This window comes from Rhizobium sp. BG4 (assembly GCF_016864575.1).
Lineage (GTDB): Bacteria > Pseudomonadota > Alphaproteobacteria > Rhizobiales > Rhizobiaceae > Rhizobium.
Window position 1 is genome coordinate 1,377,501 of record NZ_CP044126.1, and the last position, 112,789, is coordinate 1,490,289.

At 62.9% G+C, this 112,789-nt stretch carries 102 protein-coding genes, 1 tRNA gene, 2 rRNA genes and 8 pseudogenes (1 of these 113 running past the window's edge); 70 read left to right on the forward strand and 43 right to left on the reverse strand.

Translation table 11 applies throughout. The features are described from left to right. The 12 genes from F2982_RS26500 to F2982_RS26555 form a co-directional block, all read left to right on the forward strand. Window positions 1–1,577, forward strand: a 23S ribosomal RNA gene (locus F2982_RS26500) (it extends 1,224 nt beyond the left edge of the window). 152 nt (window positions 1,578–1,729) lie between these two features. Then, window positions 1,730–1,844 (forward strand): 5S ribosomal RNA (gene rrf / locus F2982_RS26505). Window positions 1,845–2,086: 242 nt separating this feature from the next. Continuing rightward, window positions 2,087–2,163, forward strand: a tRNA-Met gene (locus F2982_RS26510). Between the two features lie 516 nt (window positions 2,164–2,679). After that, window positions 2,680–3,672, forward strand: coding sequence for an MsnO8 family LLM class oxidoreductase (locus F2982_RS26515; RefSeq protein WP_203430473.1), 993 nt, complete (start codon window positions 2,680–2,682; stop codon window positions 3,670–3,672). A 22-nt stretch (window positions 3,673–3,694) separates the two neighbouring features. Next, window positions 3,695–5,044 (forward strand): LLM class flavin-dependent oxidoreductase, encoded by a 1,350-nt coding sequence (locus F2982_RS26520; protein ID WP_203430474.1) that lies wholly within the window; start codon window positions 3,695–3,697, stop codon window positions 5,042–5,044. Between the two features lie 17 nt (window positions 5,045–5,061). Continuing rightward, the gene (locus tag F2982_RS26525; protein ID WP_203430475.1) at window positions 5,062–6,261 is read left to right on the forward strand and encodes a M20 aminoacylase family protein; all 1,200 of its coding nucleotides are present in this window, start codon (window positions 5,062–5,064) and stop codon (window positions 6,259–6,261) included. Window positions 6,262–6,268: 7 nt separating this feature from the next. Further along, the gene (locus F2982_RS26530; protein WP_203430476.1) at window positions 6,269–6,814 is read left to right on the forward strand and encodes a GNAT family N-acetyltransferase; all 546 of its coding nucleotides are present in this window, start codon (window positions 6,269–6,271) and stop codon (window positions 6,812–6,814) included. 19 nt (window positions 6,815–6,833) lie between these two features. After that, window positions 6,834–8,612 carry an amino acid ABC transporter permease/ATP-binding protein gene (locus tag F2982_RS32125; protein ID WP_203430477.1) on the forward strand — a complete coding sequence of 593 codons (1,779 nt, stop codon included), beginning with the start codon at window positions 6,834–6,836 and terminating at the stop codon, window positions 8,610–8,612. A gap of 89 nt (window positions 8,613–8,701) precedes the next feature. Then, window positions 8,702–9,646: an ABC transporter substrate-binding protein gene (locus tag F2982_RS26540; RefSeq protein ID WP_203430478.1), complete on the forward strand. Its 945-nt coding sequence runs from the start codon at window positions 8,702–8,704 to the stop codon at window positions 9,644–9,646. A gap of 112 nt (window positions 9,647–9,758) precedes the next feature. Beyond that, entirely contained in the window at window positions 9,759–10,649 is an 891-nt protein-coding gene (locus F2982_RS26545) for an ABC transporter substrate-binding protein (RefSeq protein WP_246777664.1), read from the forward strand. Between the two features lie 9 nt (window positions 10,650–10,658). Further along, window positions 10,659–11,732: an LLM class flavin-dependent oxidoreductase gene (locus tag F2982_RS26550; protein ID WP_203430480.1), complete on the forward strand. Its 1,074-nt coding sequence runs from the start codon at window positions 10,659–10,661 to the stop codon at window positions 11,730–11,732. A gap of 2 nt (window positions 11,733–11,734) precedes the next feature. After that, window positions 11,735–12,331, forward strand: coding sequence for a DsbA family protein (locus tag F2982_RS26555; RefSeq protein WP_203430481.1), 597 nt, complete (start codon window positions 11,735–11,737; stop codon window positions 12,329–12,331). A 108-nt stretch (window positions 12,332–12,439) separates the two neighbouring features. On the opposite strand, the gene F2982_RS26560 is transcribed toward F2982_RS26555, so the two are convergent. From F2982_RS26560 to F2982_RS26570, 3 genes are read right to left on the reverse strand one after another with little or no spacing between them, the layout of a single operon-like run. Beyond that, window positions 12,440–12,931: an Lrp/AsnC family transcriptional regulator gene (locus F2982_RS26560; RefSeq protein ID WP_203430482.1), complete on the reverse strand. Its 492-nt coding sequence runs from the start codon at window positions 12,929–12,931 to the stop codon at window positions 12,440–12,442. A 3-nt stretch (window positions 12,932–12,934) separates the two neighbouring features. After that, window positions 12,935–14,005: an LLM class flavin-dependent oxidoreductase gene (locus F2982_RS26565; RefSeq protein WP_203430483.1), complete on the reverse strand. Its 1,071-nt coding sequence runs from the start codon at window positions 14,003–14,005 to the stop codon at window positions 12,935–12,937. A gap of 44 nt (window positions 14,006–14,049) precedes the next feature. Next, window positions 14,050–14,895: an NADPH-dependent oxidoreductase gene (locus F2982_RS26570; protein ID WP_203430484.1), complete on the reverse strand. Its 846-nt coding sequence runs from the start codon at window positions 14,893–14,895 to the stop codon at window positions 14,050–14,052. Window positions 14,896–15,067: 172 nt separating this feature from the next. Between F2982_RS26570 and F2982_RS26575 the strand changes: the two genes are divergently transcribed. The 7 genes and pseudogenes from F2982_RS26575 to F2982_RS26600 all read left to right on the forward strand — a co-directional run bounded on the left by F2982_RS26575 (window position 15,068) and on the right by F2982_RS26600 (window position 20,535). After that, window positions 15,068–16,420: an LLM class flavin-dependent oxidoreductase gene (locus tag F2982_RS26575; protein ID WP_203430485.1), complete on the forward strand. Its 1,353-nt coding sequence runs from the start codon at window positions 15,068–15,070 to the stop codon at window positions 16,418–16,420. A gap of 7 nt (window positions 16,421–16,427) precedes the next feature. After that, window positions 16,428–17,263 (forward strand): annotated as a pseudogene (locus F2982_RS26580) (ABC transporter ATP-binding protein). 18 nt (window positions 17,264–17,281) lie between these two features. Then, entirely contained in the window at window positions 17,282–18,358 is a 1,077-nt protein-coding gene (locus F2982_RS26585; RefSeq protein WP_203430486.1) for an ABC transporter substrate-binding protein, read from the forward strand. 36 nt (window positions 18,359–18,394) lie between these two features. Continuing rightward, window positions 18,395–19,219, forward strand: coding sequence for an ABC transporter permease (locus tag F2982_RS26590; protein WP_203430487.1), 825 nt, complete (start codon window positions 18,395–18,397; stop codon window positions 19,217–19,219). A gap of 3 nt (window positions 19,220–19,222) precedes the next feature. Next, the gene (locus F2982_RS26595; protein WP_203430488.1) at window positions 19,223–19,987 is read left to right on the forward strand and encodes an ABC transporter permease; all 765 of its coding nucleotides are present in this window, start codon (window positions 19,223–19,225) and stop codon (window positions 19,985–19,987) included. A gap of 68 nt (window positions 19,988–20,055) precedes the next feature. Next, a pseudogene (locus F2982_RS31705) lies at window positions 20,056–20,313 on the forward strand (DUF4172 domain-containing protein); the annotation flags it as partial. 33 nt (window positions 20,314–20,346) lie between these two features. Continuing rightward, window positions 20,347–20,535, forward strand: coding sequence for a hypothetical protein (locus tag F2982_RS26600; RefSeq protein WP_246777665.1), 189 nt, complete (start codon window positions 20,347–20,349; stop codon window positions 20,533–20,535). Between the two features lie 5 nt (window positions 20,536–20,540). Here F2982_RS26600 and F2982_RS26605 read toward each other — a convergent pair whose 3' ends face one another. Beyond that, window positions 20,541–21,437 (reverse strand): LysR family transcriptional regulator, encoded by an 897-nt coding sequence (locus tag F2982_RS26605; protein ID WP_130284546.1) that lies wholly within the window; start codon window positions 21,435–21,437, stop codon window positions 20,541–20,543. 400 nt (window positions 21,438–21,837) lie between these two features. Here F2982_RS26605 and F2982_RS26610 point away from each other — a divergent pair, with 400 nt between their 5' ends. Further along, window positions 21,838–23,205, forward strand: a complete 1,368-nt coding sequence (locus F2982_RS26610) for an ABC transporter substrate-binding protein (protein ID WP_203430490.1) — start codon at window positions 21,838–21,840, stop codon at window positions 23,203–23,205. Between the two features lie 570 nt (window positions 23,206–23,775). Here the strand turns inward: F2982_RS26610 and F2982_RS26620 are convergent. Beyond that, a pseudogene (locus tag F2982_RS26620) lies at window positions 23,776–24,294 on the reverse strand (sulfatase-like hydrolase/transferase); the annotation flags it as partial. Between the two features lie 413 nt (window positions 24,295–24,707). On the opposite strand from F2982_RS26620, the gene F2982_RS26625 reads away from it, so the two are divergent. Further along, a complete protein-coding gene (locus tag F2982_RS26625; RefSeq protein ID WP_246777609.1) occupies window positions 24,708–25,841 on the forward strand; it encodes a hypothetical protein in 1,134 nt (377 codons plus the stop codon). Between the two features lie 18 nt (window positions 25,842–25,859). Here the strand turns inward: F2982_RS26625 and F2982_RS26630 are convergent, their stop codons facing one another. Beyond that, complete coding sequence (locus F2982_RS26630; protein ID WP_203430491.1) at window positions 25,860–26,987, reverse strand: ROK family transcriptional regulator; 1,128 nt, start codon at window positions 26,985–26,987, stop codon at window positions 25,860–25,862. Window positions 26,988–27,110: 123 nt separating this feature from the next. Here F2982_RS26630 and F2982_RS26635 point away from each other — a divergent pair, with 123 nt between their 5' ends. From F2982_RS26635 to F2982_RS26695, 13 genes and pseudogenes are all read left to right on the forward strand, one after another. Beyond that, window positions 27,111–28,112: an ABC transporter ATP-binding protein gene (locus tag F2982_RS26635; RefSeq protein ID WP_203430492.1), complete on the forward strand. Its 1,002-nt coding sequence runs from the start codon at window positions 27,111–27,113 to the stop codon at window positions 28,110–28,112. After that, on the forward strand, window positions 28,112–28,960 hold the full coding sequence (locus F2982_RS26640; RefSeq protein ID WP_203430493.1) for an ABC transporter permease subunit: 849 nt from the start codon (window positions 28,112–28,114) through the stop codon (window positions 28,958–28,960). The genes F2982_RS26635 and F2982_RS26640 overlap by 1 nt, the downstream gene beginning before the upstream one ends. Window positions 28,961–28,964: 4 nt before the next feature. Next, a complete protein-coding gene (locus tag F2982_RS26645) occupies window positions 28,965–29,789 on the forward strand; it encodes an ABC transporter permease subunit (RefSeq protein WP_203430494.1) in 825 nt (274 codons plus the stop codon). Between the two features lie 25 nt (window positions 29,790–29,814). Further along, window positions 29,815–30,915, forward strand: a complete 1,101-nt coding sequence (locus F2982_RS26650) for an extracellular solute-binding protein (RefSeq protein WP_203430495.1) — start codon at window positions 29,815–29,817, stop codon at window positions 30,913–30,915. 62 nt (window positions 30,916–30,977) lie between these two features. Next, window positions 30,978–31,718, forward strand: a complete 741-nt coding sequence (locus F2982_RS26655) for a glycerophosphodiester phosphodiesterase family protein (RefSeq protein ID WP_203430496.1) — start codon at window positions 30,978–30,980, stop codon at window positions 31,716–31,718. A gap of 8 nt (window positions 31,719–31,726) precedes the next feature. Further along, window positions 31,727–32,461 (forward strand): inositol monophosphatase family protein, encoded by a 735-nt coding sequence (locus F2982_RS26660; RefSeq protein ID WP_203430497.1) that lies wholly within the window; start codon window positions 31,727–31,729, stop codon window positions 32,459–32,461. Between the two features lie 58 nt (window positions 32,462–32,519). Next, window positions 32,520–33,083 (forward strand): NUDIX hydrolase, encoded by a 564-nt coding sequence (locus tag F2982_RS26665; protein ID WP_203430498.1) that lies wholly within the window; start codon window positions 32,520–32,522, stop codon window positions 33,081–33,083. A 419-nt stretch (window positions 33,084–33,502) separates the two neighbouring features. Next, on the forward strand, window positions 33,503–34,630 hold the full coding sequence (locus F2982_RS26670; protein WP_130281755.1) for an extracellular solute-binding protein: 1,128 nt from the start codon (window positions 33,503–33,505) through the stop codon (window positions 34,628–34,630). A 74-nt stretch (window positions 34,631–34,704) separates the two neighbouring features. After that, entirely contained in the window at window positions 34,705–36,351 is a 1,647-nt protein-coding gene (locus F2982_RS26675; protein WP_203430499.1) for an iron ABC transporter permease, read from the forward strand. 99 nt (window positions 36,352–36,450) lie between these two features. Continuing rightward, complete coding sequence (locus F2982_RS26680) at window positions 36,451–37,545, forward strand: ABC transporter ATP-binding protein (protein WP_130281753.1); 1,095 nt, start codon at window positions 36,451–36,453, stop codon at window positions 37,543–37,545. Between the two features lie 91 nt (window positions 37,546–37,636). Then, the gene (locus F2982_RS26685; RefSeq protein WP_203430500.1) at window positions 37,637–38,791 is read left to right on the forward strand and encodes a mandelate racemase/muconate lactonizing enzyme family protein; all 1,155 of its coding nucleotides are present in this window, start codon (window positions 37,637–37,639) and stop codon (window positions 38,789–38,791) included. Window positions 38,792–38,929: 138 nt separating this feature from the next. Continuing rightward, the gene (locus tag F2982_RS26690; protein ID WP_246777610.1) at window positions 38,930–39,808 is read left to right on the forward strand and encodes an alpha/beta fold hydrolase; all 879 of its coding nucleotides are present in this window, start codon (window positions 38,930–38,932) and stop codon (window positions 39,806–39,808) included. Window positions 39,809–39,813: 5 nt separating this feature from the next. After that, window positions 39,814–40,530, forward strand: a pseudogene (locus F2982_RS26695) (IclR family transcriptional regulator); the annotation flags it as partial. A gap of 140 nt (window positions 40,531–40,670) precedes the next feature. On the opposite strand, the gene F2982_RS31715 reads toward F2982_RS26695, so the two are convergent. Beyond that, the gene (locus F2982_RS31715; RefSeq protein ID WP_348652530.1) at window positions 40,671–42,854 is read right to left on the reverse strand and encodes a DUF1217 domain-containing protein; all 2,184 of its coding nucleotides are present in this window, start codon (window positions 42,852–42,854) and stop codon (window positions 40,671–40,673) included. A 197-nt stretch (window positions 42,855–43,051) separates the two neighbouring features. Further along, on the reverse strand, window positions 43,052–43,699 hold the full coding sequence (locus tag F2982_RS26700) for a TetR/AcrR family transcriptional regulator (protein WP_112711343.1): 648 nt from the start codon (window positions 43,697–43,699) through the stop codon (window positions 43,052–43,054). 521 nt (window positions 43,700–44,220) lie between these two features. Here F2982_RS26700 and F2982_RS26705 point away from each other — a divergent pair. The 8 genes from F2982_RS26705 (at window position 44,221) to F2982_RS26740 (ending at window position 51,452) form a co-directional block, all read left to right on the forward strand. Further along, the gene (locus F2982_RS26705) at window positions 44,221–45,513 is read left to right on the forward strand and encodes a flagellar hook protein FlgE (RefSeq protein ID WP_112711286.1); all 1,293 of its coding nucleotides are present in this window, start codon (window positions 44,221–44,223) and stop codon (window positions 45,511–45,513) included. 12 nt (window positions 45,514–45,525) lie between these two features. Next, window positions 45,526–46,986, forward strand: coding sequence for a flagellar hook-associated protein FlgK (gene flgK / locus F2982_RS26710; protein ID WP_203430502.1), 1,461 nt, complete (start codon window positions 45,526–45,528; stop codon window positions 46,984–46,986). Window positions 46,987–46,991: 5 nt separating this feature from the next. After that, the gene (locus tag F2982_RS26715; protein WP_203430503.1) at window positions 46,992–48,038 is read left to right on the forward strand and encodes a flagellar hook-associated family protein; all 1,047 of its coding nucleotides are present in this window, start codon (window positions 46,992–46,994) and stop codon (window positions 48,036–48,038) included. Between the two features lie 9 nt (window positions 48,039–48,047). Further along, complete coding sequence (locus tag F2982_RS26720; protein ID WP_203430504.1) at window positions 48,048–48,431, forward strand: hypothetical protein; 384 nt, start codon at window positions 48,048–48,050, stop codon at window positions 48,429–48,431. Window positions 48,432–48,665: 234 nt separating this feature from the next. Then, entirely contained in the window at window positions 48,666–49,520 is an 855-nt protein-coding gene (locus F2982_RS26725; protein WP_203430505.1) for a DUF6502 family protein, read from the forward strand. Continuing rightward, window positions 49,517–50,692 carry a DUF5666 domain-containing protein gene (locus tag F2982_RS26730; protein ID WP_199628344.1) on the forward strand — a complete coding sequence of 392 codons (1,176 nt, stop codon included), beginning with the start codon at window positions 49,517–49,519 and terminating at the stop codon, window positions 50,690–50,692. Before F2982_RS26725 ends, F2982_RS26730 begins: the two co-directional genes overlap by 4 nt. Before the next feature lie 191 nt (window positions 50,693–50,883). After that, window positions 50,884–51,195, forward strand: a complete 312-nt coding sequence (locus F2982_RS26735) for a metalloregulator ArsR/SmtB family transcription factor (RefSeq protein WP_246777612.1) — start codon at window positions 50,884–50,886, stop codon at window positions 51,193–51,195. 8 nt (window positions 51,196–51,203) lie between these two features. Next, on the forward strand, window positions 51,204–51,452 hold the full coding sequence (locus tag F2982_RS26740) for a hypothetical protein (protein WP_203430506.1): 249 nt from the start codon (window positions 51,204–51,206) through the stop codon (window positions 51,450–51,452). A 50-nt stretch (window positions 51,453–51,502) separates the two neighbouring features. Here F2982_RS26740 and F2982_RS26745 read toward each other — a convergent pair whose 3' ends face one another. Continuing rightward, entirely contained in the window at window positions 51,503–52,432 is a 930-nt protein-coding gene (locus tag F2982_RS26745; protein WP_203430507.1) for an aldo/keto reductase, read from the reverse strand. Between the two features lie 382 nt (window positions 52,433–52,814). Between F2982_RS26745 and F2982_RS26750 the strand changes: the two genes are divergently transcribed. Beyond that, window positions 52,815–53,192, forward strand: coding sequence for an RT0821/Lpp0805 family surface protein (locus F2982_RS26750; protein ID WP_203430508.1), 378 nt, complete (start codon window positions 52,815–52,817; stop codon window positions 53,190–53,192). Window positions 53,193–53,219: 27 nt separating this feature from the next. Here the strand turns inward: F2982_RS26750 and F2982_RS26755 are convergent, their stop codons facing one another. Then, window positions 53,220–54,527: an MFS transporter gene (locus F2982_RS26755; RefSeq protein ID WP_203431193.1), complete on the reverse strand. Its 1,308-nt coding sequence runs from the start codon at window positions 54,525–54,527 to the stop codon at window positions 53,220–53,222. A 192-nt stretch (window positions 54,528–54,719) separates the two neighbouring features. Between F2982_RS26755 and F2982_RS26760 the strand changes: the two genes are divergently transcribed. After that, a complete protein-coding gene (locus F2982_RS26760; protein WP_203430509.1) occupies window positions 54,720–55,619 on the forward strand; it encodes a LysR family transcriptional regulator in 900 nt (299 codons plus the stop codon). An 8-nt stretch (window positions 55,620–55,627) separates the two neighbouring features. Here the strand turns inward: F2982_RS26760 and F2982_RS26765 are convergent, their stop codons facing one another. Continuing rightward, entirely contained in the window at window positions 55,628–56,476 is an 849-nt protein-coding gene (locus F2982_RS26765; RefSeq protein ID WP_246777613.1) for an alpha/beta hydrolase, read from the reverse strand. A gap of 202 nt (window positions 56,477–56,678) precedes the next feature. Between F2982_RS26765 and F2982_RS26770 the strand changes: the two genes are divergently transcribed. Both F2982_RS26770 and F2982_RS26775 read left to right on the forward strand, forming a co-directional pair. Then, entirely contained in the window at window positions 56,679–57,575 is an 897-nt protein-coding gene (locus F2982_RS26770; protein ID WP_130281726.1) for a LysR substrate-binding domain-containing protein, read from the forward strand. A gap of 145 nt (window positions 57,576–57,720) precedes the next feature. Beyond that, complete coding sequence (locus F2982_RS26775) at window positions 57,721–57,918, forward strand: hypothetical protein (protein ID WP_112711273.1); 198 nt, start codon at window positions 57,721–57,723, stop codon at window positions 57,916–57,918. A 182-nt stretch (window positions 57,919–58,100) separates the two neighbouring features. Here the strand turns inward: F2982_RS26775 and F2982_RS26780 are convergent, their stop codons facing one another. Genes F2982_RS26780 through F2982_RS26790 form a run of 3 tightly spaced genes read right to left on the reverse strand, consistent with a single transcriptional unit; the run spans window position 58,101 to window position 60,704 of the window. Next, a complete protein-coding gene (locus tag F2982_RS26780) occupies window positions 58,101–58,877 on the reverse strand; it encodes a MetQ/NlpA family ABC transporter substrate-binding protein (protein ID WP_112711272.1) in 777 nt (258 codons plus the stop codon). 41 nt (window positions 58,878–58,918) lie between these two features. Next, entirely contained in the window at window positions 58,919–59,587 is a 669-nt protein-coding gene (locus F2982_RS26785; RefSeq protein WP_112711271.1) for a methionine ABC transporter permease, read from the reverse strand. Beyond that, window positions 59,577–60,704, reverse strand: coding sequence for a methionine ABC transporter ATP-binding protein (locus F2982_RS26790; RefSeq protein WP_203430511.1), 1,128 nt, complete (start codon window positions 60,702–60,704; stop codon window positions 59,577–59,579). The genes F2982_RS26785 and F2982_RS26790 overlap by 11 nt, the downstream gene beginning before the upstream one ends. Window positions 60,705–61,016: 312 nt before the next feature. Between F2982_RS26790 and F2982_RS26795 the strand changes: the two genes are divergently transcribed. From F2982_RS26795 to ssuD, 5 genes are all read left to right on the forward strand, one after another. Further along, on the forward strand, window positions 61,017–61,364 hold the full coding sequence (locus F2982_RS26795) for a RidA family protein (RefSeq protein ID WP_203430512.1): 348 nt from the start codon (window positions 61,017–61,019) through the stop codon (window positions 61,362–61,364). 198 nt (window positions 61,365–61,562) lie between these two features. Further along, the gene (locus F2982_RS26800; protein ID WP_203430513.1) at window positions 61,563–62,570 is read left to right on the forward strand and encodes a glycine betaine ABC transporter substrate-binding protein; all 1,008 of its coding nucleotides are present in this window, start codon (window positions 61,563–61,565) and stop codon (window positions 62,568–62,570) included. A gap of 59 nt (window positions 62,571–62,629) precedes the next feature. Continuing rightward, a complete protein-coding gene (locus F2982_RS26805) occupies window positions 62,630–63,418 on the forward strand; it encodes an ABC transporter ATP-binding protein (protein WP_203430514.1) in 789 nt (262 codons plus the stop codon). Between the two features lie 27 nt (window positions 63,419–63,445). Beyond that, entirely contained in the window at window positions 63,446–64,285 is an 840-nt protein-coding gene (locus F2982_RS26810) for an ABC transporter permease subunit (protein ID WP_203430515.1), read from the forward strand. A gap of 16 nt (window positions 64,286–64,301) precedes the next feature. Continuing rightward, window positions 64,302–65,453, forward strand: coding sequence for an FMNH2-dependent alkanesulfonate monooxygenase (gene ssuD / locus F2982_RS26815; protein ID WP_203430516.1), 1,152 nt, complete (start codon window positions 64,302–64,304; stop codon window positions 65,451–65,453). Between the two features lie 16 nt (window positions 65,454–65,469). On the opposite strand, the gene F2982_RS26820 is transcribed toward ssuD, so the two are convergent. The 4 genes and pseudogenes from F2982_RS26820 to F2982_RS26835 all read right to left on the reverse strand — a co-directional run bounded on the left by F2982_RS26820 (window position 65,470) and on the right by F2982_RS26835 (window position 70,390). Continuing rightward, on the reverse strand, window positions 65,470–66,708 hold the full coding sequence (locus F2982_RS26820) for an amidohydrolase family protein (RefSeq protein WP_203430517.1): 1,239 nt from the start codon (window positions 66,706–66,708) through the stop codon (window positions 65,470–65,472). Between the two features lie 2 nt (window positions 66,709–66,710). After that, window positions 66,711–68,280 (reverse strand): annotated as a pseudogene (locus F2982_RS26825) (gamma-glutamyltransferase family protein). Next, the gene (locus F2982_RS26830) at window positions 68,277–69,479 is read right to left on the reverse strand and encodes an amidohydrolase family protein (RefSeq protein ID WP_203430518.1); all 1,203 of its coding nucleotides are present in this window, start codon (window positions 69,477–69,479) and stop codon (window positions 68,277–68,279) included. The pseudogene F2982_RS26825 and the gene F2982_RS26830 overlap by 4 nt, the downstream one beginning before the upstream one ends. 218 nt (window positions 69,480–69,697) lie before the next feature. Beyond that, window positions 69,698–70,390: a GntR family transcriptional regulator gene (locus F2982_RS26835; RefSeq protein ID WP_203430519.1), complete on the reverse strand. Its 693-nt coding sequence runs from the start codon at window positions 70,388–70,390 to the stop codon at window positions 69,698–69,700. A 148-nt stretch (window positions 70,391–70,538) separates the two neighbouring features. On the opposite strand from F2982_RS26835, the gene F2982_RS26840 reads away from it, so the two are divergent. Beyond that, window positions 70,539–70,988, forward strand: coding sequence for an SRPBCC family protein (locus tag F2982_RS26840; RefSeq protein WP_112711261.1), 450 nt, complete (start codon window positions 70,539–70,541; stop codon window positions 70,986–70,988). A 42-nt stretch (window positions 70,989–71,030) separates the two neighbouring features. Continuing rightward, window positions 71,031–72,083: an adenylate/guanylate cyclase domain-containing protein gene (locus F2982_RS26845; protein ID WP_203430520.1), complete on the forward strand. Its 1,053-nt coding sequence runs from the start codon at window positions 71,031–71,033 to the stop codon at window positions 72,081–72,083. 58 nt (window positions 72,084–72,141) lie between these two features. On the opposite strand, the gene F2982_RS26850 is transcribed toward F2982_RS26845, so the two are convergent. Next, window positions 72,142–74,703 carry an FAD-dependent oxidoreductase gene (locus F2982_RS26850; protein WP_203430521.1) on the reverse strand — a complete coding sequence of 854 codons (2,562 nt, stop codon included), beginning with the start codon at window positions 74,701–74,703 and terminating at the stop codon, window positions 72,142–72,144. Between the two features lie 246 nt (window positions 74,704–74,949). On the opposite strand from F2982_RS26850, the gene F2982_RS26855 reads away from it, so the two are divergent. From F2982_RS26855 to F2982_RS26870, 4 genes are all read left to right on the forward strand, one after another. Next, window positions 74,950–76,137 carry an acetyl-CoA C-acyltransferase gene (locus tag F2982_RS26855; protein WP_203430522.1) on the forward strand — a complete coding sequence of 396 codons (1,188 nt, stop codon included), beginning with the start codon at window positions 74,950–74,952 and terminating at the stop codon, window positions 76,135–76,137. An 11-nt stretch (window positions 76,138–76,148) separates the two neighbouring features. After that, window positions 76,149–77,276 carry an acyl-CoA dehydrogenase family protein gene (locus F2982_RS26860; protein WP_203430523.1) on the forward strand — a complete coding sequence of 376 codons (1,128 nt, stop codon included), beginning with the start codon at window positions 76,149–76,151 and terminating at the stop codon, window positions 77,274–77,276. A 100-nt stretch (window positions 77,277–77,376) separates the two neighbouring features. Then, window positions 77,377–78,066, forward strand: a complete 690-nt coding sequence (locus tag F2982_RS26865; protein ID WP_203430524.1) for an FCD domain-containing protein — start codon at window positions 77,377–77,379, stop codon at window positions 78,064–78,066. A 96-nt stretch (window positions 78,067–78,162) separates the two neighbouring features. Further along, window positions 78,163–79,233: an isocitrate/isopropylmalate family dehydrogenase gene (locus F2982_RS26870; RefSeq protein WP_203430525.1), complete on the forward strand. Its 1,071-nt coding sequence runs from the start codon at window positions 78,163–78,165 to the stop codon at window positions 79,231–79,233. A 3-nt stretch (window positions 79,234–79,236) separates the two neighbouring features. Here the strand turns inward: F2982_RS26870 and F2982_RS26875 are convergent, their stop codons facing one another. The 10 genes from F2982_RS26875 to F2982_RS26920 form a co-directional block, all read right to left on the reverse strand. Continuing rightward, window positions 79,237–79,788: a chromate transporter gene (locus F2982_RS26875; RefSeq protein ID WP_203430526.1), complete on the reverse strand. Its 552-nt coding sequence runs from the start codon at window positions 79,786–79,788 to the stop codon at window positions 79,237–79,239. After that, on the reverse strand, window positions 79,789–80,349 hold the full coding sequence (locus F2982_RS26880; protein ID WP_203430527.1) for a chromate transporter: 561 nt from the start codon (window positions 80,347–80,349) through the stop codon (window positions 79,789–79,791). An 87-nt stretch (window positions 80,350–80,436) separates the two neighbouring features. Continuing rightward, window positions 80,437–81,192, reverse strand: coding sequence for a 3-oxoacyl-ACP reductase family protein (locus tag F2982_RS26885; RefSeq protein WP_203430528.1), 756 nt, complete (start codon window positions 81,190–81,192; stop codon window positions 80,437–80,439). Window positions 81,193–81,204: 12 nt separating this feature from the next. Further along, the gene (locus F2982_RS26890) at window positions 81,205–82,575 is read right to left on the reverse strand and encodes an MmgE/PrpD family protein (protein WP_203430529.1); all 1,371 of its coding nucleotides are present in this window, start codon (window positions 82,573–82,575) and stop codon (window positions 81,205–81,207) included. Continuing rightward, the gene (locus F2982_RS26895) at window positions 82,572–84,068 is read right to left on the reverse strand and encodes a tripartite tricarboxylate transporter permease (RefSeq protein WP_203430530.1); all 1,497 of its coding nucleotides are present in this window, start codon (window positions 84,066–84,068) and stop codon (window positions 82,572–82,574) included. Before F2982_RS26895 ends, F2982_RS26890 begins: the two co-directional genes overlap by 4 nt. Next, window positions 84,068–84,565 (reverse strand): tripartite tricarboxylate transporter TctB family protein, encoded by a 498-nt coding sequence (locus tag F2982_RS26900; RefSeq protein ID WP_203430531.1) that lies wholly within the window; start codon window positions 84,563–84,565, stop codon window positions 84,068–84,070. The genes F2982_RS26895 and F2982_RS26900 overlap by 1 nt, the downstream gene beginning before the upstream one ends. Window positions 84,566–84,636: 71 nt before the next feature. After that, window positions 84,637–85,605, reverse strand: a complete 969-nt coding sequence (locus F2982_RS26905) for a tripartite tricarboxylate transporter substrate binding protein (protein WP_199628318.1) — start codon at window positions 85,603–85,605, stop codon at window positions 84,637–84,639. A gap of 45 nt (window positions 85,606–85,650) precedes the next feature. Continuing rightward, on the reverse strand, window positions 85,651–87,096 hold the full coding sequence (locus F2982_RS26910; RefSeq protein ID WP_203430532.1) for an MmgE/PrpD family protein: 1,446 nt from the start codon (window positions 87,094–87,096) through the stop codon (window positions 85,651–85,653). Between the two features lie 17 nt (window positions 87,097–87,113). Beyond that, a complete protein-coding gene (locus F2982_RS26915) occupies window positions 87,114–87,785 on the reverse strand; it encodes an FCD domain-containing protein (protein ID WP_203430533.1) in 672 nt (223 codons plus the stop codon). Window positions 87,786–87,935: 150 nt separating this feature from the next. Further along, entirely contained in the window at window positions 87,936–88,574 is a 639-nt protein-coding gene (locus F2982_RS26920; protein WP_246777614.1) for a YigZ family protein, read from the reverse strand. A gap of 93 nt (window positions 88,575–88,667) precedes the next feature. Between F2982_RS26920 and F2982_RS26925 the strand changes: the two are divergent. The 4 genes and pseudogenes from F2982_RS26925 (at window position 88,668) to nadC (ending at window position 92,995) form a co-directional block, all read left to right on the forward strand. Further along, window positions 88,668–89,563 (forward strand): annotated as a pseudogene (locus tag F2982_RS26925) (hypothetical protein). 67 nt (window positions 89,564–89,630) lie between these two features. Next, window positions 89,631–90,602 (forward strand): quinolinate synthase NadA, encoded by a 972-nt coding sequence (gene nadA / locus F2982_RS26930; RefSeq protein WP_203430534.1) that lies wholly within the window; start codon window positions 89,631–89,633, stop codon window positions 90,600–90,602. After that, window positions 90,599–92,137, forward strand: a complete 1,539-nt coding sequence (locus F2982_RS26935) for an L-aspartate oxidase (protein ID WP_203430535.1) — start codon at window positions 90,599–90,601, stop codon at window positions 92,135–92,137. Before nadA ends, F2982_RS26935 begins: the two co-directional genes overlap by 4 nt. A 42-nt stretch (window positions 92,138–92,179) precedes the next feature. Beyond that, window positions 92,180–92,995: a carboxylating nicotinate-nucleotide diphosphorylase gene (nadC, locus tag F2982_RS26940; protein ID WP_246777615.1), complete on the forward strand. Its 816-nt coding sequence runs from the start codon at window positions 92,180–92,182 to the stop codon at window positions 92,993–92,995. 1 nt (window position 92,996) lies between these two features. Here the strand turns inward: nadC and F2982_RS26945 are convergent, their stop codons facing one another. From F2982_RS26945 to F2982_RS26955, 3 genes are read right to left on the reverse strand one after another with little or no spacing between them, the layout of a single operon-like run. After that, window positions 92,997–93,635 (reverse strand): Isoquinoline 1-oxidoreductase subunit, encoded by a 639-nt coding sequence (locus F2982_RS26945; RefSeq protein ID WP_203430536.1) that lies wholly within the window; start codon window positions 93,633–93,635, stop codon window positions 92,997–92,999. Between the two features lies 1 nt (window position 93,636). After that, window positions 93,637–95,793, reverse strand: a complete 2,157-nt coding sequence (locus F2982_RS26950) for a molybdopterin cofactor-binding domain-containing protein (RefSeq protein ID WP_203430537.1) — start codon at window positions 95,791–95,793, stop codon at window positions 93,637–93,639. A 4-nt stretch (window positions 95,794–95,797) separates the two neighbouring features. Then, window positions 95,798–96,253, reverse strand: coding sequence for a (2Fe-2S)-binding protein (locus F2982_RS26955; protein WP_203430538.1), 456 nt, complete (start codon window positions 96,251–96,253; stop codon window positions 95,798–95,800). Between the two features lie 282 nt (window positions 96,254–96,535). On the opposite strand from F2982_RS26955, the gene F2982_RS26960 reads away from it, so the two are divergent. The 6 genes from F2982_RS26960 to F2982_RS26985 all read left to right on the forward strand — a co-directional run bounded on the left by F2982_RS26960 (window position 96,536) and on the right by F2982_RS26985 (window position 99,806). Further along, window positions 96,536–97,378, forward strand: a complete 843-nt coding sequence (locus tag F2982_RS26960; RefSeq protein ID WP_112711240.1) for an alpha/beta hydrolase — start codon at window positions 96,536–96,538, stop codon at window positions 97,376–97,378. A 202-nt stretch (window positions 97,379–97,580) separates the two neighbouring features. Next, entirely contained in the window at window positions 97,581–97,733 is a 153-nt protein-coding gene (locus tag F2982_RS26965) for a hypothetical protein (protein ID WP_165402710.1), read from the forward strand. Window positions 97,734–97,764: 31 nt separating this feature from the next. Further along, window positions 97,765–97,998: a 30S ribosomal protein S21 gene (rpsU, locus tag F2982_RS26970; protein ID WP_112711239.1), complete on the forward strand. Its 234-nt coding sequence runs from the start codon at window positions 97,765–97,767 to the stop codon at window positions 97,996–97,998. Window positions 97,999–98,054: 56 nt separating this feature from the next. Continuing rightward, window positions 98,055–98,249: a hypothetical protein gene (locus tag F2982_RS26975; RefSeq protein ID WP_112711238.1), complete on the forward strand. Its 195-nt coding sequence runs from the start codon at window positions 98,055–98,057 to the stop codon at window positions 98,247–98,249. A gap of 158 nt (window positions 98,250–98,407) precedes the next feature. Beyond that, entirely contained in the window at window positions 98,408–98,554 is a 147-nt protein-coding gene (locus tag F2982_RS26980; RefSeq protein ID WP_112711237.1) for a DUF1127 domain-containing protein, read from the forward strand. Window positions 98,555–98,783: 229 nt separating this feature from the next. Then, complete coding sequence (locus tag F2982_RS26985; RefSeq protein ID WP_203430539.1) at window positions 98,784–99,806, forward strand: LLM class flavin-dependent oxidoreductase; 1,023 nt, start codon at window positions 98,784–98,786, stop codon at window positions 99,804–99,806. Here F2982_RS26985 and F2982_RS26990 read toward each other — a convergent pair whose 3' ends face one another. From F2982_RS26990 to F2982_RS27030, 9 genes and pseudogenes are all read right to left on the reverse strand, one after another. Then, complete coding sequence (locus F2982_RS26990) at window positions 99,807–100,685, reverse strand: Pnap_2097 family protein (RefSeq protein WP_203430540.1); 879 nt, start codon at window positions 100,683–100,685, stop codon at window positions 99,807–99,809. Window positions 100,686–100,687: 2 nt separating this feature from the next. Next, the gene (locus F2982_RS26995) at window positions 100,688–101,959 is read right to left on the reverse strand and encodes an MSMEG_0569 family flavin-dependent oxidoreductase (RefSeq protein WP_203430541.1); all 1,272 of its coding nucleotides are present in this window, start codon (window positions 101,957–101,959) and stop codon (window positions 100,688–100,690) included. Window positions 101,960–101,971: 12 nt separating this feature from the next. Continuing rightward, window positions 101,972–102,258, reverse strand: a pseudogene (locus F2982_RS27000) (MSMEG_0570 family nitrogen starvation response protein). Beyond that, window positions 102,251–103,537 carry an MSMEG_0565 family glycosyltransferase gene (locus F2982_RS27005; RefSeq protein ID WP_203430542.1) on the reverse strand — a complete coding sequence of 429 codons (1,287 nt, stop codon included), beginning with the start codon at window positions 103,535–103,537 and terminating at the stop codon, window positions 102,251–102,253. Before F2982_RS27005 ends, F2982_RS27000 begins: the two are co-directional and overlap by 8 nt. Then, window positions 103,534–104,558 (reverse strand): annotated as a pseudogene (locus F2982_RS27010) (sll0787 family AIR synthase-like protein). Before F2982_RS27010 ends, F2982_RS27005 begins: the two are co-directional and overlap by 4 nt. Beyond that, the gene (locus F2982_RS27015) at window positions 104,558–105,100 is read right to left on the reverse strand and encodes an MSMEG_0567/Sll0786 family nitrogen starvation N-acetyltransferase (protein ID WP_203430544.1); all 543 of its coding nucleotides are present in this window, start codon (window positions 105,098–105,100) and stop codon (window positions 104,558–104,560) included. Before F2982_RS27015 ends, F2982_RS27010 begins: the two are co-directional and overlap by 1 nt. Further along, window positions 105,097–106,221: an MSMEG_0568 family radical SAM protein gene (locus F2982_RS27020; RefSeq protein WP_203430545.1), complete on the reverse strand. Its 1,125-nt coding sequence runs from the start codon at window positions 106,219–106,221 to the stop codon at window positions 105,097–105,099. The genes F2982_RS27015 and F2982_RS27020 overlap by 4 nt, the downstream gene beginning before the upstream one ends. Continuing rightward, window positions 106,142–107,191, reverse strand: a complete 1,050-nt coding sequence (locus tag F2982_RS27025; protein ID WP_203430546.1) for a Nit6803 family nitrilase — start codon at window positions 107,189–107,191, stop codon at window positions 106,142–106,144. The genes F2982_RS27020 and F2982_RS27025 overlap by 80 nt, the downstream gene beginning before the upstream one ends. Window positions 107,192–107,249: 58 nt before the next feature. Next, window positions 107,250–107,732, reverse strand: coding sequence for an MSMEG_0572/Sll0783 family nitrogen starvation response protein (locus F2982_RS27030; protein ID WP_112711228.1), 483 nt, complete (start codon window positions 107,730–107,732; stop codon window positions 107,250–107,252). 390 nt (window positions 107,733–108,122) lie between these two features. Here F2982_RS27030 and F2982_RS27035 point away from each other — a divergent pair, with 390 nt between their 5' ends. Next, on the forward strand, window positions 108,123–109,526 hold the full coding sequence (locus F2982_RS27035; RefSeq protein ID WP_203430547.1) for a PLP-dependent aminotransferase family protein: 1,404 nt from the start codon (window positions 108,123–108,125) through the stop codon (window positions 109,524–109,526). Between the two features lie 239 nt (window positions 109,527–109,765). Further along, on the forward strand, window positions 109,766–110,158 hold the full coding sequence (locus F2982_RS27040; RefSeq protein WP_203430548.1) for a DUF983 domain-containing protein: 393 nt from the start codon (window positions 109,766–109,768) through the stop codon (window positions 110,156–110,158). Between the two features lie 78 nt (window positions 110,159–110,236). Here the strand turns inward: F2982_RS27040 and F2982_RS27045 are convergent, their stop codons facing one another. Both F2982_RS27045 and F2982_RS27050 read right to left on the reverse strand, forming a co-directional pair. Next, window positions 110,237–111,382 carry a Xaa-Pro peptidase family protein gene (locus F2982_RS27045; RefSeq protein WP_246777616.1) on the reverse strand — a complete coding sequence of 382 codons (1,146 nt, stop codon included), beginning with the start codon at window positions 111,380–111,382 and terminating at the stop codon, window positions 110,237–110,239. Window positions 111,383–111,509: 127 nt separating this feature from the next. Then, window positions 111,510–112,037 carry a PAS domain-containing protein gene (locus tag F2982_RS27050; RefSeq protein WP_203430549.1) on the reverse strand — a complete coding sequence of 176 codons (528 nt, stop codon included), beginning with the start codon at window positions 112,035–112,037 and terminating at the stop codon, window positions 111,510–111,512. A 187-nt stretch (window positions 112,038–112,224) separates the two neighbouring features. On the opposite strand from F2982_RS27050, the gene F2982_RS27055 reads away from it, so the two are divergent. Further along, the gene (locus F2982_RS27055; protein ID WP_203430550.1) at window positions 112,225–112,629 is read left to right on the forward strand and encodes a carboxymuconolactone decarboxylase family protein; all 405 of its coding nucleotides are present in this window, start codon (window positions 112,225–112,227) and stop codon (window positions 112,627–112,629) included. Window positions 112,630–112,789 lie beyond the last annotated feature (160 nt).

Sequence of the window (112,789 nt, forward strand, 5' to 3'; positions counted from 1 at the left end):
GTGGTAGCGGAGCGTTCCGTAAGCCTGTGAAGGGACAGTCGTGAGACATCCTGGAGGTATCGGAAGTGCGAATGTTGACATGAGTAACGATAAAGAGGGTGAGAGACCCTCTCGCCGAAAGACCAAGGGTTCCTGCTTAAAGTTAATCTGAGCAGGGTTAGCCGGCCCCTAAGACGAGGCGGACACGCGTAGTCGATGGGAACCACGTTAATATTCGTGGGCCTGGTGGTAGTGACGGATTGCGTAACTTGTTCATTCTTATTGGATTGAGTGGGCAGGGAAGCGGTTCCAGGAAATAGCTCCACCGTATAGACCGTACCCGAAACCGACACAGGTGGTCAGGTAGAGTATACCAAGGCGCTTGAGAGAACTATGTTGAAGGAACTCGGCAAATTGCACGCGTAACTTCGGAAGAAGCGTGACCCCATTTTACGCAAGTGAGATGGGGTGGCACAGACCAGGGGGTAGCGACTGTTTATCAAAAACACAGGGCTCTGCGAAGTCGCAAGACGACGTATAGGGTCTGACGCCTGCCCGGTGCTGGAAGGTTAAGAGGAGAGGTGCAAGCTTTGAATCGAAGCCCCAGTAAACGGCGGCCGTAACTATAACGGTCCTAAGGTAGCGAAATTCCTTGTCGGGTAAGTTCCGACCTGCACGAATGGCGTAACGACTTCCCCGCTGTCTCCAACATAGACTCAGTGAAATTGAATTCCCCGTGAAGATGCGGGGTTCCTGCGGTCAGACGGAAAGACCCCGTGCACCTTTACTATAGCTTTACACTGGCATTCGTGTCGGCATGTGTAGGATAGGTGGTAGGCTTTGAAGCGGGGACGCCAGTTTCCGTGGAGCCATCCTTGAAATACCACCCTTATCGTCATGGATGTCTAACCGCGGTCCGTTATCCGGATCCGGGACAGTGTATGGTGGGTAGTTTGACTGGGGCGGTCGCCTCCGAAAGAGTAACGGAGGCGCGCGATGGTGGGCTCAGACCGGTCGGAAATCGGTCGTCGAGTGCAATGGCATAAGCCCGCCTGACTGCGAGACTGACAAGTCGAGCAGAGACGAAAGTCGGTCATAGTGATCCGGTGGTCCCGCGTGGAAGGGCCATCGCTCAACGGATAAAAGGTACGCCGGGGATAACAGGCTGATGACCCCCAAGAGTCCATATCGACGGGGTTGTTTGGCACCTCGATGTCGGCTCATCGCATCCTGGGGCTGGAGCAGGTCCCAAGGGTTTGGCTGTTCGCCAATTAAAGCGGTACGTGAGCTGGGTTCAGAACGTCGTGAGACAGTTCGGTCCCTATCTGCCGTGGGTGTAGGAATATTGACAGGATCTGTCCCTAGTACGAGAGGACCGGGATGGACATATCTCTGGTGGACCTGTTGTCCTGCCAAGGGCATAGCAGGGTAGCTATATATGGACGGGATAACCGCTGAAGGCATCTAAGCGGGAAACCCACCTGAAAACGAGTGTTCCCTATCAGAGCCGTGGAAGACGACCACGTTGATAGGCCGGGTGTGGAAGTGCGGCAACGCATGAAGCTTACCGGTACTAATAGCTCGATTGGCTTGATCGTTCTCATTGATCAATGCTCATCAGGCGCCAAAGGCGCCTCATGATGCAAGACGTGTTCAAAACCAGCGAATAAAATGGCGAAGCGAAACTATTCGCTACTCACTAATCCCTATTCGCTCAAAATCCAGCTTCTCAATTGTTGCGCTTCGCTGACCTGGTGGTCATGGCGGGGTGGCTGCACCCGTTCCCATTCCGAACACGGCCGTGAAACGCCCCAGCGCCTATGGTACTTCGTCTTAAGACGCGGGAGAGTCGGTCGCTGCCAGGTCTGCTAAACGCAACATAAATCTTCTCATCACATTCTACGGCCCAAAGCCGATCAAAGGGCCGCTCGCAAAGCGGCCTTTTTGCTTTCGAGCCCTATATGTAGACTGAAATAGCGATGCACCGGATCTATAATGGTGCGTCCCTTACAGGAGACAACTCCTTCGGAGTTGCTCCGGCAGTAAGCGTAAATCGCCAAAGGCGTTTTACGCTATCGCGACAAAACCCAAAGGGTTTTGCGCTGGACGCGGGGTGGAGCAGCCCGGTAGCTCGTCAGGCTCATAACCTGAAGGCCGCAGGTTCAAATCCTGCCCCCGCAACCAAACTTCCCGGAATCCTATCGACCTATCGATGGCGCAAAAGCTTCGCTTTCCCCGGCGATCGTAGATCATCGTCCTACGGACCATAACCTCAACGCAGAAGGTTCAAAGCCTCACCCCGAAACCAACGATCCAGACACACATCACAGCCCGCCATCACGCGGGTTTTGCGTTTATGGGCTGGAGATAAACCGCAGCCTCACTCCTCCCGAAACGCGCGGCTGAACTGATCCGTCAGCGGCTTTGTGAAAAACGACATCGCCGTCCGCTCCTGTGTCGAGCAGAGGTTCGCGCATGACCGGATCACACTTCGGTCGATCCCTGCGGCCCACATCGCGATGCTCGGTCGAGACCTGACATTCGCAGGCAGCGGTTCGTCCTGCTGAACGGTATCGTCATCCCACCCCCGCAGCACGGTGGTTTTTTCCCCTCGTTCAACTCCAAAGAGAAAGCGGTTCCTTACCGTGCCATTTGTCTACTGATTTTATAGACAATATAGAACTATGGTGAGGCACCGTGATGACCTATCTTCTCAGCTTGCTCGACAAGGCTCCGATCGAAGCGGGCGTGACGGCGACGGAAGCGCTTGCTGCGGCCGTCAAGCTCGCCATTGCGGCGGAGGAGCTCGGTTACCACCGCTTCTGGGTCGCCGAACATCATAGCATGACTAACCTCGCAAGTTCCGCACCAGAGGTGCTGATCTCCTATCTTCTGGCGCGCACGCGCTCGATCCGTATCGGCTCGGGCGGGGTAATGCTGCAGCACTATAGCGCCTACAAGGTCGCCGAGATTTTCAACGTCCTGTCGTCGCTCGCGCCGGGCAGGGTCGATCTGGGCGTTGGCAAGGCGCCGGGCGGCTTTCCCTATTCGACGCGCGCCTTGCAGGTCGCGGTCGATCCCGCGTTGAAGCCGGGCTTTGCCGAACAGCTCTCCGAGTTGAATGCCTACCTTTCGTTCGATGCGCGCGACGACCAGGCGGTGGCAACGCCTATCCCACCGGTCAAGCCCGAGCGCTTCCTGCTCGGCGCCAGCGTCGACAGCGCGCTGCTTGCCGCGGAGAAGGGGTGGCGGCTGGTCTTTGCCGGACACCTGAACGGCGATCCCGAAAATCTCCGCAAGACCTTCGAGGCCTATGCGCAGGCGACCGGCGGCGATGTTCCGATCCTGGCGCTCGCAGCTTTCGCCGCGGAAAGCGCGGAGCAGGCGAGAACCCGCGTCGGCGATCTGCGCATCGTCAAGGTGTTCCTGCCGAACGGCCAGACGGTGAATGTCGGCAATGAAGAGCAGGCGGCCGAATATGCCCGGCAGGCCGGTGTCGCCGACTACCGCACCGAGGAAAAGATCCCGAGCGTTCTCCATGGCACCGCACGTCAGGTGCGGGATGCGCTCGACGACCTTCACGCGCGCTACGGCGTCCAGGAATTCGTGCTCGACACGCCGGCCCTGACGCCGGGCGAGCGCCTCGCCTCCATCGAGCTGCTGGCAAAAGAACGCCTTTCGCTCGCTGCCTAATTCCCCACTCCGGAGACAGATCATGGCTCAGAAACACGTCACTTTCGGCATCATGCTGCAGGGCCCGGGCGGCCACATGAACGCCTGGAAGCATCCGAGCGGTCCGGCGGACGCCTCGACCAACCTTCAGTTCTTCGTCGATACCGCCCGCAAGGCCGAGGATGTCGGCATTGCTTTCGCGTTCGTTGCCGACGGCCTCTACATCAACGAGCAATCGATTCCCCATTTTCTCAACCGCTTCGAGCCGCTGACGATCCTCTCGGCGCTGGCCGCCTCGACATCGAAGATCGGTCTGGTGGGCACGGTATCGACTTCCTACAGCGACCCCTTCACCATCGCCCGGCAGTTCGCGTCGCTCGATCTGATCAGCGGCGGCCGCGCCGGTTGGAATGCCGTCACCTCGCCCCTTGAGGGATCCGGGCGCAATTACGGGCGCGAGCATCCCGAGCATGAGCTGCGATACGAGATCGCCGAGGAATATATCGACGCGGCCAAGGGCCTCTGGGATTCCTGGGATGACGACGCCTTCATCCGCGATCGCGACAGCGGGCAATATGCCGACTTCGACAAGATGCACCGGCTCGATCACAAGGGGCGGTTCTTCCGGATCGAAGGGCCGCTCAATATCCGCCGCTCGAAACAGGGGCAGCCGGTCGTCTTCCAGGCGGGTGCCTCGGATTCCGGCATCAAGCTCGCCGGCAAGCATGCCGATGCCGTCTTCACCAATGGCGGTCCGATCGAGGATGCGAAGACCTTCTACAAGCAACTCAAGCAGAGCGCGGTCGCCCAGGGGCGCAGCGCCAGAGAGATCGGCGTCTATCCCGGCATCGGCCCGATCGTCGGTGCGACGGTGGAGGAGGCGGAAGCCAAGTATCAGGCGATCCGCGGCCTCGTTACCATCGAAGAGGCCTTGCGCTATCTCGGCCGCTTCTTCGATCACCATGATTTCAGCATCTATCCGCTGGATGAGCAATTTCCCGAGCTCGGCGATATCGGCCGCAACAATTTCCGCGCCACGACCGACCGGATCAAGAAGACGGCGCGCGAGAAGGGGCTGACCTTGCGCGAGGTTGCGCTCGATGCAGCCACGCCGCGCACAGCGTTTATCGGCACGGCCGATCATATCGCTGACGAGATCATCCGCTGGATCGATGGCGAAGCCGCCGACGGCTTCATTCTCGGTTTCCCGGTGATCGCCGAAGGCTTCGACGACTTCGCACATCACGTTCTGCCCATCCTGCAGCGCCGCGGCTATTTCGATCCAAAGCTGAAAGGCGAAACGCTTCGCGATCATCTTGGGCTGCCCTTCCGCACCAGCCGCTATGCCGAACGCGCCGACGATTCCGACCAGCGAAAGGCCGCCAGCGCTTGAGCGCTGGGGGATGCCCGATGAACGCAAGAGTTCAAACAACCCCAGGCCATGACCGCGTCGAGCAGGGGATTGCCTCACTCCTCGACGAATTCATCGCTCTGCGCCACGATCTTCACCAATATCCGGAGCTTGCGTTTCGCGAGCATCGCACCAGCAAGCTCATCGCCTCGCGTCTCTCCTCGTGGGGCTATGAGGTCGAGCATGGTATTGCTGGCACCGGCATCGTCGCGACCTTGACGAAGGGAAACGGCAACAAGAGGGTCGCCATTCGCGCGGATATGGATGCGCTGCCGATCGAGGAGGCGACGGGCCTTGCTTATTCGAGCAGCAACCCCGGCGTCATGCATGCTTGCGGGCATGACGGGCACACGACCATCCTACTTGCAGCGGCGCGCTATCTCGCCGAGAGCGGACATTTCGATGGAACGCTTCGGCTGATCTTTCAGCCGGCCGAGGAGATCGGCGCCGGGGCGCGCAAGATGATTGCGGAGGGGCTGTTTGATCGCTTTCCTGTCGACGCAGTCTTCGGGCTCCACAATTGGCCGGGCGTGCCCTCGGGGCATTTCGGCTTCGTCGCGAATGCGGCCATGGCCTCGGTCGACCAGGCGGTGATCAGGATCGTCGGCAAGGGCGGCCATGGTGCCGAGCCGCATCGTGGTGTCGATCCGGTGCTGGCATCCGCCTCATTCATCACCGCGCTGCAGAGCGTCGTCTCCCGCAATGTCGATCCGCAGGAGATGGCCGTTGTCACCGTGGGCTCGATCCACGGCGGGTCCGCCTCGAATGTCATCCCCGAAAGCGTCGAGCTGAAGCTCACCATGCGTGCCTATGACGAGAGCGTTCGCGAAAGGCTCGAAACCCGCATTCCGGCCCTGGCCCGCGCACAGGCCGAAAGCTTCGGCGCGGTGGCCGAGGTCGACTACCGGCGCGGTTTCCCGGCACTGATCAACCATGCCGACGAAACGGCATTTGCGAAAAATGTAGCGATCAAGGCGTTCGATCGCAGCGTCATCGAGGACGATTTCCGCCCGCGGACGGCTAGTGAAGACTTCGCCTTCATGCTGCAGGAGACGCCGGGAAGCTATCTCTTCGTCGGCAACGGCGACGGCGCGCCCCTCCACAGTGCGCACTATGATTTCAATGACGCCATCATAGCGCCTGCGGCCCGCTACTGGGTGCAGCTCGCCGAAACCTTTCTCTCCGAAAACAACGGGTAACGACGACATGAGCGATACGTTTCTCTACACCTCACCGCTTGATCCGCAGGCAAAGCCGCTGATCGACGAACTCATTCATGAATATGACAGCCGCTACGGCAGCTATTTCGATGAGAAGGGCGCGGCAGCCGAGCTCAACCGCTATCCGCCTGAAGCCTTCGCCCCGCCGGACGGCAACTTCGTGCTGTTGATACGCGATGGCGTGACGATCGGCGGCGGCGCCTTCAAGCGCTATGACGAGCGGACCGCCGAGTTCAAGCGCATCTGGACCCGCTCCGACCTGCGACGTCAAGGACTGGCGCGAAAGGTTCTCGTCGAGCTTGAGGCGCAAGCGGCCCGCCAGGGCTATCAGCGCGTCTATCTGACGACGGGATTCCGGCAGCCGGAGGCCGTCGGCCTCTATCTGAGCAACGGTTACACCGCGCTCTTCGACATCAATGTCGATCCTGAATTCTACAAGACGCTGCCGTTCGAAAAGACGATCGCGGCCGCCGCTATCGCGCCGGCGGCAGATATCGACGCAACGCCGCTTCGAGCGGTCGCCAATCTTTGATTTGGGAAGGAACAGGGGCATGGCGCTGACCAGCGAATTTGCGGCTATCGCAAAACACGAGCACAGAGCGGCGGAGACCTCCGATTTCACGCGCTACAAGATTGTTCCTGCACGCCACCCGGCGCGCTTTGCGGGCACGATCTTTGCCACCGTCGTCATCGCGAGCATCATCTATTCGACGTCCACGAACCCGCGCTGGGGCTGGAATGTGTTTGCCGAGTGGTTCTTTGCTGAACCGGTGCTGGCCGGCCTTGGCCGAACCCTGCTTCTGACAGCACTCGCCACCGTCTCCGGCTCGATCCTCGGAACCGCGCTGGCACTCGCCCGTGTTTCCCGCTCGCCGCTGCTGTCGGGTCTCTCCTGGGGCTATATCTGGCTGCTCCGCTCGATCCCGGTCATCGTGCTGCTGCTCGTTCTCAACAATCTCGGCTATCTCTATGAAACGATCACGATCGGCATCCCCTTCACCGATGCGGTCTTTGCGAGCTATCCGACGACGCAGCTTCTGACGCCGTTTGCGGCAGCTTTTCTTGGTCTGACGCTCAATCAGTCGGCCTTCTTCGCCGAGATCGTTCGCGGCGGTATTCTCTCCGTGGACCAGGGGCAGCTTGAGGCGGCCGCCTCGCTCGGCCTCTCGCATCGCCGCCAGGCATTCCGCATCATCCTGCCGCAGGCCATGCGCTCGATCCTGCCGACAGGGTTCAACGAGGTGATCGGTCTCGCGAAGGCGACCTCGATGGTCTACGTTCTGGCCCTGCCGGAGCTCTTCTACACCGTGCAGGTCATCTATCGCCGCAATCTGGAAGTCATTCCGCTGCTGATGGTGGCGACCGCCTGGTATCTCGTCATCATGACCGTGCTGTCGATCGCGCAGCACTATATCGAGCGGCATTATTCTAAGGGTGCCCTGCGCAATCCGAAGCCCTTGCCGTTCCAGGCCTTCTTCGCACGCTTTGCCCGCCAGCCTGCCGCGGCTGAGTTTGCGACTGAAACCGCAGTCGCCCATAGGGGATTTGCCGATGCCGCGGTTCTGCGCGCCGGTGGCGCCATCAGCATCCAGGGAATTTCGAAAAGCTTTGGCTCGCTGAAGGTGCTCGATGGCATCGATCTCAATCTGCCTGCCGGTAGCGTGACCGCCATCCTCGGCCCCTCGGGTTCCGGCAAGTCGACGCTGCTGCGCTCGATCAATCATTTGGAGCGCGTGGACGCCGGTTTCATCGCCGTCGATGGCGAGCTCGTCGGCTACGAGCAGAAGGGCAATCTGCTCTATGAGCTCAAGGAGAACGAAATCCTGAAGCGGCGCGCCGATATCGGCATGGTGTTCCAGAGCTTCAATCTCTTTCCGCATCTGACCGTGCTCGAAAATCTGATCGAGGCACCTATCCAGGTGCGCGGCGCAAAACGCGAGGAAGCGGTCCAGCTGGCGCAGGAGTTGCTCGCCAGGGTCGGGCTCGGCGACAAGATCAATGCCTATCCCCGCCAGCTTTCGGGCGGCCAGCAGCAGCGCGTGGCAATTGCCCGGGCGCTGGCCCTCCGTCCCAAGGTTCTCCTGTTCGACGAACCGACATCGGCGCTCGATCCCGAGCTCGTCGGCGAGGTGCTCGATGTCATCAAGGAACTCGCGCGGACAGGAACGACGCTTGTCGTCGTCACCCACGAGATCGGCTTCGCCCGCGAGATCGCCGATACCGTTGTCTTCATGGACGGCGGCAAGATCCTGGAGTCCGGCCCGCCATCGAAGATCTTCACCCGGGCCGAACATTCCCGCACCAGAGAGTTTCTCGCCAAGGTGCTCTGAACTTTCCGCAGAAAACGAAATTCCGGCCGCGACGGGCGTCCGGATCGCATGCCAGCAGCCACAATTTAAAGAAGAAATGGAGTAGGGCAATGACATTCAGAAATAGCGCAATCCAGCTGCTCGCCAGCACCGTAGCGGTGGCAACCATAGGGATCGGCTCCGCGCAGGCTGCCGAGAAATTCAACTTGAGCCCGGATACCTCGAACCGGATCCGCGCCGAGAAGGATGAAGCGGCGATCAAGACAATCTCTCCGTCCTTCAAGTTCGTCCAGAAGGGCAAGTTCACCGTCGCCATCAACCCCTGGGACCCGCCGGTCGCGACCTACGCAACGGATGCGAAGACCGTCGTCGGTACCGATCCCGAGATCGCGCAGCTGCTCGCCGACTCTTTCGGCCTCGAGCTCGATCTCGTTCCGGTCGCCTGGGAAGACTGGCCGCTCGGTGTCTCCTCCGGCAAGTACGATGCCGTCATTTCCAACGTCACCGTGACGGAGGAGCGCAAGGAGAAGTTCGATTTCTCCACCTATCGCAATGACGTGCTCGGCTTCTACGTGAAGGCCGACAGCAAGATCACCGCGATCAAGGAGCCGAAGGACGTTGCCGGGCTGAAGGTCATCACAGGCGCCGGTACCAATCAGGAAAAGATCATCCTCGAATGGGACCGCGAAAATGTCGCCGCCGGCCTGAAGCCGATCGAGGTGCAGTATTACGATGACCGGGCCGCGGCCGATCTGGCGATCCAGTCCGGCCGTGCCGATGTCGAATTCAATCCGAATGCCACGCTCGCCTACAGCGCCTCGATCAAGGGCTCGACCAAGCTCGTCGGCACCGTCAGCGGCGGCTGGCCGATTGCGGCCGAGATCGCAGTCACGACCAAGAAGGGCGCCGGACTTGCCGACGCGGTCACTCTCGCTCTCAACGACCTCATCAAGAATGGCAAGTATGGCGAAGTGCTGAAGCGCTGGAACCTGACATCAGAGGCGACGGCAGAATCGAAGACCAACCCGCCGGGACTGCCGAAGAGCGGTTCCTAAGGCTGGCCGTGCGGACCGGTGCGAGGGACGCGAGCCGGTCCGCACCGTTCATTTCAGGAGATTTAGAATGATGTCTTTTGCTTTCTGGCGCCCGGCGCTGCTTTTGAGCGCGATGATGCTGGCTGCGGCGGGAACGGCGCATGCCGTCGATGAGTTCGATCTGAGCCCCGCGCAACCCGCTCGTGTCCATGCGGTGAAGAACGAAGCGGCGATCGCCTCGATCCCGAAGAGCTTTGCCTTCGTCACGCCGGGCAAGTTTACCGTGGCGATCAGCCCGGGCGGACCACCGCTTGCAACCTATGCCACCGACGCGAAGACGGTCGTTGGAGCCGATCCCGAATATGCCAATGCGATTGCAGAAAGCCTCGGGTTGGAGCTTGAAATCGTGCCGGTCGCCTGGATCGACTGGCCGCTTGGTCTTGTGTCGGGCAAGTACGACGCTGTCATTTCTAATGTTGGCGTTACCGAAGAACGCAAGCAGAAGTTCGACTTCTCGACCTATCGCAAAGGCCTGCATGGCTTCTTCGTGAAGGGTGACAGCGCCATCGCCTCCATCAAGGAACCGAAGGATGCGGCGGGTCTGCGCATCATCGTCGGTGCTGGGACTAACCAGGAGCGGATCCTGCTGAAATGGAGTGATGAGGACGTTGCCACCGGCTTGAAGCCGATCGAGCTTCAATATTTCGACGACGAGGCAGCGAGCCTGCTGGCGCTGCAATCCGGTCGCGCCGACGTCATTGTTCAGCCGCATGCGCAGCTCGTCTTCATCGCCGCCCGCGACAAGAACATCAAGCGCGTGGGAACGCTGAGCGCCGGCTGGCCCGATCGCTCCGACGTCGCGATCACGACGCGCAAGGGCAGCGGCATTGCCGACACGCTGACGATCGCCACCAACGGCCTGATCAAGGACGGCACCTACGCCAAAATCCTCGATCATTGGCATCTGTCGGAGGAAGCCTTGCCTGCTTCGGAGACGAATCCACCCGGCCTGCCGAAATTCTGAGTTCCAGAGATGACCAGCAATTCCATTGCGATCAAACATGTCGGGTTCCTGACGCCCGGAAACTATCCCGAAGACGATCCCCATCGCGGGCTCGAAGAGACGCTTCTGCTCCTCGAACATGGCGAGGAGCTTGGCTTCAACAGTGCCTGGGTCAGGCAGCGGCATCTGGAGCCGGGTATTTCCTCGGCAACCGCCTTCCTAGCAGCGGCCACCCAGCGGACCGAGAGGATCGAGCTCGGCACGGCGGTCATTCCGATCGGCTACGAAAGCCCCTATCGGCTGGCCGAGGATCTCTCGACCGTCGACGTGCTCTCCCGGGGGCGGCTCAATGTCGGGCTGAGCGCGGGACGGCCGCTCCATGCCGATCTGATCGGGCCGCTCGCTTTTGATGGCGACTGGGAGAGCCATGACTTCTCGCATGCTCGCGTTATCAGGTTCGCCGACAATCTGAAGGGACACTATCTCGGCGACGAGGAGACGCGGATCAAGACGCCCTTCGGCCCGCAGCGTCCGCGGCTCAATCCCCATGCCAAGGGCCTGATCGACCGCATCTGGTATGGAGGAGGCTCCCTGCGCTCTGCAGCCTGGGCCGGACAGAACGGCTTCAATCTCCTGATCGGCAACGTCACGACGGGCGAGGAGACAGACGAGTTCTTTGTCGCCCAGGGACGCCAGCTCGAGCGCTACAGAAATTCCGGTGGAGCCGGGCGCCGGGTGGCGCTCGGAAGGGTCATCGTTCCCTACGACAGTGCCAGCCTGGCAACGCGCAAGCGCTACGCTGCCTATGCCGCCGGCCGTCACGAACGCACACTTGCGCCGCAGGGCGAGCGCCGCACCCTCTTTGCCCGTGACCTCGTCGGAACCGCTGACGAAATCCTGGAGACGCTATATGCCGATCCGATCCTGCCTCATGTCGAGGAATTCCGTCTGGAGCTTCCCTATGAATTCATCGACGAGGATTACCGCCAGATTCTACACGACTTCGTGACGCTGATCGGCCCCGAACTCGGTTGGCGCCCCGCTGCGCTTCAGCCATTATCGCCGCGCGCCGGTGACGTGAGATCTTTGAAATCAGGATATTAGCAATGACGAAGTCCCTCGAATATTTCTTCTCCATCGGTTCTCCCTGGTCCTATATCGGCCTCGACGCCTTCGTCGATCTCGCCAAGCGGCACAAAGTGGATATAGAGCCTTTCCTGACCACCGTGATCGAGGAAAACGGCGGCATCTTCTCGCGCAACCGGCCGGAAATCCGCCGGGCCTATTGGATGAGGGACCTGAAACGCTGGGCGAAGGTGCGCGGCAAGGAAATCTGGCTCGACAAGCGCCCGGAACTCGGTGATCCGACGCCCGCCTCCTTTCTGGTGATCGCAGCCTATCTCGACGGCAAGGATTGGGTGGGTGTCACTCGCGCGTTGCAGACCGCCTATTGGGTGGACGCACGTGATATCGGCAAACCCGAGGTGCGGGCCGAGGTCGTCACCCGAGCCGGTTTCGACGGCGAGGCACTTCTCAAGCGCCAGGGCGACGACGACGTTCAGAAGAAGTGGAGCCGCGACCGCGATCACGCCCGAAACAGCGGCGTCTTTGGTTTCCCGACATTCATCTATGACGAGGAAACCTATTGGGGTCAGGACAATCTCCCCTTCCTTGAGCGGCACTTCGAGGGTGACCGGCCCTGACGATCGTGTGAAAGGGCAGCAGCGTCTCGCTCCTTCCTTACCCCCAGGCAAGGCCGTCATTGCGCTGGTGGCGGCCGCCGAACGTCACAATGTCGGGTCCAATCGCGGCTAGCCTCCGCGTGCCGCTTTGGGATTGTTGATCTGCAGATAAGATAAGGGAAGCTCGGTCGTGTACTTCAGCTCCTGCATGGCAAAGCGCGAGTTGACGTCGCCGATCTCGATCTTCGCCACCAGCCGCTTGTAGAACGCGTCATAGCCTGCGACGTCGGGCACCACGACCCGCATCAGATAGTCGACGTCGCCGCTCATGCGGTAGAACTCGACCACTTCGGCAAAGCTTGTCACCACCTCGGAAAACCGGCGCAGCCATTCCAGCGAATGCGCCTTGACCCGGATGGACACGAACACGGTGACGGCGGCGTTGATTTTCGCCGCGTCGAGCAGGGCAACCCGCCGGCGGATGACCTTTTCCTCCTCCAGCTTCTGAACCCTTCGCCAGCAGGGCGTGTTCGAAATGCCGACTGACTTGGCAAGCTCCGGCCCGGGGATGTCGGCGTCGCTCTGCAGCTGCGCCAGGATTTTGCGATCGACCCGATCCATCTCTCAACCCCTCAGGAGCGGCAGCAGCTTGTCTCCCTGCCGTTTGATCTCGGCAAGGTAGGGCGTATCCGAGAGCACGAAATGCGTGATGCCGAGCTCCCGGTATTTGCGCAGCGACGACGCGACATCTTCGGCCGAGCCGACCAGCCATGTCGTTCCCGCGCCGCCGCCGCCGAATTTTCCGGGAGCGGTATAGAGGTTGTCGTCGAGCACATCGCCGCGCTCGTGCAGTTCCAGGAGACGGCGTTGGCCGACGGCGACTGAGCCACGGTGGTCCTGCCAGCTGCCACCCTGATTTGCCGCCATGGCGGCAACCTTCTTTTCGGCATCCGCCCAGGCTTCCTCGCGCGTCTCCCGCACGAGCGTGGTGATCCTCAGGCCGAATTCCAGAGGTGCAAGATCGCGGTCGAGATCGCGGCTCAGGCGCTTCAGCCTGTCGATGCGTTCCCTGACGCCATCGAGCGGTTCGCCCCAGAAGAGCTGCACGTCCGCCTCGGTTGCGGCGACCTTTTCGGCCGCCTCCGAGGCGCCGCCGAAATAGAGCTTGGGGTGGCGGCGGTTGCCATTCCCGGCGATGCGCGGCTGGACGGTCGAGCCCTCGAGCCGGAAATGCTCGCCCGCCGAGGTGACGTTTTCTTCCGTCCAGAGGCGGCGCACGAGGCGCATGAATTCCTTGGTGCGTGCATAGCGATGGGCCTGATCACCCTCGCTGTCGCCATAGGCGGCAAGATTGTCCTGCCCGGAGACGATATTGACGCGGACCCGGCCGCCGCTGAGGTGGTCGAGCGTTGCGGCCGCCGAAGCAAAGTTCGCCGGGCGCCAATAGCCGGGCCTGATGGCGATCAGCGGCTCGAAGGTCTTGGTGCGCGCTGCAAGCGCCGTGGCAACCGTGAACGTATCCGGCCTTCCCCAGCCGGTGCCGATCAGCGCGCCTTTCCAGCCATGATCCTCGAGCGCCTGCGCATGTTCCGTCAGCGTCTCCAGGCTGTTGTGATCGACGATGGCGCTGTCGCCGCGGTGACCGGCCTTGATGTCGTTCGGGATGTACCAGAGAAATTCGGAGCTGTTGGTCATGCCTGTGCCTGCTGATCGATTTGCTGAATGAAAGGGAAGGGCGCTTACTTGAGCGCGAAGCCGAGCTTCCGGATGACGTCCTTCAGAACGTGACGGCCTTTCAGGGCTGCGACGGTGCCGATGCGGTTGCTGACCTGCTCGGTCCAGTCGATCCGGGGTATTGCCTGTTCCGCCTGGAAGGTTCCAAGCGCATGGTTATAGGCGTCGAGGGCAGGCCGGTGTGCACCGGGATCGTAGCGATCGCGATGGAGGATTGCTGCCTGGCCAAGCCGCGGCTTCACATCTGCGGGCCTGCCCTGATAGGGATAACCCACCGTCAGGCCGAAGACAGGGAACACGCCTTCGGGCAGCCCGAGCTCGCGCGCCACGGTTTCCGGGTCATTGCGGATGGCGCCGATATAGCAGGTGCCGAGGCCGAGGGATTCGAGCGCCACGACGGCATTCTGCGCAGCAAGAGCGGCATCGATGACACCGAGCAGGAAACTCTCGATATAATCGAGACCTTCGGCCGTGCCGCCCCGCGTCTCAGCGATGTCACGCGGGCGGGCGAGATCGGCGAGCCAGACCAGAAGAAGCGGCGCCCCGGTGATCTGGCGCTGATTGCCGGCAACGGCATTCAGGCGATCCCTGATCTCCTTGTCTTCGACGGCGATCACGCTCCAGGCCTGGAGGTTCGATGAACTCGGCGCCGATTGAGCCGCGGCGACGGCAAGTTCGATCACATGCGCGGGCACGGATTGCGGGAGATAGTCGCGGACGCTGCGGTGAGACAGGATTGCGTCGAGCGCCTCGTTCCATTGTCCGGACAGCGCCTTATCGCTGCGATACCGGCTCTTTACGAGCGCGGTCAGTCTGTCTTCCTGTGGCGCGATGGGCGCTGACAAAGTCATTCATATCTCCTTGGGCGCGATGCGGGCCGCACCGGTGAGCCGAAAACATGCCTGCTCGCGCGCAGCCTTTCCAATTACAAAAGTTCCTTCAGCGGCTTCGAAATAGAATATAATTTCTATAGATATTATTTTTTTAATCCTAGCCTGATTGCTCCTTCGAACGGAGCTCGAAATGGCTGAACGATCGCAACTCAGGCTCGGCGCCTTTCTCTACCCGACCGGACATCACATTGCCGCTTGGCGTCATCCGGATGCGCAGGCCGATGCCGGCTCCAACTTCGCCCATTACGTGGAACTGGCGCAGCTCGCCGAGCGCGGCAAGTTCGACCTGATCTTCATGGCCGATGGCGTCGGGACGCGGGGCACCGATATCGAGGCCTTGAGCCGCACCGCGACGCGCTATGTCGCGCAGTTCGAGCCGATCACGCTGCTCTCGGCGCTGGCGGCGGTCACCCGCAATATCGGCTTCGTCGCCACCGCCTCGACATCCTATAACGAGCCCTATCATATCGCCCGCAAATTCGCCTCGCTCGACCATATCAGCGGCGGACGGGCAGGATGGAACCTCGTAACCTCGTCCAGCGAGCACGAAGCGCACAATTTCGGCCGCGACGAGCATTATGCCCATGGCGAGCGCTACGAGCGCGCCGAGGAATTCGCCGATGTCGTGACCGGGCTGTGGGATACCTGGGAAGAGGGCGCCTTCCCGCGCGACAAGCAGAGCGGCCTCTATTTCGATCCCGACAAGCAGCATGTCCTCAATCACAAGGGCAAGTTCTTCAAGGTTCGCGGGCCGCTGAACGTTGCCCGTTCGCCCCAGGGACATCCGGTGCTCGTTCAGGCTGGCTCTTCCGAGCCCGGCAAGGAACTTGCGGCGCGCACCGCCGAAGTGGTCTTTACCGCCCACCAGACATTCGAGGATGCCCGCGCCTTCTACACCGATCTCAAGGGGCGCCTGCGCAAATACGGCCGTCACGCCGATGATCTGAAGGTCATGCCCGGCATCTTTCCCGTCGTCGGCCTTACGATCGCGGAGGCGGAAGAGAAGTTCGAACAGATCCAGGAGCTGATCCATCCGGTCGTCGGCCTGGCTTTGCTGAGCGGCATGACCGGCGGCGTCGATCTCTCCGCCTATCCCCTCGACGGGCCGGTTCCTGCGCTGCCGGAGACCAATGCCAGCAAGAGCCGCCAGCGCCTGCTGCTCGATCTCGCCCATCGTGAGAACCTGACGATCCGCCAGCTTTATCTGAGGATCGCCGGCGCGCGCGGCCACCGGCAGATCGTCGGCACGCCGGCGCAGATCGCCGACGAGATGCAGCACTGGTTCACGGGCGGAGCCGCCGATGGCTTCAACATCATGCCCCCGCATCTGCCCGTTGGTCTTCACCATTTCGTCGATCTCGTGCTGCCTGAGCTGCGCCGCCGCGGCCTGTTCCGCAACGAATATGAAGGCACGACGCTGCGCCAGAATCTGGGGCTGCGCACACCGCAGCATCCGGCATCCGCCCCTCTTGCCGCCGAGTAGGATCACCATGAGCATCGCCCATCTCCAGGCCGACCACATCACCCGCCGCTTCAAGATCGGCAACGATACGCTGACTGCCCTCGACGATGTCAGCGTCGATGTCGCGAAGGGCGAATTCGTCACCATCGTCGGCGCCAGCGGCTGCGGAAAATCGACTCTGTTGCGGCTGCTTGCCGGTCTCGACGTCACCACCGCGGGGCGCATCCGCCACGGTGGCGCCGAGGTGCACGAGCCGAGCCTCGACCGCGGCATCGTCTTCCAGGAGCCGCGGCTGTTCCCCTGGCTGACGGTCGAGCAGAATGTCGCCCTCGGTCTCCTGAACACCAGGCTACCGAAGGCTCGCAAGGCCGAGCTGGTGCGCGAGCATCTCGAGCTCGTCGGTCTAGGCGGCTTTGCCACCGTCTATCCGCATCAGCTTTCCGGCGGCATGGCGCAGCGCGCCGGTATCGCGCGCGGACTGGTCAACCGTCCGAATGTGCTGCTGCTCGACGAACCCTTCGGCGCGCTCGACGCGATCACCAAGGCGCGCCTTCAGGACGAGCTCCAGGACATCTGGGCCAAGGAAGGCATCACCATGGTGCTCGTCACCCATGATGTCGAAGAGGCGGTCTATCTCGGCGACAGGGTGGTGGTGATGTCGCCGCGTCCGGCCGGGTGCGCGAGATCATTCCGGTTACGATCGACCGCCCGCGCCGGCGCACGTCGGCGGAGATCGCCGCAGTGCGCGACCGCGTTCTCAACAGCCTGCATGCCACCGGCGAAGTTGCCGCTCCTGCAGCCCCGCGCCCGCTGCGCGCGCCCGAACAGGATCGCCCGCGGCCGGCGATCGCCATTGCACGATAAGCATCAACGGAGACCATCATGAAACGCATCACCTTTACCCGCCTGGCCGCCGCCCTCGCCATTCTGCTTGCGGCGACGGCAACATCGGCACGCGCCGAGGATCCACTTGTCATCCATGTCGGCTATGCCGCGATCGGCATCGACAACCGCCCCTATTCGGAAGGCACCTCGGCCGCGACCGCGCGGGCCGGCGAATTCCTGGAGAAGGAATTTGCCAATGATCCCAACATCAAGATCGAGTGGACCTTCTTCAAGGGCGCCGGTCCCGCCGTCAACGAGGGCTTCGCCAACGACCAGCTCGACTTCGCCTATCAGGGCGACCTGCCGGCGCTGATCGGCCGCGCCACCGGGCTGAAGACCAAGTACCTGCTGGCAAGCGGCGCACGCAAGCCGCTCTACCTCGCCGTCGCCAAGGATTCCGGCATCAAGTCGATCGAGGATCTGAAGGGGCGCAAGATCGCGCTGCAGCGCGGCACCAACGGCCACCTGGCGGCGATCAAGATCCTGGAAGCGCATGGCCTGACCGAACGCGATGTACAGGTCGTCAATCTCGATAGTGCTGGCACCGTTGCAGCTTTGACCAGCAAGGATATCGATGCCGCCTTTGGCGATACGCAGCTGATCAATCTCGCCGCCAAGGGTGCCGCGGACGTCATCTACACGACGAAGGGTGACGATCCGCGCTTCGGCCGCAACGCCGGCATCATCGGCCGCGAGGCCTTCATCGATGCCCATCCCGAAATCACCCAGCGCGTCGTCGACGCCTTCGTCAAGGCCGCAAAGTGGTCGTCCGACGAGCCGAACCGCGCCGCACTCTTCGAGCTCTGGCACAAATCCGGCACGGCAATCCCGATCCTCGAGGAGTACTTCAAGGGCGATACGCTGGCCTACCGCAATTCGCCGCTGATCGATGATCTCCTGGTGTCGCAGTACACGGAGCAGGCGGCCAAGAGTAAGGAATTCGGCCTGATCCGCCGCGATGTCGATCTCAAGGGCTGGTTCGAACCGAAATATCTCGACAACGCGATCGAGCGTCTCGGCTTCAAGAACTTCTGGCAGGCCTATGGCGCCGACGGCAAGCCCGTCGCGTCGTGATCTTGCTGACCGAACAGCCTGAGTGAAAGACCTGGCATGGCAATCGATATCGAGTTCGAAGGACAGGCGCGGCGGCGCAATTGGTCGCAGCATCCGGCCGTTCGCTGGATCCGCCGGGGAGAGGCATTCCTCTTCCCGGTCGGTCTGATCGCCCTCTGGTGGATCGCTTCGGCGCGCGGCTGGCTGCCCGAACAGATCCTGCCGGCGCCCGCTTATGTCGTCGCGACCGGGCGGGACATGATCTCGACCGGCGAACTGCTCTACCATGCGGGCGTCAGCCTGCGCCGCGTCGTCTTCGGTTTCGCGATAGGGGCCTCTCTCGGCATGGCGCTTGGAATTGCCATGGGTCTCTCTCGGCGCTTCGAGGACTATGTCAAGCCGGTCTTTCTCGCTTTTGCACAGATCCCGACGCTCGGCTGGATCCCGCTTCTGATGCTGCTCGTCGGTATCGAGGAAACGCTGAAGATCATCATCATCGCCAAGGGCGCTCTGGTGCCGGTAACGCTGAACACCTTCTCGGGCATTCGCAGCGTTCCGGCCAAATATCTGGAGGTCGGGCGGGCATTGCGCTTCAGCCGCTGGCAGACGCTGCGGCTGATCGTCCTCCCAAGCGCCGTGCCTTCGATCTTTACCGGTATCCGCTACGGCCTGACGCATGCCTGGACGTCGCTTGTCGGCGTCGAGCTCCTGGCGTCGTCCGAGGGGCTCGGATACCTGCTTGTCTGGGGCCGCCAGATGTTCTGGCTGGATACCGTCATCATCGCCATGGTCGTCATCGGCATCATCGGTTTCGCCATGGATCGCGGACTGGAAGCATCCGAGGTGCTGATCCGGCGCTGGAAGCGGCAGGCGGAGGACTGAGCGATGGAAGAGACTTCAAACTTCGTCCGCATCCGCCGGGGATTGACCCTGCCGCTTCTGCTTCTTCTCGCATGGGAGGCCTCGAGCCGCTTCGGTCTGGTCGATATCCGCTTCCTGCCGCCGATCGAGGACGTTATCCTGACGGCCAAGCAGGAGATCATCGACAACGGCCTGGTCGGCCAGCTCGGCTCGAGCCTGCTGCGCAATGTCGCTGGCTTCCTGATCGGCGCCGTCCTCGGCATCAGCTTCGGCACGCTGCTCGCCGTCGTCAACATCGCCGACCGGCTGATCATGCCGACCTTCAACGGCATCAAGCAGATCTCGCTGCTTGCCTGGATCCCGCTGATCTCCGTCTGGTTCGGCTTCGGCGAGCAGGCGAAGATCGTCTTCGTAGCACTCGCCGCCTTCATCCCGATTGCGCTCAACACGCATGACGGCATCAAGGATGCGCCGCGCGAACTGGTCGAGGTCGGCCGTGCGCTGCGCTTCAATTCCTGGCAGCGCATCAGCCGGATCTACCTCCCGGTCGCCCTGCCGTCGATCGCGACCGGCATCCACCTCGGCCTGATCTATTCCTGGCTCGCAACCGTCGGCGCCGAATACTTCCTCGCTGTCGGCCCCGGGATCGGCGGCCTCGTCATCGCCGGCCGCGAGCGCTTCGACATGGCCCTTGTCATGGTCGGCGTCATCATCCTCGGTATCGTCGGTTTTGCGTTCAATCGGCTGGCGGGGGCTGCGGAACGCCGCTTGCTACGCTGGCGGGAGTGATGAAAGCAGCCGTTTCGCCGCCGAGATGTGGTGGTGTGCTCTTCAGCGTATGAAGTCGAAATGGTGTTGAAAGTATACATCCGTTCGAAGATGGCATCCGGCGCATCGGGCGCGCACTCACCGAGAAATCGCTGGCTCAAAACATAGGACAGCCAAGCCTGGATCTCGCACCTTCAAGATCGAGAAGAACCGAAAGGCTTTTTATTCCGAGCTCGAGCGCTTAGTCTCTTTTATGCAGAAGGCAAAGTTCTACGGCCCGCTTCGCGTCCGGATGAACGAGCGGCAGGAAAAAGGTGATAGCCCGCCCTTTCAAAGAGGGCCTCGCCGCCGTCGTCGGCTGTGTCGTGCATGGTCTCGGTGTGTCGGTTGCGCCCTGGAATGCGGTCAAGGAGGCGCCGGGCGAGGTCGTCTCGGTGCCTTTCGGAAATCCGCAAATTCATCGCCATGTCGGGCTTCTGCAGCGCCAGACCAGCCCGCGCACCACTGTTATCGACCGGCTGCATCACCATCTGGCGAGCTTCAGCGGCGAATTCGGTATCCCGGGCTGAGCCGGTCAGCTCCAATTGCGGAAGACTTCGGCGAGGATCTCGCGGATCGCCTTGTCGAGTGCCGGATCCAGCCCTTCGCGCGACCTCAGGATGAGGGGATGTTTCAATTCAGGCTCGACAATCTGGCGCGCCAGAAGATCCGAGCCCATCTGGTCGTGAGGAATGCCCAGTCCGCCGAAGACCGTGACGCCGTAGCCGGAAAGGACGACCTCTCGTCTGGGCTCGAAGCCGTCGACATCCATGATCACGTTCAGGGACAGGCCCTCTTTCTGTGCGGCCAGTTCCAGAAACTTGCGCAGAGGGTTCTCCTTGGCCGGCAGGACCAGTGGAAGCGCGGCGACGTCGCGGAAGGCGATCGGCCCGCGCGTGCCGTTGTTGCGCATGATGCAGTAAAGCGGCTCCCAGACGATCGGGGTTTCCTGGAAGGTTTCGGTGAGCGGCAGCTTGATCGCGACATCCGCCTTGCCGCTGTCGATGAGTTCGTCTGCAAAGAGCGTCCGGGCATCGATGACGCGCAGGACCTTGTCGGGCATATGCTCGCGAAACGCGGCGATCAGCCGCGGCAGCATGACGGCTGCGAGCGACGGGATGATCGTCAGGCGCACGACTTCCTGCACCGTCTTGGTCTTAACCTGGCGACGAATGTCGTTTTCCGCGACCGCGACGGCATCGAGAATGATCCGCCCGTGCTCGACAAACAGGAGCCCCGGCACCGTCGGGGTCATGCCCGTTGCAGAACGCTCGAAAAGCGCGACGCCAAGGGCCTTTTCCATCTCGGCCAGATGGTAGCTCAGTGCAGGCTGGGCGACATTGAGGCTGCGCGCAGCGGCCGAGATCGAGCCGCTTTCGGCAATTGTGACGATGTAGCGGACGCGCCTGAGATCGAGGAATGCGGAGTTCATGGATGCCTCATACAAGATTTTGATACCCTAATCAAAACTCTGTAGTGGCGCATCATTTTTTCCTGCCCTAGTTTCCTCGTCATTGGGTCGCTGGAGGAAAGGGACCTGACGCTTGCATCCGAACCCGGACCGCTGAAAATGCGGCAGACGGCAAATTCGGGTCCAGGAGGAAACCCAACAAATCATTACCGAACCATCGGCAGGCGGCGCCGCAGGTGCTGCCCCGGCTGGCCTGTGTTCGGCGACAAGGTGGAGGAACAATGCCAATCAGATTTCATATCCTCGGTGGACTCACATTCGCGATGATGACCGCCACAGCATCCTTTGCCTTCGCGCAGGGGCGGACGTCAAGATCGCGGTTCCGGTCGAGCCGGCCAATATCGATGGCTGCAACACGACCGTGAACGGCATCAATACGATCGTGAAAGAGAATATCGTCGAGACGCTGACGGTGCTCGACCCCAATGATAGCAAGGTTCTGCCGCGCCTTGCGACCAAGTGGGAGGATCAGGGCAACGGCACGTGGCGGATCTCGCTGCGCGAAGGCGTCGGCTTCCACGATGGCAAGCCGTTCAATGCCGATGCCGTCGTCAAGGCCATCACGAGAATGCAGAGCACCGGCGTGACCTGTCTCGACCGCACCAAGATCGCCAACGTGAAACTGACGGCGACTGCCGTTGATGACAAGACGGTCGATATTCACGCAGATCCCGCGCAGGTTCTGATGCCGGTCTTCCTGTCCTTCATGGGTATCACCGGCCCCGACACGTCGCCGACCGAATTGAGCCGCGCCCCGGTAGGCACCGGTCCCTTCCAGTTCGTTTCCTGGGATGGCGATGGCGTCAAGCTGAAGCGCAACGACAACTATTGGGGCAAGAAGCCCGAAGTCGAAAACGCCACCTATGTCTTCCGCGGAGAATCCGCCCTGCGGGCGGCGATGGTCAAGACAGGCGAAGCCGACATCGCCTTTGCGATCGCGCCGCAGGATGCCGACGATCCGAAGATGGACAAGGCGTTTCTGAATGGCGAGACGACACGCATCCGCTTCGTCATGCAGCCGCCGCTCGATGACATCCGCATTCGTCAGGCGCTCAATCTCGGCCTCGACCGTCAGGCGCTCATCGGCACGGTTCTGAGCGACAAGGTGGTGCCGGCGACGCAATTCATCCTGCCGAAGATCAACGGATACAATCCCGACCTTAAGGTCTGGCCGTATGATCCCGACAAGGCCGCCGCTCTGGTGGCTGAGGCGAAGGCGGCCGGCGTGCCGGTCGACAAACCAATCCGCCTCATCGGCCGCACGAACTTCTTCGCCAACGAGCCTGAACTTCTCGAAGCGACCCAGCAGATGTGGCAGGCGATCGGCCTCAACGTGAAGGTCGAAATGATGGAGTCGGCCGAGTGGCTGAAGCTGGTCAACAAGCCTTATCCGGCAGACCGCACGGCGATGATGATCCAGGAAATGCACGATAACAACAACGGCGATGCCGCGTTCACAATGTACTTCCGCTATCACTCGAAGGGCCAGCAGTCGGAGATGAACAATCCGCAGGTCGATGGCCTCATCGACAAGGCGATGGCGGAGACCGGCGAGCAGCGCACCAAGGACTTCCAGGAAGCCAACCGGATCATTGCCGACGAGGTCATTCCTGCCGTCCCACAATATCACATGGTCAGCCAGATGCGCGTCGGTCCTCGCGTCAACTATGAGCCGAACGGTCTCAGCACCGTGCAGTTCGAACTGTCCGACATCACCCTGAACAAGTGACCGTCTTCGCGAAAGGCAGCCGGGCTGGACCCGGCTGCACAGTTCATTCGGAGGAGAAGAACTGATGGGCTTTTATCTTGGCAAACGCGCGATCTGGAGCGGCCTCTCGCTCTTCCTTCTCGTGGTCATGGTCTTCTTCATGGCTAGGTTGACGGGATCGCCCGCCGATCTCTATCTGCCGATCGATGCCCCGACGTCGATGCGGGAGGAATTCTCCCGGCTTCATGGCTTCGACCAGCCCGTCTACGTGCAGTTCTTCGATTTCATCCGCGGTCTCCTGACGCTGGATTTCGGCCAGTCGCTTCGGCAGGGCCGTCCCGCCCTGGCGCTGGTGCTGGAGGCCATGCCGACGACATTGCTGCTGGCGCTCTATTCCATCACCTCCGCCCTGGTGATCGCGATCGTCACCGGTGCCCTGGCTGCATGGCGTCCCAATAGCGTTTTCGACCGTATCGCCACGCTGCTTTCACTGATCGGCGCCAGCCTGCCGAATTTCTGGATCGCGATCGTCGGCGTGCTGGTCTTCGCCGTCGGGCTTCGGCTGGTGCCGACATCGGGAACGGGCAGCAATTCGTCGAAGCCGTGCTTGGTCGGCAGATATTCGTCGCGGTCGCCGAGATGGTTCTTGCCGAACTGCCCGGTCGCATAGCCGAGCGGCTTCAGGGCCTGGGCGATGGTGATGTCGCGGGCCTGCAGCCCGACGGTCGCGCCAGGGATGCCGACCTTGCAGAGGCCGGTGCGCAGGCAGACCTGACCGGTGATGAAGGTCGAACGCCCGGCCGTGCACGAGTTCTCGGCATAATAGTCCGTGAACATCATGCCTTCCTTGGCGATGCGGTCGATATTCGGTGTGCGGTAGCCCACCAGGCCGAAGGAATAGGCGCTGATATTGGTCTGGCCGATATCGTCGCCGAAGATGACGAGAATATTGGGTTTCGACGTGTCCTGAGAGGCGGCCGGTTCAGTGGCCGCGGGTGCGGCCGGGGCGGCCTGCTGGGCTCTCGCCGGCGACAGGAATGTCGTCGATGTCAGCGTCATCGCGACGGCGACCGTCGCCGAGAACAGCTTCTTGGGAAAGGAGTTCGTCATGACGCTCTCCCCACGGATGGATCGTTCAGCATTGCGGTCTCCCTTGTGCCGGCGGGCGGCCCCGCCAGTTCTCGATCGTCGTCAGCCGACGCGGTTGGGAGCCTTGTTCTTTATGCAGGCGGGCGGAAGTACGTAACGGTAAATGCCGCCGTAACCGGAGCGTAAACAGGCGTGTAAGCTACGGTTACCGGGTCAGCGGGCTGGATCGCGGCTCGTCCTCGCAGAGCGGTCGTCGTTCCCAGTTCCACACCGCCTGCAAATGTATTATCCAAGGCGAGTATTTTTCTCGCATTCCCGCAATTCTAGAATTTCATTGGCATGCCGTCATTTCGGCTTCGTCGTCCTCAGCGGGACGTGGCCTCTCAATTTCGTTTCAAGTCCGGGGTTTGAAGATGTTTGCAGGATTTCTTCTTTTGCGCAGTCGAATGCTGCCGGCGGCCGGTGCTGCCGGTTTGCTGGTCTTTGCGTCGGTTCCGGCGCAGGCGCATGTGAAATGGTTCGCGCCCTATATCGTCGGAGCGCCGCCCGAGCCGGTCATGTCGACGCTTGCCGATACGTGGTTCTGGGTCGGGATCGGCCTCGTGCTGGTGTTTTTCGGGCTGGCGCGGGCGGTCGAGCGCAGTGCCTATGGCGACCGGGCGCTCGATATGCTCGACTGGGCCGCAGCGCCGCTCTGGCGCAGGCTCGATGATTATATCCGGGCGATCGTCGGGGCGTTTTTCGTGGCGATCTTCGCGGTCGGTGGCGTCTATCTGACGCCCGATCTGAAGACGCCGGCGGAATGGGTGTCCTGGCTTCAGCTGGTGATCGCCGGCATGATCTTTTCGCGCCGGACGATGCCGGTCGCCGGTATCGGGATCATCGCCCTCTGGATCCTGGCATTGCGCGACTACGACCTCTTCCACCTTTTCGACTATCTGGCGCTCGGCCTCGGCGTCGCCGTCTATCTGATCCTGGAGCCGTCGAAGCGCGAGAACTGGCGCGCGCATCGCCTCGAAGCGCTTCGCTGGGGGCTGGCGATCGCGCTGATGTGGTCAAGCCTGGAGAAATTCGCCTATCCGAGCTGGTTCTATCCACTGGTCGTCGAGAAACCGTTCCTGACATTCGGCCTGCCGCGCGATGTCTTCATCCCGATGGCCGGTGTCACGGAATTCACGCTCGGTCTCGGTCTGGTCTGGACGCCGCTGATCCGCCGGCTTTCGGCGATCGCGCTGTTCGTCATTTTCACATCCGCGGTATGGCCCTTCGGCCGCGTCGATCTGATCGGCCACGGACTGATCATGGCGATCCTGCTGGCCGTTGCCGCCGACCGCAGCCGTGAGACGCATTTCCTGCCGGTCTTCAAGCAGACGTTCCGCAGCATTCCAGCCGGCATCCTCGCCGCCTTCGTGCTCTACGGCTCGGCCTATTGGGGCCTGCATGTCGCCTTCTACGGCCCGGAAGGCTATGTCGGCCCGGCGATCACCGAGAAGGCGACGCATTCTCACAGCCCCGAATATCCGCACGGTCCGCAAAGCGGCGATATCGGCGCGCCGCCGGACAAGTGATGCGGCTGCGTCGTCTCTTCAGTCGAGATAGGACAGATATTTCGCCAGAGGCAGGATCGCCGATGCGGTCGCCCGGCTCGCTTCGCCGAGAACATCGGAGATCACGATATCCGGTTTCGAGAGCGGCATGCGGGTGGGAACGTCATAGACCGAGAGATCGATATGCTGGCGCAGGGCCGATAGGACCGGGTTGGGGAAATTGCCGCCGAGGACGATCGTCTGCGGATTGAGCAGCTGGACCACGGCGCTCAGAGGTTCGGAGAGCGTTGCGCCGCGGCTTTCGATCCAGTCCATCAGCGGCTTGTGGCCCGCGTCGAACAGCTCTTCCAGGCGGCCGGGATCGAGCTCCAGCGGGTCGCATCCCAGCATGTCTGCGAGGTCGGTCACGCTCGGGCGCGGGCCGGTTTCCGGCACCATGCCGCCGATATTTCCGGCCTGGTTGTATCCGCCGCGGATCACCCGGTTGCGATCGAAAATATGGCCGCCGACGCCATCGGAGAAGGACACGAGGAACAGCACCTTGCCGAACATTTCCGGCCTGAGCGCCGATTGCATGATGTCGGCCCGAGACGAGACGACGACGGATGACTGCGGGAATTGCGCCACCAGCTCCTGCCGGATCTCGTGATAGGGGATGCTGGCCTGTTTCGGCGTGACCTCGAGAATGTCCTCCGAAGCCGAAAAGATGGCCGGAACGAACATGCCGATGTCGGTCCCGCCGGCATTGCGCTTGGCCTCCCTGATGAGCTCGACCGCCTGCGCGACAATGCCGTCGCGCGATTGCTCGAGCGGGTAGCAGGGCGAGTTCCAGACTGCCTCTGAGGCCAGATTCGAGACCGCCACGTAAGCGCCGCGGGTCGACAGGTTGAGACCGATGAAGCGCATCGCGTCCGGCCGCATCCTGATGCGGATCATCGGCTGGCCGCTGTGGCGCGGGCCCGGCTTCTCGCGCTCTTCATCGACCAGCCCAGCCTCCTGAAGCTTGGCGAGCGCCTTGCTGACCGCGCCCTTGGACAGCGACAGCACCTTTGAAATCTCCACCCGCGAGAGGCCGGACTGGTTGCGGATCGCCATGAAGATTTCGCGATCCGTCGCGGAAAGGTCGAGGCTCAGGAGCGAACCATTGGCTGTGATTATCTCGGACATTCTCGATTCCGGCTTGCGTTCGTCATTAAACTGTTACAATTAGTTTCTAGAGGAAACTTACTAAATTCGCACCGTAAACTAAAAGGCTGGCTCGTGACATATCTCGTGGCGCAGGACATTGGAATGCACTTCGGCGGCTTTTCCGCACTGAACGGCGTGAGCTTCACCGCAAGCCGTGGCGAGTTCATCACGCTTCTCGGCCCGTCGGGCTGCGGTAAGACAACACTTCTCAACATCGTCGCGGGCTTCCTCAAGCCGACAAAGGGGTCGCTGCATGTCGATGGCAGCGATCTGCTGGCGGTTCCGCCAGAAAATCGCGACTCAGCGATGTGCTTTCAATCATACGCGCTGTTTCCGCATCTGAACGTTGCAGACAATATCGCATTCGGCCCGCGCCAAAAGGGCGTGAAGAAGAATGAAACGGCCGCGCGGGTGGAAAATTTGCTGGCACAGCTCGGCCTTCAGCTTCATGCGCAGAAGCTGCCGAATGCGCTTTCGGGCGGGCAGCAGCAGCGCGTCGCACTTGCCCGCGCGCTTGCCGTCAAACCCGGCCTCGTGCTGTTCGACGAACCGCTGTCCAATCTCGATGCGAAACTGCGCGATCAGGTCCGTAACGAGATCCGGGCGCTGCAGAAGCAGGTGGGCTTTACCGCGCTCTACGTCACGCACGACCAGGCCGAAGCACTGGCGATGTCCGACCGGATCCTGCTTCTGAACAACGGCGTCGTCGAGCAGGAGGGGTCGCCCAAGGATATCTATTTCCGGCCTAAGACGCGCTTTGCCGCCGATTTCATCGGTGCGGCGAACATCCATGCGGGCAGGGCGAAAGGTGGGGTGCTTCACACCGCCTTCGGGGCGCTGCGCACCGCCGATGGCGCTGACGGCGACGTGACGCTGGTCTGGCGGCCGGAAGCGGTGTCGCTGGGTGCCGGCGCGGTCAACAGTCTCGTCGGAAAGGTCGCCGCGGTTGCGTTCCAAGGCGCCTATTCGGATGTCTTTCTGGCTGCGGGCAACGAGACGGTCCGCCTTCAGGTCGCGGGCAGCCTCGATATCGCCGCCGGCGCCGACCTTCAGTTCAGCGTCGCACCGGAGAATGTCATCTCCGTCACCGATGGGGGCCGGTGATGCGTCGCGCGCTGACGATATTGCTGTTGCTGGCGCCGGGCCTCGGCCTGGTCATTGCCCTGATGGGATCGGTCTTCTATCTCGCCGTGATGCAGTCCTTCGGGCTGATGAATTTCGCGGGCGAAAGCGCGCTGTCGCTTTCGTACTGGCAAACGATGCTCGCCGAGCCGCGCTATTGGCGCGCGCTGCAATATTCGACCTATATCGCCACCACGTCGTCGCTGCTGGCCGTCGCGCTCGCCTATCCGCTGGCGCTCTTGCTGCGCAAGCCGTTCAGGGGCTCGTTGCTGTTGAGCGCGCTGATCAAGGCGCCGCTGCTGGTGCCGGGCCTCGTCGCAGCCTTCCTGTTCATCAACGTGATCGCCTATCACGGCGTCATCAACGAGTTGATGGTGCGTACCGGTCTTTGGGAGAAGCCGATCCGGATGCAGAACGACGCCAACGGCTACGGCGTCATCTTCCTGCAGATCTGGAAGCAGATGCCCTTTGCCTTCCTGTTGCTGTCAGGCGCCGTTCAGGGGTTGCCGGAACCTGTGCTTCTGGCGGCGCGCGATCTCGGCGCTGGGACGATGGCGCGCTTTCGTAAGATCGTGCTGCCGCTGACGGCGAATGCGATGCAGGCCTCGCTGATCCTGATCTTCATCGGTGCGGCCGGCGATTTCAGCTTCCAGGCCGCTGCCGGTCCCACCAGCAAACACTCGCTGGCGACCCTGATGAGCAATCTGCAGGGGGAGCAGGGCGACTGGAATTCGGCTGCCGTCGTGGCGGTCACGCTGATGGCGCTTTCCCTTTTCGGTTCCGCGATCCTGGCGCTCGCCGTGCGCGGCATCCAGCGATTGGTGAGGTAATAGAATGTCTTACAGATCAATCGAACGGATACTGATCGCCGCCGTCATCGTCATCATGGTCCTGTGGCTCGCCGTGCCTTTCGCAATGGCGCTTCTCTGGTCGCTCGTCGACCCGTCGCAGGCCTGGAGCTATCCGGATCTGCTGCCGCCGAAAATCTCCTTCGAGCGCTGGCTGGTGATCTGGAACACCACGTCGCTGCCGACGGCGATCCTCAACTCCTATTCGCTGGCGCCGCTCGCTGCGATCCTGACCGTGCTGATGGGCGCACCGACGGCTTTCGCCTTCGGCAGGCTGGACTTCCCGGGCAAGGCCCTGGCGCAGCTCCTGATGCTGCTGCCGCTCGTCATGCCGGGCTTCGTCGTCGCCATCTTCTTCGGGGCGCTGCTGTTTTCGCTCGGCTTCTTCGCCCGCTATCCGGCGATCCTGTTCGGCCAGGTGGTTCTCTTCCTGCCCTACGCCGTGCGGATCCTGACCGTGTCTTTCTCGCAGGTTCGCACCGATGTCGTGAATGCGGCGCGCGATCTCGGCGCCTCGCGGCTGGCGATCTTCCGTGTGGCTTACCTTCCGGTGCTGAAGCCGGGGATCATGGCAGCGCTGCTCATCGTCTTCATCATGTCGATCGAGGAATTCGCGCTCGCCTTCGTCGTCGGCTCGCCTGATTTCACGACGATCCCGACGATCCTCTATTCCTACATTGGCTACAACTTCATCCGCCCGAATGCCGCGGTTGTCGCCCTTATCCTCGTCGTTCCAAACGTAATTCTGATGCTCATTTTGGAACGTCTTCTGCAATCGGCCAATCCGGCTTCCGTATCCGGCAAGGGCTGATCCCCTAAAACCCAAGGAGAACTAAATGCTTCGCAAGCTAGTATTAGCAGCGGTTGTCGCGGCCGCTGGTTTCAGCTCCGCCCATGCCGACGATCTGCTCTCGAAAAAGTGGGACGACATCGTCACCCAGGCCAAGCAGGAAGGCGAACTGAACTGGTACGTCTGGTACAACCTGCCGGAATACCGCGAGTACGTGAAGAGCTTCGAGAAGGAATATGGCATCAAGGTCAATCTTCCTGAAGTCTCCAGCGCTGCCGACGCGCAGAAGAAGCTGCTTGCCGAAGCAGGCCGTGCGACCGGCGATATCGATGTCCTCGCCATGGGCGGCGACGCAACGAACGTCATCGACGTCACCAAGGTCTTTTACGGCCCGATCCTGAAGACGCTGCCCGATTCCGGCGATATCACCGACAAGATCAACGGCGGCGACGGCAAGGGCTATTCCATCGCCTACTGGGGCAACCAGACCGGCATTGCCTACGACAGCAATCGCGTCGACGCCGCTACCCTGCCGCAGACGCTCGACGAGCTGTCCGCCTGGATGGAAAAGAACCCGGGCCAGCTCGGCTTCAACTATCTGAACGGCGGCGCCGGCCAGTCCTTCCTGCACAATGTCGGCCGCAACGTCCTGGGCGTCACGCCGGATACCAAGCTTTCCACGACGCCTGACATGCAGCCGGTCTGGGACTGGTTCAACAAGCGGAAGGATCAGTTCGTGATCACCGCTTCGAATGCCGACAGCATGACCCGCATCAACAGCGGCGAATTCCTGCTCGTTCCGGCCTGGGAAGACAATCTCTTCTCGCTGATCAAGAAGAACGAAGTCGGCAGCCACATCAAGATCTACCTGCCGAAGTGGGGCATGAACGGCGGCGGCAACATCGTCGCGATCCCGGCAAACTCGGGCCACAAGGCGGCGGCCATGGTGTTCATCTCCTGGCTGACCTCCGCCAAGGTCCAGAGCGATTTCTCCAAGCTCTACGGTGCATCGCCGACCAATACCAAGGCTGACTTCAGCCAGGGTCTGATCCCGGCTGACCAGCGTCAGTACACGCGCTCCTGGACCCAGCCTCTGCCGCGCGACGAAGTTCTCGGCGGCTTCGCCAAGAACGTGGTCGAAAACTGATTTGCAATTTGGCCCAGCGCGTCAGCGCTGGGTCTTCCTGTCCTATCCGAAAGAAAAACAAGATGCCCCTTATCCTTCCCGCACGGGCGCCAGGCCCGCTGATCGCCCATCGCGGTGCCTCCGCCAGCGCTCCCGAAAACACCATCGTCGCCTACCAGCTGGCGGCCGATAGCGGCTTTCCGTGGATCGAGGTCGACACGCAGATCACCCGCGACGGCCACCCTGTCATGATGCACGACTTCACCATCGACCGGACGACGACGGGGAAGGGGCATGTCTGCAACCTGACGCTCGCCGAGCTCCAGGCCTTCGATGCCAATACGCGTTTTCCCGAATTCGGACCGCAGAAGGTTCCGACGCTCGAGGAGACGATCGATTGCGTTCTGAAAAACGACCTCGGCCTCGTCCTCGAGATTAAGCCGATCTGGGGTTCCGATATCGAGCATGCCCGGGCAGTTGCGAAAGTGGTCGAAGCCCGCTGGCCGCGTGAGAACGACAAACTGGTCATTTCCAGCTTCTCCTCCTCCTGCCTGATCGAAATGCACCGTCTGCTGCCTTGGGCATGCCTGGCGCTGGCCGCGGAAGTCGTCCCGTCCGATCCCGCCGCCTACATGAAGATGCTCGGCATTTCGGCATTCCACTTCAACTACGGCTTCGCTCTCACGCAGGGCTTCGACGGCCTGCTGGAAACCGGCGCGCATGTCGCCGTCGCGACGGTCAACGATCCGCAGACCGCGAGGACGCTGCTCGACAAGGGCGTCCACGGCGTCATGACCGACCGCGTTGATCTGTTCGGGGGCTGAATAGGTCGATGGTCGCGAATGAACGATTGGAATTGCTTTCCAGGCTTATTTCCGACGCAACGGTCATGGCGACGGGCTGGTATCAGAACCGTCACATGCTCGCCGTCAGCGAAAAAGAGGGAAAGCAGTATGTCAGCGCCGCCGATCTGGCGATCGAGGGCGCGATCCGGGAACTGATCCACGCATCCTTTCCTGACGATGCGATCCTCGGAGAAGAGGGCGGCGGCGAGCTTTCCGGCGTCACCTGGGTCATCGACCCGATCGACGGCACCTCCAACTTCCTGAATGGCCTGCCGCTCTGGGGCGTTTCGATCGGCGTGATGCTCGACCGGGAGCCGGTGCTGGGTGCGATCTCGCTCCCGTTGCTCGGCCTCCAGCTGGTCGGCGGGCCACGCCATCAGGTCTCCGGGCTTAAGGGCGTGGGCAGCGTTCCCCCACCGATCCCGACCATGGCCGTCGGCTGGAATGCCGGATTGTCAGAGGAAGAAGAACGCCGCCAGATCACCGCGATCAGAGCCGCCGGCTTCGAAACCGTCGGTTACCGCTGTGCTTCCGCGTCCCTCTACTTCGCAATCACCGGCTCTCTGTCCGGCTATTACGAAAAGGGACTGAAGCTGTGGGACCTAGCTGCGGCCATCGCGCTTTGCGCCGGCGCCGGGGTGCCGTCCGCGGTCGACTGGCCGGATGGGGATGAGCCGTTCGTCCTGAAGGTCGGCGCTGCCGTCTCCGTTCCGGGCCTGTGACATCAAGCGAGGCGCCGGGGCTCCTGATCTCAAGATTTGAAGGAGAGGCGGGCAAGAGATGTACCGCTTACCAAGCAACGATCATATCCGCCGCCGGAAGCCCGATCCCCATGCGGCGGCTTCCGGCGGCGAAGCCTTGCAATATGGCGCGATATGCCTGCGGGTGGTCGCCGACGGCGGCGCGTTTCTGCCCGAGGTGCTGCTGATCACCAGCCGCGATACCGGCCGCTGGGTGATCCCGAAAGGGTGGGGCAAAGCGAAGAAGATGTCCTTCGAGGTTGCAAAGGAAGAGGCCTGGGAAGAGGCCGGGGTCAGGGGGCGCGTCTGGAAAAAGGCGCTCGGCTCCTACCGCTACGGCAAAGTCCTGGAGGATGGCGCCGTCGTTCAGGCCCGGGTCAAGGTGCATCTGATACTGGTCTCCCGGATCGAAGAACGCTTCCCTGAAAAGGGCCAGCGGACGTGCCGATGGTTCGTTCCAGCGGAAGCGGCGGATGCCGTCAGGGAGCCGGAACTGAAACGTCTCTTCGCTCTGGTGCCGTCCGAGGTTGCGAAGCTCGTTCGCCGCTCCAAGCGTGTCAAAAGCTTCTTCCGTTCGCTGGCACCGGACACTCTTCCAGAGTAGGCGCGCGCCTCTCCGATCCCTCACATCGACGTTCCCTCAGAAGCTCCCCGGCCAGCCCGCCGGGGAGCTTTTTGCGTTCGTTCCGGCGTGAAAGTGCGGTGGTGCGTGCCGCCAATCCGGACTGCGGCGATCGGGCGCAAGGCCTGATGACCCGCTGCACATAAAAATTTCCGTCTTTGCCGCTCACAAAAAAGCCAATGGCATCATTGGCTTCGATTGTTTTAGTATAATTTGTCATCTAGTGACAAATTATTTTGTTTATTGACAAATTAAAACGCCAGGAGCTTTATCCCGTCAGGCTCTGAGGACTGGAGCATGGGCGCTGCCTTCTGGCGTTCCTGCGCAAGTTCATCAGCCTTTCTCAGGGAGATGGATCCACGGCAGTGGGTCCCGAGGTTCATTCATCGGGAGGTGAGACAGTGCTACTCAGAAATATTCTGTTCGGAATTTCAGTTTCGGCGGCTTCGGTCGCGATCGGCCTGACGGCCGCGCAGGCGCAGACCCTGCCGGACTACTATCCGAGCTCCTACAATCAGATCGTCGAGGCTTCGAAGGCCGAAGGTTCGCTGCTCGTGCAGTCGAATGTCGGGCAGCCGAACTGGAAGCCGATCCTGGAAGCCTTCGCCAAGGAATATCCGTGGATCAAGGTGCAGACGCTGGATCTCAGCGGCACCGAAGTGTTCGAGCGCTATTATGCCGAACAGGCTGCCGGCTCCAGCGAAGCCGATATCATTCTCGCGGCATCGGGCGCCGCCTGGGCCGATTTCATCGCCAAGGGCAATGTCGTGCCTTACGAGTCGCCGGAAGCTTCGAAGGTTCCGGACTGGTCGAAGCCGGTTCCCGGCGTCTACACGATCTCGGTCGATCCCTCGGTCATCGTCTATAACAAGCGTGTCCTGAAGGAATCCGAGTATCCGACGTCGATCAGCGATCTGGCCAAGCTGGTCCAGGCCAATCCGGGCAAGTTCACCAAGCGCCTGGCAACGATCGAGCCCTTCGGCTCCTCGGCGAAGGAATCGCAGGAAACCCACTATCTGCACCATGTCGGCCTCGACAAGGCGCTTGCCAACTTCTCGATCCTCGGCCCGGTTGCCGATCTTCAGCGTTCGGGCGGCCCGGTTTTCGAAAAGATCCTGACGGGTGAATATGTCGCCGGCTGGGACCTGTCGGCCGTCCAGCTCGTGCCGTTCCTGCGCGATCCGGCGCGCGCCAGCATCATCGGCTTTGCCCTTCCGAAGGACGGTCTGGTGATGTCGACCCGCTACTACTCGATCGCCAAGACGACGAAGCATCCGAATGCCGCCAAGCTGCTGGTTGACTTCATCATCTCCAAGAAGGGCCAGGAAGCCGTCAGCGCCGGCGGTCTGATCCCCTACCGCTCCGGCATCGACATCCCGGCAGGCGTCTACGACTTCACCTATGACAAGATCGTCAAGGAAGTCGGCGAGCAGAACATCGTCCAGACCTCGCTCGACAAGAACCTCATCACCGCACCGCCGGAATATCTCGAAAAGGTCAACGCCGCTTTCGGGATCAAGAAGAAGTAACTCGGCAAAGCGCCGACTGCATCTCCAATATGGAGGCCGGCTCCTCCCGGCCTCCTGTTTGAAGGAATGAGGAAGTGACCTTAGCCACTGAACACGATGCGGCAGCCGGCCCGGCCCTTGGCGGCGGTTCGCGTCTCCTGCGAAGAATACTGAACGAGCGATCGCTGATCATAAAGGTCATCTGGGCAGCCCTGCTGTTCGTGCTCTTGGTCTCGCCGATGATCCCGATCATCTACCAGGGCTTCCTGGACAAGGCGCTCTATGAAGAGGGCGCGAACTACACCCTCAAGAATTTCACCGATCTGTTCGGCGATCCCGAATTTGCCGATGCCATGCTGAACACGCTCTACATCGCGGTGCTGGGCACGCTGTTCTCGACCTCGATCGGTTTCCTCGCCGCGCTCTTCCTCGACAGGTTCGCCCTGCCGTTCCAGCGCACGCTCCGGCTCCTCTTCCTGTCGCCGATGTTCCTCTCGTCGCTGATCCTCGCATTCGCTTGGTCGATGATGTACAGCCCGACCGGCTTCATCGCGCTGGCACTGCAGGATGCGACCGGCCTTGGATTGCCGAACCTGAATTCGCTCGGTGGCATCACTCTGCTCGCCGGCGTATCGGCTGCGCCGATCAGCTACATCTATTTCTCCTCGGCGATGATGAACATCCCGAACACGCTGGAGCTCGCCGCCCGCGCTGCTGGCGCAACGCCCCTCCAGGCGATCCGGAGCGTCGTCGTGCCGCTGCTGATGCCGTCGCTGCTTTACTGCCTGATGCTCAACTTCGTCCTGAAGCTCGACCTGCTCGCCGTGCCGCTGGTTCTCGGCGTGCCCGCCCGCATCGAGGTGCTCTCCACCTATCTCTACGACAAGGGCCTGACGTCAGCCCGGGTGGACTACGGCCTCGTCAGCGCCGCCGCCATCGTGATGCTGCTGCTGGTGCAGTTCTTCGTCTACGCCCAGAAATTCATTCTCGGCGATACCCGCAAGTACAACACGATCGGCGGCAAGGCCGGGCGCCAGACGCTGATCCCGATGGGCATGTGGGGATGGGTGATTGCCGCGGTGATGTTCGTTTACTGCATGCTGACCGCGATCCTGCCCTGCATGTTCCTGATCCTCAGGTCCTTCACCTCGTTCCTGTCGCCCTACATGCCGATCAGCGAGGTGCTGACGCTCGACAATTTCCGGCTGGTCTTCGGCTATCAGGATTATATCAACAGCATCTACAACACGCTGATCATCGCCAGCGGCGGCGGCGCACTTGCCGTGCTGATCACCTTCATCAGCACCATCGTCGCCTACCGCTCGCCGAACCTGCTGCGCTCGTTCACCGAGCAGACGGCCTTCATTCCGAAGGCGATCCCCGGTCTCGTCGTCGGTATCGGCATCTTCTACGCCACTGTGATCATTCCCGGCAGCGGCTTCCTGCGCGGCAGCCTGCTGATCCTGGTGATCGCCTATGTGATCCGCTATTTCCCGACGGGCTTCGCATCGGTCTCGCCGGCCTTCCAGCAGATCTCCACCGATCTCGAAAAAGCCGTCCGTGTCTCCGGCGGTTCGGAATGGCGCTCCTATGTCGCCGTCACCTTCCCGCTGCTGCGGCCGGCGCTGTTTCCTGCTTCCTGCTCTACTTCGTGCAGTTCTTCAAGGAATACGCCGCGGCATCCTTCCTGTTCGGACCGAACACCGCCGTCATCGGCACGACGATGCTGCAGCTCAACGTGATGGGCAATTACGGGCCGGTCGCCGCGCTTTCGGCAATTACGCTGGCGCTGACGCTGCCGATCGCGATCCTCATCCACTACAAGAAAAGAGAGGCCTGACATGAGCGTGGCTGTAAAACTGCAAGGCATTCGAAAAAGCTACGGCGCGCTCGAAATCCTCAAAGGGCTCGACCTCGACATTGCCGACGGCTCGTTCACCTCTCTGCTCGGCCCGAGCGGCTGCGGCAAGACGACCCTGCTCAACATGATCGGCGGTCTCGACCAGCCGACAAGCGGCGATATCCGCATCTACTCCGATGAGGTGTTCTCCAGGTCGAAGCTGATCAACGTGCCGATCGAGAAGCGCAATATCGGCTTCGTCTTCCAGAACTACGCGCTCTGGCCGCATATGACGGTGCTGCAGAATGTGGGTTTCTCGCTGAAGCTCAGGGGCATCGCCAAGGCCGAGCGCGAGAAGCGCTCGCGTGAAATGCTCGAACGCCTCGAGCTGGCGCATCTGGCCGACCGCTATCCGTACCAGCTGTCGGGTGGGCAGCAGCAGCGCGTGGCGATCGCCCGCGCGCTGGTCTATCAGCCCCGCCTTCTGCTGCTCGACGAGCCGCTGTCGAACCTCGATGCGCAGCTGCGCGAGCGGGCGCGGTCCTGGCTCAAGGATATCCACCAGTCCTTCAAGCTGACGACCATCCTCGTCACCCATGACCAGGTCGAGGCACTGTCGCTCAGCGATCAGGTCGTGCTGCTCAACAATGGCGGCATCGAGCAGAAGGGCAGCGCCACCGAGATCTACAGCCGGCCGGCAACGGTCTATGTCGCCGATTTCGTCGGCGGTTCCAACATCATCGGCGGCAAGCTCTCGGGCCTTTCCGGCCGGGACGAGGCCGCGGTCGCGACCGTTACCACGCCCGACGGGACGGCGATCACCGCGCGTTCCCACGCGGAGCTGACGGTCGGCATGCAGGCGAGCATCGCCGTGCGGCCGCAGAAGGTCATCCTCTCGACGAGCAAGGATGCCGGTGCGCGGGCAGGTTCGGTGATCGGCTTTGCGCCGCGCACGGTTCTCTATCACGGCGGCCAGTACGAGGTGATCGGCGACACGCCTTTCGGGCACCTGCGCGTGCTCTCGGAACATGAGCCTGCAGCGGACACGGCCTACGCCCTGCTTCCGACCGAAGACTGCCTCTGCGTCCCGGCCTGAAGGCCGGACGCCGCTTACAATTTCCCGACCGGCTTCGCAGTTCACCCGGCTGCCCAAGCCAGTCCAGCATGCAATTCAGATGGAGCAAATAATGAGCAATTCTGCCGTTACGGAAACGCAAAAAGCCAATGACCTGATCCAGTCCGCGCGTGGCGAGATCAAGATCACCAACGCGACTGTCGCCTGCTATTCCTGGCCGCGCGTCCAGCCGATCACCAACGGCCTGCATACCTATGTGAACGTCAATATCGCGATCACCAAGATCGAAACCGATATCGGCGTCACCGGCTACGGCATCGGCCGCGACAATGTCGGCGAGAACGCCATGCGCAAGCAGTTCCTCGCCAAGATGATCGGCAAGGACCCGACGATGACCGAGGCGGTCTGGAAGGAATTCTGGATCCCGAAGCTCTACGGTCGCCGCGGCCAGGAAACCAAGGCGCTGTCGTCGATCGACATGGCGCTCTGGGACATCAAGGGCAAGCTTGCCGGCCTGCCGATCTGGCGTCTGCTCGGTGGTTACCGTAACCGTATCCCGACCTATGTGGCCGGCGGCTACTACAGCAAGGGCAAGGGCACGCGCGACCTGCAGGCGGAGATGGAGGGCCACGTCAAGAACAACGCCCGCGCCGTCAAGATGAAGATCGGTGCCGTCGAGATCGCCGAGGATGTCGAGCGCATCAAGGCCGTTCGCGAAGTGCTCGGTCCCGATATCAAGCTGATGATTGATGCCAACTGCGCCTATTCCTATTCGGACGCGATCCGCATCGCCAAGCGCGTCGAGGAATATGACATCTACTGGTTCGAGGAAGCCGTTCAGCCTGATGACTACGAAGGCTTCATCAAGCTTTCGCGCGCCACCTCCATTCCGCTCGCGACCGGCGAAAACGAATATACCAAGCATGGCTTCCGCGACCTGATCGCCACGCAGGCGATCGCCTTCCTGCAGCCGGATGCCCGCTACATGGGCGGCGTTACCGAGTTCATGAAGGTCGCCGGCATGGCGCAGGCCCACGGCCTCAACATCTGCCCGCATGGCGACCAGCAGGCGCATATCCAGCTGCTCGGCGCCATCCCGAACGGCCATATGCTCGAATTCGGTGCCAAGGAACTGAACCCGATGGCGGGCCAGGTCTACAAGTACACGCCGGATCTGAACGAAGACGGCACCGTGACCATTCCTGACGTACCCGGCATGGCGAGCGATCCGAACGAGGCCGCGCTCGAAAAGTACCGGGTCGCCTGACGCAATTGTGGCGGGGCGCCCGAGGCCTATGCGGTCTTCGCCGGGCGTCCCGCTATAATCTCTTGATTCGGAACGGCTTGCCGGATCCGGACAAAAAGACTTTCGATTGGGACAGCCTGCCAGATAAGGGAACTTTGGTTGCAAAACGAAACAACGGAAAAGATCGTTTACGTGAAGACGGAGGACGGCCTCACGCTTGAGGGCCTGATGCTGCAGCCTTTGGGGCAGCCGACGCCCGCCGAAACGGTCATCTGGTTTCACGGCCTGCACCAGAAGTTCTCGGAAGCCGAATATGTCAATATCGGCAGGCAGCTCGCTGCCCGCGGCTTCCGTTTCATCACGGCGAACCTCCGCAGCCACGATTTCGGCACCTGGTTCCGCACCGACAAGGGCGCCTATCTCGGCGGCAGTGCCTGGGAGCTGTTCAGCGAATCCCCGCTCGACATCGCCGCATGGATCGACTTCGCGACGAAGGATCCGGGCCGCGTCGTGCTCGCCGGGCATGGTCTTGGCGGAGCGAAGGTCGTTTACTATCAGGCCGAGCGCCGCGATCCGCGGCTGGCGGGCTTGATCATCGCCTCGTCTGGTTCGCTGTTTCGCGAAAAGATGCGCCAGGACCTGCATCCCGTGGCAGCGAAGATGATCGCGGAAGGGCGGGAAAAGGAACTGCTGCCCTGGGGTACGCGCGGCGACCGCCAGGTCGCGACGATCAGTGCCGAATCTTACATGGATCTGGACCGTATCCACGAGTCGCTCTACGGCTATCAGAGCGTTCCGCCGGCGCTGGCGCGCATCACATGCCCGATCCTTGCCTGGTACGGCTCGAAGGAAAAGCTCGCCAACAAGGACATCGACGACTTCCTGGCCCGCGTGCGCCGCACGGCCACGGCATCGTCCCTGGTGAAGACGAGGAAGATTGCAGGGGTTGAATTTTTCTACACCGGAAGTGAAAAGGTAATAGCCGGCGAAATAGAACGCTGGTGCGAACAGTTACGGACACTCCAGGCGGCCGTTTGATTGATATGAAGGAAGCTTCCAACCGTCCCGGACGCAAGCCCACCCGTGAGGTCCTGCCGGTCACCCGCACGCTGGACCGCGGGCTTTCCGTGCTGCAGATTCTGGCCAAGGCGCCCGGCCTCAGCCTCTCGGAACTGTCGCGCGAGCTTGATCTTTCGCCGAGCACAGTGTCGCGCCTGCTGGCGACGCTTTCGGAGCGCGGCTTCGTCGCGCAGGAAAACGGCACCTTCAAGATCGGCCTTGGCGCCTTCGAGGTCGGGCTCGCCTTCTCCAAGCACATGCGTATCGATCAGGTCGCAGGCCCGATCGTCCAGAGACTGGTCCACGAGATCGGCGATACCGTCAGCCTCTGCATTCTGGAAGGCAAGGAGGTCATCTATGTCGACCAATATGAGGGACGCGGCACCGCGAGAACGGTGATGCGGATCGGTTCCCGCCAGCCGCTCTATTGCACGGCGGCCGGCAAGGTGATGCTCGCATGGCTCTGGGAAGAGCGGGTCCGCGATCTCCTCGGCGATGGCGCGCTTGTCCGCTACACGGAACATACGCTGACAACGACCGACCAGGTACTGCACGAGCTCGAAAACGTACGCAAGCGCGGCTACGCGACCGACCTGCAGGAGCTCGAAAATGGCGTCTGCTGCGTCGCCGCTCCCATTCGCGGCCGCTCGGGAGAGGTCATCGGCGCGATTTCCGCCTCGGCGATCGAACTGCGCATGACGTCCGATCGTATCGCCTTTCTCGGACCGGAGCTTGCGCAGGTCGCGAACGACATTTCCCACCGGCTCGGCTGGCGCTCCCCGATCAGGGCAATCGCGGCCACTCGGAATTCAACGATATCTTCAGCGACTGAAGCCTTCGGCTATCCCGTCTTCAGCTGCGCCATTGCGAGCAGCGTATCGGCGCTGATCGACGCCGAACCGGTCAATATGGACAGTGCGGGTGACGAGGCGTTCGTCCCATTGGCGACGTCGTACATGGCGGTAAAGCGCTTGATCAGGTCCTGGATCTTGTCGGGGTCGGAGAGGTCCTTCAGGTCGATGAAATTCTCGACCATCTCAGCCTGTTTATCGACATCCATGTTGGACACGTAGCTCGAGAGATTGAAGCTCGTCGTGAAGAATTCGAAGAGGGCGCTGTCGCCGAGGATGTCGTAGGCGCTGGAAATATCGGGCGCCTTGCGCTCGAAATAGAGGGCAAGCCGGACGCCGGTATTGCTGTCGCCCTGATCGGATTCCAGCGTCTGCTGCAGATAGAAATCGACGGTCTCAAGGACGTCTCCGCGTTGCTGGACGGTTCCCGTCGGGTCGTCCGACAGATTGCCGTCGCTGTCGAAATTGAAGGCGCCGACGAGTTCGGCGTAGCGGTAATCGTCGAGGCCGTTGACGTAGCTGTTTTCGTCGTCGAGGTCCGACGCAAACATCTTCTTGAGCTCGTCGTCGCTGACCTCGTCGGGGTCAAGCCCCTTGGCCTTCAGCGCGAAGGAGACGAGGCGGTCGTCGGCAAGGAATTCGCTCGATGTCTTGATCGTCGCCATCTGCTCGCGAAAATAGCTGATCTCCGTGTCGGCGGCATCGGAGGCATCCGTCTGTTCGGTGCCGGTGAGATAGCGGATGGCGTCCTGTTTGTAATAGGCGGCGAAGTCGTCGATCACGGAAGACGACATCGCCTGCAGGGGAACCGTGACGTCACCCTCGCTGTCGAAATTGAAGGCATCGCGGAATGCCTCGAAACGATCGTCGTGCAGGCGGTTCACATAGCTCTTGTCGTCGGTCGGATCGCTTTCCAGGATCTTCCGCAACTCGGCCTTGGAGACGGTCGAGGGATCGATGCCGAAGGCGGTCAGCGCGATGGCCGAGAGTTCGGGAAGCCCGTCATTGTCCTCGTCGTCATCGCTGGCATTGGTCTTCAGGAAGTCGTCGATCGACGTGACGCTGGCGATGCGGGTCTTGTAATTCTCGATCGCATCGTCGCTGCTGGCAGCGGCGATCACGGATTGATAGCCGGTCGTGAAGGCCGAGGTCGTCGAAGCGGTCTGGTCGGCGGTCTGGGCGCTGACGCCATCGGCGAGATTGCCGCTCTCATCAAAATTGAAGGCGTCGTGCAGCGCGGAGAGACCGATCGCGGTCGCAACCGAGGCGCTCTTCAGCGACGCGGAGATGAAGTTGTCGTTGTCGGAATCGGCAAGGCCGTAGGCGGTTCGAAGGTAGCTCACCAGCTTGTCGTCGCTCATCAGCTGGCTGACCGAGGTGATGCTGCCGATCACCGAAGCGAAATAGGTGGAATAGGCCTCGCCCGTCTCCGAGGAAGCGAAGGTCGAGCTGCCGACGGCATAGGCGCTGGAGACCAGTGCCGTCTGATCCTCGGATTGCGCCTCGCCATCGACCGAGCCGTCGCTGTTGAAATTGAAGGCCTTCGCCAGGTTGAGATAGACGTCGTCGCCGAGCTGGTTGACGAAGCTGTCGCGGTCATCAGGGTCGCTGGTCAGCACGTTCCTCAGAAAGCTGGTGGAGGTATATTCGGTGCTGAGGCCGAAGGCCTTGAGCGTGAAGTTGGTGAGCCTGGTGTTCGATAGGAGATCGTCGACCGAGGTGATCGAGCCGATCTTCTCCTGGAAGTAGTCGGTCTCCTCGCTGATCTCATCGGTCTCGGCGCCGAACGAGGCCTCGTAGGCGTCGAGCAGCGTATCCCGCTGGGTGCTGGATTGGGCGGTGGCGGTCTCGCCGGAGAATTTGAAGGCGGCGGCGAACTCCGCATAGCGGCTGTCGCTCAGGCTGTTGGCGAAGCTCGAGGAATCGCTGAGGTCACTTTCCAGAACCTTCTTCATGAAGGCCTTGGCATAGGTCATGTCCTCCAGACCGTAAGCCTTCATCGCATAGGAATAGAGCTTGTAGTCGTCCATGAACTCATCGACCGTGGTGACCTTGGTGATGTGCTCCTTGTAGTAGTCGGTATCGCGCGCCACCGCGCCCTGCGAGGCGACGTTTCTCAGGCTGGTGGTCAGGTTGCCGGCGATGGCGAGATAGCTGACATAGGTGGAGACCATGGGCTGCTCCTTGGCGCAGGCGCGCGGATCGGCGTTCGCGGCCAGCGGAGGGCGGCCACGTCGGGGTGCTTTGGATGTGTGGAGATCGGCGCCCGTCATGGCGCGGACAACGCGAGTCATCCCGCGCCGGTTCTTAATTAAAGAACTAGACGGTTCTGTATTTTATGTCAACGCCATGGCGCTGATATGCCTGGATGCTACCTGGCGTCGACGCCGGCGCAGAAGATGGCGATGCAGCGGCGCAGATGCGCCAGACGCTCCTCGCGGCCCTGCCATGCCTGGGCGCGGCCTTCCGGCGGACCCATGCCGCCGAAAATCATGTCCATCAGCATGCGTGCGCCGCTTGCGCTATCCTCGAGACGGATGCGCCCTTCGGCGCGGCGCTCGTCCAGCCATGCCGAGAGCTCGCGGCGGGAGGCGAGAACGCCTTCGCGGTGCAGGATCTCGATCAGCTCAGGGAATTGCGGCGCTTCGCGGAAGACGAGCTGCAGCAGACCGGCGCGGTCGGCATCGGTCTCCTCGTCGATATCGATCATGAAGATCTGCTCGAGCGACTGCGCGATGCTGATCGCTTCTGCCTCGCGCGGCAGGTCGAGCATCATGCGGCGGTGGGCGCCGACGACGGCGGCAAAGAGCTCTTCCTTGCTTTCGAACAGCTTGTAGAGCGTCTGCTTGGAGACGCCGGCTTCGGTGGCTACGACTGCCGTGGTGCTGGCCGCATAGCCGTTCCTGACAAAGATGCGGCGGGCGTTCTCGACGATATTGGCGCGCTTGTCGTCGTCGCTCGAAACCTTGGGCCTGCCGCGCTTGCGCGGTGCCTCGTCCTCATTCCCGCCGGCCGTCATCGATGCACGCAAGTCCCATTGGCGAAGCGCCGGGCGGGGCCGGCAAAACTGAAGATCGGCGACCGGCGCAGAAAATTCAGTTGCCCTCTGACCGAATCAGAATTAGAGAACTGATTAGTTCTGTAATGCGTTGTTCGACTAACTTGCCCCCTGAGGAGCGCATATGACAGCCGTTCGCAGCACCAAACCGATGTGACGCTTTCCTGCGCCGTCTGCCGTTCGAAGCAGAAAGCGCCGTTGTGTCCAATAAACCGTCTCCCGGCGAAAATGCAACCGCCGCGGAGAGCGAGACCCCACATCTCGATTTCGAGACCTTGAATGCGCTGCCGTCCCGCAGGGACGGTCTCCAAACGCGCGGATGATCCGCTGCGACCTTCGCCATCAGGCGGCATTCCAACACGATCAGCCTCTTTGTGGTTGCCGGTGCCCGGCCGCCCGTGAGCCTTCGTGCGCGCTTTTCAGGCGCCGAATGCCGTCTTGTCCGGGGCATGTCCAGAAAATCCAAGAACAGGGATCAGATCATGAGCATCTTCGGCAGCATGAAAACCGCAGTTTCCGGCATGAACGCACAGGCAAACCGCCTGAGCACGGTTTCGGACAATATCGCCAACGCCAATACCGTCGGCTACAAGTCGGTATCGACCTCCTTCTCCTCGCTCGTCCTGCCGTCCTCGTCGGGCAATTACAATTCCGGCGGCGTGCAGACCTCGGTGCGCCAGGCGATCTCGCAGCAGGGCGATATTTCCTACACGACCTCAGCCTATGATCTGGCCATTTCAGGCGACGGCTTCTTCATCGTCGAGAGCCCCGACGGCACGCCGGTTCTGACGCGTGCCGGCGACTTCTCGGTCGACAGCAGCGGCAATCTGGTCAACAGCGCCGGTTTCACGCTGATGGGATACTCCTACGACTCCGGCGCGCCCGCCGTCGTCGTCAACGGTTTCGATGGTCTCGTTCCGGTCAATGTCTCGCAGTCGGGCCTCAGCGCCATCGCCTCGACCAGTGCCTCTTTCAGCGGCAACCTGAATTCCGCTGCCGAAGTGGTCAGCGATACAACGACGCTGCCGAGCGCCAATTCCGCCTCGGTGACCGACGATACCAAGAAGATGTCGCTGGTCGCCTATGACAGCCTCGGCGCCACGGTCCAGTACGACTATTACTTCACCAAGACCGGCGTGACGACCGACGCCAACGGCGCCGTCACCGGCAGCACCTGGGAAGTCGCCGTCTATCGCAACGGCGATGCGGCGACCGGCAGCACGACGTCCTTCCCCTATTCGTCGGACGCCGTCAGCACAGCGACGCTGAGCTTCGATGCCGATGGCAAGCTCACTTCGGCAACCGACACTGACATCGTCGATCCAACCACCGGCAAGACGATCACCATGGACTATTCCGGCTTCACCCAGCTGTCGTCGGATTTCTCGGCGACCGGTTCGGCCGATGGTCAGGCGGCAAGCGCCGTCAGTTCGGTCTCGATCAGCACTGCCGGCGTCGTCTCGGTGTCCTATGCCAACGGCACCAGCAAGGCGCTCTACCAGATCCCGCTCGCGACCGTCGCCAGCCCCGACAACCTGACGCTCCTCAGCGGCAACGTCTATTCGGCGAACGGCATGTCCGGCGTCACCGTCACCGGCTTCCCGCAGTCGAACGGCCTTGGCTCGATCCAGTCGGGCGCGCTGGAGAGCTCGAATGTCGATCTCGCCGGTGAGCTGACCGAGATGATCGAGGCGCAGCGCAGCTACACCGCCAATTCCAAGGTCTTCCAGACGGGCTCCGACATCATGGACGTCCTGGTCAATCTGAAGCGCTAAGGGGAGAGTCTCATGACCCTTTCCTCCGCGCTGAATAGTGTCCAGAGCATCTTCAACACCACGGCGAAGCAGAGCAGCATCGTCTCGACCAACATCGCCAATGTCGGCAATTCCGACTATGTGCGCCGCCAGGCATCGGTCACCACCTCGCTTGCCGGTGCCCAGGTGGTCACCATCAGCCGGGCGCAGGAAGATGCGCTGCTGACGCAATATCTGCAGTCGAACTCGAAGGACAGCGCCCAGCAGACGCTGCTCAGCGGCCTGGAAAGCCTGAAATCGCTCGTTGGCGGCAACGACTACGAGACGTCGCCGAGCACCTATCTCAGTGCGTTCCAGCAGGCGATGCAGACCTTTGCCACGTCGCCCAGCAGCTCGATCACCGCACAGTCGGCCGTGACGGCGGCGCAGGATCTGGCGAACTCGCTGAACACGGCAAGCGACGGCGTGCAGTCCGTCCGCGCCGATGCGGATGCCGAGATCGCCTCGCAGGTCGATACGCTGAACAGCCTGCTGGCGCAGTTCGAGACCGCCAACAATGCGGTGAAGGCCGCGACCACCACCGGTGCCGATACGTCTTCGGCGCTCGATGAGCGCGAGAAGCTGCTGAAGCAGATCTCCTCGATCGTTGGCGTCACCTCGGTGACCCGCAGCAACAACGACATGGCGCTCTATACGTCCGACGGCACGGTGCTGTTCGAGACGATCCCGCGCAGCGTCACCTTCTCGCCGACCTCCACCTATGTGGCGGGATCCGAGGGCAATGCCGTCTACATCGACGGCGTGGCGTTGACGGCGGGCGAGGGCTCGACCACCGACGCCAATGGCAGCCTGCAGGCCCTGCTGCAGCTGCGTGACGAGGTGGCGCCGACCTTCCAGGCGCAGCTCGACGAGATCGCCAAATCGCTAGTGCAGATCTTTTCGGAAAGCGACGGCACATCGAGTGCGCCGGGGCTTTTCACCTGGACGACGTCATCGGGCGCAGCGGGCGGCACGCCGTCGGCAAGCGACGATACGACCGGGATCGCCGCGACGATCTCGATCAACACAGCCGTCATCACCAGCCAGGGCGGCGATGCGATGAAGCTGCGCGACGGCAATATCAGCGGTATTACCGACCTCAATAGCTCAGACGACGCAGGCTTCACCGACAATCTCGACAGCCTCTATCAGGCGCTGTCTGCGAAGCGTGATTTCTCCTCCGACGCCGGGCTCTCCACCAGCCAGAGCCTGATGGACTATGCCAGCGCCTCGATCGGCTGGTTGGAAGAATATCGCAGCGGGGCAACCACCGCTTCGGAGAATACCACGGCGGCGCTATCGCGCTCCGACGAGGCCTATTCGAACGAGACGGGCGTCAATCTCGACGAGGAGCTGACGCTGCTCCTCGACATCGAACAATCCTACAAGGCGGCGACCAAGATCCTGAACGTCATCGACGAGATGCTTCAGTCGCTGCTCGACATTGCGAGCTGATCACCATGAAAGCATCCTTCGTCTCATCATCCGCCATGCAAAGCACGCTCCGGCTGACGATCAGCCAGTCGCAGACCAAACTGCTGCAGGCATCGACGGAAGCAGCAACTGGCGTCTACAGCGATATCGGCGTGTCGCTCGGCTCGGGTGCCGCCAAGTCCGTCAACCTGACCAATGCCATCAGCCTCACCGATGCGCTGACGGCGAGCAACTCGATCGTCGGGCTGCGCATGGACGCGTCGCAGACGGCGCTCTCCAGCCTCAAGGATGCCGGCGATACGCTGGTCTCGAACCTGACGGCGCTGCAGGCCGGGCAGGATTCCACCAGCGTCGCGGTCGCCCTGCAGGCGGCCAACGACACGCTGTCGCAGCTGATCTCGACGGCCAATACCTCCGTCAACGGCGAGTTCGTCTTCGCCGGGACGAATATCGACGAAACGCCGCTGACCGACCAGTCGGCAACGGTGACGGCGGCGATCAGTTCAGCGCTCAACGACTATGCCACGAGCCTCGGCAAGCCGGTCAACGAGCTCTCCGGCGACGAGATCACCAGCTTCATCACCGGCACGATCGAGCCGATGTTCTCGGAAAGCGCCTGGACCGATCCGGCGAACGGCTGGTCGTCGGCGTCAAGCAACAGCATGACGAGCCGCATCAGCGAGAACGAGACGATCTCGTCTTCGACCAGCGCCAATTCGGAGGGAATGCGCTACCTCGCGCTCGCCTCCGTCGTCATTTCCTCGCTGTTCGGCCAGGATCTCGGCGCCGACGCCAAGAGCGCGGTGGCCTCCAAGGCGATCAGTTACGCCTCGCAGGCGACCAGCGGGATCGTCACGCAACAGAGCCAGCTCGGCCTGTCGCAGGAGCGGCTGGAGAAGGCGAACGACGCGCTCGATGCGCGCTCGACGCTCTATCAGGGCAACCTCGTCGATCTGCAGGGCGTCGATGTCTATGAGGCCTCGACCCTCGTCAATCAGCTGCAGACGCAGCTGGAGACCGCCTATACGCTGGTCTCCAAGCTGCAGCAGCTGAGCCTCGTCAACTATCTCTGAGAGGCGCTGATGAGCCTGCCGAAACCCCGAACCTCGATCCTGGACGCGGCACGCTCGATGACGTCGCGCCAGGCCTATATGACCGAACTCTCCTTCCAGCTCGCCTCCAATATCGTCGATACCATCCCCTTCATCGGTACCAAGCGCGACGCAAAGCAGGAGCGGGCCTGGCCGCGTTCCGGCATCTTCACCGACGATGGCGTCGAGATGGCGGAGACGCCGCAGGAGATCTTCGACCTCTGCGAATTGCTGGCCGAGAACATCCAGCTCGGCCAGACCTTCGATGTCTTCCAGGTTTTCCACAAGATCGCGCGGCTCGACCGGCTGATCGACTGGAGCGGCGAGGGGCTGCAGGGCGGCGGCGGCAGCACCGAAAATAGCACCGTTCACTGATGGCGGCGCGCCTGTTATGTCCTTGTTTCAGCAAGAGATGATATCCGGCGCGTCGGCTGAAGGCCGGCCGGAGGGGTGTCTTAGCGGTGCGTCCCTCCGGCCGGTTATGGCCTTATTGGCAGCCTTTCCGGCCAGGGCCGGGGCGTTGCGGCAGCGCATGGTTTCGCTTACGGCATATCGATGGCCGTCAGCCCGTTACAGTGGTCGGCGGCCTTGCTAGACCGGGTATATCCGATGCCGACGCCGCGCGCGAAACGTCCGTTCTCCGAGGAGAACCTGCAGGCCATGTTGATCCGCGTGCTCCGGCCGCTGGTCAAGCTTGCCCTGTCGTCCGGGCTCGGCTTTCCGGCTTTTTCGGCGGTGCTGAGAAGGCTTTACATCGAAGTGGCGGAAAATGACTTTGCGCTTGCCAACAAGCAGCAGACGGATAGCCGCATCTCGCTTCTGACCGGCATCCACCGCAAGGATGTCAGCCGCCTGCGCGGTGAGCCGCTCTCCGAGGCGGCGCTGCCGCCGGCGGTCTCGCAGACCGGCCGTGTCATTGCTCGCTGGCTCGCCGACCCGACCTATTGCGACGAAAACGGCAAGCCGCTGCCGCTGCCGCGTACCGCGCCCGACGATGCCCCGTCCTTCGAGCGGCTCGTCACCGAGGTGACGCGTGACGTGCACCCGCGCGCCGTGCTGGACGAATGGCTCGACCGCGGCACCGCATTAATCGACGCCGAGGGCCGGGTGACGCTCGATGTCGCCTCCGTGGTGCCAAGCGCTGCCGACGATGCCCGCCGCCACTATTTCACCCGCAACCTGCATGACCACGCGCTTGCGGCCGTCACCAACGTCCTGAGCGACAGCCCGCCGCATCTGGAGCGCGCTGTTCACTACGACCGGATTTCGCCGGAGCTTGCCGCGCGTCTCGACGGTATGGCGCGGGAAGAGACGATGGCGATGCTCCTGAAGCTCAACAAGATCGCCCACCAACTGGTGCAGCAGGATCCGGGCGGCGACGGCCGCTGGATCACCGGCGTCTACGTGATGAACGAGACCGTCGCGCCTGATGCCTCCACCGGAGCCGGGGAGGGCAAGCCATGACGCCTCCCATGCTTTCCAGACGCCAGCTCCTGCTCGGCAGCGTCGCGCTGCAGCTTTTCGGCGCCCTGCCTGTCGACGCCCGTGGCAAGAGCGGCGGCAGCAATAGCGGCAACGGCGACCATGGCATCGGCGGCTCCGGCCTTTCCGTTCATGGCGGCGAGAACGAGGACCACGGCATCGGCGGTACGGGCATCGTCGGCACGATCCAGGGCTTCGGCTCGATCATCGTCAACGACGTCCACATCCCCTTTACCCGCAGGACGCCCGTCACGATCGACGGCAAGCGGGTTTCGACACGGGAGATGCAGATCGGCCATGTCGTGCGCGTCCTCCTCGACGGACGCCGGGCACGGCGGATCAGCATCACCAGCGAGGTGCAGGGCCGCATCGACCGGATCGGCTCCCGGAGCCTATCGATCCTGCATCAGCGGGTTGCGACCCACGGGCTCGACACGGGTTCGCTGAAGGTCGGCGATGTCGTTGCGGTCTTCGGCATCCGCAAGCCTGACGGCAAGATCGTCGCGCGGCGGATCGAGCCACGCCCGGCGGGTGCTGGACAGCATGTGCGCGGTGTCGCCGAGCCGAGAGGCGCCGGCGTTGCGATCGGCGGTCTTTCACTCGGGCCGCGCTACTTCGGGATTGTTGGCCGTCCGGCCCTGGTGCGCTTCCAGACTATAGCCGGCTTGACGGCTGTCTCGACGGTCGCCGTCGAGCCTCTTGTTCCGGGGCTGAAACGCGGCATCGTCAATGTCGAGACCTATGGCCGGCAGGGCAGCAGTTCGCTCGTGCTCGGGATCGGCCGTTTCCCGCCGCGCGGGCCGATGCGCTTCGGTCCCGGTGGCCATGCCTTTGCCGATATCGCCGTGCGCGATGGCGGGCGGCTGATGGATCCCCGCAACGGCATGCGGACCGATTTCGGTCCTTCCGGAGGTCCGGGTCCGAATGGTCAACCCGGTGGTCCGCCGCCTGACGGGCGCCCCTTCGACGGTTCGCAGTTCAATGGCCCTGGTTTCGGACCTGGACCCGGTAGCGGCCCACCGCCTGGTGGTCCGCCTCCGGGTGGCCCCCCGCCGGGCAGTGTCGGTCATCCCCCGGGCGGTTTTGGCGGACCCGGTGGCTTCGGCGGGCCGGGCGGTCCGCCGTCAGGCCCCCCTGGACCAGCGCCTGATTGAGGCGCTTGCGGAAGCGTCTGCTAATTGACATATGGGAAAAATTCCCATTTATTAGGGATGCGATTCTGAAATGCTTGCTTTGCCGCGGCAGCAGTCGCCGGCCGTCCACCTGCGCAACCCCAAGCTGGTAGACGGCCGCCCCGTTTTTTCATGCGTTTGTTTCAATCAACCGTTGACGGATGCGATTGCCGATGGCCGATCGAGAAATGATCCAGGCGTATGCCATGCGTTTGCTGGCAATGGGTAACCCCAAGCGACTGGAAATCCTGGCGATCCTCAACGAAGAAGAGATGAGTGTCTGCGATCTGGCGGAACAGCTCGGCATGGGCCAGTCGTCGCTGTCGCAGCATCTGGCCCGGTTGCGGCAGGCCGATCTCGTCACCACACGCCGCGAGGGGCAGCTGATCTTCTACCGCTCGGCCCGTCCCTGCCTTCTGGAATTGCTCAAGAATTTGTCCCGGCAGTTTTCCGCCCCGCGCACAGCGCCGGCCGTTCGACGATAGGATCCATCATGCTGAGATTAGACGAGCAGCTTTACGGACAATATGACGAGATCCCGCCAGCGGTGGTCACCACCTGGGAGAACCGCGAGGCGATCCTGCAAATGATGCAGGACGCGGCGGGTCTCAGTCAGCGGCTGCAGCGGCTCTGGGAACGCAGCGGCTCCGTCGGCCGCCTTTCGCAGGATCATACCGATGAGATGGCGCTGCTGCTCGCCCGGCTCGGCGATCTCGGCAGCGCCCTGCAGCGTCTGGATTGATTGCAGCGATGCCCCGTATAGGGCCATCGCTGACACGGGATCACCCGATCTTACGGCACCTTGTTGCCGGCAGCGCGGAACAGGCGGTACCATTCTTCACGGGTCAGATCGACATCCGAACCTGCGACGCTTTCGCGAACACGCGCGGCCTTGGTGGTGCCGAGGACGACCTGGATATTGGCCGGATGACGGGTGATCCAGGCGACCGCGATACCGGTCGGCGTCACGCCGTATTTGGCGGCCAGTTCGTCGAGCACGTCGTTGAGCTCGGCAAAGTCCTTGCGGTCGCCTATGAAGACGCCGTCGAAGAAGCCCTTCTGGAAGGGCGACCATGCCTGCAGCATCATGCCGTTGAGGCGGGAATAATCGAGAAGGCCGACATCGCGCGAGATCGACTGGTCGAGACCGGCCATGTTGGCGGCGACGCCCTGGGCGATCAGATTGGCATGGGTCATGCTGAGCTGGACCTGGTTGAACAGCAGCGGCTGCGTCACCGCGGTCTTCAGGAGCTCGATCTGGCCCGGCGTATGGTTGGAAACACCGAAATGCTTCACCTTGCCGGCCTTGTGCAGCGTCTCGAAGGCGTCGGCGACTTCTTCAGGCTCGACCAGCGTATCCGGGCGGTGGAGCAGCAGCACGTCGAGATAATCGGTCTTCAGCGCGGCAAGCGAGCCGTCGACTGACTGCAGGATATGTTCGCGCGAAAAGTCGAACCAGCCGCGGCGAATGCCGACCTTGCTCTGGATGCTGATCCGCGAACGATCGGCCGCCGACAGTTTCACGGCCTCGCCGAAGCGCTTCTCGCAGCGGTGGCGCTCGCCGCCGTAGATGTCGGCATGGTCGATGACGGTCACACCAGCCTCGACCGCGGCATCGAACAGCCCGCGGATTTCCGCATCGGTCATCTCGGCGATGCGCATCAGGCCGAGGATGACGCTGGAAACGCTGAGCGACGTGTTCTTGACAGTATAGGTTTTCATGAAATCTGGACCTCGTTGAGCATAGAGGGAACGACCGCAATCTATCGCGGCCAAAAACGAAAACTCTCCTCCGTCAGGACTGCCTCCCACAAGCGCCCTGACAAACGGCCGCTCCTGAAGCGCGCCCGCGACGTAGATAGCACCTCTGGCGGCGCGATCGAATCTTTTTATCGGGATGCCGAAGGGGAGGTTGCCGCGATCGCCAAGGCCGATCGGGGAATTCCACGCCACCACAAGCACTTGAAGAACTGCTCCCGCCATATTGACCTGCGGTAGCAGCAGACATTAAGACCATACTAACCATGGCGGCATGGGATCGACGAAGTGGCCCGCTTCTGAACACATTGCTGTGTCAGAGGCACTTTTGAAACTGGATGACTCCATGACAGAAAAGCCGATTGCGCCGCTCCTTGCCTGCCTGATGTTCCTGCTGCCGCTGGCAGCGTGTTCGCATACCGAGCCGCTGGAAACCGTGGCGGTCACGTCTTCCGTGCCGAAGCCGGCTCCGATGACGGATCAGTCGGTTATCGCCGATACTGTCGGCAATGCGCCAGTCGGTGCGAGTACCCTGGCTTGGGCCAATCCTTCGACGGGCAGTGCCGGTGTTATCGAAAAGATCGACGCTGCAGGCGATGGTCCGGACGGATGCCGGCGGTTCGTGACGAGCAGCCAAAGCCTGGAAGGCACGACGCGATTCGACGGTGTTGCCTGCCCCGCCGATGGTTCCTGGAAGGTAACCGGGGCGCCGGGATTGCACTGATCCCCGACGCCACCGCTCCGGCGCTGTTTACGCTTTCCCCGCCACTTCATACCGTCCACGGCTGAGGCTCACCACACTTGCCACGGCAGCGCAGGCGCTGGCCGTGAGGATTGCCGTTTCGAGCGCAATCGATATCGGCAGCAGCGTGAAGATGATCGACATCGAAATCCCGCCCAAGGTCTGACCGAGTAGCCGTGCCGTGCCCTGCATGGCGCCAGCCGCGCCGCTCCGGGCCTTCGGTGCCGACAACAGCAGGATCCGGTTGTTCGGGGTCTGAAACAATCCGAAGCCGAAGCCCGAAATCACAGTGCCCGTCAGGAACGCGATGGCATGCGGGTCCGATGGCGCAAAGCCGATGATCAGAAGACCGAACGCCAGAAGAGTCCCGCCGGTGGCGCAGAGCCAGGCCGTCTTGACGCGGTTGGCGAGGCGGCCGGAGATCGGCGCGATGATGGCGGTCGCGATCGGCCAGGGCATCATGTAGAGGCCGGCGAGAACCGGGGACATCCGATAGCTGTGCTGCAGGTAGAAGGGCAGGGCGATGTAGCTCAGCATCTGTCCGCTGAAGCAGCAGACCGAGGCGATGACCGCGACCCGGAAAGCCGGTTCCGCCAGAAGATCGGTCGGGATGATCGGCGTGCGGCTTCCGCGTTCGAGACGTAGCAAGGCGGCGAGGCAGGCGAGTGCAGCGGCGATCAGGGCGACACCGGTAACCGGCGCGGTGGCGATCCGTTCGGTGCCGCAGAAGAACAGGATGAACATCAGCGTGTTCACGAGCAGCGCCCTGGTGTTCAGCTGGCGATCGGCGCGCTCCATCTTCCCAAGCAACCGCCCACCGATCAGAACGATAGCGCCGAGCGGCAGGTTGACGGCAAAGAGCCACGGCCATTGCGTCACGGAGAGGATCGCACCGGCAATGCCGGGGCCGGCAGCCGCCGAGATGGCGATAACCATGGCGTTGACGCCGATGATCGGCCCAAGCGATCGTTCGGGCACGACAGCGCGCAGGTTCATCATCGCAAGCGCCATGATCGCGCCGCCGCCGAGCCCCTGCGCGAAACGGGCAACGACCAGAACGGGCAGATTGCCGGCAAGGGCGCAGGCCGCCGAGGCTGCGGTAAACAGCGCGACACCGGCGAGGAAGACCCGCCGGGCGCCGTAGATTTCTCCGAGCGCCCCGCAGGGCAGAATGGCGACAAGCACGGCCAGCTGATAGGCCGAAACGACCCAGACGGTGCTGCCAGCATCGGCCTGCATCGAGAGCGCGATTGACGGCAGGGCGACATTGGCGATCGCGCCGTCGAGGACGACGAGAACGATGGTCGACAGGATCAGCGCGACGGCAATCCGGCTGCGCGCCGACTTCAGGCCGGGCTCATCGGCGACGGGCATTGTTGAAGCGAGGGACATCAGGACACTCCCTTTGGTTTCCATGCCCGATAGCTACGCTCTGCAGACGAGTTGCGCCAGACGCAACGAAGTAAAAGTACCGTTGCATCAAACGCCATTCATCGATATCGTCCAGCCATGACGGAAGTCGATCTCAATCTGCTGGTCGCCCTGGATGCCCTGCTGCAGGAGCAGAGCGTCTCGGCCGCCGCACGCCGGATGAACCTCAGCACCTCCGCAATGAGCAGAACGCTGTCGCGCCTGCGAACCGCGCTGCGCGATCCGATCCTGGTGCCCGCCGGGCGCGGCATGGTTGCCACCCCGCATGCTCTCGCCATCGCCGCAGACGTCCATGCGCTGAGAGAGGCTGTGGTCAGGGTGCTGAGCCCGGCGGCAACGCTTGATATCCGCGAGATCAGCCGCGACTTCACCATCCGCGCCAACGAGGCCTTCGTGCTTCTCTACGCCGCGACCTTGAGCGCTGCCGTCGCCGGTGCTGCGCCGGGCATCCGCCTTCGCTTCGCGCCGCGATCGGACAAGGATGTGCACCCCTTGCGAGAGGCGGCCGTCGATCTCGATATCGGGGTCTTGCCCGCCGATGCCGGCGAGCTGCGCTGCCAGACGCTGTTTGAGGACCGCTATGTCGGTGTTGCCAGACACGGCCACCCCATTCTTGACGCGGGCAAGCTGACTGTCGGTGCCTATGCCGCCTGCGGCCATGTCGTCTTCTCCCCACAGGCCGATTTTGCCGGTCCTGTCGACAGGGCCTTGGCAGAGCTTGGCGCCCACCGCGAGGTCAAGCTGATCGTCCCGAGCTTTCCAGCGGTAATTGCCGTCGCGTCGACATCGGATCTGATCGGTTCGATCCCGAAATCCTACCTGAGACCGGCCGCCGTCGACCAGATCGCGACGTTCGACCTGCCCTTTGTCATGCCGGGTTTCGATATCGTGCAGGCCTGGCATCCGCGGATGGATGCCGATCCCGTCCATCGCTGGCTGCGGGCGTTGATCTTCGAGACGTTCCGCTCGATGGGCTGATCGCCCGGTCAGGGCGTCGATGCGTTCGTCGCGCTCGCGCCGTCTCCATCCACGAAGTCTTCGACCGCTTTGATATACTGGTCCGGGTCCTGGTAGATCGCCAGATGGCTGACATCCTTGAGGATGACGAGTTTGGCGCCCGGGATGGCCGAGGCGATGTAGCGGGAATGCTCCGGCAGGATGAACTCGTCATGATCGCCGACGACGATCTCGGTTGGCACCGTGATCTTGCCGAGGTCGGCGGCCGTGTAATTGGGCTCGGTGGCCCAGAGCTTCTGGATCGCCGCCTTGAAATTCGAGAAGTCGTCCGGCGTGGGCGACAGGCGCTTGTATTCCGTTTCGTCGCGCGCGCCGGCGGCGGTCAGCGCCGTCATGTCGGGGTCGTCGTTCAGGCCGTCGGGCGTGACATTGGCCGCGTGGGCGAAGAGTTTCGCCAGATGATCCGGGTGGTTCATGGCGATGTCGAGGCCGATGATCGCGCCGTCGCTCCATCCCACCAGCGAGACCTTCGGCTCCTTCAGCTTGTCGAGCAAGGCCACATAGTCCTCGGCCATCATATGATAGGTATAGGGCGCATCGGTGCGCGTCGAACGCCCGTGGCCTCTGCTGTCGGCGACGATGACTTCATGATGCTCAGAAAGCCGCGGCACTTCGAAGCCCCAGACATCCCCGGTTCCCATGCCGCCATGCACAAGAAGGATCGGATTGCCCCGGCCTTTGCCATAGATCGCATAATACATGCGAATGCCGTTCACATCCGCCAGGCCGCTCTCGTCGGCGACGGGCATCGGCGGAGGAGGGGTGAAGACCTGCCACTTTTCGGCAGCATGTGTCCCCTGCACCGATGCAAGATGCATCAAAACGGCTGCTAATTTTGACAATGCGTGTCGAAGCATGACAGGTATCCGCAAAAGCGAGGTTTTTATTAACCTACTGCAATCTCCATGCCACGGGCGAGCCCCCGCCGCATCACCTATCGCTGATGACTAAGACATTCCGATGCGCTACCGGAGTGCCGTTCTAGGAAACGTCGCATCGGGCGACGCACAGGAGGCAGCAATGCCGGCAAACGACCTGAACGACATCCGGTATTTCACCGCTGTCGTCGCACATGGCGGCTACGCGGCGGCAAGCCGCAATCTCGGTATTCCGCGCTCGAAGCTCAGCGTCCGGGTTCAGAAGCTCGAGGACGAGCTGAGCACCCGCCTGATCGAGCGATCGACGCGCAATTTTCGTGTCACCGAGATCGGAAGAGACTTCTACGAACGCTGCGTGGCAATCCTTCAGGCCGCCGAGGATGCGCGAAATGCGGTGATCAGCGCGCAGGAGCGCCCGAGGGGTCTGATCCGGCTCGGATGCCCGATGCCTTTCGTCGATCTCGTCGTGACCCGCACCATCCAGAATTTTCTGAGCCGCTATCCCGAGGTCTCTGTCCAGGTCGTCGGTGTCGAGCACAACAGTGACCTGGTCGGCGAAGGCATCGATCTCGAAATCCGCTCAAGCCGTGAACGCGAAACGCAGTCGAGCGTCGTCATGCGGCGGCTGGCCAAGGCGTCGTCGGTCCTGGTCGCAAGCCCGGCCTTTATCGAGGAGGCGGGCGCGATCACCTCGATCGCGCAGCTCGAAGACCTTCCGCTGCTGACGGCGACGAGCCTCTACGACGAAGATACCTGGCAGATGACCGGCCCGAACAAGGAGGTCGCGATCGTCAAGAAGCGGGCGCGTCTCGCCTGCCGCAGCATTCCGGCCGTGCTCGCCGCGCTGCGCTCGGGTCTCGGCATCGCCATGCTGCCGGAGATAACCTGCCGTGACGATCTGGCGGCCGGCCGTCTTGTCCGCATCCTGCCGGACTGGAGCCCGGCGGATGAGGAAGTCTATCTCGCCTTTGCAACGCGCAAGGGCAACTCTCCCGCGGTTCGCGCGCTCATCGACTTCTTCGTCGAGAATGCCGAATAGGGAACACCCGGCTTCAGGCTTAAGCCGAAGGACCAAGGTGATATTGCCGGCATTTGGATAGATAGTGACAGTGCAATGCGTGGCGCTTCCGCCTGGCGCGGAGCGCTCCGGCGCCTTGAGTGCAGCGTTTGGTGGCGAGTACCCGATGACATCAGAGCCCAGTGGTATCAAGGATCACATCCTGAAAACGATCGACACGATGGAGACCCTCGGGTCATCACAGGATTTCGGTGTCCGCAGGAAATTCAACAGGATGATCGGCGATCAATATGAGGCGCTGATCGCGCTCAGCGCCTCCGAACTGCGCGAGATGGCCGGCGATCCCTCGCCGGATGATTTGTGAGGCATGTCATGAGACGGCTCATCGTATCGGAAGCCCTGACGACCCTGATCGTGCTGACGCTGCTCATCGGCTTCGTGCTCTACGACCATTCCGAGCCCGGCGGCTTCCTGTCGATCCGGTGAAAGCAAAAACGGCCCGGCAAAGCCGGACCGTTTCTTTATCTTCAGCAGACGAAGCAGGTCTTACCAGGACGCGATCAGCGCACCCTTGAACTGTTCGTTGATGAACTTGCGGATGCTTTCGTCGTGGTAGGATTCGACGAGCGTCTTGGCCCAGGGTGCGTCCTTGTCGGCTGCGCGCACGACGATCACGTTGGCGTAGGGCGACTTCTCGCCTTCGATGGCGATCGCGTCGGTCTTCGGGTGCAGGCCGGCTTCCATCGCGTAGTTGGTGTTGATGACGGCAGCGTCGACGTCATCGAGCGAGCGCGGCAGCTGGGCGGCGTCGATTTCGGCGAAGTCGATCTTCTTCGGGTTCTCGACGATATCGGCAACAGTGACCTTGATGCCCGGGTTTTCCTTGAACTTGATCAGGCCCTTGCTGGCGAGAACCAGAAGCGCGCGGCCGCCGTTGGTCGGGTCGTTCGGGATGGCGACGGTGGCGCCTTCCTTCAGTTCGTCGAGGCTCTTCACCTTCTTGGAATAGACGCCCATCGGGGTTGTGATCGTCGTGCCGATGCTGACGAGATCGAACTTGCGGTCGGCGATCTGGTTGTCGAGATAGGGCTGGTGCTGGAACGAGTTGGCCTGGATGTCGCCATCGGCAAGCGCTTGGTTCGGGACGACATAGTCGGAGAATTCGACGATCTCGATGTTGAGGCCCTTGGTCTTGGCGACTTCGGCGACCTTTTCCATGATCTGGGCGTGCTCGCCCGGCGTCACGCCGACCTTGATGTCTTCGGCAAGTGCCGAACCGGCGGCAAAGGCCGCGATCGCAGCTGCGATGATGAACTTCTTCATGGATGTCTCCTTGGTACGTTTATAGAGTATGCGAATTTGGATCAGTTCTTGCGGTTGCGCTTGTCGAAGCGCCGGGCGAGGCCGTCGCCGGCGCTCTGCACCACCTGCACCAGCACGATCAGCACGACGACGACGATCACCATCATCTCGGGATTGAAGCGCTGATAGCCGAAGCGGATACCGAGGTCTCCAAGCCCGCCGCCGCCGACGGCGCCGACCATGGCGGAGTAGCCGATCAGGCTGACGATGGTCATCGTCAGCGCCATCAGGATGCTGGGTCGCGCTTCCGCAAGCAGCACCTTGAAGACGATCTGGAACGGTGTCGCGCCCATGGCGCGTGCGGCTTCGATCAGGCCCTTGTCGATCTCGCGGATCGCGGATTCGACCAGACGCGCGAAGAACGGAATGGTGGCGATGGTCAGCGGCACGATCGCCGCCCAGGTGCCGATCGAGGTGCCAGTGAGCAGCCGCGTCAGCGGCACGATGGCGACGACGAGGATGATGAAGGGCGTCGAGCGCGCCGCGTTGACGATAAGGCCAAGCACGCGGTTGGTCGCCGGCGCCGGGAACAGTTCGCCCTTGCCCGATGTGGCCAGGAAAACGCCGATCGGCAGGCCGATGATCGAGCCGACGATGCCTGCGACGAAGACCATCTGCAGGGTCTGCATCAGCGCCTTGGAGAGCAGGCTGAAGATCATATCAGGCGACATAGCCGAGCACCTCCGTCTTGAGGCCCGTTTCAGTATAGAACCTGTTGGCGCGCGCGACGACATCCGGATTAGCCGAATAGGAAACGACCAGCGAGCCGAAGGGCTCGCCGGAGATTTCCTCGATCGCTCCCGCGAGAATATTGACGTCGGAGCCGAGCTCGGCGACCAGCCTGCCGGTCAGCGGCTTGAAGGCGGTGTCGCCGAAGAAGACGAGGCGCACCAGCACCCGGTCGCCCGCCGAAGGCTGCGGCTTGATCGTCGAGCGCAGCCATTGCGGCAGCTTCAGCGCCGAAGCGAGCAGCGTGCGCGTCGTCTCGTGCTGCGGGCTGGTATAGACGTCGAAAGTGCGGCCCGACTCGACGATCCGCCCGGCATCGATGACGGCCACATGGCTGGCGATGGTCTTCACCACTTCCATCTCATGGGTGATCAGCAGAACGGTCAGGCCGAGATCGGCATTGATCCGCTTCAGGAGCTCGAGGATCGACTGCGTCGTTTCCGGATCGAGCGCCGAGGTCGCCTCGTCCGAGAGCAGCAGCTTCGGATCGGTGGCCAGCGCGCGGGCGATGCCGACGCGCTGCTTCTGGCCGCCCGAAAGTTCCGAGGGGTAGCTGCCTGCCTTGTCGCCGAGGCCGACGAGATCGAGCAGCGGGCCGACCTTGGCGCGGATCGCCTGCTTGTCGACGCCTGCGATCTCCAACGGCAGGGCCACATTGTCGAAGGCGGTGCGCGAAGAGAGAAGGTTGAAATGCTGGAAGATCATGCCGATCTGGCGGCGGAGCCCCCGCAGGCCATCTTCGCCGAGTGCCCCGACATCGACGCCATCGACAAGCACCTTGCCGGATGTCGCGGTCTCCAGGCCGTTGACCATGCGGATCAACGTCGACTTGCCGGCGCCCGACCGGCCGATGATGCCGGTGATGGCGCCGCGCGCGACGGTGAGATCGACATGTTCGACAGCGGTGAACCCGCCTTCGCCTGCCGGTCCGTAGCGCTTTCCGGCGCCTTCGAAGGCGACCATCGGCACCGGATGATCTGTGCCTGCAAAATTGCCCTGGGAACGATCGGTTGATGCGGCGCCGGCAGCCAGTTCGTGGCCCGCGTGCTCAGTTGTCATGCTATGCTCTCGGAGGTTGGTCTTCAAAAACTCGCGGTTCTATAACCGCTCATGCGCACATTAGCCAATCAGGCTGCACATTCGAAGACAATCACGGTTCCGGCGCATGACAACAGGCTTTCAGTGTAGGCGGCTGGAGAGGCAAGGCGCCTCTCTTCAATGAGGGGACTTATGCCGCGCCGGGGCGGCGCTGAACAGGGATGAAATTTCACGAGGGCGGCAAAGCAGGAAAAATATTCCCGCCTTGTGATGAGTGGGCGGCCTGTGCCAAACCCAGCGAGAAGTCCGTTTTAAAGAGAGAAGGGTGGTTTGATGATCGAAAGAATTGGCTTGGCAGCGCGCTGGAGCGACGCGGTGGTTGTCGGAAATCTGATTTTCCTCGCGGGCCATACGGCGGAGGAAACCCGTGGCCAGTCGGTAAAGGTGCAGACCGCCGAGGTACTCGCCAGCATGGACGACACGCTGGCGCAGGCGGGCGTCACCAAGAACAATCTCGTCAGCGTCACAATCTATCTCGCCGACATTGCGGGCTTCGACGAGATGAATGAAGCCTGGGATGTCTGGGTTGCGGAAGGCCATGCGCCGGCGCGCGCAACCGTCGAGGCACGGCTTGCCCATCCGGATATGCTCGTCGAAATGACCGCGATCGCTGCCAAGTAATCGGTGCCGGAGCGCCCGTGAAGCGCTCCGGCAGGCCGCCGTGCCGCAATGTCAGCGCTAAGCTTGTCGCTTTTCCGGAATGACTCTTTTCCGAAGGTCACCTGTTTTTAGAAAATATAATCTATAATATAAATAGACATTATGGAAATCTCATTGGGACGTCACCGCAGGGGCTGACGAAAACATTGAGGTGACACCATGGGTATCAAGACATTGCTCGGGACGATCGGTCTCGTTGCGTCATTCATCACTGCCGCACATGCTGATGAAGCAAAGAAGGTCGTTATCGCCTATCAGACCGGCGCCGTGCCCTATCTGGTCGGCATTGCAAACGGCGATCTTGCCAAGCAGACCGGCTGGGATATCGAATTCCGCCGCTTCAATTCCGGCGCCGATATCTTCGCGGCGATCGCCTCCGGCGACGTGCAGCTCGGCGATGTCGGTTCGAGCCCCTATGCGGCTTCGGTCAGCAAGGATCTCGACGTCAAGGGCATCTACATCACGGCCGGTGCAGGCGACAGCGAAGCGCTGGTTGTACGCCCCGATATCAAGTCCGCCGCCGATCTGAAGGGCAAGAAGTTCTCGGCCGCGCCCGTTTCCACCGATCACTACCAGCTTCTTGCCTATCTGAAGCAGGAAGGTCTCACCGAAAAGGACGCGCAGGTCATCGCCATGCCGCAGCCGCAGATCGTTGCCGCCTGGAAGCGCGGTGATATCGACGGTGCCTTTGTCTGGGATCCGGCGCTGAGCGAACTGAAGAAGGACGGCAAGGTTCTGGTGACCTCGGGTGAAGTTTCGAAACGCGGCGCGCCCGTTTTCAGCGCGCTCGTGGTAACCGGGGACTTCGCTAAAAAGAATGCAGAGTTCCTGACGAAATATGTCGGCCTGATCGACAAGTACTATGTCGATTTCGCCAAGAACCCGAACAACTGGACTGCGTCCTCCGACAACATCAAGGCGATTGCCAAGTTGCAGGGCGGCACGCCCGAGGAAAATGCCGGCTGGCTGAACACGACTGTCGTCGTTCCCCTTCAGGAGCAAGTGACGGCCGCCTGGCTCGGCGAAGGCGACAAGGGCAGCGTTGCCAAGACCCTGAAGGACACTGCTGGGTTCCTGAAGGAGCAGAAGAAGATCACTGCGGTCAAGGACAGCTACGCGAGCTTCGTCGATCCGCAGTTTGCTGCCGCAGCCCTCGCTTCGAACTGAACGTCTGACGAAATGGCGGCCCGACCCGGCCGCCATTTCACATTTACGGAAGACACGACATGCTTGAAGTCCGACACGCCACCGTGAAATTCGATGCCGCCGACGGAAGCTCCGTCCATGCGCTCGACAACGTCTCCTTCGACATCCCGCCAGCCTCGATCGTCGTCGCGCTCGGTGCCTCGGGCTGCGGAAAATCGACCTTGCTGAATGCCATCGCCGGCTTCCAGCCGTTGACCGAAGGTGAGATCTTGATCGACGGCGTGGCGGTTTCGCGGCCGGGCGGTGATCGCGGTGTCGTCTTCCAGAAGGATACGCTGCTTCCCTGGTCGAGCGTTCTCGACAATGTCGCGCTCGGCTTGCGTTATCAGGGCGTAGGTAAAAGAGAACGGCACCAGAAGGCGCGCGAGCTCCTGAAGCTTGTCGGGCTTTCCGATTTCGAGAACAAGCCTCCCTATGAACTCTCCGGCGGCATGCGCCAGCGCGTCGGCATCGCCCGCGCCTTGGCGACGGATCCCAAAGTGCTGCTGATGGACGAGCCATTCGGCGCCCTCGACAGCCTGACGCGCGAAACCATGCAGCAGCTGCTCGCCTCGGTCTGGGCCGAGACGAAGAAGCAGGTGTTCTTCATCACTCACTCGATCGAGGAGGCGCTGACGCTCGGCACCCATATCCTCGTCATGTCGCCGCGACCGGGCAGGGTGGTTGCACGATACGAGGCGGATTTCGTGCGGGAATTCGCGCGCACGGGGGAAATCGGGCCGATCCTGGCAAATCCGGATTTCGTCGCTCTCAGAGAAGAGATCCGCTCGATCATTCACAAGCCCGCGCATGACCGCCGGGCCGCCTGACGCGGCACACAAAGCAAGGATTCGACTATGAGCGTATTGGCAGAACCAGCCACGGCAGCCCGCGCGGCCTCGCCCGAGCGCAGGCCACGCGTCCGCAAACCGGCGACGGGCACCTTCGCGATCAGTGCCGCGACCCTAGTGGCGCTCCTCTTAGGATGGGTGATCGCGACGCGGTACCATCTCGCCTCCCCACTCTTCCTTCCCTCACCGGGTGACGTACTCGTCCAGTTTCAGGTGATCGCCGCTGACGGATATGCCAACGGGACGCTCACCGAACATATTCTGGCGAGCCTAGGGCGCATCAGCGTGGCGCTCGCCTTCGGCATCGGTCTCGGCGTGCCGATCGGCCTGATCATGGGGCTGAATCGCTGGGCGAAGGGTGTGCTGAGCGTGCCGATCGACATCTACTGGGGTCTGCCGCCGCTTGCCTATCTGCCGCTGCTGATCATCTGGCTCGGCATCGGTGAATCCTCGAAAATCTTGCTCCTCAGCCTCTCTGCGTTCGCACCGATCTGCTATGCGGCGCAAGCCGGTGTCCGCTCTGTGCCGCAGGAGCGCATCAATGCCGCCCAGTCGCTGGGCGCTAACAGCCTCCAGCTCTTCACGACGATCGTCCTTCCCTCTGCGCTGCCCGAGATCCTGACGGGTCTGCGCATCGCGATCGGTGCAACACTCTCGACCCTGGTGGCAGCCGAGCTCATCGCCGCCCAATCGGGTGTTGGCTACATGATCATGTCCGCTTCTAATTTCCTGGCAACCGATGTCGTCTTCGTCGGCCTGATCGTCATCGCCATCTTCGCCTTCGCCTTCACCGCGGCGATGCGCTTCCTCGAAAAGCAGCTGGTGCCCTGGAAGGGCAAACTCTGACATCCGGATCCGACCCATGACCGCACATGCAAATCCTCCGCTGAACTTCTTCTGGTACCTGCCGACCCATGGCGATGGTCCCTACCTCGGAAGCGACGAACGCCACCGTCCGCCGACCTTCGGCTACATGCGCGATATCGCCCAGGCAACCGACCGGCTCGGCTTCGAAGGCGTGCTACTTCCAACCGGCACCTATTGCGAGGATGCCTGGATCACCGCCGCCTCCCTCGTGCCGCTGACGGAACGGCTTCGTTTCCTCGTGGCGCTCCGCCCGGGCAGCGCAACGCCTGCCATGTTCGCGCGTCATGCCGCCGCCCTCGACCGCATCTCCGGCGGCAGGGCGCTGTTCAATGTCGTCACGGGCGCCGACCCTGCCGATCTCGCAGGAGACGGCAACAAGCTCGGCCATGGCGAACGCTACGAACAGACCGACGAGTTCCTGACGATCTGGCGGCGGATTCTCTCCGGCGAAAATCCGGATTTCGAAGGCAAGTATCTCTCCTCGCACGGGCGCGGATTGTCGTTCCCGCCGGTGCAGGCTCCGCATCCGCCGATCTGGTTCGGCGGCTCGTCGGATGCCGGTATCGCCGTCGCCGCCAAGCATGCCGACGTTTATCTGAGTTGGGGCGAGCCGCCCGCGCTATTGGCGGAGAAGATCACCCGGGTGAAGGAGCGTGCCCTTGCCGAGGGACGCAAGATCCGCTTCGGCCTGCGCATCCATTTCATCGTCCGCGAAACCGAGGACAAGGCCTGGGCTGCCGCCGACGAGCTGATCAGCCGCGTCACCGACGAACAGATCGCCGAGGCGCAGAACGAATTCCTCAACGTCTCTCAGTCGGTTGGCCAGAAACGGATGTCGGCGCTGCATCAGGGGAGCCGCGACAAGCTTGTCATCGCGCCGAACCTCTGGGCCGGTCATGGCCTCGTACGCGGCGGCGCCGGGACGGCACTGGTCGGGAGCCCGGAAAATATCGCGGCGCGCCTGCGCGAATATCAGGAGATCGGCGTCGACACCATCATCGGCTCGGGCTATCCGCATCTCGAAGAGGCATTCCATGTCGCCGAGCTGCTCTTCCCGCTGATCGACAAATCCGGCGAGAAATCTTACGGCATCGGCAAGGATAACCAGACCTTCGAGAGCGGATTGAAATCGAAGCGGACGGCGTGAGACGATCCTGTTCCGGTCAGCTGGGCCGGAACAGCTTCGGCCTCTGCGCCTCGAACGTCTTGCGCCCGCCTTTGCATCCGAAGATGACGCGGGCGTTTTCGCGGATGGCCTGTTCGCGGTCACCGCAGTCGATGAGGATGATGTCGGCGGGTTCGCCGACGGTGATCTTTTGTCTCTTTCCCAGGATCTCTGCCGCGGAGCGCTCGATCATGTCGAAGGCGAGCTGCATATCCTGGCGGCGTGAGAGCTGCGCGACATTGGCATAGAGATTTGCCATGCGGATCAGCGAGGCGTCGCCGTAAGGCGTGAAGGGATTGAGGATGTTGTTGCTGGCGATCGACGTCAGCACGCCCTCCGAAGCCAGGAGATGCGCAGGGGCGACGCCGCGCGGTACCAGCCGGTCGAAGCTGCGGCCGTTGAGGAAGAGATCGGTCGATGGCAGCACGGTAATGGCGATGCCTGCGGCTTTCAGTTTCTGGGCCACGGCGCGCAACTCATCAGGCGCGAGCGTCGACAGGCTGGTCATGTGCCCGAGCGAGACGCGGCCCTGATAACCGCGCCTCAGCGTCTCCTCGATGACTTCAGGCAGGTTGCTCTTTTCCGGCGACAGGTCGAAATCGAGGTGGAAATCCACGGGAACACCGTGCTTTTCGGCCAGATCGAAGATCATGCGGATTTGGCCGCGCGGGTCGGAATCGATATAGGGCGCGCCGCCGATGAGGTCGGCGCCATCCGCCAAAGCCTGATCGAGCATCGCGAAAGTTTCGGGTTCATTGGTCAGGCCGTCCTGGGCGAAGGCGCAGATCTCGATGTCGACCGCGAAGGCATAGTCACTGCGGATGCGCTTGATCGCCTCGAAGGAGCGCATGCCGGCGCGGGGGTCGATCTCGACGAAGGTCCGCATCCGCATCGTGCCGCTGACGATTGCTTTCTCGACGACGCGGGCGGCGCGGGCGTAGACATCGGCCTCCGTAAAGCCTGCCTTGGCGACGGCGGTCTCGCGCACGGCTTCGGCGAGCGTGCCCTCGCAGATGCCGCAGCGGTCGAGGATGCAGGCCTTGTCGAGATGGATATGGCTGTCGGTGAAGCCGCAGCTCGCAAAGGCGCCCTCGGCATCGATGGTTTCGACGGCTTCGCAAACGAGGTTCGATCCGATCGCCGCGATCGTCCCGCCGGATATGCCGATGTCGACAGGGCTATCGGCGTCTTCGAGGCTGGCATTGCGGATGAGGAGATCGAAGAGCGGCGTCGCCATGGTCAGATACCGATCGCCCCGCCGTCGCTGCGCGGATCATGCGCGCCGTCGATCGTCTCGCCGATGCGGATGACGCCTGCCTGTCCGCCCAGCTGGCTGAAGGCATCGATGCTGCTGACCTCGTGGCCCATGGCCTGCAATTCCTCGAAGACACCAGCCCCGGCATTGGCCTCGATCTTCAGCGTGTCCCGGGCATCAGAAAAGGTGCGCCCGAGCAGGAAGCGGGGCTGTGACAGGGCCGCCAGCGGGTCGAGCCCGTGGTCGATCAGCAGCGATAACAGTAGCGACAGCGTCTGCGGCTGCCCGTCGGCGCCTTGTGTGCCGTAGAGGAGGTGCGGGCGCCCGTTCTTCAGCGCCATGCCGGGGTTCAGGGTGTAGAAGGGCCGCTTGCCGGGCGTCAGCCGATTGGGGCTCGCGGGATCGAGGCTGAAGGCGGCGCCGCGGTTCTGCCAGAGGATGCCGGTATCCCCGCCACGACGCCGCTGCCCCAGTCGAAATAGATGCTCTGGAGCATGGAGACGCTGCGCCCCTCGCTGTCGGTCGCGGCCAGAAATGCCGTATCGCCTTGCCTGAACGGCTGTGGCCAGGGCATTGCCTTCTGTGGATCGATCGCGGCGGCCTTGGTAGCCAGGCGGGTGCCATCCAGCAGGGTCTCGCAATCGACTTCGGCGAAATCCGGATCGGCGATCCCGGCGCGATCGAGGAAGGCCTGTTTCACCGCTTCGACGAGCCGGTGGTAGAAGGCGGCGCTGTCCGGCTCGAGCGCTGCCATGTTGAACTGGCTTAGAACCCCATGATGCCGAGCGTGGTGACGCCTTGGGTCGGAGGCGGGGGCGCCAGCAGGGTGAGGCCGCGATAATCGAGCGACAGGGGTTCGGCCGTACGGGTCTTGGTTCTCGCCAGGTCCTCTGCGGTCAAAGGTGAACCGGCCGAAGCCAGCCCGGCGGCAATCCGGGCGGCAAGTTCGCCCTCGTAGAACTCGCGTGGGCCATGGTCGGCAATGGCGCGCAATGTCTTCGCCAGCGCGGGTTGTCGCTGTGTGCCATCGGCGGCGAAAGTCGCCGCAAAGCCCGGCCAGTCCGGGATTTCCATTTCCCTGAACCGGTACCAGAAACTCTGAGAGGGGCTGACGGGAAAGCCGTCTTCCGCCAGAGCGATCGCGTCCTCCAGCAGGGCGGCGAGTTTTTCCTTGCCGTTCCAGCTTTCCGCCGAATGAGCAAGGAGCGTGCCCCAGCTGTCGACGAGGCAAGCCGTGGTGAGCGCCGACATCGGCCCGCGAAACGGGATTGCCGGGATCTCGGGCAGGGTCATGGCCGCCTGACCGATGCCGAGGAAGGACGTGGCGGTGCCGGAGCGATCGGCGACGAGCCAGATCGCATCGCCGCCGAGCCCGCAGAAGTGCGGATAGACCACCGAAAGCGCCGCACCGGCCGCGATCACCGCCTCGATGGCGTTGCCGCCGCGACGGAGGACTTTGGCACCGGCCTCCGCTGCAAGCCAATGCGGCGCCGTCACCATGGCGCTCGTGGACGCGGCGTTGCTGCCTGATGTCTGGCGGCTTGCCATCGTCATCTGCGGATCACCACGCCGTCTTCGGCAACCAGCTTGCCGGACTTGAAGACCTTGCGGCCCTTCGGCACGCTGACGACGGCCTGCGGGATATGCTCGGCCTGCAAGGTTACGAAGTCTGCCTTGTTGCCGAGTTGAAGGCCGTAACCTTCCAGCCGCAGCGCCTTGGCGCCTGCCGCGGTCACGACGTTGAAGGCGGCTGCCAGCTCGTCATCGGTATAGAAGCCGGAGCGGTAGCCGATGATTTCGGCCCGGCGCAGCATGTCGCCATCGCCGTAGGGCCACCAAGAATCGCGGATATTGTCGCTGCCGCTGAAGACGGTCACGCCGGCCTTGCGCAGCAAGGCGACCGGCGGAAAATTGTGATTGCCGGGCGCATTGGTCATGATCGAAACGCCGCTCGCGGCGATCAGGTCGGCTACCTTCCTTGCCGCATCCGGAGGCAGGTCGCCCAGCCCGTAGGCATGGCTGACGGTGACGTGGCCGGACATGCCGAGCGCCGCAGTCCGCGCGCAGATCTCCTCGATGGTGAAGAGACCGAGCGTGCCGGCATCATGCAGATGGATATCGACATCGACGCCGTGCTTTTCGGCGACGCCGAAGACGACATCAAGATGGCCCGTGACATCGCGGTCGAAACTCGCCGGATCGAGGCCGCCGACGAGGTCTGCGCCGAGCGTGATGGCCTGGTCGAGGAGTTCCGGTGTGCCGGGGCTTTTCAGGATGCCGCTCTGCGGGAAGGCGACGAGCTGGATATCGATCAGATCGCGATAGTCCTCGCGGACCTTCAAGATCGTCTCGAGAGACGTCAGGCCGACCGATCCGTCGACCATGACATGACTGCGCATGGCCGTTGCGCCATTGGCGATACAGAGGTCGAGCTGGTTGCGGGCGCGCTCGTCCATAGGCGCGGCCTGAGCCATATTCTGCGCCTGGAACGCGACGCGCTCATGGACATCGAAGCCATTGGTGCAGGGCTTATGCGGGATCCAGGCGTCGCCATAGAAGCTGGTGTCGAGATGGATATGGCCCTCGACGAAACCGGGCACGACCAGCATGCCCCCGAGATCGACGGTACTGCCCGCGCCACCTGCAGCGCCTGCCGGTGAAATCGCGGCGATCCTGCCACCGGAAACGCCGATATCCGCCAGCGATCCATCGGCGAGGCGCGCATTGGTAAAGACGGTCTCGATCTCGGCCATCTCATTCTCCTTGTTGTTCTGCCGCCGGGCGCCTGACGCTCACTCGGGATATGACGTGCAAGAGCAATGCCAGTTGGCGGCCTATGGGATGAAATATCTGCCGGACACGGATCGCAGGGCTTGGAGACCCGCTTGACCGGCACGGTTTCGCGAATGCTCATATATCATGTCTACATAAAAGGCAAAATCATGTATACATGATTGAAAAATAGGCGGCGCTATCGGGCGCTGCTGTAGCGCGAGAGGATGCTGCCGAGATCGGGTGCGGTCTCCGCCTCCTCGGTGATCAGCGCGCGCGTCTCCACAGATACGAGGTGTTCGTCCATCAGCCGTTCGGCCGCAGCGGCATCCTGCGCTTTCAGGGCGGCGATCAGGGCGGAATGCTCGCTGATGGCGCATTCGCTGGAATGCGGGCGGCTATACATCGCAAGGATCAGCGAGCAGCGCGACACCAGCTCGAAGAGGTAGCGCTCCAAGAGCGCATTGCCGGAGAGCGTCGCGAGCTTCAGGTGGAACTCGCCGGCAAGCCGGGTGGAAAGCCGCGCATCGCCCTTGGCATGCGCCGCCTCTTCCTCTTTCACGTGATTTTTCAGAGCCTTCTCGATCTCGGGCGACCAGCGCTTCATCACGCTTCTCATGGCCTCGCGCTCCAGCGAACGGCGCACGGCAAAGACATCACGCGCCTCTTCCAGGCTCGGCCGCGCCACGGTCGCGGTGCGCTTGTGATAGGTATCGACGAGGCCCTGGGTCTGCAGCTTGGCGAGCACGGCGCGCACCAGCGTCCGGCTCATCGAGAAGTGCCGGCCGATCTCGTCTTCGGGCAGCTTGGTGCCAGCCTTCAGTGCCTGTTCGATGATGGCGCGCCGCAGGGCGAGGGTGGCGGCTTCGACGCGGTCGGAATTCGAGGACATTGCGGATCCTAAGAAGTGATTTCCTGTATACGTTATCCCGCGTTCCCGCATACGGCAACCGGCGGCAGCCGCGCGCTGTCAGGGCCACCCCTTGAGCAGTTGTGATGCGGAACCTAGATCATCAGGAGAGAAGGTCAGGGGGAGAGTCATGCCTGATACAATGGTCGTCAAACGGGAAACCCATGTGGCCGCGCCGCCTGCGGCGGTCTTTGCGCTGCTGACCGATCCCGACAAGATCCTGCGCTGGATGGGAACCGAGGCCCATGTCGAGGCCGAGCCCGGTGGTCTCTATCTCGTCAATGTCACCGGCGCCCGCTTCGCCCGGGGCACGTTCCGCGAAGTCATCCCCGTCCATCGCATCGCCTACAGTTTCGGTTGGGATGGCAGCGAGATCGTGCCGCCGGGGTCGAGCCTCGTGGAGATCGACCTCATTGAGAAGCCCGATGGTACATTGCTGCGGCTGACCCATACCGGCCTGCCGACGCCGGAGCAGTGCGCTGGTCATGCCGAGGGCTGGGCGCATTATCTCGATCGTCTCGCCACCGTCGTCGCGGGCAAGGATCCGGGACCGGATTCGAATGCCGGACGCACCGGCTGAAGCTTGGATGACAGGGGCTAGCGGCCATGGCATCATCGCCGCATGAACATGCCTCCCTCCCTTGCCTGGCTGGTCGATGAGGCGAGCCAGACCGCAACCCCGGAACTGTTTCTCGGTGAACTCGGCCGGATGCTGCTGGCCGAAGGCATTCCCGTCGCCCGTATCGCGCTGACGCTTGCCGTGCCGCATCCGATCATCGCGCAGCGAACCTGGCTCTGGCGCGCCGCCGGCAATGAGGTGATCGAAGCGCTCGGATTCGGCGTCTCGGCGCAAGCCGGGCGCGAATGGCTGGCCGAGATCGGCAATACCAGGGAAGGGCTCGCCAGTGAGGCAAGCGGCGTTCGCTTCCTCGGATGGGCGGGAAGCCAGCCCTTCCGTGCGGAGCAGCAGGCGCTGATCGACGATGCGGCGCGCTTTGCCAAGGCGCCGCTGGCGGCGATCTCGGCGCGGCTGGCGGGCGCCGCCTTGCTCGAAGCCTATCTCGGCAGGCGCAGTGCCGCCCGCGTCGGCGCCGGTGCGCTGAAGCGTGGCAGCGGTGAGACGATCCGCGCTGCTCTGCTTTGCGCCGACCTTCGCGATTTCACCGCCATGTCGGAGAACGCCCCGGCGGAAACAGTCATCGCCGCGCTCGACGCCTGGTTCGAGCGGGTGACCGGCGCCGTCAATGTCTTCGGCGGCGAGGTGTTGAAATTCATCGGCGACGGCGTGCTGGCGATCTTCCCGGTGACGGGGACGGCGCATGATGCCTGCGCGGCCGCCATCCGCGCCGCCAATGCGGCGAAAGCAGGCATGAAGCACTTGAATGCCGCGCGGGAAGGCGATGGCCTCCCTTCATTGCCGTTCGGCATGGCGCTGCATTTCGGCGAAATCTTCTGGGGCAATATCGGCGCGGCGGACCGGCTGGATTTCACCGCGATCGGCCCTGCCGTCAATCTCGTCAGCCGTCTCGAAGGTCTCTGCAAGCCGCTAGGACATACGGTTCTTGTCTCCGGCGCGCTGGCGGCCGAGGTGCCGGAAGGGCTCGTGGATCGCGGCAGTCATCCGCTTCGCGGCATTGCGGAGCCGTGCCCGGTCTTTGCGCTCGGCGGCGAATGAAACGAAAAAGCCGCCGCGTGTTCGTCGCGGCGGCTTTCGAAGCTGACCCGGTGCTCTCTTAGCTGCGCGGGTTGATGTTTTCAGGGTCGTAGAGCGGCTTGTAGCCGACGGCTGCGACCTCGACCGGATAGGTCTCGGCGAAATACTCGATGTTGAGCTTGCGGCCGACCTGGCAATAATCCCAGGGCAGGTAGGCGAGCGCGATATTCTTGCCGAGCGTCGGGCCGAAGGCGACCGAGGTCGTGTAGGAGCGGCGGCCGAGCTCGTCGATCAGCACCTTTCCGGTTTCCGGATCCATGACCGGCATGGAACCGACGGGGTAGCGCTTGACGCCCGACTTGTCGGTATTCTCGGTCATGACGAGGGTGCAAAGCATTGCCGGCTGGTGATCGCGCGCCTTGTATTCCAGGTGCTTGGCCTTGCCGCGGAAGTCGGATTCCTTGACCTTCGGACGGGCCAGATCAGCTTCCAGCAGATTGTACTGGGTGAGCAGATCGCCGTTCTGCAGGCGCAGGCTTTTTTCCATGCGGCGCGAGTTCGCGTAGGTCTCGACACCGAACGGCATGACGCCGGTCGAACGCAGCGCATCCCAGACGGCGAGGCCGTCTTCGTATTTCATGTGCAGTTCCCAGCCCTGCTCGCCGACATAGGAGATGCGGAAGGCGGTGACCGGCTTGCCGCCGATCTCGATCGGCTTGATCGCCGCGAAGGCGAAGTTCTCGGCATCGAGGCCTGAGGGATCGGCAACCACCTTCTTCAGCGTCTCGCGGGCGTTTGGCCCCCAGATGCCGATGGTGATGTACTTCTCGGAGACGTCGGTGATGGTGACGTCGAGGCCGCGATCCTCGGCAACGCGCTTCATGTAGTGGAAGTCGCGCGGGCCGGCATCGGCGCCGTTGATCAGGCGGCAGCGGTCGGCCATGCGGATGACCGTGAAGTCGGCGCGCACCATGCCCTCGTCGTCGAGGAAGTGGGTGTAGATGCCCTTGCCGATGTTGGCGTCGCCGCCGATCTTTGCGACGCAGAGCCATTCGAGCAGATCCACATGGTCAGGACCTTCGATATCGACCATGTGGAAATGGCTGAGATTGACGATGCCGCAATCCTCGCTCATCGCCAGATGTTCGGCATTGGAGACGCGCCAGAAATGGCGGTTGTCCCATTCGTTCTCGCGAACCGGCACGCGGTCGGCATATTTTTCCAGCAGGTGCTCGTTGGCAGCGTAGCCATGTGCACGCTCCCAGCCACCGAGTTCCATGAAGTAGCCGCCGAGTTCCTTCTCGCGCTCGTAGAAGGGCGAGCGCTTGGCGTTACGGCCGGATGCATAGGGTTCGCGGGTATGAACGGCCGGGAAGTAGATCTTCTGGGCGGCTTCGTAGCAGCGGCCCTCGATGAATTCTTCGGTCAGCTGGTGCGGGTAGAAGCGGGCGTAATCGATCGAGTTGTGATCGATCTCGGTGCGGCCATCGGTCATCCAGTCGGCGATCAGCTTGCCATAGCCCGGGCCGTCCTTGACCCAGATGGCGACGCAGTACCAGAGGCCGCGAACCTTCTGGCTTTCGCCGCAGGAGGCGCCGCCGCCGGCCGAGACCTGCAGCAGGCCGTTGAAGGAGTGGCCTTCGTTATAGCCGAGTTCGCCAAGGATCGGCGTCAGTTCCATGGCGCGCTCGAGCGGCTCGATGATCTGCTCCATCTCGAGGTCGCGCTGCGACGGTGAAAGGCGTGCTTCGTGCTTTTCGAGAAGATCGCGCGGATGGCACATGCGGGGATTGGTGGTCTCGTAATAACCCCACTCGATCTGGCCGCCTTCGGTCGTCGCCGGATCTCCGGTGTCGCGCATATAGGCGGAGTTGCCCTGGTCGCGCAGCAGCGGGAAGCCGATTTCCTTGCCGGTGCCTTCGAATTCATTGTAGGGGCCGAAGAAAGTGAGCGGGTGATCGACCGGCATGACCGGCAGGTCTTCGCCAACCATTTCGGCGATCAGGCGGCCCCAGAGGCCTGCACAGACGATAACGTGATCGGCCATGATCGTGCCGCGATGGGTGACGACGCCCTTGATGCGGCCGCCTTCAACGATCAGCGACTTCGCGGGCGTATTGCCGAACATCTTCAGCTTGCCGGACTTTTCGGCAGCATCGACGAGCTTGCCTGCAACCGTCTGCGAGCGCGGAATGACGAGACCGGCGTCGGGGTCGAACATGCCGCCCTGAACCTGGTCTTCCTCGATCAGCGGGAACATTTCCTTGATTTCGGAGGGCGAGACGTAGCGGGCGTTGGTGCCGAAGGCCTTGGCGGAGCTCAGCTTGCGCTTGATCTCTTCCATCCAGGTGTCGTCGCCGGTGCGGGCAACTTCCAGACCGCCGATGCGGGCGTAGTGGCCCATCTTCTCGTAGAAATCGATGGAGTACTGAGTTGTCCAGACGCTGAGATAGTCGTGGCTGGTGGTGTAACAGAAGTCGGAGGCATGTGCCGTCGATCCGATATCCGTCGGGATGCCCGATTTGTCGATGCCGACAATGTCGTCCCAGCCACGCTCGATCAGGTGATGAGCGATCGAGGCGCCGACGATGCCGCCGAGACCGATGATTACGACTTTAGCCTTGCTTGGAAATTCCGCCATCACTTGAACCCTTGAACCTTGGTGCGCCGAATCTAATACAGGCCGAAACGGCACTACAGTCGATCCACGACAATAAGATGTAGCGATCCGCCAAGGGGCTTGTCTATTCGAGACGCGAAGCCGCTGGCTCTTTTGCGACATCCGCATGCAGCCATGGCATTTGAGACGAACAGCGGTATGTTTGTAACAGGATCGCGGGAGACATCGCGCATCCATCCATGAGCCAGGCAGGGAGGAGCCAATCTCATGACATCAGACGATCCGGTGGTGATCGCCGGCATGGCGCGCACGCCGATGGGCGGCTTTCAAGGCGACTTCAAAGATGTGGCGGCGACGGAACTCGGTTCGGCGGCAATCCGGGCGGCGATCGAGCGCAGCGGACTTTCTGCAGAGATGATCGGCGAGGTGCTGATGGGATGCGTGCTGTCGGCAGGGCAGGGGCAGGCCCCGGCCCGCCAGGCGGCACTCGGCGCCGGATTGCCCTATGACTGTGGTGCCGCGACCATCAACAAGGTCTGCGGCTCCGGCATGAAGGCGGCGATGATCGGCCATGACGAGATTGTCTCCGGCAGCCAGTCGGTGGTCGTTGCCGGGGGTATGGAGAGCATGACCAATGCCCCCTATCTCCTCAAGCGCGCCAGAAGCGGTTACCGGATGGGCCATGGCGCCATCCACGACCACATGTTTCTCGATGGCCTGGAGGATGCCTATGACAAGGGCCGCTCCATGGGCACGTTCGCGGAAGAATGCGCGGAAGCCTATCAGTTCACCCGTGACGCTCAGGACCATTATGCCATCGCTTCGCTCGACAAGGCCAAACGCGCCGTCGATGGCGGGCTTTTCGATACAGAGACGGTGACGGTTCAGGTGCAATCCGGAAAGACCAGCCGCGACATTAGCCGGGACGAGCAGCCCGGCAAGGCGGATCCGGCCCGCATTCCCTCGCTGAAACCCGCGTTTCGCGATGGCGGCACGGTGACGGCGGCAAGTTCGGCCTCTATTTCCGACGGTGCGGCGGCGCTCGTCATGATCAGGCGTTCGGAGGCGGAGCGGCGCGGTTTGACGCCTATTGCCGCCATCACCGGCCATGCGACGCATTCGCAGGCACCCAATCTGTTCACGACGGCGCCTGTCGGCGCGCTGCGCAAGCTCTCGGAAAAGACCGGCTGGGCACTCGGCGATGTCGATCTCTTCGAGATCAACGAAGCCTTCGCCGTCGTGCCGATGGCGGCGATGCACGATCTCGGTCTGCCGGCCGAGAAGATCAATATCCACGGCGGTGCCTGCGCGCTCGGCCACCCGATCGGTGCTTCCGGCGCCCGCATCATCGTGACGCTGCTGGCTGCCATGCAACGCTACGGTTTGAAGCGCGGCATGGCTTCGCTCTGCCTCGGCGGCGGCGAAGCGACGGCCATGGCTTTCGAGTGGATCTGAGGGAGAGGCATATGCGGCTCGACGAAACCCAGATCCAGATCCGCGACATGGCCCGCGCCTTTGCGCAGGAGCGCTTGACGCCGGGTGCTGCCCGCCGTGACAAGGAGCACAGTTTTCCGCGCGAGGAATTGCGGGAGATGGGCGAGCTTGGCCTGCTCGGCATGCTGGTCCCGGAGGCATATGGCGGCTCGGAGACCGGCGCGGTCGCCTATGCGCTGGCGATCGAGGAGATTGCGGCGGGCGACGGCGCCTGCTCGACGATCATGAGCGTTCACAGCTCGGTCGGCTGCGTTCCGATCCTGCGCTTCGGCAGCGACGAGCAGAAGCAGCGCTTTCTGCCGAAGCTCGCATCGGGCGAATGGATCGGCGGCTTTGCCCTGACCGAGCCCCAGGCGGGCTCCGATGCCTCGAACCTGAAGACAAGAGCGGAGCGGGATGGCGGCGACTATGTCATCACCGGCGCCAAGCAGTTCATCACGTCCGGCAAGAACGGCGACGTGATCATCGTATTCGCGGTGACCGATCCGGCAGCCGGAAAGAAGGGTATCACTGCCTTCATCGTGCCCACGGATACGCCGGGTTACGAAGTGGTTCGCGTCGAGGACAAGCTCGGGCTGCACGCATCCGATACCTGCCAGATCGTCTTCAACGGCATGCGCATACCGGCTGCCCAGCGGCTGGGGGAGGAGGGTGACGGCTACAGGATTGCGCTCGCCAACCTCGAAGGCGGCCGCATCGGCATTGCCGCGCAGGCGGTCGGCATGGCACGGGCGGCATTCGAGGCGGCGCGCGATTATGCCCGTGAGCGAACTGCCTTCGGCAAGGCAATCGCCGAGCATCAGGCTATCTCCTTCCGGCTCGCCGAAATGGCGACGAAGATCGAGGCGGCGCGCCAGCTCGTCCTGCATGCGGCGGCGCTCAAGGAAGCCGGCGAACCGTGCCTCTCCGAAGCGTCGATGGCGAAGCTCTTTGCATCGGAGATGGCCGAAGCGGTCTGTTCGGCAGCGCTGCAGATCCATGGCGGCTATGGCTATATGGCCGATTATCCGGTGGAGCGTATCTACCGCGACGTCCGCATCTGCCAGATCTATGAGGGCACCAGCGACGTACAGAAGATGGTGATTGCGCGGAACCTTTGAGGCTCAAATGCCGATTTGGGGTTGCACTTTGCCGCGAGTGTGGAAATGACTGCACGCTAATATGTTGCTTTGATCCCGGAACCAGGCGGACCGCTTGCCAATGTCAGATTCCACCCAGAACCTCTCTGCCATCGACATCCTGCGGACCCGTTCGCTTGCCAATGTCGTGCAGGCCGAGATCGAGCGGATGATCATCGATGGTGAGCTGAAGCCGAACGAGCGGGTCAACGAAAACGGCCTGTCGCAGCGCCTCGGCGTCAGCCGCGGACCGATTCGGGAGGCCTGCAGCGCGCTCGCCGCCATGGGGCTGATCGAGATCATCCCGAACCGCGGCTTCTTCATCCGCGCGCTCAGCACCGACGAGGCGCTGGATCTGTCGGAGGCCCGCGCAGGCGTCTTCGGCTGCATGGCGATGATGCTTGCCGAGCGGATTACCGATGCGGAACTCGCGGTGCTGCGCGGCCTGATCGACAAGATGGAGGAGATCGTCGCTCTCGGCGATCTGCATATCTACTATCCCGTCAACCTCGAGTTCCACAAGCAGATCGCCGGCATGGCCGGGAACCTGCGGCTGGCCGCCACCTATCAGAGCTTCGTGCGCGAGCTGCATATCCAGCGCTACCGCGCGCTCTCAGGCCCCGACATGCTGCATGTCTCGAACGAAGAGCATCGGGCGATCGTCGATGCGCTGGCCGCCCGCGATCCGGTTCGGGCGCTGATGACGGCGCGCACCCATATCCTCAACGGCATCATTCGCGCCAGGAACGCCGGCGAAGCGCGCAAGGGCTGAATAGCCCTGCGTTGGTAACTGACTACTCATTCTGAAAATTGTTGACAATCTACAATTTGAAACGCAAGGTCGCCCCGGCAACGAGGGAGGCATTGCATGGAAAGTCATCTGGTCATCGGTATTCTCAATGGAGACGATATCGGCCACGAGATCGTGCCGGCGGCGGTGGATGTCGTGAAGGCGGCGGCAGAAAAGACCGGGCTGAGGATCGACTGGCGGCCGATGCCAATCGGGCGGACGGCGCTCGATACGCATGGCTCGACCTTCCCCGAGGGGACGATGGAGACGCTCGCCAGGATGGATGGCTTCATTCTGGGGCCGATCGGCCATCAGGCCTATCCGAAGGTGCCGGGCGCCATCAACCCGCATCCGATCATGCGCAAGGGCTTCAATCTCTTCGCCAATGTTCGCCCCACGAAATCCTTTCCCGGTCTCGGCGCCATCTATGACGATATCGATCTGGTGATCGTCCGCGAGAATAACGAGGGCTTCCAGCCGGACCGGAATGTCGTGGCCGGTTCGGGCGAATTCCGGCCAACGGAGGAGATGACGATTTCGGTGCGCGTCATCACCCGACTCGGCTCGTCGCGCGTGGCGCGAGCCGCCTTCGAAATCGCCCGTCAGCGCAAGAAGCGGTTGACGGTCGTGCACAAGAACACCGTCTTCAAGCTTGGCTGCGGCATGTTCGTCGAGGAATGCCATAGGGTTGCCAAGGAATTTCCTGATGTGACGGTCGATGAGGTCATCGTCGATACGATGGCGATGCGCCTGATCCGCGATCCCCAGAGCTTCGACGTCATCGTCACCACCAACATGTTCGGCGATATCCTGACCGACGAGGCGGCGGGTCTCGTCGGCGGTCTCGGCATGGCGCCCAGCCTCTGCATCGGCGAGGGCAATCTCGCGATGGCGCAGGCGACGCATGGCTCGGCGCCCGACATCGCCGGCAAGGGCATCGCCAATCCCTTCGCGATGATCGAGTCCGCGAGGATGATGATCGAGTGGCTGGGGCATAATCGCGGCATCCCGCAGGCGGTCGAGGCAGGGGCGATCATGGAAAGGGCGATTGCCAGAGCGCTCGCCAATCCCGAGACCCGCACGCGCGACATCCGCGGTACTGCCGGCACGGAGGGGATGACGCGCGGCATCATCGCGGCACTCGGCTAGCGGTCAGAAACCGGTCAGCTGCGGCCAGTAATGGGCAAGGGCCGCAGCCGTTCCGCCAAGCGCGAGAACGGCGACCACCGGCATTTTCGGTTTCCAGTAGAGCAGGCCGCAGGAGAGTGCGGCGATGACAAGCGCCAGCGCGCCGCCTTCGGCCACCCTAAACAGCGAGATGACACCGGCGATGATCAGGCCGGTGCCGATCGGCGCCAGCCCCTCGCGCATAGCGCGGTGCCACTCCTTGTCACGATGGGTATTGGTCAGCCGGAAGACGGCGTAGCAGAGCAGCGACGAGGGCAGGAACAGCGCCAGCGAAGCGATCAGCGCGCCGAGCCAGCCGGAGACCTTCCAGCCGATCACGGTGGCGAGCATCGTGCCCGGGCCGGGCGCTGCCCGCGACACGCCGAAAAGATGCAGAAATTCCGCCTGCGTCAGCCAGCCATGCACAGTGACCGTCTCGTTCTGCAGCCCGGCGATGATCGCCGCGCCACCGCCGATCGAGGTCAGCGAGAACGGGATGAAGACGAGGGCGAGGCCGATGAGGGGATTGTCGCGCATCTACTGCCTCTTCCAGGCCAGCGCGATGCTGAATGGCGCAATGGCGAAAACGACGGGGATCAGCGGCCATTCGAGCACGCCGACCAGAAAGGCCGTCAGCGCGATGACGATGGCGGCCGGCGGAAAACGGATCGCCCGGCGGCTTCCCTGGATGCAGGTCAACAGCAGAAGGCCGATCGCGGCGAAGGCGATGCCGTTGAAGACGACGGGTAGCAGTTCGTAACCCGCCAGCAGATCGAAGAGCTTGTAGAGGCCGATCACCGCGAAGAACGGGCCGACGAGAAAGCCGGTGAAACAGGCGATGGAGCCGAGCGGGCCGCGGAGCTGTTCGCCGAGGCAGATGACGAGATTGACGACATTGGCGCCGGGCAGCATCTGCGAGATCGCCAGGCTGGTCGAGAAATCCTCGTCGCTGACGAGCTCCTTGCGCAGGACGAATTCCTGGTAGAGCCATCCGGAAAGACCGCCGCCGAAGCTCAATATCCCGACCTTGAAGCAGAGAAGGAAAAGGGCGGCGAGGCTCGGCCGGTCCGCCGGCCGCAGGGATTCCGGTACAGACATCCTACGGGTCCATCATGCGCTTGAGCCCCGGCGGCGATGCGCCGGGGAACGTTGTTCAGACTGTTTCCGCGAGTCGCGGGCGATCGGTCAAGGCAGGAAGGCGCCGCCGTTGATATGCAGCGTCTGGCCGGTGGTGAAACGCGCCTGCATGCTGGCGAGATAGGCAACGGCTGCCGCCACCTCTTCCGGCGTGCCGCGCCGTCCGACCAGCGTGCGCGTCGTCTTGTGATGGGTCGGATCGCCCGCCTTGGTGTGCTCGCGATTGGTCTCGATCATCCCCGGCGAGACAAGGTTGACGGTGATGCCGTCAGGGCTGAGTTCCTGGGCCAACGCCTTTGTCATGCCATCGAGACCGGCCTTCGCCGAGACCACATGCACACGGTTGACCGCACCGGTATAGGCCGTCAGCCCGCCGATATTGATGATCGCGCCGCTGCCGCCCGCCCGCAGATGCGGGATTGCCGCGCGGCTCATCAGGAAGGCGCCGTCGAGCGTGACGCTGATCACGTCCCGCCAATCCTTGTAGGAGAGCTCCTCGACCGGCGCTTCGCGGCGGATCGCGGCATTGTTGACCAGAATGTCGAGACGGCCGAGCGCCGAAGCGGCTTCGGAGACCAGCCTTGCGGCATCCGCCTCGCTCGCGACATCGCCGATCAGCACCTTGGCCTTGACGCCGAAAGCCTCGACCTCGCGGGCGACTGCTTCCGCGGCATCCTTGTCGGAGCGGGCGATAATGGCGATAGATGCGCCGGCTTCGGCGAGCGCCAGTGCGATGGCGCGGCCGATGTTGCGGGATGCGCCCGTGACCAGTGCGGCGCGGCCCTTGAGGCCGAGATCAGTCATGATGCCCTCCGTTCACAGCCGCGCTGCCGACAGGTCGACGGCGCCGCCGTCGGCGATCCGGCCGAGTGCCGAACGAAGTGCATCGATCCGCTCGCTGGTCAAGCCGCCGAAGGCGAGGTTTGCCTCGAACTTTGCTTGCAGCTCGGCATCCGGCAACGGCTCATGCGCGCCGCCGCGCATATGCGGCTGGCGGAACTCGCGGATGCTGCCGTCCTTCAGGACGGCCTTGACGTGGCCGGTATAGCCGCGCGGATAGGGATCGTTGGGGTCGATCTCGTAGGAAACCTTGGCGGCAAGCGCGCGCAGGGCGGGATCCTTTACCCGTTCGTCGGTGAACTGGCCGAGCCCGGCCTGGCCATCGGTAAAGCCGACCGCAATGCAATAGGGCGTCGAGAACTTGCCGGCATAGCCGTTCGGCGGCTGATGTTTCTTGGCAAGCGGCTCCCAGAGGCGATGGACGGTGCCTTCGCCGACATTGCAGGTGATCGAGACGATATCGTCGGCGGCAATGCCTGATTTGGCGAGCTTGATGGCGCAGTCGATGAAGGGCTGGGTCATCGTTCCGCAGGCATAAGGCTTGAAGGCCAGCGTCTCCAGCACCCAGCTCTCGCCGAGACCATCGATCAGTGGCGCGAAATCGGGCGTCTTCGACGGGGCGAATGCCTTGTACATGCCGTTGGTGCCGTCGAAGACTGTGAGCGGTCCGGTAAAGCCGCCTTCGGCGAGCAACGCGGCGCGCAGACCCGCTTGGGCGGCAGCACCCGCATGGAGGCGCTTGGTCGAACTGCCATCGGCGAGATATTCGATGATCCCGGATGCGAGGCTGCCGGAGATACCGAGCGCCCGGGCGATGGTTTCCGCATCCTGTCCAAGCGCTGCGCCGACCGCTGCGGCTGCTGCCGGGGCGCCGAAGATCGCGGTTGGGTGGAAGCTTGCCTTGTGGGTCGCCTGCGGCGCCACGAGGCTCATGCGGCACATCAGTTCGGTGCCGACGGCAATGCCGCGCATCACCGCTTCGCCGTCGAGCTTGCGCTGTTCTGCGATTGCCAGCACGGCAGAGACGATGACCGCACCCGCATGGATCGGCCCGCCTTCGAACGTGTCGTCATAGTCTTCGCCATGGGCGGCGGTGCCGTTGACCAGGGCCGCATCGTAGAGGCCGAGCTTTCGGGCGTGACCGAAGGCGGTGCAATCGCCTTCATCCGCAGCGCTGCCGAGGGCCGCCTTGACGTAATCGGTATCACGGGCGGCGACTGCTAGCGCGACGATATCGAAGATCAGCTGGCGGCAGGTGGCGCGCGCTGCTGCCGGGGGCACCGCACTCGCGGCAAATGCCGCGAGCGTGGTTGCGACCGGTGCCGGTTTCGAGACGGCAACATTCATGAATGAGCTTCCTTCAGCTTGGCCTTGCGCGCGTCGCGAACTTCGCGGGCGAGGGAGAAGACGATAAAGATGAGGGCGAGCGTCAGCAGGCCCAGCGCGATCGGATCCTGCAGGAAGATCATCAGGTCGCCGCCGGACAGAACCAGCGAGCGCCGGTAGCTGGATTCGACCATGTGGCCGAGGACGACGCCGAGGATCATCGGCAGAACCGGGAAGCGCGTCAGGCGCATCAGGTAGCCCACCAGACCGAGCCCGAGGGCGATGCCGAGGTCGAAGAGGCTGTTGTTCAGCGTGTAGATGCCGGACAGGATCAGCGCGAAGATGAAGCCGGAGCGGTACTGCCGCGGACGGTTCACCAGCCAGATGCAGGCGGGCAGGATGATGATACCGATGCCGATCTGGGCGATGATGGCGATGAACGAGCCGACATAGATGCTGTCGATGACCTGGGCGCTCTGTTCGAACAGGCGCGGTCCCGGGATCAGGCCGTGCATCAGCAGGCCGCCGAGCAGAACCGCCGTGGAGTTCGAGCTCGGAATACCGAAGCTGAGCAGCGGGATCATCGCCGTGCTTGCCACGGTGTTGTTGGCGGCCTCAGGGGCGGCCACGCCTTCTTCGGAGCCCTTGCCGAAGAGCTGCGGGGTCTTCGACCAGCGGCGGGCTTCGTTATAAGACATGAAGGCCGCGATCGAGCCGCCGCCGCCGGGCGTCAGGCCCTCGAACAGGCCGAGGATGCAGCCGATGAACTGCGAACGCTTCAGCTTGTTCATCATCGACAGGCTCGGCAGCTTGATGCGGATGCTGGCATTGAGCCGGCTCATGCCTGCCGAACCCGACTGGCTCATCAGCTCGGTCAGCGCGAAGAGGCCGACCATGACGAGAACCGGCTCGATACCGCCGAGAAGATCCGGGATATCGAAGGTGAAGCGGGTGACGCCGGAGATCGGGTCGGTGCCGACGGTCGAGAGCATCAGGCCGATCGTTGCGGCCGCCAGTCCCTTGATCAGCGAGCCGCCGCTCATCGAGGCGATGACGCTGAGGCCGAGGATGCCGAGGCCGAAATAGGATGCGGGCGTGAAGGCGAGTGCCAGCCAGGAAAGCGGCTCGGTCAGAAGAACCAGCATTGCAAGGCCGAACAGCGAGCCGACGACGCCGGACATCAGCGAGATGCCGAGCGCTTCACCGGCGCGGCCCTGGCGGTTCATCTCGTAGCCGTCGATAACGGTCGCGGCGGACGAATTGGTGCCGGGCGTGCGGATCAGGATCGCCGGGATCGAGCCGCCGTATTCGGCGCCGATATAGACGCAGGCCAGCAGCGCGATCGCCTGTGCCGGGTCCATCGTGTAGGTGAACGGCAGAACGAGCGCCATGGTGATCGAGGCGGAAATGCCGGGAAGCGCGCCGCCGAGAATGCCCCAGGTGAGGCCGGCGATGGCGACGAAGAAGATCGGCGTTTCAGTCAAGAGATGGATGATGTCCCAGAAGGTCGCCATCAGAAAAGTCCTTGGAAGAGCGAGCCCATCGGCTGGTTGACGCCGAGCAGCTTCACGAAGATGGCCCAATAGAGAATGCCGCCGCCGATCGCGGCCGCCGGGATGACCCAGGTGCGCGGCGATCCCTCGTAAAGGGCGATGCCGGCGATCAGCAGCGCTGTCGCAATCGGATAGCCGACGAAGGGCAGGAGGGCGACGTAAGCGGCGCCGAAGAGCAGGAAACCGATGGCGCGCGGAAGCTTGGCGTTTTCATCCGCCTCTTCGTCGTCGGCATTGCCCGGTGCAGCCGCGGCCGTTGCCGGCTTCATGCGAGCCGAAAGCAGCGTGCGGACGATCAGGCAGACGGCGAGAATGGCGAGGATGGCAGCCAGAACCTTCGGCAGGCCGCCGGCACCGATCTCGTCGGAGAGCGTGCTGTCGGCGATCTGCGTGGTCCAGGTGTAATAGGTGCCGGCGACGGCCAGAAGCACGACGCCGCTGAGAAGATCTTTGTTCATGAGATTATCCTCATGGAGAAGCAGGGGGCTCCGGAACCGCGGGCCGCGCGGTTCCGGCATGTCGCGGCCGGTTACTTGATCGCGCCGGTCGATTTCAGGAAGTCTTCGGTGGTGGTTGCGAAGGTGTTGACGAAATCGGGATATTCCTTGTGGCCGATCGGCTTGGCGACGAGCACTTCTTCGGAATAGGCCTTCTTGTAATCCGGGTCTTCGAGCAGCTTCTTGACGGCTTCGTCCCAGATCGCAGCAGTCTCATCCGGAATGCCCTTCGGGCCCGCGAGGCCGCGGAACTTCACGAGCGAGACGTCGTAGCCGAGTTCCTTGACGGTCGGGACGTCAGGCTTGTCGGCGATGCGTTCCGGATTGAAGGTGGCGAGAAGGACGATCTTGCCGGCGTCGAGCTGCGAGCGCAGTTCCTGGATCTCGCCGATGCCGATGTCGAGCGTGCCGTTCAGCACGTTGAGCATCATGTCGCCGCCGCCTTCATGGGTGACGATCGCGGGCGTGACGCCTGCGGCGCGCTTCAGCTGTTCGGCGGCCTGGCGTTCCAGCGAGGCCGGGTTTGCCGCGCCCCAGCGGCCACGCTCCTTCTTGGCGTGATCGATAACGTCCTTCAGCGACTTGTAGGGGCCGTCGGCGCGGGTGAAGATCACTTCGCTGTCGAGGAAGAAGTTCACGAGCGGCTGCATGTCCTTGTAGGTCGACTGCGGCTTGCTCATCAGCGAGGTGTAGATATAGGTCGGCGTCGTCGCGTAGAAGACGCTGCCGTCGGCAGGGGCTGCGGCGACACGCGCCATGGCCTTCGCACCGCTGCCGCCCTGGACGTTTTCGACGACGAAGGTGGCATTGATGTACTTGCCGAGATATTTCGACATCTCGCGAAGGAAGACGTCGCTGCCGCCGCCCGGGCTCGAATGCGTCACCAGGGTGACGACCTTGACCGGATAGGCCGCGGGCTCTGCGAGAGCCGGCGTTGCGGACAGCAGTGCCAGAGCGGCAAGCCCGGAAACTGCTGTTCCAATCATCTTGATCATGCTCATTTCTCTCTCCCACTAGTTCACCGCCTCTCCCAGGGCGGTGTTGCCTCAAAAAATCAGATCATTCCGCAGCAAGGCCCCGGCGGCTGCGCCGTCACCGCTGATCAGCGCCATCAGGCGCTTGATGTCGGCGCCCTTGTCGATGCCTCGGACCAGGCGGAGCAGTTCGGCCCGGTCGCTATCGCTGATGACGCCCTCGGCGCACATCAGGAACTTGGCGTCCAGATCGGTATCGTTGATCGGGTTGGACGGGCCGCCGCGATAGCGTTCGTCTGCCCACTGCACGAGGGTGCGGCCATCCTTGGTGACGACCTCGATGCGCGAGCGGATCTTGTCGTAGCCCTGCGCGTCGATCTCGAGATCGTTGATGACTTCGGTGCGCGCCTGCAGGTCCTGCATCGCCTCTCCGGCAACGAAGGCATCCTCGAACTCATGATGGCTGGCGCGGCGGCAAAGCGCGATCATGGCGAGCAGCGCCGGCATCGAGAACTTCGCCTGCAGATGGTTCCTGGCGATCGGATAGCGGATCGGCTCGATGATGTTCTTGCCGGCGAAGAAGCGGATGCGATCGATCTCTCCCGGCTTGAGATCGTGATCGAGTACCAGCTTCAGCATCGCGTCCATCGACTGATGGGTGAGGATGCCCGACGGATAGGGCTTGATGCTGACGCCGGGGCTGACGATCGTCAGCGGCGAGGCGAAGCCCTGCTTGGCCTTCTCCTCGTCGAAGCCTTCACCCATGACCGAGAAGAAGCCCCAGGTGCCATCGAGCGCTGCCGGATCGGCTTCGAAGCCGCGTGCAGCCAGAAGGGCGGCAGTGATGCCGTTTTCGCAGGCGCGGCCGACATGCAACGGCTTGGTCATCGTGCCGAAATTGACGCGGATGCCGGCGGCGAAGCTGGCGGCGAGGCCGAGCGTATGGGCAAGCTGCGCGCCCTTGAGGCCGAGCAGCTTGGCGGCAGCAGCAGCCGCACCGAAGGTGCCGACGGTGCCGCTCGTGTGGTGGCCGCGGCGGTAGTGGCGCGGCTTCATCCACTCGGAAATCTTGCACTCGACCTCGAAACCGACCTGGAAGGCCAGCATGATGTCACGGCCATCGACATTGCCAAGCTCGCTGGCAATGATCAGCGCAGCCGTCAGCGGCGGCACGGAAGGATGGGTGAGCAGGCCGTAAACATGGGCGGGATCATGCGAAACCTGCGTGTCGTCCCAGTCATGTGCATGACCCGACGTGCCCCAGACGCGGCCCGCGATCGCGGCCGGAACCTTCTTCGTGCCGGCGCCCGGCAGTGAAGCATCGCCGCGGCCGCCCTGGGCCAGCGCGTCCTCGATCAGGATACGGACGGAGGATTCCTGGCTGCCTGCGAGATAGAGGCCAACCGTATCGACCATGCAGCGGCGGGCGATGGCAAGGGCTTCCTCGGGCAGATCGGCATAGGTCGTCTGCTCGATGAAACGGATGGCCTGAGCCGTGATGTCGGATATGCTGCTCACCAGTGGTATCTCCCTATTTATTTATGTGTTGCGACCGTCGCCATCAGCCGGAGCCGGGCGGAGTCGACATGTCCAGTATGCGCTGCCAGCGCCCTTTGCGGGTCGCGGGCAATGATCGCGGCGGCCATCTCGTGGTGTTCGAGATGCGAGGCATGCAAGGAATCGCCGAGCATCAGGTTGCGGGCGCGGTAGAGCCGCAGCTGCTTGACGAGGCCGAGATATTGTTGGGCAAGCGTCGGGTTTCCGGCGTTGCGGACGATGAATTCGTGGAAGGCGAAATTGAGCTTCACATAGGCTTCGAAATCATCGGCCGCGACCGCCTTGTCCATGTCGGCGATGAAGGTCTTTACCCGGCCGATGCCTTCGTCGCTGATGCGCTCGGCTAGCAGCTTTCCGGCAAGGCCGAACAGTGCGGCACGGACTTCATAGACGTCGCAGGCCTGCTCGGCGCTGAGTTCGCGGACGAAGAAACCGCGGTTCGGCACCTGCTCGACGAGGCCGGAAGAATCCATCGAGCGCAGTGCCTCGCGGATCGGGCCGCGGCTGATGCCGAAGCGCAGCGCCAGCTCCTTCTCGTTGATCCGGTCGCCGGGGCCGAACTCGCCGCTCAGGATGACGCGCTCGATCTCCTGCTCCAGCACCATGGGCAGGGACTGCGACCGCAAGATCTCGACAGCGCTCAGAACCATTCAACTCTCCTCTTGAGGCAAGACTTCACATGCAGAATGTAAATTGTCAACAATTTAATGTCGATCAAATCGGCGGCCTGTGGATGGGTCGTGGTAGTGCAGCCAGGGAGGAGGTATGGAAATAAGGGTGCGGCAGAGCCGCGCTCGCCGCTATTCGGCGGCGTTGTCGTCGAGCTTCAGCGCGGAGCGGCCGCGGGTCAGGTTGGTGATCAGCAGAGCGGCGTCTTCGGCGTGCTTCTCGATGATGTCGAGCGTCAGCCAGCAGCCTTCGTGGTCGAACTGCTCGGCCATGACGCGGGCCATGCCTGCCGATGTCAGCTTGGCGCGGACGATCTCCAGATCCTGAAAGCTCAGGTGAACGGTCCCGCCGATGGAGGCGACGGTTTCCTCAAGCTCGGCCTCGCGCAGGCAGGCGGCCGCCGTGCCGCCATAGGCGCGAACCAGGCCGCCCGCGCCGAGCAGCACGCCACCGAACCAGCGGGTGACGATGACGAGTGTCTTGTCGAGCTGGCGACCTTCCATGGCCTGGAAGATCGGCTTTCCGGCGGTGCCCGAGGGCTCGCCGTCATCGCTGAAACGGTAGACGTTGCCGACACGCCAGGCGTAGCAATTGTGATTGGCGGAAGGGTCGGAGTGCTCCGCGAGTGCCGTCTTTACCGCGGCTTCGCTGTCGACAGGAATGGCGATCGCCAGAAACCGGCTCTTCTTGACCGTCTGCTCAAGGCTGATCTGGTTTTTCAGGACGAACATCTGCGGCGGCGGACCCGGCTGGTTGGCGTCATGCCTCATAGCGCAAAGCCGCGGCTGCCTCCAGCGCCTGTTGGCGAAGTGGCGCGGCTGTGCCAAAAGGATCGAAGTGCCGGATAGCTGAGGGGAATCAACGTGACGATCGGGCTTGCCCATGCCGAACTCATGGCTGTCGTGACGGCCGTGACCGGTGACGAGCCGCGCGTCATGACCGTCCGCTCCGGCGAAGCGCTGCCCTCCGGCCCTTCGAACTCGGGCATCGTACGCTGCAGAGCGGGCTGCGCGAATGGATCCAGGAGCAGACGGGCCATCCGATCGGCTATCTCGAGCAGCTCTATACATTCGCCGACCGCGACCGGAACAACGACATTCTTGGCGGCCGCACCATCTCGATCAGCTATCTCGGTCTGGTGCGCGAACAGGAGGCGCCGGGCGCCGGGCGGCCTGCCTGGCATGGATGGTATGAGTATCTGCCCTGGGAGGATCATCGTCAGGGTGCCCCCGAGGTGCTGGGCGAGGTCATCGATAAACTGCGGCTCTGGGCCGATGCCGATCCGGCGAGGCGCCATGAGCGCCACAGGCGTGCGGACTTCACCTTCGGTCTCGATGGTGGCGGCTGGAACGAGGATCTGACGCTGCAGCGCTATGAGATGCTCTACGAGGCAAGACTGGTGGCCGAGGCTGGTGGCGCTGACAATTTCGGTCGGCCGATGTTTGCCGATCACCGGCGCATCCTGGCAACCGGCGTTGCCCGCCTGCGGGCCAAGATCAAATATCGCCCTGTCGTTTTCGAGCTGATGCCGGAGAGCTTCACGCTGCTGCAGCTGCAGCGCGCCGTGGAGGCGCTGGCAGGGCTCGGCCTTCACAAGCAGAATTTCCGTCGCCTCATCGAGCAGCAGGAGCTGGTCGAGGAAACTGGAGGCGTGACCAGCGAGACCGGCGGGCGGCCCGCCAAGCTCTTCCGCTTCCGCGAAACCGTCGTGGAAGAGCGTGCCCTCTCTGGGTCGAAGCTGCCTCTCTCCCGCAATTGACATATGCTCAAGGTGAGAATATCTATTTGCTCCGTAAATGCTCAAATTGAGCATAAAGGAGATCGCCATGAACCGCCCCGTATCAGCTGCGTCCCTCTATGATCGCGTAAGCCGCGTCATCCCCAAGGCCGAATGGATGTCGTTCGAAGACGATGTCGAGGCGATCCTCGAACTGAAGCGCAAGCGCAACGCCGTCATCCTGGCGCATAATTACCAGACGCCGGAAATCTTCCACGGCGTCGCCGATATCGTCGGCGACAGCTTGGCGCTGGCGCGCAAGGCGATCGATGTCGATGCCGACGTGATCGTGCTCGCCGGGGTGCATTTCATGGCCGAGACGGCGAAGCTGCTCAATCCGGCAAAGACGGTGCTGATCCCCGATATGGGTGCCGGCTGTTCGCTGGCGGACTCGATCACGCCTGAGGATGTCGCGCTTCTGCGCCAGGCGCATCCGGGCGTCCCCGTCATTACCTATGTGAACACTTCGGCGGCGGTGAAGGCCGCTTCCGATATCTGCTGCACCTCGGGCAATGCCAAGCAGGTGGTGGAATCTCTTGGCGTGCCGAGGGTGCTGATGATCCCGGACGAGTATCTGGCCCGCAACGTTGCGCGCGAGACCAATGTCGAGATCATCGCCTGGCACGGCCATTGCGAGGTCCACGAGCTGTTTTCGGCGGATGACGTCAGGCAGCTGCGCGAAAATCACCCCGGCGTCACCGTTCTCGCCCATCCCGAATGCCCGCCGGATGTCGTCGCGGAAGCGGATTTCGCCGGGTCGACGGCCGTCATGTCGGACTATGTCGGCGCGAGGAAGCCGGCGCGGGTCGTGCTGCTCACCGAATGCTCGATGAGCGACAACGTCGCCGTCCATCACCCGGATGTCGAGTTCATCCGCCCCTGCAATCTCTGCCCGCATATGAAGCGGATCACGCTCTCCAACATCCGCACGGCGCTGGAAGAAAACCGCCACGAAGTCACCGTTGATGAGGGCGTGGCGGCTGCCGCCCGTCTCGCTGTCGAAAGGATGCTGGCGATATGACCGAGATCCTCACCCATCTGGCTGGACGCCCGGTCATCGTCGGCAGCGGGCTTGCAGGCCTGATCGCGGCGCTGACGCTGTCGCCCGCGCCCTCCGTCATCGTCACCCGCAGCGCGCTTGGCGCCGAGACCTCGAGCGCCTGGGCGCAGGGCGGCATTGCCGCGGCCCTCGGCGCCGATGATAGCGCCGGCCTGCATCTTGCCGATACGCTCGCCGCGGGCGACGGCCTCTGCGACGCCGGAGCGGCCGAGAATATCGTCGCGGATGCGGCCGGTACGATCGCAGCGCTGCAGCGTTTCGGCGTCCGGTTCGATCGCGACGGCGCGGGCGGCTTGGCGCTTGGCCTGGAAGCAGCGCATTCGCGCCGCCGTATCGTTCATGCGGAAGGCGATGGCTCCGGGGCGGTGATCATCCGGGCGCTTGCCGCTGCGGTGCTCGCCGATCCCGCGATCACGGTCATCGAGGGCGCCGAGGCCCGGCAGTTGATCATGGCGGATGGCGCGGTCCGCGGCCTGCTTTGCGCCGGTGCGGGCGGCGATTTCGTGCTGCCGACTTCGCGGGTGCTGCTGGCGACCGGGGGCATCGGCGGTCTCTATGAGGCGACGACCAATCCAGCGGGCAATTTCGGTCAGGGCATTGCGCTTGCGGCCCGCGCCGGCGCCGCGCTTGCCGACATGGAATTCGTGCAGTTTCACCCGACCGCGCTCGACAGCCGCCGCCGGCCGCTGGCGCTGGTCAGCGAAGCCGTGCGCGGCGAGGGCGCCGAGCTGATCAACGAACGGGGCGAGCGGTTCATGGCCGATGTCGCAGGCGCCGAGCTTGCGCCGCGCGATATCGTCGCTCGAGCCATCAGCGCCGAGATCGCCCGCGGCGGCCGCGTCTTCCTTGATGCCCGCCGCGCTCTCGGCACCGGCTTTGCTTCCCGCTTCCCGGTAATTGCCGAGCTCTGCCAGGAGGCGGGCGTCGATCCCGGCCTGCAGCCGATCCCCGTGCGCCCTGCCGTCCACTATCATATGGGCGGCGTTGCCTCCGATCTTGAGGGTCGCAGCAGCGTTCCGGGCCTGTGGGTCGCGGGCGAGGCGGCATCGACCGGCCTGCACGGCGCCAATCGCCTAGCAAGTAACTCGCTGCTCGAAGCCGCCGTCATGGGCATGCGGGCGGCCCGCAGCATCGCGGGATCCGATGCCGATGGCAGCCTCGCGGCGATCCCCGCCATGCCGGGACGGTCGAACACGGCGCTCGTCCGGCCTATCGTCTCGCGCCATCTCGGCGTGCTCCGCAATGCCGGAGCGATGCATGGCGCGATCGCCGCCCTTCTGCCTCTGGCGGAAGAGGAGGGGCCGGCTGCGGACCCGGCCGTCGTCGCGCTGGCGATTGCGGTCTTCGCAAGCCTGCGCAACGAGTCGCGCGGCGCTCATGCGCGGACCGATTTCCCGCTCAAACACCCGGTCGCCAGACGGCGGACGATGACGTTGGCGCAGGTGCTGGAAAGCTCCCACGCCGCCACATCCCAGGATTTTGCAAGGAGTGCCTGACATGCCCCCGTTTCCCTGCCGCGCGTCATCGTCGAGCCGATCGTGCGCAATGCGCTTGCCGAGGATCTCGGGCTTGCCGGAGACATCACCTCGGCCGCCGTCATCCCGGGCGATCATCGCTCGACCGTCGTCATGGCCGCGCGGCAGCCCGGTGTGATTGCCGGTCTCGATGCCGCCGAGCTTGCCTTCCAGCTCGTGGATCCCGCTATTACCATGACCCGGCATGTCAACGATGGCGCTGCCGTCGAGGCCGGGGAGGTGATCGCGACGATCAGCGGCCCATCACGGGGCCTGCTGACCGGCGAGCGCACCGCCCTCAACTTTCTCAGCCATCTCTCGGGCATTGCCACCGTTACCGCATCGATTGCGCGCGCGATTGCCGGAACCAGGGCGTCGGTCGCCTGCACACGCAAGACCACGCCGGGGCTTCGGGCACTGGAGAAATACGCCGTCCGCGCCGGCGGCGGCATGAACCATCGTTTCGCCCTGCACGACGCGATCCTGATCAAGGACAACCACATCGCCATTGCCGGCGGCACGCGCGAAGCGCTGCGCCGGGCCAAGGCGGCGGCGGGTCACATGGTCAAGATCGAGATCGAGGTCGATACGCTCGGCCAGCTGCGCGAAGTCATGGAGGAGGGCGTCGATGCCGTGCTCCTCGACAATATGGGGCCGGAACAGCTGCGCGAAGCTGTCGGTATCGTGGCCGGGCGGGCGATCACGGAAGCCTCCGGCCGCATCACGCCGGAGACGGCAGCCGCGATCGCTGCTTCAGGCGTCGATCTCATCTCCGTCGGCTGGATCACCCACAGCGCTCCGATCCTCGATATCGGCCTGGATTTCCGCTCGGAAGCCTAAGTCAAGACGGGCATTCGGCGCCGGTATCCACCCAGGCGGCGATCAGCGCCGCAAAGGCTTCCTGCGATCCCGGAGGGGCGGTACGACCGTCGCCGGGATGCCAGGCCCAGCCGACGAGATGATCCTCGCCCATGTGCCGGATCAGATCAGCATGCGAGCGGTTGCCGTTGCGGCTGGTGTCCTTCACCTGCTCGCAGATTTGACCGACCGTCAGGCCCTGCCAGGCCATGCTGGCGGGCGCCAGCTGCCAATGGGCATTGCCGGGGATCGATTTCAGCTTACTGCCGACGATCGGCCGGTTCTCCGCGCCATGGCAGGTGGCGCAGGCAAGCCCTGCGGGGCCATGCGAGGTCTTTGCTGCGATCATCAGCGGCACATGCGGATGCATGTCCTCGCCCTGCGTCGGGCTGCGGGTTGCCGGGTGGCAGTTGATGCAGCGCGGGTGGGTCATCACCCGGCTAGCCTCCTCGAAGATCGCCTTAGATCGCGCGGCCTTGTCGGGGATCGTTTCGAAATCGGCGACGGTCTTCAGCGCCCCGTTCGTTGCCGTCTCGGCATAGGTTTTAATGGCGCCGGTTCCGGCCAGCGTGGTGCCGAAGGCGATGAGGGCGGCGAATGACAAGGTGGTCAGCGGTCTCATCTCACACCCTCCTCAATCCGCCCTGGTCGATCGGCAGTGAGCGCAGCCGTTTCCCGGTCGCGGCAAAGATCGCGTTGAAGAGCGAAGGCGCGACCCCTGGCGTGCCGACCTCGCCGATGCCACCCGGCGTTTCCGAACTCGGGACGATATGCACTTCGATCTTCGGCGTCTCGTGGATGCGCAACACCGGAGAGTCGTCGAAATTGCCCTCGACGACGGCACCATTCAGAACCGTGATGCGGCCGTAGAGTGCCGCGCTCAGCCCATAGACGATGCCGCTCTGGATCTGCGCTTCGACGGTATCCGGATTGATCACCTGGCCGCAATCGACGGCGCAGATGATGCGCTCGGTCTTGAACGCGCCGTCGTCGTCGACGCTGACTTCCGAGATCATCGCCGAGAAGCTGCCGAAATCTTCCGAGAGCGCGATGCCGCGGCCTTTTCCCTTGGGTGGTGCGTTGGTCCAGCCCGCCTTTTCGGCCGCTAAATTGAGCGCTGCAAGCAGGCGCGGCTTATGCCCGAGCAGGCGCCGGCGGTATTCGAGCGGGTCGATCCCGGCAATATGGGCGAGTTCATCGATGCCGCCTTCGATCGGCGGGATGTTGCGCGTCGCGCCGACGCCGCGCCAATTGCCGGTCAGCATGCCGTCCGGCGCCTCGTGGCGCGCGAAGTCGGTATATTTGTTCGGAATGGCATAGGGCGTTTCCGCGCCGCCCATCTGGTCGAGGTCGATCCCGTCGCGGGTGAAGGCCGGAAGCCAGCGGGCCATGACGGAGGGGCCGATGACGCGATGGCGCCAGGAGACCGGCATGCCGTCCGGCCCGAGCGTTGCGGTGACCTTGCTGTAGTTCAGATACCGATAGCAATCGTGGCGGATATCTTCTTCCCGGCTCCAGGTGACTTTCACCGCGCCGTCGACCTGCTTGGCGATCTTGGCAGCAAGGATGACGCCATCGACATCCAGCCGGCGGCCGAAACCGCCGCCGAGCAGATGATTGTGAACGACGACCTTCTCCACCGGCAGGCCGGTGACCTCTGCAACCGCCTGTCGCGTACGCCCCATCACTTGCGTCCCGACCCAGACCTCGCAGCCATCCTTGCGGACATCGAGCGTGCAGTTCATTGGCTCCATCGCCGTATGCGTCAGGATCGGCAACCGGTAGATGAATTCGTGAACCGGGCCATGTTCGGCTTCCGCCTTGTCGACATCGCCTTCCTTGATATGGGCAAGCGCTTCGCCGGAGATCGCGGCATCCATCCGCTGTTCCAGATCGGCGAGGGACACGCTGGCGCTTGGCCCCGCATCCCACTCGATCGACAAGGCGGCAAGGCCCTTGCGCGCCGCGCCGGTATTGTCGGCGATCACCGCGACGGCCTCTTCGGTGCGCACCACCTGCTTGACGCCTTTGATGGCAAGTGCCGGCGCATCGTCTACGCTCTTGAGCTTGCCGTTGAAGTGCGGACAGATGGCGATTGCGGCATAGGAAACGCCATCCGGCCTGGCATCGATGCCGAATTTCGCGGTGCCGTTGACCTTCTCGGGGCTGTCGAGGCGGCGCACCGCCTTGCCGATGACGGCGAAGCTCGAGGCTGGTTTGAGCGGCACATCCTGCGGCACCGGTTGCGAGGCGGCATCGCCAATCAGGTCGCCATAGCTGGCGCTGCGGCCGGTCGCTGTGTGCAGGACTTGCCCATTTCTGGCTTCGCAGCTTTCCGGATCGACACCCCAGCCGCTGGCGGCGGCATTGACCAGCATGATGCGGGCCGTAGCACCCGCCTTGCGCATCTGATCGTAGACCGCGCGAACCGCCAGCGAGCCCCCGGTGATTTGGTCGCCGAGAAGCGGGTTCGCGTATTTCTCGGGGTCCGCCGGTGCATGCTCGAGAACGGTCTGGTCGAGGCTCACTTCGAGCTCTTCGGCGAGCAGCATGGCGACCGCCGTGTAGATGCCCTGGCCCATCTCGACCGAAGGCATGATCAGCGCGATCTTGCCTTCCGCGGGAATGCGGATGAAGGCGTTCGGCTGCAGCGGGAGCGGCGGCGCGTCGGCGGCGAGCGAAGGCCTGACGCCGATCAGCAGGCCCGATGCCGTCAGCGAAGCACCGATCAGAAAATGGCGGCGCGAGAGAGCGGGATTGATCTTGTCAAGGAGAGACATCGCATCACGCCTCCGCCGCCAGCTTGATCGCCGCGCGGATGCGCGGATAGGTGCCGCATCGACAGATATTGCCGGCCATGACGGCGTCTATATCGTCATCGGTCGGCTTCGGATTGGCGGCAAGCAGCGCCGTTGCCGACATGATCTGCCCGGACTGACAGTAGCCGCATTGCACGACATCGATATCGAGCCAGGCTTTCTGGATCCGGGCGCCAGCCTCGGTATTGCCGATCGCCTCGATCGTCGTCACCTGCTTGCTGGCAGCCTCCGCCACTGGCATGACGCAGGAGCGCATCGGCACGCCATCGACATGCACGGTGCAGGCGCCGCACATGGCGATGCCGCAGCCGAACTTCGTGCCGGTCAGGCCTATCGAGTCCCGCAGAACCCATAAAAGCGGAATGTCACCATCGACATCAACGGCATATGTCTTGCCGTTGACCATAAGATCGTAGGTCATGTGAGCTTCGGCTGAAAGCCGCCCCCAACGAACATTCAGTGGCGCGAAAGGTAGAGGAGGGGCGCTTGTACGGCAAGTAATCGAGATGGGCTAATCCGGATGGTGCAGGTCCGCGACCGTACCAGCAATGGCTGCAGTGGGCATCTTGATCTCCTGAGGTCCATCACTAAAGATGCCGCGCGCTGACCCGGCGACACGAGCCGTCTTTTTCCGGTCAGCCCGCCTATCCGCTTGGCTTGCCCTTTAAACAATTCAACCCCAAACGATAAGAGGACGACCAATATGACCGAGCATTTCGTCACCACCAAAGATGGCGTGCAGATCTTCTACAAGGACTGGGGCCCGAAGGACGCCCAGCCGATCATGTTCCATCACGGCTGGCCGCTTTCGGCCGATGACTGGGACAATCAGATGCTGTTCTTCGTGCAGCGCGGCTACCGCGTCATCGCCCATGATCGCCGCGGCCATGGCCGCTCTTCGCAGGTGAGCGAAGGTCATGACATGGATCATTACGCCGCTGACGCCTCTGCCGTCGTCGAGCATCTCGATCTCAAGAACTCCGTCCATATCGGCCATTCCACCGGGGGCGGGCAGGTTGCGCGCTATGTCGCCAAGTTCGGCGAGCCGCAGGGCCGCGTCGCCAAGGCCGTGCTGGTCAGCGCCGTTCCGCCGCTGATGCTGAAGACCGCGGCCAATCCGGGCGGCCTGCCGCTCGAAGTCTTCGACGGCCTGCGCAAGGCGCTTGCCGATAACCGCGCGCAGTTCTTCCTCGATGTCCCGACCGGTCCGTTCTACGGCTACAATCGTCCGGGTGCCGCAATCTCAGAGGGCGTGATCCGTAACTGGTGGCGCCAGGGCATGATGGGCAGCGCCAAGGCTCATTACGAGGGCATCAAGGCTTTCTCGGAAACCGACCAGACCGAAGACCTGAAGAATATTTCGGTACCGACGCTGGTGCTGCATGGTGACGACGACCAGATCGTGCCGATCGGCGCTTCCGCGCATGAATCGATCAAGCTTCTGAAGAACGGTACGCTGAAGGTCTACAAGGGCTATCCGCACGGCATGCTGACTACCCATGCTGACGTTCTGAACGCCGACCTGCTCGCCTTCATCAAGGGCTGATCGCATCCAGTCCAAGCCTCCGCCGCGGCCCGGGCTGCGGCGGAGGTTCATCGAGCGCGCCTTGCAAACTGGCGCCCGTCTCCCTATCTTTTCGTCATCACTCACATACTAACCCAAGGCATCGCCGGCGCTCAGCGCCGGCCGCCTGGCGTTTTGCGCCGGCTGGTGCCGGATGCCGCCCTCAGGCGGCCAAGGATGACATTTGAACAAGACGAATACCGCGATTGCGCCTGCCGCGGCAGCGCCGCGCGAGCGCGACGAGGCCGTGAAGCGGCCCGACAAGAACTGGAAGCCCTATCCCTGCCTGCTGACGCGCCGGGAACTGAAGGCGATCATCGCCAAACAGCTGGGCTGAGACATCAACCGCCAACGATAAGGAGAACACCATGCAGGTCATTGTCAGAGACAACAATGTGGAACAGGCAATCCGCGTCCTCAAGAAGAAGATGCAGAAGGAAGGCCTGTTTCGCGAGATGAAGGAACGCCGCGCCTACGAGAAGCCGTCCGAACGGCGGGTGCGTGAGCGGGCGCAGGCCGTCGCCCGCGTGCGCAAGGCGGCGAGGAAGAAGCTGCAGCGCGAAGGGCTGTTGCCCACCAAGCGCCGCGCTTCGGCACGGTAACGATCCAGGGGCCGCCGGCAGATGCGCCGGCGGCCGGGACATGAAAGGGTTGTGCGATGGAAGAACTGTTCAGCATGAATGTCTCGGATGAGAGGCTCGAGGACTGCCGCGAGGTGGTGGAGCCGGATCTCCAGGATTTGATCCGCTCGACGATTGCCTCCGGCTTTAGCGCCGAAGAGGTGCTGATCGCGATCAGCGAGCTCGTTGCCGAGGACTTCGCCCTCGTGGTGAAGACGCCGAGTGTCCATTAATTGCCCGCCATATGGGCAAGCTATGCAATTGACGCATTGCTGATTGGATGTCTTTGCGCTGCAAATCGGCCGCAGCTCATATTATATACATCTCATCGAAGCGAACGGAGCGCCGATTGGGGCAGCAGGGTTCGCAAAGCCCAAGGAAGGGGACTAAGATGAACATTGCACGCTCTTTCAATAACTGGCGCAAGTACCGTCAGACCGTTGCTGAACTCGGTCGCATGTCGAACCGCGAACTCAGCGACCTCGGCATCGGCCGCAGCGAAATCCAGTCGGTCGCACGCGCTGCTTCCGGCCGCTAAACGGCCGGCGAAAGCCGAATAAAATCCCATACGAAACGCCGGTTCATACGAGCCGGCGTTTTTGTTTTGGGCGCATGGGAGCATCCCGCCTGGCGCATAGCGGGACTGCGCTGCAAGCAACACGCATTTTCCGGTGCCGTGGCGACACTCTGTTCAATCCGCCGCGGCTATACCGGGCGGCGCTCCCGTGCGAAGAAGCCGGCAACGAAACATTGCAATTGGTGACACCATGAAAAAGATTGGCTTTCTCTCCTTCGGCCACTGGTCGCCCTCTCCGCAATCGCAGACCCGCTCGGCCGGCGATACGCTGCTGCAGTCGATCGATCTCGCCGTTGCCGCTGAAGAGCTCGGCGCCGATGGCGCCTATTTCCGCGTCCATCACTTCGCACGCCAGCTGGCTTCGCCTTTCCCGCTGCTCGCCGCCGTCGGCGCCAGGACGAAGAGCATCGAGATCGGCACGGCCGTTATCGACATGCGCTACGAGAACCCGCTCTATATGGCGGAAGATGCCGGTTCGGCCGATCTGATCGCCGGCGGGCGCCTGCAGCTCGGCATCAGCCGCGGTTCGCCGGAGCAGGTGATCGATGGTTATCGCTATTTCGGCTACGCGCCCGCCGAGGGCGAGAGCGACGCCGATATGGGTCGTCGCCATACCGAAGTCTTCCTCGATGTGCTCAGGGGCGAAGGCTTTGCCGAGCCCAATCCGCGGCCGATGTTTCCGAACCCGCCCGGCAAGCTGCGCCTCGAGCCGCATTCGGAAGGTCTGCTTGAGCGCATCTGGTGGGGGTCAAGCTCCAATGCCACTTCGGTCTGGGCAGCCAAGTTCGGCATGAACCTGCAGAGCTCGACGCTGAAGACAGATGAGAGCGGCAAGCCCTTCCATGTCCAGCAGGCCGAGCAGATCCGCATCTATCGCGAGGCCTGGAAGGAAGCCGGTCACAAGCGGGAACCACGCGTCTCCGTCAGCCGCAGCATTTTCGCGCTGATGAACGACATGGACCGCGCCTATTTCGGCGCAAGCGGCCAGAGCCAGGACCAGATCGGCTATATCGACCCGCAGACCCAGGCAATCTTCGGCCGTTCCTATGCCGCAGAGCCCGACAAGCTGATCGAGCAGCTGAAGAAGGACGAGGCGATCGCCGAGGCCGACACGCTGCTGCTCACCGTCCCGAACCAGCTCGGCGTCGCCTACAACGCGCATGTGATCGAGAGCATCCTGAAGCATGTCGCGCCGGCGCTCGGCTGGCGGTAATCAGCTCCAGGCCGAGAAGATCTGGCCGATCACTTTGCCGTCTTCGCGCAGGAGGCGGCAAAGTGCGGCGCCACGTTCAGGCGTCATCGCCATCAGCTCCAGATAGACCGTCTCCCCCTGCCGGATATTGCCGGAAAAGAATACGTCGCGGTGCCGGATCGGTCGCGTTGTGCCGAACCATCGGCCGAAGGCGCGATCGGCGATGGCCTGGAACTGCGCGAAATAGAAAAGCCCCGCACCGTTGAACTCCTGCGATGCATCCGGCTCGAAGCGGAAGCCACGCAATCGCTTCAGCGGGTTTGTCTGTAGGCCGAGATGCGTCTCGAGGTGGCCGGAGCGTAGCAGCGAGGCAGTGCGGGCGAGCGCGTTCTCCGCAGTAGCCTCCGACATGCCGGGTAGAGGCACTCGGGCGATCGAGTAATTGTCGCCGTCCCGGGTGCGGTGGACGAAGGTGGAGATCAGTTCAACATCGCCGATGGGTATGCCTCGGACTGATAGCGCGTGGCGGGTAGAGACCTGTGTGCGCGAGACCGGGGTCAACGCCGAGCGAATGGTCAGGACGTCGTTGGCGCGCGCTTTGTCGAAGCGCGCATCCTGCAGCGAGGTCGCGCAGATCGCCGCATAGGCTTCGCCGCCGTCGGACGTGCGGAAATCGGCGTCGGGCATGCCGAGATGACGGGCAAGCATCAGCCAGTGCCGGTGGCCGAGTTCCTTCATCAGCCACGTCTCGGAGAGGCCGGCGGGGGTCATATGCGGCATGCCGATCAGCAGGTGCGGTGACAGTGCCTGCTCCATCAGTTCCGCCACCGATGGTATTTGCGGTGGCAGATGGCTTTCCGTTTCCCGGGCATTCGCGAAGTCGAGGACGGCGATGTTCATGCTCAGCCGCCCGCCGCCTGTTTCAGCACCGGCAGGGCGCTTTCCAGATGTCCGGCGAGGTGGCCGACGACATGTTCGGCATCCTTGCCGACGGCAAGGAAGCGGCCGGAGCCCCAGGTCCACAGCCACGGCAGCCCCAGCACATAGACGCCGTCGATGCCGGTGACGCCGCGCCGCTGGACGGGATAGCCGGTGCCGTCGAAGATCGGCAGGCCGACATAGGACCAGTCTGGCGAAAAGCCGGTGGCCCAGATCACCGAAGTGATGCCTTCCGCCTTGAGATCGAGTTCGACCGGTTCGCCCTCGGGTTCCCACAGCGGCGTATAGACGCTCGCCGGCGGCGCATCGATGCCCTTTTCAGCGATGTGGCGGTCGATCAGCGCGTTGATACCGTTATAGACGCGGTCGGCATTGTCGAGATTGGATTTCAGATTGGGCGCAAACAGCATCTTGCCGTTCGAGACGCCTTCCATGCGGCCATAGAGCGCCATGCCTTCGAGGGCAAACTTGCGCAGATCGAGATCGCGGCCGCCATCGCGCCCGGTGAGATAGTGGTTGGTGTCGTGCTTCTTCTTGGTCATGCCGTCATGCTCGACGGTGATGTCGTACTGGCCGACATCGGCCAGCCAGTCCACCACATCGCGGCCGCGATAGAAGCGGGCGCAGCGCGGCGCGTTGCCGGTGACCATATGCACCTTGCGCCCGGCCAGATGCAGATCCTCGGCGATCTGGCAGCCGGACTGGCCCGAACCGACGACGACGACGGCACCGTCCGGCAGCAGGCTTGGATTGCGGTAATCGGCCGTGGGGATCTGCAGGATATCGTCGGGCAGCCGCTCGGCGGCGCGCGGTATTGCGGGCGCGCTGTAGAGGCTGGTGGCGATGATGACGCTGTCGGCGGTGATGCTGCCAGCCGAGGTCTCGATCTTGAAGAGATCGCCGGTCTTTTCCAGCGAAGTGACGCTGGTGCCTTCCAGCACCGGCGCATTCACCTTCTTCACGAAGCGGTCGACATAGCCGATGATTTCATCCTTCACCATGAAGCCGTGCGGATCGTCGCCGTCATAGGGATGATCGGGAAGCTGGCACTGCCAGTTTGGCGTCACCAGGCAGAAGGCATCCCAGCGCTCGTTCTTCCATTTGTGCGCCACCGTCTTCTTCTCGAAGACGACATGATCGATGCCGTGCTTCTTCAGATAATGGCTGGCCGAAAGACCGGCCTGTCCGCCGCCTATAACGGCAGTGCTGTAATGCGGCTTGAGGAGAAATGTCATGGGACGTTCCTTTCAGAGAATGAAGCTTTGGCAGCGCACGCGCGCATCGGCGTCGGATAAGAAGCGGGTACCGGCCTCCTCGATGCGGGCGAGCTGGCCGCGGGCGAGTGAGCAGGGGTAGCCGTATTTCGCCTCGACCCGGTCGCTGGCGATGCCAAGTGCCTGACGGCTGCGGTCGAGAAAGTCGCGGATCGGATAGGTCTGGCCTTCCTCGAAGAACTCGCGGATCACCAGCGAGGGCGAGTAGCAGGTTTCCTCCCGCCATCGGGCCAGGCGATGACGAAGCGCATTTCAGGCATGGGCGGGCTCCCTCAATGTCTCGTAGGCGTCGAGATGGGCAGCGGCGGTGCGCCGCCAGCCATGACCGGCGGCGATCACCAGGCCGCGCGGGACCAGCCGCTGCCGCACCGGCGGCATCAGCGAAATCGCCATAGCTTCGGCAATCGAGGCGGGATTGTGCGGATCGCACCAGATGGCATCGCCAGAGCCGAGATATTCGGTGAAGGGCGCAATCGAGGAGACGACAACGGGAATGCCGCTTGCCATCGCTTCCAGCACGACAAGGCCGAAGCCTTCCTTGACCGACGCAAAGACCAGAGCATCGGCGAGGCGGTAAAGCGCTGGCATGTCCTCATCGGCGACCGTGCCGAGGATATGGACGGCGCCCATATGATCGCCGAGGGCGGCGAGGGCTGCGCGAAACTCGCCCTGATAGCCGCGGTGATCGAGCAGCGATGCGCCACCGGCGATGACGAACTGTGCGTCGGGGCGGATGGCGCGCACCTGCCGGAAGGCTTCGAGCATCGAGAGCGTGTTCTTGCGCGCCTCGATGCCGCCGACCGACAGGAAGATCGGCCCTGCGGGCAGGCCGAGCTTGCGGCGCAGCGCCGAACCATCGGCGGATGGAGAGAAGCGGTTGGTATCGACGCCGTTGCCGACGATGGTCGAGGAAATCCCGCGTTCGCGCTTCAGCCTGTCGCGCCACAGGGCGCTGACGGTGAAGAACAGGTCAGCATTGTCGATCGAACGGTCCTGCAGCGCCATCAGCCTGGCATCGCTGAACTGGTCGATATGATGGACCGTGCGGGCGAAGCCGGCGATGAGGCCACGTTCCTTGAGCGTTGCCAGCGCATTGCCCGAAATGCCGTCGTGGGCGTGGAACAGGTCGAAGTCACGATTGGCGGGGTTTTCGAAGTGATCAAGGTAGTCGGCAATGCGCTGCTCGACCATGACAGTCATGTCGGAGAGCATGGAGTTCGCGGCCCCCTCATCCGCCTGCCGGCACCTTCTCCCCGATGGGGAGAAGGGATCTGCGACTTGCTCAACATCCCCTTTCCCCTCGGGGAGAGGGTAGGATGAGGGGGCTGTAGTCTCAGTGTTTGCGGGCTGGGCAACCGGTATGCAGACGGTCTGGCATGTCGTTGCCCTGAAGAACCCGGCGCCTGTCGCATCCGGTGCATGCAGGACAACATCATGACTAAGTGCCGTCAGCGCCTCCGAAAGCTGCATGGCATGCACCACGCCGCCGCGCGGATTGGTGGAGTGCGAGAGCATCGCGATGCGCAGCGGGCGGCTCATGCGGCATCCTCCCGGCTGGCGACGGCTGGTCCAAGCCGCAGCAACGGGGTTTTTGCGTAGTCGCGGATGACGGCGCGCGCAGTGCCGTCAGTGATCGCAACCTCGCTGCCTGGTACGACCGTGCCGATTGCGGCGGCTGTGATGCCGCGGGCCGAGAACCTGGAAATAACGGCGTCGACATTCTCCGGCGCGACCGACAGCAGATAGCCGTAGCTCGGGAAAGTCGCGAGCCAGCGGTCGAGCGTCACGCCTGATGGCAGCGGGATCGCCGCGACGTTGATCTCGATGCCGACGCCGGAGCATTCGGCGAGCATGATCGCGGTGCCGGGAATGCCGCCCTGGCTGATATCCTTGGCGGCGAGCGCCAATCCGGCCTCGGCGATTTCGGGCAGGATTTCCAGATCGCCGCGCAGCCGGGCAGGGGGCGCATCGGTCGCCGCTTCCCAGTTGTTAAAGGGCTCGCGGTAGCGGCCGCGATGATCGGCCGCGGCGATCAGCACATCGCCGGGGCGGGCGTCGAAGCTGGTCAGCAGCCTTTTCGCCCGGCCGAGAATGGCGACGGAGAGCTGGTGGCGGTCGGTGCGGATATTGGTGTGACCGCCGACGATCGGCACGCCATAGGTCCGTGCCGCCGCCCGCATGCCTTCCAGAACCGGAGCGGCATTCTCCTCGCCATTCGCCCAGAGCGCATCGACGACCGCAACGGGTCGTCCGCCCATGGCGGCGACATCGGAGATATTGACCATCACCCCGCACCAGCCGGCAAACCAGGGATCGGCGGTGACGAACTCGTTGATGAAGCCTTCGATGGCAAACAGCAGATAGCCGTCGCCATCGGGGAGTGCCGCACAGTCGTCGCCGACGGGCACTGTCACCTGGTCTGGCCCCTCCCCCTTGTGAGGAGGGGTTGGGGAGGGGTTTAACCCAGGGCTTCCGCCGCAAACCCAATATCAGCCTTTGCAGCGATACCCGCGGATGCCCGGAGCTTTTCGGCCAGCGCCTTGATGTCGATCGCGCCCATCATGCCGCCTTCTTCGTTAGTGCCACGAAACCGGCCTCCGGTGTCGGGCAGGGCGGATACCAGGCGAGATCGGCCTTCATCCGCAGATGCGGCTTGCCGTAGATCTCGAATTCCTCGACGACATCCCAATGCAGGCGGCGGAAGAGTAGGCCGTTCTGCACCTGCACATTGGCAAGGAACGTGTGGCAGCCTATGGCATTGGCCGAGGAGACGGCGAGCTTGATCAGCGTCGCGCCGAGCGCTCCGATCTTGCGGAAATCCTCGTGGACGGCGAGGCGCGAGCCCCACCAGAGCCCGGGCTCCTCCTCATGAATACGCACCGTCCCGGCCAGCCGGTCTGAGGCGACGCCCATCATCGAGAGCGCGACGATCGGGATGGCGTGGTCGTCGATCGCGTCGCGATCATCGCCGTCGAAAATCTTCTGCTCCTCGCAGAAGACGGCGCGGCGCAGCGCATGTGCCTGCTGCCTTTCCCAGCACGAGGTGGCGAACTTCACCTGGAATTCCGCGGCGCAGTAGGGAGCGAAGGGTTCGTGCATCATTTGGTCAGCATCCTTTCGTACGTCGAAAGGGCCGAGCAGGCGCCGCATTTGCCACAACCGGCCTTGATGTCGACGGCCTTTAGGCCGCTATCGACCAGCATCTTCGAGAGCGGGCCGAGGATCGAATGCATGAAATCCGGCTTCGGCGCCGGGTGGCTTTCGAGCGGCGTTCCGGAGATTGGCACGAAGGGCACGACGAAGGGATAGACACCGATCGCCACCAGCTTTTCGCAGATTTCAAGGATCGCCTCGCGGGTATCGCCGAGACCAGCGAGGATATAGGTGGAGACCTGGCCGCGGCCGAAGACCTCGACTGCCGCCTTGAAGGACGCCAGGTACTTCTCGATCGAGACCTGCGCCTTGCCGGGCATGATGCGGGCGCGCACCTCCGGTGTGACGACCTCGAGATGCATGCCGAGCGCATCGACGCCAGCATCCTTCATGATCTGGAACCAGGCATCGTCTTCCGGCGGCTCGCATTGCGCCTGGATCGGGATATCGACCGCCGCCTTGATGGCACGGGCGCTGTCGGCGAGGATGGAGGCGCCGCGATCCGAACCCTTCGGCGTTCCCGTCGTCATCACCATATGCTTGACGCCATCGAGCTCGACGGCGGCTTTTGCCACTTCGGCAAGCTGCTCCGGTGTCTTGTGGGCGATGGTGCGGCCGGCGGCGAGCGACTGGCCGATGGCGCAGAACTGACAGGTCTTGGTGCGGCTCTGATAGCGAATGCAGGTCTGCAGCACCGTCGTTGCCAGTACATCGCGGCCATGCAGCACGGCGATCTGCGAATAGGGGACGCCATCCGCCGTTGTGCGCTCGTAGAAGCGGGGGCGCAGCGGGAAGGAGACTTCGCCGAGCACGCGGCCATCGCGGCTGATGCGGCTCTTGCCCTCTTCATCAGGCTTGTCCACCAGATAGGGGCTTTCAAAGGCCGGGGCGGTGTGCACCGGCACCATGACGGTCATCCCGTCGATGGTCATCGGCTTATGGTCGGACGGACCGGCGCCGCCGCGGCGGCTCTCGTGCCCGGCCTTGGGATCAACCAGCCTGGCTCCGTAGGACTGCAACTCGTTGATCAGGATCTCGGTCGGAAGACGTGTCGTCGTACTGGTATCCATCGGTGTTGCTCCTTGCGGCTGCGGTTTCGAAAGAATTCTGGGAAGCGATCATCGGCGCGGTGGCGCGGCCATCGATGACGAGGTGAAGCAGTTCGGGGCGGGCGTAGTGGCCGACCGAGTCCATCATCCGTTTGCGCTTGATGATCAGGCTCATGTCGAGATCGGCGATCAGGATGCCTTCGCCCTCGGTGACCGGCGGGGCCAGATGCTTGCCCTCGGGCGAGATGATCGCCGTCATGCAGCCGCCGCGTAGCGCCTTCTGCAGGTTCTGGTCCGGCGTGATCGAGACGATCTGCTCGTCGGTCAGCCAGCCCGTGGCGTTGACGACGAAGCAGCCGCTTTCCAGCGCATGGTGCCGGATCGTCACTTCCATCTGCTCGGCGAAGATCGGGCCGACCATCGAGCCCGGAAACTGGGCAATATGGATTTCCTCGTGCTGCGCCATCAGCGCGTAGCGGGCGAGCGGATTGTAATGCTCCCAGCAGGCGAGCGCGCCGAGCCGGCCGATGCGGCTATCGACGACAGTGAGCCCGGAACCATCGCCCTGGCCCCAGATCATTCGCTCGTGGAAGGTGGGGGTGATCTTGCGCCGCTTCAGCAGTAATTTGCCGTCGGCATCGAAGAGGAGCTGGGTATTGTAGAGCGAGCCGTGATCCCGCTCGTTGACGCCGAGGGCCACGACGATGCCGTTCTCCCGGGCGGCGGCCGCGACGGCATCGGTTGCCGGGCTCGGGATGGTGACGGCCTCCTCGTAGAGGCGAACGTGCTCGCGTCCCGAAAGGACGGGTGGCAGCACGAAGGAGAAATACGGATACCAGGGAACGAAGGTCTCCGGGAAGACGATCAGCTCGGCACCTTTCGACGCCGCCTCGCGGATGGCGTCGAGCACGCGCGCCAGCGTCTTCTCCCGGGAGGTCAGATCGGGAGCGATCTGCGCGGCGGCGGCCCGGACGGTCAGTTTCTTCTCCATGGCAAAAAAATCCTTGCTTCGGTTTCCCTTCTCCCCGGCGGGGAGAAGGGAGCGGGGGTCAGAGCGTCCAGGTATCGAGGATGAAGGCGCCGTCGCGGCGGTGGAGCAGGATCAGGTCGAGCACATCGAGCGGGCTGATCGGCGTGATGCCGGGGATCAGAGAGGGTTCGCCGTGTCCATAAAGCGCCTGCAGCGCAAAGCGGCAGGCATAGACCTTGCCGCCCTCATCCATGAAGCCCTTGATCTGGTTGTTGAAGTTCAGATGACCGGGGAAGGCTTCCATGCCGAGTTTGGGGAAGCCGCGCTGCACGCCGAGTGTGACGCCCGGGCCGTAGAGCAGCACCGAGGTCTCGAAGCCCTTGCGCTTCAGGCGCTTGGCCTGCAGCAGGTTGACGAGGCCGATCGAGCCTTCGAAGGCGACGGTATGGAAGGTGATGAGGGCCTTCTCGCCCTCCTTTGCCTGGACGTCTTCAAAGACCTTGTCTTCGTAGTCGACGAAGAAGTCTCCATCTGCGTGGGCCGGTGCGGTAACTGCGGGCATGAATGGCTCCTGTGTTTGAAGTCAGGCCCCTGTCGCGGGGTACAGCCATTGAATTGCAAGCACCGTGCCAGATTGAATCTGCACAAATAGCAGTCAAAATCACAGGAAATGCGATCAATATTGCATTCAATGTCGATGATCGCTTGGATTGCCGCTAAAATGGCGTGCAGTTCCCTGCCAAAAATGAGTGCATCTATGACTTGAATGAATGCATTCAATATGCAATCAAATGTCAGCTGTTTTGCTCTGCCGAGCTGCTGATGCGGCATTCCGCCGTTGCGCGGCGGCCGATTGCCGCCGTGATTTCGCGTGACAGGACGAGGGTGCAACAATATACCATCAATGTCCCCGGATTCCCTTCCGACGACGATCACGAATTGCGGATATGAAATGAAAGACTGGCATCCCGACCTCAGCCGTTCCTCCAGCCCTCGCTATATGGCGATCGCCGATCTGATCGAGATGGATCTGCGTAGCGGCGTGCTTGCGGTCGGCGACCGGCTGCCGCCGCAGCGTGAGCTTGCGCGCAGGCTCAATATCGATTTCACCACGGTCGCTCGCGGCTATGTCGAGGCGCAGAAGCGCGGGCTGGTCGGCTCGCATGTCGGGCGCGGCACCTTCATCACCGGCGGTCAGGACAAGGAGCGCCGCGGCTTTGCGTCCGACGCGGCGCCCGATCCGCGCCGCGCTTCCGTCGTCGACTTCTCGATGAACCTGCCGCCCGAGCCCGATGATCCCGAGCTGCTCGACCGCATGCGCGAGGGTATGTCGGCGGTTGCCACCAATCTCATTCCGTTGCTGCGCTATCAGGGCTTCGGCGGTTCCGGCATGGACAAGGAAGCGGCGGCCGCCTGGCTCAGCCGCCGTGGCCTCGTGCCGTCGCAGGAGCGCATCTTCGTCACCCCCGGCGCCCACCCGGCGTTGCTGGCGATCTTCGGCCTGCTGGCGCGGCCGGGCGATACGGTTCTCTCCGAAAACATCACCTATCCCGGTATGCGCTCGATCGCGGCACAGCTGCGGCTCAACCTTTCCGGCTTGCCGATGGACGACGAGGGCATTCTGCCGGATGCGCTGGCCGATGCCTGCGAGCGGCTGAAGCCGAAGGCGCTCTATCTCAATCCGACGCTGCAAAACCCGCTGACGCTGACCATTCCGGAGCGCCGGCGCGAGGAAATCGCGGCCGTTGCCCGCAAGTATCATGTGCCGATCGTCGAGGATGACGCCTATGGTTTCATTCCGCTGCATGGCCCGCCGCCGCTCGCTGCCATCGCGCCCGACCTGACCTGGCATATCGGCGGGCTGGCGAAATGCATTGGCGCCGGGCTGCGGCTTGCCTTCGTCGTGGCGCCCGATACCAAGGCGATCTGGCCCTTCGTCAGCGCCATGCGCACCAATAATGTCATGGCTTCGCCACTCAATCTGGCGCTGGCAACGCGCTGGATCGAGGACGGCACGGCCGACACCATCCTCCGCTTCATCCGCGCCGAGGCGGCCGCCCGCCAGCAGATGGTGGCCGGCATTCTGCCGGAGGGAAGCTACAGGGCCGATCCGATCAGCTTCAATATCTGGCTGCCACTGACCAATGGCTGGACCCGCTCGACCTTCGGCAGCCATATGCGCAGTTCCGGCATCGGCGTCGTCGCCAGCGATGTCTTCACCGTCGATGGTGCAGCCGCCGAAGCCGTTCGCGTCTGCGTCGGCGGTCCGATCAGCCGCGAGCGGCTGCGGGGTGCGCTGGATTTCATGGCGCATGCGCTCGAAGGGCCGCCTGAGATGACTGCGTCCTTCTTCTGACGCTTCATTTGATCGACTTTGATGAAAGCGGGCCGTCGTGCCCGCTTTTTGCGTTTGCCGGCGCTATCGTTAAGCGCTGGGGACGCGCGGAAGGGCTCCATTAATCCTCTTCCCACAATCCTGCGGCATTGTGACTAATAGACTAGCAATCCGCGTTCAATGTAATTATATTGTATGCATACATTTAGAGGCATTGAATGCATTTAAGGATGCCTCGCAACCCGAAAAGCGAGACTGCCGTGAATACCGATTATCCTCCTCTCCCTCCCATGCAGACCGGCGTGCGCGGCCGTTGTCCGCGTTGCGGGCAGGGGCATATGTTCAATGGCTTCCTGACGCTGAAAACCGAATGCGAGGCCTGCGGCCTGGACTATTCCTTCGCCGACCCGGCGGACGGCCCGGCCTTCTTCGTCATCTGCTTTGCCTGCGTGCCAAGCGTGCTGCTCGGCGTCTGGCTCGAAGTCGCCTTCTCGGCGCCGCTTTGGGTTCAGTTCCTGGTGACCGGTCCGTTCATGGCGCTCACCTGCATTCCGCCGCTGAGGCCCCTGAAGGGGTGGCTGGTCGCCAGCCAGTATTTCTATAAGGCCGAAGAGGGCAAGCTTGCCCGAAGAGAAGCGCATCCGGCCGGCTGATACAGGCTTCGCCAAAATGAAAACGGCCTGCGCGGGTATCTTGCGCAGGCCGTTTTGCATTTGCTGCTTCGTCAGCGATCAGACCGAGACAGGGTCCTTCGCCGGCTGTGTGAACCAGTTGGCGCCGGTTTCGCTCATGTAGATATGGTCTTCAAGGCGAACGCCGAACTGGCCGGGGAAGACCACCATCGGTTCGTTCGAGAAGCACATGCCCGCTGCAAGCGGCGTCTTGTTGCCGCGCACGATGAAGGGACCTTCGTGGATTTCCAGGCCAAGGCCGTGGCCGGCGCGATGCGGCAGGCCGGGCAGGCGGTAATCCGGGCCGAGGCCGTGGCTGCCAAAGGTTTCGCGGGCGGCGGCATCGAGCGTTTCGCAGGCAGCACCGAGCTTGGCGGCATCGAACACGGCCTGCTGCCCCGCGCGCTCGATCGTCCAGGCGCGCTCGAATTCGGCATTGCCGCCATCAAGCATATAGGTGCGCGTCAAATCCGAGTGATAGCCGTCGAGACGGCAGCCGGTATCGACCAGAATGACATCGCCCTTCTGCAGGATCTGCTCGCCATCGGCGCCATGCGGCAGCGCCGTCGCACCACCGAATGAGACGATGCAGAAGCTCGAGCCGTTATCGGCCCCGGCGGCGCGATGCTGCTGGTCGATATAGCGGATCACTTCGGAAGCGGCGATACCAGGCTGCAGCATGCCGCGCACCTTGGCATGGATATCGAGCGTCAGGCCCATAGCATATTTGATCAGGGCGATTTCGGCTGGCGACTTGATGAGACGAAGGCCGTTGATGAGCGGGCCGCCGTCGACGAGGCGCGCCGGATCCATGACCTTCGAAAAGGCGTGGTAGAAGGCAAGCGGCAGCGCATCGTCGAGTGCAAGCAGGCCTTTGTCGCCCGCGAGCGCGGCAACGAGGGCAGCCGGGCTTTCCTCTTCCTGCCATACGGCGATCTCGCCCGGCAGGTGCGGCAGGGTCTCGACGCGGCTGAGTTCGAAGCCCGGAACGATATAGGTGAGCTTGTCGTCCGTGACGACGGCGCCGAGCAGGCGCTCGCTCAAGTGCCAGACGAGGCCGGTGAAATAGCGAAGGCTCTCGGTCGGGCCAAGCAGGGTGGCGGCGATGCCCTGTTCGCGCATGCGGCGGCGCAGGCTTTCAAGGCGTTCGGCGCGCTCGGTTTCGGTAATGGCGGCGACCGGGTGGTTCCATCCCTGCTGCATCATGATGCTTATCCATTCTCATTCGAACCGCCGGCGACACCCGCCGGCGCAGGGCCGAAGAGATGCATCCGATTGCCATCGAAGGGAAGTGGTATTTTTCGCCTGTCGCGCGATCAGCTCCAGCGCCGCCTCAGTGCATGGCTTCCGTCGCCCGCAGCGGGTGGCCGAATTCTCTCAGCGCCAGCTCCAGATGCCGCACCATATCCCATTGGCCGCATTGGCGGGCCAGGTGATAGGCCTGCAGGCAGTGCCAGAAGAGGCTGTCCTGCGGCGCGCGCTCATCCGCCTTCGGGCAGACGATACCGGCATAGTGCGACGGCGTACCGGCTGCGTCACGGAAGCAGCGGCCGAACGCCGAGACACTCGCGCGCGTGCCGTCGGGGCGAAGTATATCGTAGTCCTGCTGATAGGCCGCGCCGGTGACGATCGCCTCGTGGATCGCCTGCGCGATGCGCGGCTTGTCGACCGCATCGATGCGGTCGAGGAAGTGAATGATCGGCTGTCCCGACTGGGCGACCTCGGCATCGAAGCCGAAGAGGGCCGCCAATGTCGTATCGGCATAGACGGTGTCGGTACCGAGATCCCAGGTGAAGACGCCGGCCTCCGCCAAATCGGCGGCAGAACCGATATCCGCTGATCCGCTTTGGGTGAGGGACATTTGCGCTCTCTAAATTAGATTCGTTCCGATTTTCAGTGTCATATGCACACCGATAGAGGTATCGCAAGATTTCGGGATGGCCGGTCCGTCAGGTGAGCCCCAAGGCGGGCGAAGAATTCGCACCACCCGGCTGCATGCCGCGGAAAATCATGTAGGCTCACGGTTCTTGATCACGAAAGGAACCGCAATGGCCACCGTCAAGCTCCTCACCGATGCCGAAGTCGAAGCAAATCCCGCTGCCAAGGCGGTGTTCGACGACATCAGAGCCACCCGCAAGTCAGATTTCGTCAACAACTTCTGGCGCGGCCTCGCCAACGATCCCGCCCTTCTGAAGCGGACCTGGGAAGGGGTAAAGACGGTGATGTCGGCCGAAGGCGCGCTCGACCCGCTGACGCGCGAGATGATCTATATCGCCGTCTCGACTGCAAACAGCTGCTCCTACTGCGTCCACTCGCATACCGCAGCGGCAAAGGCGCGGGGGATGACCGAGGCCCAGCATGCCGAACTGCTCTCGGTGATCGCGCTTGCAGGGCAGAACAACCACCTGCTGACGGCCATGCAGATTCCCATCGATGATGCGTTTCTCGTCTAGGCGGCGCGGCGCCCTCTGGACGGTCCGCGCTGCCTTTACCAACTGGAAAGCATTGTAATTCTTAAGGATATTTCCGAAATCTCCGTCCGTCTCCCGTCAATTGAAGGCCGATCTTAATTAGCGGCGGGAGATGCTGGCCGAAACAAAAGCGGCGGGGGCC

What these genes read in the sequence shown, in the direction of transcription:
- F2982_RS26515 (WP_203430473.1), top strand. Translation starts at nt 2,680, where the DNA reads ATGACCTATCTTCTCAGCTTGCTCGACAAGGCTCCGATCGAAGCGGGC.
- F2982_RS26520 (WP_203430474.1), top strand. Translation starts at nt 3,695, where the DNA reads ATGGCTCAGAAACACGTCACTTTCGGCATCATGCTGCAGGGCCCGGGC.
- F2982_RS26525 (WP_203430475.1), top strand. Translation starts at nt 5,062, where the DNA reads ATGAACGCAAGAGTTCAAACAACCCCAGGCCATGACCGCGTCGAGCAG.
- F2982_RS26530 (WP_203430476.1), top strand. Translation starts at nt 6,269, where the DNA reads ATGAGCGATACGTTTCTCTACACCTCACCGCTTGATCCGCAGGCAAAG.
- F2982_RS32125 (WP_203430477.1), top strand. Translation starts at nt 6,834, where the DNA reads ATGGCGCTGACCAGCGAATTTGCGGCTATCGCAAAACACGAGCACAGA.
- F2982_RS26540 (WP_203430478.1), top strand. Translation starts at nt 8,702, where the DNA reads ATGACATTCAGAAATAGCGCAATCCAGCTGCTCGCCAGCACCGTAGCG.
- F2982_RS26545 (WP_246777664.1), top strand. Translation starts at nt 9,759, where the DNA reads ATGATGCTGGCTGCGGCGGGAACGGCGCATGCCGTCGATGAGTTCGAT.
- F2982_RS26550 (WP_203430480.1), top strand. Translation starts at nt 10,659, where the DNA reads ATGACCAGCAATTCCATTGCGATCAAACATGTCGGGTTCCTGACGCCC.
- F2982_RS26555 (WP_203430481.1), top strand. Translation starts at nt 11,735, where the DNA reads ATGACGAAGTCCCTCGAATATTTCTTCTCCATCGGTTCTCCCTGGTCC.
- F2982_RS26560 (WP_203430482.1), bottom strand. Translation starts at nt 12,931, where the DNA reads ATGGATCGGGTCGATCGCAAAATCCTGGCGCAGCTGCAGAGCGACGCC.
- F2982_RS26565 (WP_203430483.1), bottom strand. Translation starts at nt 14,005, where the DNA reads ATGACCAACAGCTCCGAATTTCTCTGGTACATCCCGAACGACATCAAG.
- F2982_RS26570 (WP_203430484.1), bottom strand. Translation starts at nt 14,895, where the DNA reads ATGACTTTGTCAGCGCCCATCGCGCCACAGGAAGACAGACTGACCGCG.
- F2982_RS26575 (WP_203430485.1), top strand. Translation starts at nt 15,068, where the DNA reads ATGGCTGAACGATCGCAACTCAGGCTCGGCGCCTTTCTCTACCCGACC.
- F2982_RS26585 (WP_203430486.1), top strand. Translation starts at nt 17,282, where the DNA reads ATGAAACGCATCACCTTTACCCGCCTGGCCGCCGCCCTCGCCATTCTG.
- F2982_RS26590 (WP_203430487.1), top strand. Translation starts at nt 18,395, where the DNA reads ATGGCAATCGATATCGAGTTCGAAGGACAGGCGCGGCGGCGCAATTGG.
- F2982_RS26595 (WP_203430488.1), top strand. Translation starts at nt 19,223, where the DNA reads ATGGAAGAGACTTCAAACTTCGTCCGCATCCGCCGGGGATTGACCCTG.
- F2982_RS26605 (WP_130284546.1), bottom strand. Translation starts at nt 21,437, where the DNA reads ATGAACTCCGCATTCCTCGATCTCAGGCGCGTCCGCTACATCGTCACA.
- F2982_RS26630 (WP_203430491.1), bottom strand. Translation starts at nt 26,987, where the DNA reads ATGTCCGAGATAATCACAGCCAATGGTTCGCTCCTGAGCCTCGACCTT.
- F2982_RS26635 (WP_203430492.1), top strand. Translation starts at nt 27,111, where the DNA reads ATGCACTTCGGCGGCTTTTCCGCACTGAACGGCGTGAGCTTCACCGCA.
- F2982_RS26640 (WP_203430493.1), top strand. Translation starts at nt 28,112, where the DNA reads ATGCGTCGCGCGCTGACGATATTGCTGTTGCTGGCGCCGGGCCTCGGC.
- F2982_RS26645 (WP_203430494.1), top strand. Translation starts at nt 28,965, where the DNA reads ATGTCTTACAGATCAATCGAACGGATACTGATCGCCGCCGTCATCGTC.
- F2982_RS26650 (WP_203430495.1), top strand. Translation starts at nt 29,815, where the DNA reads ATGCTTCGCAAGCTAGTATTAGCAGCGGTTGTCGCGGCCGCTGGTTTC.
- F2982_RS26655 (WP_203430496.1), top strand. Translation starts at nt 30,978, where the DNA reads ATGCCCCTTATCCTTCCCGCACGGGCGCCAGGCCCGCTGATCGCCCAT.
- F2982_RS26660 (WP_203430497.1), top strand. Translation starts at nt 31,727, where the DNA reads ATGGTCGCGAATGAACGATTGGAATTGCTTTCCAGGCTTATTTCCGAC.
- F2982_RS26665 (WP_203430498.1), top strand. Translation starts at nt 32,520, where the DNA reads ATGTACCGCTTACCAAGCAACGATCATATCCGCCGCCGGAAGCCCGAT.
- F2982_RS26680 (WP_130281753.1), top strand. Translation starts at nt 36,451, where the DNA reads ATGAGCGTGGCTGTAAAACTGCAAGGCATTCGAAAAAGCTACGGCGCG.
- F2982_RS26685 (WP_203430500.1), top strand. Translation starts at nt 37,637, where the DNA reads ATGAGCAATTCTGCCGTTACGGAAACGCAAAAAGCCAATGACCTGATC.
- F2982_RS31715 (WP_348652530.1), bottom strand. Translation starts at nt 42,854, where the DNA reads ATGGTCTCCACCTATGTCAGCTATCTCGCCATCGCCGGCAACCTGACC.
- F2982_RS26700 (WP_112711343.1), bottom strand. Translation starts at nt 43,699, where the DNA reads ATGACGGCCGGCGGGAATGAGGACGAGGCACCGCGCAAGCGCGGCAGG.
- F2982_RS26705 (WP_112711286.1), top strand. Translation starts at nt 44,221, where the DNA reads ATGAGCATCTTCGGCAGCATGAAAACCGCAGTTTCCGGCATGAACGCA.
- flgK (WP_203430502.1), top strand. Translation starts at nt 45,526, where the DNA reads ATGACCCTTTCCTCCGCGCTGAATAGTGTCCAGAGCATCTTCAACACC.
- F2982_RS26715 (WP_203430503.1), top strand. Translation starts at nt 46,992, where the DNA reads ATGAAAGCATCCTTCGTCTCATCATCCGCCATGCAAAGCACGCTCCGG.
- F2982_RS26720 (WP_203430504.1), top strand. Translation starts at nt 48,048, where the DNA reads ATGAGCCTGCCGAAACCCCGAACCTCGATCCTGGACGCGGCACGCTCG.
- F2982_RS26725 (WP_203430505.1), top strand. Translation starts at nt 48,666, where the DNA reads ATGCCGACGCCGCGCGCGAAACGTCCGTTCTCCGAGGAGAACCTGCAG.
- F2982_RS26730 (WP_199628344.1), top strand. Translation starts at nt 49,517, where the DNA reads ATGACGCCTCCCATGCTTTCCAGACGCCAGCTCCTGCTCGGCAGCGTC.
- F2982_RS26735 (WP_246777612.1), top strand. Translation starts at nt 50,884, where the DNA reads ATGGCCGATCGAGAAATGATCCAGGCGTATGCCATGCGTTTGCTGGCA.
- F2982_RS26740 (WP_203430506.1), top strand. Translation starts at nt 51,204, where the DNA reads ATGCTGAGATTAGACGAGCAGCTTTACGGACAATATGACGAGATCCCG.
- F2982_RS26745 (WP_203430507.1), bottom strand. Translation starts at nt 52,432, where the DNA reads ATGAAAACCTATACTGTCAAGAACACGTCGCTCAGCGTTTCCAGCGTC.
- F2982_RS26750 (WP_203430508.1), top strand. Translation starts at nt 52,815, where the DNA reads ATGACAGAAAAGCCGATTGCGCCGCTCCTTGCCTGCCTGATGTTCCTG.
- F2982_RS26760 (WP_203430509.1), top strand. Translation starts at nt 54,720, where the DNA reads ATGACGGAAGTCGATCTCAATCTGCTGGTCGCCCTGGATGCCCTGCTG.
- F2982_RS26765 (WP_246777613.1), bottom strand. Translation starts at nt 56,476, where the DNA reads ATGCATCTTGCATCGGTGCAGGGGACACATGCTGCCGAAAAGTGGCAG.
- F2982_RS26770 (WP_130281726.1), top strand. Translation starts at nt 56,679, where the DNA reads ATGCCGGCAAACGACCTGAACGACATCCGGTATTTCACCGCTGTCGTC.
- F2982_RS26775 (WP_112711273.1), top strand. Translation starts at nt 57,721, where the DNA reads ATGACATCAGAGCCCAGTGGTATCAAGGATCACATCCTGAAAACGATC.
- F2982_RS26780 (WP_112711272.1), bottom strand. Translation starts at nt 58,877, where the DNA reads ATGAAGAAGTTCATCATCGCAGCTGCGATCGCGGCCTTTGCCGCCGGT.
- F2982_RS26785 (WP_112711271.1), bottom strand. Translation starts at nt 59,587, where the DNA reads ATGTCGCCTGATATGATCTTCAGCCTGCTCTCCAAGGCGCTGATGCAG.
- F2982_RS26790 (WP_203430511.1), bottom strand. Translation starts at nt 60,704, where the DNA reads ATGACAACTGAGCACGCGGGCCACGAACTGGCTGCCGGCGCCGCATCA.
- F2982_RS26795 (WP_203430512.1), top strand. Translation starts at nt 61,017, where the DNA reads ATGATCGAAAGAATTGGCTTGGCAGCGCGCTGGAGCGACGCGGTGGTT.
- F2982_RS26800 (WP_203430513.1), top strand. Translation starts at nt 61,563, where the DNA reads ATGGGTATCAAGACATTGCTCGGGACGATCGGTCTCGTTGCGTCATTC.
- F2982_RS26805 (WP_203430514.1), top strand. Translation starts at nt 62,630, where the DNA reads ATGCTTGAAGTCCGACACGCCACCGTGAAATTCGATGCCGCCGACGGA.
- F2982_RS26810 (WP_203430515.1), top strand. Translation starts at nt 63,446, where the DNA reads ATGAGCGTATTGGCAGAACCAGCCACGGCAGCCCGCGCGGCCTCGCCC.
- ssuD (WP_203430516.1), top strand. Translation starts at nt 64,302, where the DNA reads ATGACCGCACATGCAAATCCTCCGCTGAACTTCTTCTGGTACCTGCCG.
- F2982_RS26820 (WP_203430517.1), bottom strand. Translation starts at nt 66,708, where the DNA reads ATGGCGACGCCGCTCTTCGATCTCCTCATCCGCAATGCCAGCCTCGAA.
- F2982_RS26830 (WP_203430518.1), bottom strand. Translation starts at nt 69,479, where the DNA reads ATGGCCGAGATCGAGACCGTCTTTACCAATGCGCGCCTCGCCGATGGA.
- F2982_RS26835 (WP_203430519.1), bottom strand. Translation starts at nt 70,390, where the DNA reads ATGTCCTCGAATTCCGACCGCGTCGAAGCCGCCACCCTCGCCCTGCGG.
- F2982_RS26840 (WP_112711261.1), top strand. Translation starts at nt 70,539, where the DNA reads ATGCCTGATACAATGGTCGTCAAACGGGAAACCCATGTGGCCGCGCCG.
- F2982_RS26845 (WP_203430520.1), top strand. Translation starts at nt 71,031, where the DNA reads ATGAACATGCCTCCCTCCCTTGCCTGGCTGGTCGATGAGGCGAGCCAG.
- F2982_RS26850 (WP_203430521.1), bottom strand. Translation starts at nt 74,703, where the DNA reads ATGGCGGAATTTCCAAGCAAGGCTAAAGTCGTAATCATCGGTCTCGGC.
- F2982_RS26855 (WP_203430522.1), top strand. Translation starts at nt 74,950, where the DNA reads ATGACATCAGACGATCCGGTGGTGATCGCCGGCATGGCGCGCACGCCG.
- F2982_RS26860 (WP_203430523.1), top strand. Translation starts at nt 76,149, where the DNA reads ATGCGGCTCGACGAAACCCAGATCCAGATCCGCGACATGGCCCGCGCC.
- F2982_RS26865 (WP_203430524.1), top strand. Translation starts at nt 77,377, where the DNA reads ATGTCAGATTCCACCCAGAACCTCTCTGCCATCGACATCCTGCGGACC.
- F2982_RS26870 (WP_203430525.1), top strand. Translation starts at nt 78,163, where the DNA reads ATGGAAAGTCATCTGGTCATCGGTATTCTCAATGGAGACGATATCGGC.
- F2982_RS26875 (WP_203430526.1), bottom strand. Translation starts at nt 79,788, where the DNA reads ATGCGCGACAATCCCCTCATCGGCCTCGCCCTCGTCTTCATCCCGTTC.
- F2982_RS26880 (WP_203430527.1), bottom strand. Translation starts at nt 80,349, where the DNA reads ATGTCTGTACCGGAATCCCTGCGGCCGGCGGACCGGCCGAGCCTCGCC.
- F2982_RS26885 (WP_203430528.1), bottom strand. Translation starts at nt 81,192, where the DNA reads ATGACTGATCTCGGCCTCAAGGGCCGCGCCGCACTGGTCACGGGCGCA.
- F2982_RS26890 (WP_203430529.1), bottom strand. Translation starts at nt 82,575, where the DNA reads ATGAATGTTGCCGTCTCGAAACCGGCACCGGTCGCAACCACGCTCGCG.
- F2982_RS26895 (WP_203430530.1), bottom strand. Translation starts at nt 84,068, where the DNA reads ATGGCGACCTTCTGGGACATCATCCATCTCTTGACTGAAACGCCGATC.
- F2982_RS26900 (WP_203430531.1), bottom strand. Translation starts at nt 84,565, where the DNA reads ATGAACAAAGATCTTCTCAGCGGCGTCGTGCTTCTGGCCGTCGCCGGC.
- F2982_RS26905 (WP_199628318.1), bottom strand. Translation starts at nt 85,605, where the DNA reads ATGAGCATGATCAAGATGATTGGAACAGCAGTTTCCGGGCTTGCCGCT.
- F2982_RS26915 (WP_203430533.1), bottom strand. Translation starts at nt 87,785, where the DNA reads ATGGTTCTGAGCGCTGTCGAGATCTTGCGGTCGCAGTCCCTGCCCATG.
- F2982_RS26920 (WP_246777614.1), bottom strand. Translation starts at nt 88,574, where the DNA reads ATGAGGCATGACGCCAACCAGCCGGGTCCGCCGCCGCAGATGTTCGTC.
- nadA (WP_203430534.1), top strand. Translation starts at nt 89,631, where the DNA reads ATGAACCGCCCCGTATCAGCTGCGTCCCTCTATGATCGCGTAAGCCGC.
- F2982_RS26935 (WP_203430535.1), top strand. Translation starts at nt 90,599, where the DNA reads ATGACCGAGATCCTCACCCATCTGGCTGGACGCCCGGTCATCGTCGGC.
- F2982_RS26945 (WP_203430536.1), bottom strand. Translation starts at nt 93,635, where the DNA reads ATGAGACCGCTGACCACCTTGTCATTCGCCGCCCTCATCGCCTTCGGC.
- F2982_RS26950 (WP_203430537.1), bottom strand. Translation starts at nt 95,793, where the DNA reads ATGTCTCTCCTTGACAAGATCAATCCCGCTCTCTCGCGCCGCCATTTT.
- F2982_RS26955 (WP_203430538.1), bottom strand. Translation starts at nt 96,253, where the DNA reads ATGACCTACGATCTTATGGTCAACGGCAAGACATATGCCGTTGATGTC.
- F2982_RS26960 (WP_112711240.1), top strand. Translation starts at nt 96,536, where the DNA reads ATGACCGAGCATTTCGTCACCACCAAAGATGGCGTGCAGATCTTCTAC.
- rpsU (WP_112711239.1), top strand. Translation starts at nt 97,765, where the DNA reads ATGCAGGTCATTGTCAGAGACAACAATGTGGAACAGGCAATCCGCGTC.
- F2982_RS26975 (WP_112711238.1), top strand. Translation starts at nt 98,055, where the DNA reads ATGGAAGAACTGTTCAGCATGAATGTCTCGGATGAGAGGCTCGAGGAC.
- F2982_RS26980 (WP_112711237.1), top strand. Translation starts at nt 98,408, where the DNA reads ATGAACATTGCACGCTCTTTCAATAACTGGCGCAAGTACCGTCAGACC.
- F2982_RS26985 (WP_203430539.1), top strand. Translation starts at nt 98,784, where the DNA reads ATGAAAAAGATTGGCTTTCTCTCCTTCGGCCACTGGTCGCCCTCTCCG.
- F2982_RS26990 (WP_203430540.1), bottom strand. Translation starts at nt 100,685, where the DNA reads ATGAACATCGCCGTCCTCGACTTCGCGAATGCCCGGGAAACGGAAAGC.
- F2982_RS26995 (WP_203430541.1), bottom strand. Translation starts at nt 101,959, where the DNA reads ATGACATTTCTCCTCAAGCCGCATTACAGCACTGCCGTTATAGGCGGC.
- F2982_RS27005 (WP_203430542.1), bottom strand. Translation starts at nt 103,537, where the DNA reads ATGAGCCGCCCGCTGCGCATCGCGATGCTCTCGCACTCCACCAATCCG.
- F2982_RS27015 (WP_203430544.1), bottom strand. Translation starts at nt 105,100, where the DNA reads ATGATGCACGAACCCTTCGCTCCCTACTGCGCCGCGGAATTCCAGGTG.
- F2982_RS27020 (WP_203430545.1), bottom strand. Translation starts at nt 106,221, where the DNA reads ATGGATACCAGTACGACGACACGTCTTCCGACCGAGATCCTGATCAAC.
- F2982_RS27025 (WP_203430546.1), bottom strand. Translation starts at nt 107,191, where the DNA reads ATGGAGAAGAAACTGACCGTCCGGGCCGCCGCCGCGCAGATCGCTCCC.
- F2982_RS27030 (WP_112711228.1), bottom strand. Translation starts at nt 107,732, where the DNA reads ATGCCCGCAGTTACCGCACCGGCCCACGCAGATGGAGACTTCTTCGTC.
- F2982_RS27035 (WP_203430547.1), top strand. Translation starts at nt 108,123, where the DNA reads ATGAAAGACTGGCATCCCGACCTCAGCCGTTCCTCCAGCCCTCGCTAT.
- F2982_RS27045 (WP_246777616.1), bottom strand. Translation starts at nt 111,382, where the DNA reads ATGATGCAGCAGGGATGGAACCACCCGGTCGCCGCCATTACCGAAACC.
- F2982_RS27050 (WP_203430549.1), bottom strand. Translation starts at nt 112,037, where the DNA reads ATGTCCCTCACCCAAAGCGGATCAGCGGATATCGGTTCTGCCGCCGAT.
- F2982_RS27055 (WP_203430550.1), top strand. Translation starts at nt 112,225, where the DNA reads ATGGCCACCGTCAAGCTCCTCACCGATGCCGAAGTCGAAGCAAATCCC.